100 protein-coding genes, 3 tRNA genes and 11 pseudogenes (1 of these 114 running past the window's edge) are annotated in these 115,343 nt (G+C 42.6%); 75 read left to right on the plus strand and 39 right to left on the minus strand.

Annotation, left to right across the window (positions count from 1 at the left end; translation table 11 throughout):
• The 4 genes from V5G28_RS23380 to V5G28_RS23395 all read left to right on the plus strand — a co-directional run.
• Positions 1-2,118, plus strand: a 2,118-nt coding sequence (locus tag V5G28_RS23380; protein ID WP_332989530.1) for an AAA family ATPase, incomplete at its 5' end; no start/stop codon positions are given.
• A gap of 76 nt (positions 2,119-2,194) precedes the next feature.
• Positions 2,195-4,651, plus strand: a complete 2,457-nt coding sequence (locus V5G28_RS23385; protein WP_332989532.1) for a hypothetical protein — start codon at positions 2,195-2,197, stop codon at positions 4,649-4,651.
• A 43-nt stretch (positions 4,652-4,694) separates the two neighbouring features.
• On the plus strand, positions 4,695-4,910 hold the full coding sequence (locus V5G28_RS23390; protein ID WP_332989534.1) for a hypothetical protein: 216 nt from the start codon (positions 4,695-4,697) through the stop codon (positions 4,908-4,910).
• A gap of 156 nt (positions 4,911-5,066) precedes the next feature.
• Positions 5,067-5,690 (plus strand): GNAT family N-acetyltransferase, encoded by a 624-nt coding sequence (locus tag V5G28_RS23395; RefSeq protein ID WP_332989536.1) that lies wholly within the window; start codon positions 5,067-5,069, stop codon positions 5,688-5,690.
• Positions 5,691-5,763: 73 nt separating this feature from the next.
• On the opposite strand, the pseudogene V5G28_RS23400 reads toward V5G28_RS23395, so the two are convergent.
• The 5 genes and pseudogenes from V5G28_RS23400 to V5G28_RS23420 form a co-directional block, all read right to left on the minus strand.
• A pseudogene (locus V5G28_RS23400) lies at positions 5,764-6,093 on the minus strand (ABC transporter permease); the annotation flags it as partial.
• 1 nt (position 6,094) lies between these two features.
• Complete coding sequence (locus V5G28_RS23405; RefSeq protein ID WP_332989538.1) at positions 6,095-7,573, minus strand: BamA/TamA family outer membrane protein; 1,479 nt, start codon at positions 7,571-7,573, stop codon at positions 6,095-6,097.
• 139 nt (positions 7,574-7,712) lie between these two features.
• On the minus strand, positions 7,713-8,171 hold the full coding sequence (locus V5G28_RS23410; protein ID WP_332989540.1) for a DUF2141 domain-containing protein: 459 nt from the start codon (positions 8,169-8,171) through the stop codon (positions 7,713-7,715).
• 51 nt (positions 8,172-8,222) lie between these two features.
• The gene (locus V5G28_RS23415) at positions 8,223-8,384 is read right to left on the minus strand and encodes a hypothetical protein (RefSeq protein WP_332989542.1); all 162 of its coding nucleotides are present in this window, start codon (positions 8,382-8,384) and stop codon (positions 8,223-8,225) included.
• A 38-nt stretch (positions 8,385-8,422) separates the two neighbouring features.
• Positions 8,423-8,737: a tryptophan-rich sensory protein gene (locus V5G28_RS23420; RefSeq protein WP_332989544.1), complete on the minus strand. Its 315-nt coding sequence runs from the start codon at positions 8,735-8,737 to the stop codon at positions 8,423-8,425.
• Positions 8,738-8,958: 221 nt separating this feature from the next.
• Between V5G28_RS23420 and V5G28_RS23425 the strand changes: the two genes are divergently transcribed.
• The 3 genes from V5G28_RS23425 to V5G28_RS23435 all read left to right on the plus strand — a co-directional run bounded on the left by V5G28_RS23425 (position 8,959) and on the right by V5G28_RS23435 (position 9,557).
• Entirely contained in the window at positions 8,959-9,168 is a 210-nt protein-coding gene (locus tag V5G28_RS23425) for a twin-arginine translocation signal domain-containing protein (RefSeq protein ID WP_442994287.1), read from the plus strand.
• Between the two features lie 87 nt (positions 9,169-9,255).
• Positions 9,256-9,420, plus strand: coding sequence for a hypothetical protein (locus V5G28_RS23430; protein ID WP_332989546.1), 165 nt, complete (start codon positions 9,256-9,258; stop codon positions 9,418-9,420).
• Positions 9,421-9,422: 2 nt separating this feature from the next.
• Positions 9,423-9,557: a hypothetical protein gene (locus tag V5G28_RS23435; RefSeq protein ID WP_332989548.1), complete on the plus strand. Its 135-nt coding sequence runs from the start codon at positions 9,423-9,425 to the stop codon at positions 9,555-9,557.
• A gap of 816 nt (positions 9,558-10,373) precedes the next feature.
• On the opposite strand, the gene V5G28_RS23440 is transcribed toward V5G28_RS23435, so the two are convergent.
• Positions 10,374-11,264 (minus strand): AraC family transcriptional regulator, encoded by an 891-nt coding sequence (locus V5G28_RS23440; RefSeq protein WP_336231297.1) that lies wholly within the window; start codon positions 11,262-11,264, stop codon positions 10,374-10,376.
• A gap of 449 nt (positions 11,265-11,713) precedes the next feature.
• Between V5G28_RS23440 and V5G28_RS23445 the strand changes: the two genes are divergently transcribed.
• Together V5G28_RS23445 and V5G28_RS23450 are read left to right on the plus strand one after the other, a co-directional pair.
• On the plus strand, positions 11,714-11,893 hold the full coding sequence (locus V5G28_RS23445) for a hypothetical protein (RefSeq protein ID WP_096563604.1): 180 nt from the start codon (positions 11,714-11,716) through the stop codon (positions 11,891-11,893).
• A 232-nt stretch (positions 11,894-12,125) separates the two neighbouring features.
• Positions 12,126-12,356 (plus strand): annotated as a pseudogene (locus V5G28_RS23450) (Hsp20/alpha crystallin family protein); the annotation flags it as partial.
• A gap of 94 nt (positions 12,357-12,450) precedes the next feature.
• Here V5G28_RS23450 and V5G28_RS23455 read toward each other — a convergent pair.
• The gene (locus tag V5G28_RS23455; protein ID WP_332989556.1) at positions 12,451-13,347 is read right to left on the minus strand and encodes an alpha/beta fold hydrolase; all 897 of its coding nucleotides are present in this window, start codon (positions 13,345-13,347) and stop codon (positions 12,451-12,453) included.
• A 277-nt stretch (positions 13,348-13,624) separates the two neighbouring features.
• On the opposite strand from V5G28_RS23455, the gene V5G28_RS23460 reads away from it, so the two are divergent.
• The 7 genes and pseudogenes from V5G28_RS23460 (at position 13,625) to V5G28_RS23495 (ending at position 28,311) form a co-directional block, all read left to right on the plus strand.
• Positions 13,625-16,933, plus strand: a complete 3,309-nt coding sequence (locus V5G28_RS23460) for a non-ribosomal peptide synthetase (protein WP_442994289.1) — start codon at positions 13,625-13,627, stop codon at positions 16,931-16,933.
• Positions 16,934-17,235: 302 nt separating this feature from the next.
• Positions 17,236-21,222: a non-ribosomal peptide synthetase gene (locus tag V5G28_RS23465; RefSeq protein WP_332989560.1), complete on the plus strand. Its 3,987-nt coding sequence runs from the start codon at positions 17,236-17,238 to the stop codon at positions 21,220-21,222.
• Between the two features lie 44 nt (positions 21,223-21,266).
• The gene (locus V5G28_RS23470) at positions 21,267-22,130 is read left to right on the plus strand and encodes a phosphopantetheine-binding protein (RefSeq protein WP_332989562.1); all 864 of its coding nucleotides are present in this window, start codon (positions 21,267-21,269) and stop codon (positions 22,128-22,130) included.
• 47 nt (positions 22,131-22,177) lie between these two features.
• Positions 22,178-22,381 (plus strand): RNA-binding S4 domain-containing protein, encoded by a 204-nt coding sequence (locus V5G28_RS23475; RefSeq protein ID WP_332989564.1) that lies wholly within the window; start codon positions 22,178-22,180, stop codon positions 22,379-22,381.
• 188 nt (positions 22,382-22,569) lie between these two features.
• Positions 22,570-26,732: pseudogene (locus V5G28_RS36850) on the plus strand (condensation domain-containing protein); the annotation flags it as partial.
• Positions 26,733-27,027: 295 nt separating this feature from the next.
• Positions 27,028-27,912 (plus strand): DUF2382 domain-containing protein, encoded by an 885-nt coding sequence (locus tag V5G28_RS23490; protein ID WP_332989567.1) that lies wholly within the window; start codon positions 27,028-27,030, stop codon positions 27,910-27,912.
• A gap of 201 nt (positions 27,913-28,113) precedes the next feature.
• Positions 28,114-28,311 (plus strand): hypothetical protein, encoded by a 198-nt coding sequence (locus V5G28_RS23495; RefSeq protein ID WP_073631619.1) that lies wholly within the window; start codon positions 28,114-28,116, stop codon positions 28,309-28,311.
• An 88-nt stretch (positions 28,312-28,399) separates the two neighbouring features.
• Here V5G28_RS23495 and V5G28_RS23500 read toward each other — a convergent pair whose 3' ends face one another.
• Both V5G28_RS23500 and V5G28_RS23505 read right to left on the minus strand, forming a co-directional pair.
• Positions 28,400-30,187, minus strand: coding sequence for an alpha/beta hydrolase (locus tag V5G28_RS23500; protein ID WP_332989571.1), 1,788 nt, complete (start codon positions 30,185-30,187; stop codon positions 28,400-28,402).
• A 687-nt stretch (positions 30,188-30,874) separates the two neighbouring features.
• On the minus strand, positions 30,875-31,807 hold the full coding sequence (locus V5G28_RS23505; RefSeq protein WP_332989573.1) for a LysR family transcriptional regulator: 933 nt from the start codon (positions 31,805-31,807) through the stop codon (positions 30,875-30,877).
• Positions 31,808-32,047: 240 nt separating this feature from the next.
• Between V5G28_RS23505 and V5G28_RS23510 the strand changes: the two genes are divergently transcribed.
• The 3 genes from V5G28_RS23510 (at position 32,048) to V5G28_RS23520 (ending at position 34,328) form a co-directional block, all read left to right on the plus strand.
• Positions 32,048-32,815 (plus strand): enoyl-CoA hydratase/isomerase family protein, encoded by a 768-nt coding sequence (locus tag V5G28_RS23510; protein WP_332989575.1) that lies wholly within the window; start codon positions 32,048-32,050, stop codon positions 32,813-32,815.
• Positions 32,816-32,919: 104 nt separating this feature from the next.
• Complete coding sequence (locus V5G28_RS23515) at positions 32,920-33,690, plus strand: SDR family oxidoreductase (RefSeq protein ID WP_332989578.1); 771 nt, start codon at positions 32,920-32,922, stop codon at positions 33,688-33,690.
• 209 nt (positions 33,691-33,899) lie between these two features.
• A complete protein-coding gene (locus tag V5G28_RS23520; protein ID WP_096563578.1) occupies positions 33,900-34,328 on the plus strand; it encodes a hypothetical protein in 429 nt (142 codons plus the stop codon).
• Positions 34,329-34,615: 287 nt separating this feature from the next.
• On the opposite strand, the pseudogene V5G28_RS23530 reads toward V5G28_RS23520, so the two are convergent.
• Positions 34,616-35,712: pseudogene (locus tag V5G28_RS23530) on the minus strand (RNA-guided endonuclease InsQ/TnpB family protein).
• A gap of 59 nt (positions 35,713-35,771) precedes the next feature.
• Between V5G28_RS23530 and V5G28_RS23535 the strand changes: the two are divergent.
• Positions 35,772-35,957, plus strand: coding sequence for a hypothetical protein (locus tag V5G28_RS23535; protein ID WP_073636399.1), 186 nt, complete (start codon positions 35,772-35,774; stop codon positions 35,955-35,957).
• 127 nt (positions 35,958-36,084) lie between these two features.
• Here V5G28_RS23535 and V5G28_RS23540 read toward each other — a convergent pair whose 3' ends face one another.
• Complete coding sequence (locus V5G28_RS23540; RefSeq protein ID WP_332989587.1) at positions 36,085-36,402, minus strand: S-layer protein; 318 nt, start codon at positions 36,400-36,402, stop codon at positions 36,085-36,087.
• 609 nt (positions 36,403-37,011) lie between these two features.
• On the opposite strand from V5G28_RS23540, the gene V5G28_RS23545 reads away from it, so the two are divergent.
• Together V5G28_RS23545 and V5G28_RS23550 are read left to right on the plus strand one after the other, a co-directional pair.
• The gene (locus tag V5G28_RS23545; protein WP_332989589.1) at positions 37,012-37,257 is read left to right on the plus strand and encodes a hypothetical protein; all 246 of its coding nucleotides are present in this window, start codon (positions 37,012-37,014) and stop codon (positions 37,255-37,257) included.
• Positions 37,258-37,341: 84 nt separating this feature from the next.
• Positions 37,342-37,761 (plus strand): acyl-CoA thioesterase, encoded by a 420-nt coding sequence (locus V5G28_RS23550; protein WP_332989591.1) that lies wholly within the window; start codon positions 37,342-37,344, stop codon positions 37,759-37,761.
• Between the two features lie 13 nt (positions 37,762-37,774).
• On the opposite strand, the pseudogene V5G28_RS23555 reads toward V5G28_RS23550, so the two are convergent.
• Positions 37,775-39,209: pseudogene (locus tag V5G28_RS23555) on the minus strand (RNA-guided endonuclease InsQ/TnpB family protein).
• Between the two features lie 58 nt (positions 39,210-39,267).
• Between V5G28_RS23555 and V5G28_RS23560 the strand changes: the two are divergent.
• Positions 39,268-39,462 carry a hypothetical protein gene (locus V5G28_RS23560; RefSeq protein WP_332989593.1) on the plus strand — a complete coding sequence of 65 codons (195 nt, stop codon included), beginning with the start codon at positions 39,268-39,270 and terminating at the stop codon, positions 39,460-39,462.
• A 365-nt stretch (positions 39,463-39,827) separates the two neighbouring features.
• Here V5G28_RS23560 and V5G28_RS23565 read toward each other — a convergent pair whose 3' ends face one another.
• Positions 39,828-40,610, minus strand: coding sequence for a TrmH family RNA methyltransferase (locus V5G28_RS23565; protein WP_332989595.1), 783 nt, complete (start codon positions 40,608-40,610; stop codon positions 39,828-39,830).
• Positions 40,611-40,667: 57 nt separating this feature from the next.
• A tRNA-Leu gene (locus V5G28_RS23570) sits at positions 40,668-40,749 on the minus strand.
• A gap of 486 nt (positions 40,750-41,235) precedes the next feature.
• Here V5G28_RS23570 and murA point away from each other — a divergent pair.
• The 3 genes from murA (at position 41,236) to V5G28_RS23585 (ending at position 43,727) form a co-directional block, all read left to right on the plus strand.
• The gene (gene murA / locus V5G28_RS23575) at positions 41,236-42,630 is read left to right on the plus strand and encodes a UDP-N-acetylglucosamine 1-carboxyvinyltransferase (RefSeq protein ID WP_332989597.1); all 1,395 of its coding nucleotides are present in this window, start codon (positions 41,236-41,238) and stop codon (positions 42,628-42,630) included.
• Between the two features lie 159 nt (positions 42,631-42,789).
• Complete coding sequence (locus V5G28_RS23580; protein WP_332989599.1) at positions 42,790-43,665, plus strand: M48 family metallopeptidase; 876 nt, start codon at positions 42,790-42,792, stop codon at positions 43,663-43,665.
• Positions 43,644-43,727, plus strand: a tRNA-Leu gene (locus V5G28_RS23585). The genes V5G28_RS23580 and V5G28_RS23585 overlap by 22 nt, the downstream gene beginning before the upstream one ends.
• Here the strand turns inward: V5G28_RS23585 and V5G28_RS23590 are convergent.
• Positions 43,699-43,959 (minus strand): hypothetical protein, encoded by a 261-nt coding sequence (locus tag V5G28_RS23590; RefSeq protein WP_336231302.1) that lies wholly within the window; start codon positions 43,957-43,959, stop codon positions 43,699-43,701. The two genes, V5G28_RS23585 and V5G28_RS23590, sit on opposite strands and share 29 nt — an antisense overlap.
• Before the next feature lie 293 nt (positions 43,960-44,252).
• Between V5G28_RS23590 and V5G28_RS23595 the strand changes: the two genes are divergently transcribed.
• The 4 genes from V5G28_RS23595 to V5G28_RS23610 all read left to right on the plus strand — a co-directional run bounded on the left by V5G28_RS23595 (position 44,253) and on the right by V5G28_RS23610 (position 47,132).
• Positions 44,253-44,429 carry a hypothetical protein gene (locus tag V5G28_RS23595; protein ID WP_332989601.1) on the plus strand — a complete coding sequence of 59 codons (177 nt, stop codon included), beginning with the start codon at positions 44,253-44,255 and terminating at the stop codon, positions 44,427-44,429.
• A gap of 579 nt (positions 44,430-45,008) precedes the next feature.
• Entirely contained in the window at positions 45,009-45,245 is a 237-nt protein-coding gene (locus V5G28_RS23600; protein ID WP_332989603.1) for a hypothetical protein, read from the plus strand.
• A gap of 516 nt (positions 45,246-45,761) precedes the next feature.
• On the plus strand, positions 45,762-46,577 hold the full coding sequence (locus V5G28_RS23605; protein WP_332989605.1) for a WecB/TagA/CpsF family glycosyltransferase: 816 nt from the start codon (positions 45,762-45,764) through the stop codon (positions 46,575-46,577).
• A gap of 327 nt (positions 46,578-46,904) precedes the next feature.
• Positions 46,905-47,132, plus strand: coding sequence for a hypothetical protein (locus tag V5G28_RS23610; protein ID WP_332989607.1), 228 nt, complete (start codon positions 46,905-46,907; stop codon positions 47,130-47,132).
• Positions 47,133-47,392: 260 nt separating this feature from the next.
• Here V5G28_RS23610 and V5G28_RS23615 read toward each other — a convergent pair whose 3' ends face one another.
• Positions 47,393-47,569, minus strand: a complete 177-nt coding sequence (locus V5G28_RS23615) for a hypothetical protein (RefSeq protein WP_332989609.1) — start codon at positions 47,567-47,569, stop codon at positions 47,393-47,395.
• A 278-nt stretch (positions 47,570-47,847) separates the two neighbouring features.
• On the opposite strand from V5G28_RS23615, the pseudogene V5G28_RS23620 reads away from it, so the two are divergent.
• The 20 genes and pseudogenes from V5G28_RS23620 to V5G28_RS23715 form a co-directional block, all read left to right on the plus strand.
• A pseudogene (locus V5G28_RS23620) lies at positions 47,848-48,047 on the plus strand (ABC transporter permease); the annotation flags it as partial.
• A gap of 33 nt (positions 48,048-48,080) precedes the next feature.
• Positions 48,081-49,190, plus strand: coding sequence for a dTDP-glucose 4,6-dehydratase (gene rfbB, locus V5G28_RS23625; protein ID WP_332989611.1), 1,110 nt, complete (start codon positions 48,081-48,083; stop codon positions 49,188-49,190).
• A gap of 3 nt (positions 49,191-49,193) precedes the next feature.
• A complete protein-coding gene (rfbA, locus tag V5G28_RS23630) occupies positions 49,194-50,153 on the plus strand; it encodes a glucose-1-phosphate thymidylyltransferase RfbA (protein ID WP_332989613.1) in 960 nt (319 codons plus the stop codon).
• Complete coding sequence (gene rfbC, locus V5G28_RS23635; RefSeq protein WP_096563566.1) at positions 50,150-50,695, plus strand: dTDP-4-dehydrorhamnose 3,5-epimerase; 546 nt, start codon at positions 50,150-50,152, stop codon at positions 50,693-50,695. Before rfbA ends, rfbC begins: the two co-directional genes overlap by 4 nt.
• The gene (gene rfbD / locus V5G28_RS23640; protein ID WP_332989616.1) at positions 50,695-51,591 is read left to right on the plus strand and encodes a dTDP-4-dehydrorhamnose reductase; all 897 of its coding nucleotides are present in this window, start codon (positions 50,695-50,697) and stop codon (positions 51,589-51,591) included. Before rfbC ends, rfbD begins: the two co-directional genes overlap by 1 nt.
• A 247-nt stretch (positions 51,592-51,838) precedes the next feature.
• Positions 51,839-51,963, plus strand: a pseudogene (locus tag V5G28_RS23645) (ABC transporter permease); the annotation flags it as partial.
• A gap of 215 nt (positions 51,964-52,178) precedes the next feature.
• Positions 52,179-52,958 carry an ABC transporter permease gene (locus V5G28_RS23650; protein ID WP_096570863.1) on the plus strand — a complete coding sequence of 260 codons (780 nt, stop codon included), beginning with the start codon at positions 52,179-52,181 and terminating at the stop codon, positions 52,956-52,958.
• A gap of 2 nt (positions 52,959-52,960) precedes the next feature.
• Positions 52,961-54,248, plus strand: a pseudogene (locus tag V5G28_RS23655) (ABC transporter ATP-binding protein).
• Complete coding sequence (locus V5G28_RS23660; RefSeq protein ID WP_332989618.1) at positions 54,181-55,593, plus strand: polysaccharide pyruvyl transferase family protein; 1,413 nt, start codon at positions 54,181-54,183, stop codon at positions 55,591-55,593. Before V5G28_RS23655 ends, V5G28_RS23660 begins: the two are co-directional and overlap by 68 nt.
• A 14-nt stretch (positions 55,594-55,607) precedes the next feature.
• Positions 55,608-56,636: a glycosyltransferase family 2 protein gene (locus V5G28_RS23665; RefSeq protein WP_332989620.1), complete on the plus strand. Its 1,029-nt coding sequence runs from the start codon at positions 55,608-55,610 to the stop codon at positions 56,634-56,636.
• A 5-nt stretch (positions 56,637-56,641) separates the two neighbouring features.
• The gene (locus tag V5G28_RS23670) at positions 56,642-57,700 is read left to right on the plus strand and encodes a glycosyltransferase family 2 protein (RefSeq protein ID WP_096563562.1); all 1,059 of its coding nucleotides are present in this window, start codon (positions 56,642-56,644) and stop codon (positions 57,698-57,700) included.
• 98 nt (positions 57,701-57,798) lie between these two features.
• Entirely contained in the window at positions 57,799-58,827 is a 1,029-nt protein-coding gene (locus tag V5G28_RS23675; RefSeq protein WP_096563561.1) for a glycosyltransferase, read from the plus strand.
• The gene (locus tag V5G28_RS23680; protein ID WP_096563560.1) at positions 58,820-59,251 is read left to right on the plus strand and encodes a cupin domain-containing protein; all 432 of its coding nucleotides are present in this window, start codon (positions 58,820-58,822) and stop codon (positions 59,249-59,251) included. The genes V5G28_RS23675 and V5G28_RS23680 overlap by 8 nt, the downstream gene beginning before the upstream one ends.
• A 6-nt stretch (positions 59,252-59,257) precedes the next feature.
• Positions 59,258-60,373: a DegT/DnrJ/EryC1/StrS family aminotransferase gene (locus tag V5G28_RS23685; RefSeq protein WP_332989626.1), complete on the plus strand. Its 1,116-nt coding sequence runs from the start codon at positions 59,258-59,260 to the stop codon at positions 60,371-60,373.
• Positions 60,370-61,137, plus strand: coding sequence for a class I SAM-dependent DNA methyltransferase (locus tag V5G28_RS23690; protein ID WP_096563558.1), 768 nt, complete (start codon positions 60,370-60,372; stop codon positions 61,135-61,137). The genes V5G28_RS23685 and V5G28_RS23690 overlap by 4 nt, the downstream gene beginning before the upstream one ends.
• A gap of 120 nt (positions 61,138-61,257) precedes the next feature.
• Positions 61,258-62,523 carry a glycosyltransferase gene (locus tag V5G28_RS23695; RefSeq protein ID WP_336231303.1) on the plus strand — a complete coding sequence of 422 codons (1,266 nt, stop codon included), beginning with the start codon at positions 61,258-61,260 and terminating at the stop codon, positions 62,521-62,523.
• Positions 62,520-63,647 (plus strand): UDP-galactopyranose mutase, encoded by a 1,128-nt coding sequence (gene glf / locus V5G28_RS23700; RefSeq protein WP_096563555.1) that lies wholly within the window; start codon positions 62,520-62,522, stop codon positions 63,645-63,647. The genes V5G28_RS23695 and glf overlap by 4 nt, the downstream gene beginning before the upstream one ends.
• Positions 63,648-63,712: 65 nt before the next feature.
• Entirely contained in the window at positions 63,713-64,747 is a 1,035-nt protein-coding gene (locus V5G28_RS23705) for a hypothetical protein (protein WP_332989634.1), read from the plus strand.
• Between the two features lie 64 nt (positions 64,748-64,811).
• Positions 64,812-66,674: a glycosyltransferase gene (locus V5G28_RS23710; RefSeq protein WP_332989636.1), complete on the plus strand. Its 1,863-nt coding sequence runs from the start codon at positions 64,812-64,814 to the stop codon at positions 66,672-66,674.
• Positions 66,675-66,910: 236 nt separating this feature from the next.
• Positions 66,911-67,117 (plus strand): glycosyltransferase family 2 protein, encoded by a 207-nt coding sequence (locus tag V5G28_RS23715; RefSeq protein WP_332989875.1) that lies wholly within the window; start codon positions 66,911-66,913, stop codon positions 67,115-67,117.
• A 59-nt stretch (positions 67,118-67,176) separates the two neighbouring features.
• Here the strand turns inward: V5G28_RS23715 and V5G28_RS23720 are convergent, their stop codons facing one another.
• Entirely contained in the window at positions 67,177-69,042 is a 1,866-nt protein-coding gene (locus V5G28_RS23720) for a glycosyl hydrolase family 28-related protein (protein ID WP_332989638.1), read from the minus strand.
• 147 nt (positions 69,043-69,189) lie between these two features.
• Positions 69,190-69,315: a hypothetical protein gene (locus V5G28_RS23725; protein WP_332989640.1), complete on the minus strand. Its 126-nt coding sequence runs from the start codon at positions 69,313-69,315 to the stop codon at positions 69,190-69,192.
• A gap of 275 nt (positions 69,316-69,590) precedes the next feature.
• Between V5G28_RS23725 and V5G28_RS23730 the strand changes: the two are divergent.
• Positions 69,591-69,734, plus strand: a pseudogene (locus V5G28_RS23730) (UDP-galactopyranose mutase); the annotation flags it as partial.
• Between the two features lie 123 nt (positions 69,735-69,857).
• Here the strand turns inward: V5G28_RS23730 and V5G28_RS23735 are convergent.
• On the minus strand, positions 69,858-72,056 hold the full coding sequence (locus tag V5G28_RS23735) for a glycosyl hydrolase family 28-related protein (protein WP_332989642.1): 2,199 nt from the start codon (positions 72,054-72,056) through the stop codon (positions 69,858-69,860).
• A gap of 594 nt (positions 72,057-72,650) precedes the next feature.
• Here V5G28_RS23735 and V5G28_RS23740 point away from each other — a divergent pair.
• The 8 genes from V5G28_RS23740 (at position 72,651) to V5G28_RS23775 (ending at position 82,010) form a co-directional block, all read left to right on the plus strand.
• Positions 72,651-73,757: a glycosyltransferase family 2 protein gene (locus V5G28_RS23740; RefSeq protein WP_096563550.1), complete on the plus strand. Its 1,107-nt coding sequence runs from the start codon at positions 72,651-72,653 to the stop codon at positions 73,755-73,757.
• Between the two features lie 118 nt (positions 73,758-73,875).
• Positions 73,876-75,090 (plus strand): glycosyltransferase, encoded by a 1,215-nt coding sequence (locus V5G28_RS23745; RefSeq protein WP_332989645.1) that lies wholly within the window; start codon positions 73,876-73,878, stop codon positions 75,088-75,090.
• A 65-nt stretch (positions 75,091-75,155) separates the two neighbouring features.
• Positions 75,156-76,292 (plus strand): glycosyltransferase family 4 protein, encoded by a 1,137-nt coding sequence (locus V5G28_RS23750; protein ID WP_332989647.1) that lies wholly within the window; start codon positions 75,156-75,158, stop codon positions 76,290-76,292.
• Positions 76,293-76,401: 109 nt separating this feature from the next.
• The gene (locus V5G28_RS23755; protein WP_332989649.1) at positions 76,402-77,685 is read left to right on the plus strand and encodes a glycosyltransferase family 4 protein; all 1,284 of its coding nucleotides are present in this window, start codon (positions 76,402-76,404) and stop codon (positions 77,683-77,685) included.
• A 281-nt stretch (positions 77,686-77,966) separates the two neighbouring features.
• Complete coding sequence (locus tag V5G28_RS23760) at positions 77,967-78,845, plus strand: phytanoyl-CoA dioxygenase family protein (RefSeq protein ID WP_096563546.1); 879 nt, start codon at positions 77,967-77,969, stop codon at positions 78,843-78,845.
• Between the two features lie 67 nt (positions 78,846-78,912).
• Positions 78,913-79,725, plus strand: a complete 813-nt coding sequence (locus V5G28_RS23765; protein WP_096563545.1) for an FkbM family methyltransferase — start codon at positions 78,913-78,915, stop codon at positions 79,723-79,725.
• Positions 79,726-79,800: 75 nt separating this feature from the next.
• Positions 79,801-80,874 carry a glycosyltransferase family 1 protein gene (locus V5G28_RS23770; protein WP_332989653.1) on the plus strand — a complete coding sequence of 358 codons (1,074 nt, stop codon included), beginning with the start codon at positions 79,801-79,803 and terminating at the stop codon, positions 80,872-80,874.
• Positions 80,875-80,885: 11 nt separating this feature from the next.
• A complete protein-coding gene (locus V5G28_RS23775; protein ID WP_332989655.1) occupies positions 80,886-82,010 on the plus strand; it encodes a glycosyltransferase family 4 protein in 1,125 nt (374 codons plus the stop codon).
• Between the two features lie 81 nt (positions 82,011-82,091).
• Here V5G28_RS23775 and V5G28_RS23780 read toward each other — a convergent pair whose 3' ends face one another.
• Positions 82,092-82,430 carry a hypothetical protein gene (locus V5G28_RS23780; RefSeq protein WP_336231304.1) on the minus strand — a complete coding sequence of 113 codons (339 nt, stop codon included), beginning with the start codon at positions 82,428-82,430 and terminating at the stop codon, positions 82,092-82,094.
• On the opposite strand from V5G28_RS23780, the gene V5G28_RS23785 reads away from it, so the two are divergent.
• Positions 82,429-83,517 carry a hypothetical protein gene (locus tag V5G28_RS23785; protein ID WP_336231305.1) on the plus strand — a complete coding sequence of 363 codons (1,089 nt, stop codon included), beginning with the start codon at positions 82,429-82,431 and terminating at the stop codon, positions 83,515-83,517. The two genes, V5G28_RS23780 and V5G28_RS23785, sit on opposite strands and share 2 nt — an antisense overlap.
• On the opposite strand, the gene V5G28_RS23790 is transcribed toward V5G28_RS23785, so the two are convergent.
• The 8 genes from V5G28_RS23790 to V5G28_RS23825 form a co-directional block, all read right to left on the minus strand.
• Entirely contained in the window at positions 83,503-84,630 is a 1,128-nt protein-coding gene (locus tag V5G28_RS23790; RefSeq protein WP_332989659.1) for a nucleotidyltransferase domain-containing protein, read from the minus strand. The genes V5G28_RS23785 and V5G28_RS23790 overlap by 15 nt on opposite strands.
• Before the next feature lie 51 nt (positions 84,631-84,681).
• The gene (locus tag V5G28_RS23795; protein WP_332989662.1) at positions 84,682-86,523 is read right to left on the minus strand and encodes an ABC transporter ATP-binding protein; all 1,842 of its coding nucleotides are present in this window, start codon (positions 86,521-86,523) and stop codon (positions 84,682-84,684) included.
• A gap of 78 nt (positions 86,524-86,601) precedes the next feature.
• A complete protein-coding gene (locus tag V5G28_RS23800; RefSeq protein WP_332989664.1) occupies positions 86,602-87,510 on the minus strand; it encodes a hypothetical protein in 909 nt (302 codons plus the stop codon).
• A 559-nt stretch (positions 87,511-88,069) separates the two neighbouring features.
• On the minus strand, positions 88,070-88,339 hold the full coding sequence (locus V5G28_RS23805) for a lasso peptide (protein ID WP_332989666.1): 270 nt from the start codon (positions 88,337-88,339) through the stop codon (positions 88,070-88,072).
• A gap of 144 nt (positions 88,340-88,483) precedes the next feature.
• Entirely contained in the window at positions 88,484-90,505 is a 2,022-nt protein-coding gene (locus V5G28_RS23810; RefSeq protein ID WP_332989668.1) for a lasso peptide isopeptide bond-forming cyclase, read from the minus strand.
• Positions 90,502-91,035, minus strand: a complete 534-nt coding sequence (locus tag V5G28_RS23815; protein ID WP_336231306.1) for a lasso peptide biosynthesis B2 protein — start codon at positions 91,033-91,035, stop codon at positions 90,502-90,504. Before V5G28_RS23815 ends, V5G28_RS23810 begins: the two co-directional genes overlap by 4 nt.
• 55 nt (positions 91,036-91,090) lie before the next feature.
• Positions 91,091-91,405, minus strand: coding sequence for a PqqD family peptide modification chaperone (locus V5G28_RS23820; RefSeq protein WP_073631784.1), 315 nt, complete (start codon positions 91,403-91,405; stop codon positions 91,091-91,093).
• Between the two features lie 529 nt (positions 91,406-91,934).
• A complete protein-coding gene (locus tag V5G28_RS23825; protein WP_332989670.1) occupies positions 91,935-92,087 on the minus strand; it encodes a hypothetical protein in 153 nt (50 codons plus the stop codon).
• A 600-nt stretch (positions 92,088-92,687) separates the two neighbouring features.
• On the opposite strand from V5G28_RS23825, the gene V5G28_RS23830 reads away from it, so the two are divergent.
• Positions 92,688-92,759, plus strand: a tRNA-Gln gene (locus V5G28_RS23830).
• A 101-nt stretch (positions 92,760-92,860) separates the two neighbouring features.
• On the opposite strand, the gene V5G28_RS23835 is transcribed toward V5G28_RS23830, so the two are convergent.
• Together V5G28_RS23835 and V5G28_RS23840 are read right to left on the minus strand one after the other, a co-directional pair.
• Positions 92,861-93,013 carry a hypothetical protein gene (locus V5G28_RS23835; protein WP_336231307.1) on the minus strand — a complete coding sequence of 51 codons (153 nt, stop codon included), beginning with the start codon at positions 93,011-93,013 and terminating at the stop codon, positions 92,861-92,863.
• Between the two features lie 163 nt (positions 93,014-93,176).
• Positions 93,177-93,329: a hypothetical protein gene (locus tag V5G28_RS23840; protein WP_332989674.1), complete on the minus strand. Its 153-nt coding sequence runs from the start codon at positions 93,327-93,329 to the stop codon at positions 93,177-93,179.
• A 561-nt stretch (positions 93,330-93,890) separates the two neighbouring features.
• Between V5G28_RS23840 and V5G28_RS23845 the strand changes: the two genes are divergently transcribed.
• The 4 genes from V5G28_RS23845 to V5G28_RS23860 all read left to right on the plus strand — a co-directional run bounded on the left by V5G28_RS23845 (position 93,891) and on the right by V5G28_RS23860 (position 99,997).
• A complete protein-coding gene (locus V5G28_RS23845) occupies positions 93,891-96,107 on the plus strand; it encodes a GumC family protein (protein WP_332989677.1) in 2,217 nt (738 codons plus the stop codon).
• 208 nt (positions 96,108-96,315) lie between these two features.
• Positions 96,316-97,074, plus strand: coding sequence for a thioesterase II family protein (locus V5G28_RS23850; RefSeq protein WP_332989679.1), 759 nt, complete (start codon positions 96,316-96,318; stop codon positions 97,072-97,074).
• Positions 97,075-97,685: 611 nt separating this feature from the next.
• A complete protein-coding gene (locus tag V5G28_RS23855; RefSeq protein WP_442994288.1) occupies positions 97,686-98,399 on the plus strand; it encodes a 2OG-Fe dioxygenase family protein in 714 nt (237 codons plus the stop codon).
• A gap of 356 nt (positions 98,400-98,755) precedes the next feature.
• Positions 98,756-99,997, plus strand: coding sequence for a cysteine desulfurase-like protein (locus V5G28_RS23860; RefSeq protein WP_332989683.1), 1,242 nt, complete (start codon positions 98,756-98,758; stop codon positions 99,995-99,997).
• 480 nt (positions 99,998-100,477) lie between these two features.
• Here the strand turns inward: V5G28_RS23860 and V5G28_RS23865 are convergent, their stop codons facing one another.
• Positions 100,478-101,263, minus strand: coding sequence for a class II aldolase/adducin family protein (locus V5G28_RS23865; protein WP_332989686.1), 786 nt, complete (start codon positions 101,261-101,263; stop codon positions 100,478-100,480).
• A gap of 298 nt (positions 101,264-101,561) precedes the next feature.
• On the opposite strand from V5G28_RS23865, the gene V5G28_RS23870 reads away from it, so the two are divergent.
• The 3 genes from V5G28_RS23870 to V5G28_RS23880 all read left to right on the plus strand — a co-directional run bounded on the left by V5G28_RS23870 (position 101,562) and on the right by V5G28_RS23880 (position 102,385).
• A complete protein-coding gene (locus V5G28_RS23870) occupies positions 101,562-101,909 on the plus strand; it encodes an antibiotic biosynthesis monooxygenase (protein ID WP_332989689.1) in 348 nt (115 codons plus the stop codon).
• 69 nt (positions 101,910-101,978) lie between these two features.
• A complete protein-coding gene (locus tag V5G28_RS23875) occupies positions 101,979-102,101 on the plus strand; it encodes a hypothetical protein (protein WP_332989691.1) in 123 nt (40 codons plus the stop codon).
• A 98-nt stretch (positions 102,102-102,199) separates the two neighbouring features.
• Complete coding sequence (locus V5G28_RS23880) at positions 102,200-102,385, plus strand: hypothetical protein (protein ID WP_332989693.1); 186 nt, start codon at positions 102,200-102,202, stop codon at positions 102,383-102,385.
• 209 nt (positions 102,386-102,594) lie between these two features.
• Here V5G28_RS23880 and V5G28_RS23885 read toward each other — a convergent pair whose 3' ends face one another.
• Together V5G28_RS23885 and V5G28_RS23890 are read right to left on the minus strand one after the other, a co-directional pair.
• Positions 102,595-102,741, minus strand: a complete 147-nt coding sequence (locus V5G28_RS23885) for a hypothetical protein (protein WP_332989883.1) — start codon at positions 102,739-102,741, stop codon at positions 102,595-102,597.
• Between the two features lie 134 nt (positions 102,742-102,875).
• Positions 102,876-103,256 (minus strand): TetR/AcrR family transcriptional regulator, encoded by a 381-nt coding sequence (locus V5G28_RS23890; protein WP_332989695.1) that lies wholly within the window; start codon positions 103,254-103,256, stop codon positions 102,876-102,878.
• Positions 103,257-103,337: 81 nt separating this feature from the next.
• On the opposite strand from V5G28_RS23890, the gene V5G28_RS23895 reads away from it, so the two are divergent.
• The 6 genes and pseudogenes from V5G28_RS23895 (at position 103,338) to V5G28_RS23920 (ending at position 106,690) form a co-directional block, all read left to right on the plus strand.
• Complete coding sequence (locus tag V5G28_RS23895) at positions 103,338-103,703, plus strand: (2Fe-2S) ferredoxin domain-containing protein (RefSeq protein ID WP_332989697.1); 366 nt, start codon at positions 103,338-103,340, stop codon at positions 103,701-103,703.
• Positions 103,704-103,731: 28 nt separating this feature from the next.
• Entirely contained in the window at positions 103,732-103,902 is a 171-nt protein-coding gene (locus V5G28_RS23900; RefSeq protein ID WP_332989700.1) for a hypothetical protein, read from the plus strand.
• Positions 103,903-103,931: 29 nt separating this feature from the next.
• Positions 103,932-104,537 (plus strand): annotated as a pseudogene (locus tag V5G28_RS23905) (class I SAM-dependent methyltransferase); the annotation flags it as partial.
• 342 nt (positions 104,538-104,879) lie between these two features.
• Positions 104,880-104,978: pseudogene (locus tag V5G28_RS23910) on the plus strand (ATP-binding cassette domain-containing protein); the annotation flags it as partial.
• Positions 104,979-105,206: 228 nt separating this feature from the next.
• Positions 105,207-105,350, plus strand: a complete 144-nt coding sequence (locus tag V5G28_RS23915) for a hypothetical protein (RefSeq protein WP_198940920.1) — start codon at positions 105,207-105,209, stop codon at positions 105,348-105,350.
• A 644-nt stretch (positions 105,351-105,994) separates the two neighbouring features.
• Complete coding sequence (locus V5G28_RS23920) at positions 105,995-106,690, plus strand: acyltransferase (RefSeq protein ID WP_332989703.1); 696 nt, start codon at positions 105,995-105,997, stop codon at positions 106,688-106,690.
• Here the strand turns inward: V5G28_RS23920 and V5G28_RS23925 are convergent.
• Positions 106,687-106,833: a hypothetical protein gene (locus V5G28_RS23925; RefSeq protein WP_332989705.1), complete on the minus strand. Its 147-nt coding sequence runs from the start codon at positions 106,831-106,833 to the stop codon at positions 106,687-106,689. The genes V5G28_RS23920 and V5G28_RS23925 overlap by 4 nt on opposite strands.
• A gap of 301 nt (positions 106,834-107,134) precedes the next feature.
• Here V5G28_RS23925 and V5G28_RS23930 point away from each other — a divergent pair, with 301 nt between their 5' ends.
• On the plus strand, positions 107,135-108,112 hold the full coding sequence (locus V5G28_RS23930) for a class I SAM-dependent methyltransferase (RefSeq protein WP_332989707.1): 978 nt from the start codon (positions 107,135-107,137) through the stop codon (positions 108,110-108,112).
• Positions 108,113-108,773: 661 nt separating this feature from the next.
• On the opposite strand, the gene V5G28_RS23935 is transcribed toward V5G28_RS23930, so the two are convergent.
• The 5 genes from V5G28_RS23935 to V5G28_RS23955 form a co-directional block, all read right to left on the minus strand.
• Positions 108,774-109,613 carry an SWIM zinc finger family protein gene (locus V5G28_RS23935; RefSeq protein ID WP_332989709.1) on the minus strand — a complete coding sequence of 280 codons (840 nt, stop codon included), beginning with the start codon at positions 109,611-109,613 and terminating at the stop codon, positions 108,774-108,776.
• 3 nt (positions 109,614-109,616) lie between these two features.
• The gene (locus tag V5G28_RS23940; protein WP_332989711.1) at positions 109,617-112,832 is read right to left on the minus strand and encodes a DEAD/DEAH box helicase; all 3,216 of its coding nucleotides are present in this window, start codon (positions 112,830-112,832) and stop codon (positions 109,617-109,619) included.
• A gap of 203 nt (positions 112,833-113,035) precedes the next feature.
• Positions 113,036-113,251: a gamma-glutamyltransferase gene (locus tag V5G28_RS23945; protein WP_332989713.1), complete on the minus strand. Its 216-nt coding sequence runs from the start codon at positions 113,249-113,251 to the stop codon at positions 113,036-113,038.
• A complete protein-coding gene (locus V5G28_RS23950) occupies positions 113,182-113,370 on the minus strand; it encodes a hypothetical protein (RefSeq protein ID WP_332989715.1) in 189 nt (62 codons plus the stop codon). The genes V5G28_RS23945 and V5G28_RS23950 overlap by 70 nt, the downstream gene beginning before the upstream one ends.
• Positions 113,371-113,421: 51 nt before the next feature.
• Positions 113,422-115,343 carry the 3' portion of a tetratricopeptide repeat protein gene (locus V5G28_RS23955; protein WP_332989885.1) on the minus strand. It continues 814 nt past the right edge of the window, so the window shows 1,922 of its 2,736 coding nt (coding positions 815-2,736); its start codon lies beyond the right edge, outside the window; the stop codon is at positions 113,422-113,424.

The following is a 115,343-nucleotide window of genomic DNA, read 5'->3' on the forward strand; positions in this document are numbered from 1 at the left end:
GCGGGCGGCGTGGCGTTAGGCGTGACGTTTGACGTGGCGTTAGGCGTGGCGTTAGGCGTGGCGTTAGGCGTGGTGTTTGGCGTGTCGTTAGGCGTGGCGTTTGGCGTGGCGCGCGGCGTGGCGATACTCCGTCCGGAAAATTGGCTTTCGGGTTTACCTCTTGTTGTGCGGTTCCCCCACAATAGACAATGGCAAATCCCCCATATCACCCCACTTCCCCTTTACTCCCTGTCTTCTCGGTTGAAAAATTGGCTGCGTCAAGACTGGGAGAGTGGTTTGCATAATGCTAACCAACTGCTGGCTTACACTCTTCAGTTCATCCCCGTGATTCAAGCTGTCAATCAAGTGCTAGCAGAAACGCCTCCAGAGCAAGTCGTCTTTCGTGTCGTTCAGCTAGCTGAAGAACCTTTTGATTGGAAGCTAGTGCGTTTTGCCTCAGGTTCTCTAAATGAAACTCTAAAGTCAAGGTTTGTCGAAGGTTTCTTTTTCTTCCCTCGTCGTTGGAAAGAACAACTCCAAGCTCCTTTTTTGACATATTATATTCGCTTAGACACTCCTGCCCGTGCTGCTGCGGCTGGTTTCTGGTTTCTGCATGAAAAAAAACCAGCCATAGCTAAGTATGCTTTTGCAGTAGTCCGTTCTCTCCTCTACGGTGAAGAAATGTTCACCCTCGCCCAAACTCTAGCAGCCTTTGACGAAGCAAAAGAACCAAACACGATCGCTACAGTTGAAATTCCTCCCTTTCCACAAGAACCTCTACTGCGTCCAGTCACCTGGCAAACTTTCACATCTCTACGTTCTGTCGTTGAAAATGCCCAAATTATACAGCGCAGTCAGTCTGCTTATCAACGTTCCTCAGCCCTCAACCGTGCTTTAGGGGAACTCACAGAAATTCTAGATAATGCTCATACTCTACCACAAGCAGAACGCGGGTTAATTGAGGACATTGCCCAGACTTGGAAAACAGCCTTCGAGAAGATAGCCAAGGATGTCGGGAAAATTTCCATCACTAAGCCTGTGGTGAACCCCTATGTTGTCGGTCCTCCAGTAGAGGGAGAACTGTTTGTTGGGCGAGAAGATGTGATGAGACAGTTAGAGGAGTTGTGGGTGAGGAGTTCTCAACTCCAGTCTGTCGTAATCTACGGTCACAGGCGGATGGGCAAAACTTCTATCCTGCGGAACGTCGCCAGGTTTGTAGGAGAAGGTGTACAGGTAGCTTATGTCAACCTTTTAGAAGTTGCAGATGCTCCCCAAGGTATCGTAGAAGTGCTGATGGCAATTTCTGATGCCATTTCTGAAGTGATGCAAATTCCACCTCCAAGCAATGAGGATTTCCTAAGTCTTCCGCAACGGACGTTTAGAAGATACTTGACACAGGTGGAGGCAGAACTGGGGACTAAGGGTTTGATTGTCGCCTTAGACGAGTTCGAGAAAATTGAGGAACTGATTGAGGCGGGAAAAATCCCTGTAGACTTTATGGGGTATCTCCGGGGGTTAGCGCACAAAAGCTCTAAAATCGCCTTTGCCTTAGCTGGTTTGCACACCTTGGAAGAAATGACGGCAGATTACTTTCAACCTTTCTTCGCCAGCGTCATTCCTATCCACGTTGGTTTCATCGAAGCTGGGGCTACCCATCAGATGTTAGCAAATCCAGCTATTGAAGACTTTCCCCTCGACTACACGCCGGAAGCTTTAGATAAAATCTACGACTTTACCCACGGACAACCTTATTTAGTACAGCTTGTTGGTTTCCAACTCGTTCGCCGTTACAATGACCAAGTTTTCCACACAGGACGCGCCCGTGATCCTGTATTCACAGTAGAGGATGTGGAAGCAGTTGTCAATGACCCTGAGTTCTTCAAGCGCGGACGCTACTACTTTGATGGCGTTTGGGGTCAGGCGGCGCGGGGTGCAGCTGGTCAGCAGGCGATACTTAGGGCGTTAGCACCATCACCAGAAGGGCTGAGTATTGAGGCGTTATCTCACAGTACAAATATAGAAATTGCCGCTTTACAAGAAGCGCTCAATACCCTAAAGCGTCATGATGTCGTTGAAGAAATTGAGGGACGCTGGCACATTATTGTAGAACTCTTTCGCCGCTGGGTCGTACAATTGTAGAATATTTTTTCTCTGAAACTGAGCAGATTTCAGGGACAAAATAGACCCGAAGTGTATTATTGATGGCAGAAGATCCATGACATGGACACCTCTAAGAAAACGGATTAATCAGCTGCCACTTGTTCTTGCTGGACCAATTCTCAGACGCGCTGACAAGAATGTCGTAACTGTATGGGTAGCTTTGAAAGAAAGCCGTACTGTTACTCTAGAAATATTTGATACTAACAAAAGAAGACTATTTAGTGGTAGTAGACAAACAACTCAATTTGGTACTTATTTGCACATAGTTGCTGTCACTGCTAAAACTTCATCAAATATACTTTTACATGGGGAAATTTATCTTTACAATTTATATTTTGGTCATGGAGAAACCCTGAGTCAACCTGGTGTATTAACTCCAGAAGGGTCAATTCAAGACATTACATATCCTCAATACGACTTGCCAAGTTTTGCAATTGTGCCAAGTTGTTTAAATGATGTGCGTCTCATTCACGGTTCTTGCCGCAAGGCACACGGTGAAAGTCTTGATGCGCTTGTGACAGTGGACAAAATGATTAGGGAAGCATTAGAACAAAACCCGAAGAAACGACCGCATCAACTTTTTCTCACAGGCGACCAAATCTATGTAGATGATGTGGCAGATGCTTTACTTTTCATGTTAATGGATGCCAGTCAAACACTTTTGGGATGGTCGGAAACATTACCAGATGTTAAAAATACTGAAGAGTTAAATCCGGGAAAACGTAATATTTTAGCAACACAAACTGCTGGGTTGACAGCAAGCTTTACCAAAATTAACACGCTCTGCTGCCTTGCCAAAAGTCATTTATTCACATTAGGTGAATTCTTGGCAATGTATTTATTTGCTTGGAGTGATGTGCTGTGGACGAAACCCGAAGATTTCCCAACATATGAAGATGTTCATCCCGACGCACCAAGATCTGGAAAGGATCGAAGTTCATTTAAAGAAGAAATTGGCTATTTACAAGATTTTCAGACAACCCTAAAGGATGTCAGACGTGCTTTGGCTAATATTCCCACGTACATGATATTTGATGACCACGAAATTACTGATGACTGGTTTTTGAATATGGCGTGGTGCGATCGCGTCCTCAATAAACCTCTTGCTAGGCGCGTACTGCAAAATAGTTTACTTGCTTATGCTGTCTGCCAAGCTTGGGGAAACACACCAGAACAGTTTGAACAAGGACAACCAGGAGATGCATTGCTGAAAGCGGCTGAGGGGTGGTCAGCTTCCCTTGGCACAAATGCACAGCACGAACAAGAAATTGCCCTGCGCGTTGGTTTGCCATCTGTGGCAGATATTAGAACAAGTCAGCCCAAGCAAGTCACTCACACAGAAGGTTCTCTGAAATGGCACTATACTGTAACTGGTCCAGAATATGAAGTTTTAGTTCTGGATACGCGCACTTGGCGGGAATTCCCAGGCAAGGACTTTGATTTTCCCGCACTTTTAAGCGCTGAAGGTTGCGATGAACAAATATCAAAAGTCGTTCGCCCAGAAAATGCACGGGTGACTTTGGTGATAGCGCCCAGCCCAGTGATTGGCTTACCCTTTTTAGAAGCCGTACAAAAAACTGCTAAAAGTGTTGCAGAAACACTCGGTGCTGCGGCTTGGGGTTTTGATCCTGAAGCTTGGGGTTTGGAAGAAACAGCATTTGAAAGGCTGTTTGCCAGACTCGCACTACGGGCATTACCAGCAGGGCAAAGTCGTGTCATTATCTTATCTGGTGATGTTCACTACAGTTTTGCAGCTCGCTTGCAATACTCGGCAATATGTCCTTTCCAAAGTTCAAAAAATGTCAAAACTGAACTTGTTGTTGCCCAGTTTACGAGCAGTTCGCTTAAGAATGAAGCCAAGGGATTAGGTGGGAGTCATTCATTACATACAAAGGGTTTTGTTCCTTTTAGGATTATCAAATATATACCAACAGTAGAGGTTTTAGGGTGGGAAAACAAAGGAGGAAAGGAACTAGAAATAGGTGTTTCTTATACTTTTGTAGACAACACAGTTCAACATCTTCCTTGGAGGCTCAAAGGTAGCCCGGCTAAAGTGGATTTAGTGCAAGAACGTGATTGCTTTAGAGCATTACAAATTACTAAAAAACCTGAATGGTGGTATCGCATTGATTTTTTATCAGCGAAAGCAGAAGAAATTAATAAACCGAGAAGCTACCATTCGGAGCAATCATATTTTGTCAAAGCACCCCTACCAGGACAAGATCGCAAGCAGCCTTTAGAACAATACCTATCAATGGCAAGAAACCATCGTGATTACCTAGGTAAGAAAGGAAAAGGCAAAGAAGTTGTGGGATTAAATAACATTGGTGAAATCACTTTTGAGTTTGTTGATGGTAAAGAGATAGCTGTACAAACTCTTTGGTGGCGACTGGAAAGCTGGGAAAAGGGCAAGCTTTTGGAACCTTTCCCGTTAACAAGATGTGAAGTATCACTAGTGTTTGATGACCCAGATTATGCTATGGATGAAGTCCTGAAGGAAATTAAACCTTGAGTCATGAGAATTTTTGGAAAAATTCAATATAAATCTTGCAAAAATGCAATCATTAGATATTTGGAACCACAGATGGACACAGATAAACACAGATACTCCACCCGCGCTGTCGCGTACCCTCCCCGATATCTTGGTCCGGGTTGGGGAACTTATTGGTCCCCTTTGGGGATTAGGGCAGGGTGTACTTTATTTAGATGCAAAGTGCTGTAATCAAGCAATGGCTGAAGCTGTAAATTACATTACTGAGGATGATGCATGATTCTTGATTCAATTACTGTGGTCTATTTACCTGAAAATTTCTCTAACAACAAATCTATAAAATTACCAAAAAAATCCTGATTTTTCTGCTTCAAACCGGGGAATTTCGGTTGAAATCAACTAATACCAACTATTCAATAATTACTGGAGAAAAATCATGGTTTATATTGTACCTTTTAACAAAAGTGATTTACAGCAAGTTATTCATTGTCTAAGTCACGCTTTCACTCAAGAAACTATGTCTAAAGCATTAGATATTAATCCCAATAGTTATATTGCTTTGGCTGAAATAGTTTGTCAAAAAGCAATCAAAGAGCAGTTATCTTTAGTTGCTAAAGATGAAAAATCTGGTGATGTTATTGGTTTTAGTATCTTGGAAGACTTTGTAACTGAGCTTCCTAACTTAGATGGTGTCGATGCCCGTTTTCTTCCTATTATGAATCTTCTCGGCGAACTGGATGACTGGTATAAAAGTAACTACAAAGTAAAATCTGGGGAGATTTTACACCTATTTATGACTGGAGTTGATGAACAGTATAGGGGTCAAGGAATTGCTCACAAACTTATGGAAGAAGTGTTTAATTTAGCGAAAGATAATGGTTACAGCAGCATAATTGCAGAATGTACAGGAGCTATTACTCAACATATAAGAGCTAAATATGGTTTCCAGGCAATTAAAGAAATAGAGTATAAAACCTATCTTTATAATGGGGAGTTAGTATTAAAAGGCATTAACGAGCCACAAAGTTGTAAATTAATGCTAAAAACTTTTGTCGAATAACAAGTTCAGTAGACCGAAAACTATTGTAATTGCCGAAAAAATGTAGTTTACGAGATCATTTTTGCTAGAGATGCATAAAAGTTGTTGTTCCAAATGAATGATAGGAAATAAAAAGGCGTTTGAGCGTTTGCTGTTCTCGTTCTGCCACCACAGTTGCTACACTACCACCCAAACAGCTAAAAAACAGCGCTGCACCTACCAAAGTTGAGGGTGCAGCATTCTCAAAAGCACGATCCATTGACAATTTTGGCAGAACGGGCAAAATCATTTTTGCCAAAATCATTCCGTTGAGAATTAATATTGAGATTGGGAAAATACTCCAAAAAATTAGGCTGCGTCTTCTTCGTAACAATTCAATTAAGATGCATAGAGTCACAGCCATTGTTTCATGCCAGTACTTCATATCAAAACCGCTGACCAGTGGTAATTTCAAATCTTATATCTCCCTGGTCGCTAATCCCCAAGTCACCCCGAATTAGCCCAAACGGTGACTTGACTCGCAGTCCTAACCCGTAACCAAACCCACTCCCAGGTTTGCCTCGCAGTACACCCGGTTCCCCTAGCACCGTTTTGCCAGATCCAAAATCCGAGCCGAAGTCAGCAAAGACAACTCCTCCCACCGACTGAAGAATCGGGAAACGATATTCCATAGAAACCAAGCCATAACTACGTCCACTGGCGACTTTACCACCTCCGTAGCCTCGTACAGAATTCTGTCCACCCAAATCAAATGCTTCTGCTGGTGGAAACTCCCCAATATTTGTACCAGCTTGCAAATTAAAAGCTAACATTTCTGGATTTTCAGTTAAGCGACCATTACCTATCCAAGTGACTGGCACATATAAAATATAGTTTGCCCGCAGTCGGTTGCTGGAAATCTTACCCAGTCCAATCGGAATTGCTTGTTCAGTGCTGAGGGTGAGGAGCGATCCTTGAGTTGGATTGTCACGGCGATCGCGCTGATCTTTACTTATAGCAAAAGATACCGTAACCAAATCATCAATGCCAGTACCACTTACTGAGAGAGGGCTTCCTAGTCTATCCACTCGTGCAAGATTATAATCGCGATCGCGAAGGCTAATCCTGGTGTAGTTAAGACCAAAAGCTGTATCCCAGTCATTGAAAGATTTTAAAACTGCTACAGAGCCGCCAAATCGTCCTTCCCGCGCTGTGCTACCGTTGGACAGCTTGATATCATCGTTGAAGGTGCGAGATAAATCTCGCTCACGAAAAACTCTGAAGCTGTAGCCTAGGCGGTTTGGTTGTCCACGACGATAAGGACTGGTGAACTGGCTGTCAAACTGAACATCTTTACCACTTACTTGAATGCTGGTATCTAACTGTTCATTAAGACCGTTAATATTTGCATCTTCATAACCCACTTGACCATAAAGCCCAACATCACCGTTATTACCACCGCCGAAGCTTAAAGAAGGGAAGTGACGCTCCTTAATGTCGTAGATGATATTAACGCCGGTGTCATCTTCTTGTAGGGAAACATTGACTTTATCTAATGAGTTTAATCTCCTCAGTCGTTGCAAGTCTTTTTGAAGGACATCCTCACGGAATAGTTGACCTGGCTTTAGTTTCAGATTGTCGATGATAAAATTTCTCTGAGTCCGCCCCTCAATCGGTTGACCCTTATCATCGACAAACTTGCCTTTATCATTGATAAAACGGATCTGGATATCTTTGACAACTCTCTGGGCAATCTCATCAGTCTGGACACTTTTCCCTCTAAGTTTTTCTAGTAAAGGAGGGGTTGGCGATGGGGTCAAACTATCTGTTTTTAAGATAGTAGATTCAGAGTTTGCCAGCGCTTGCTGATTTTCCTGGAACACCACCAGCCCCACAATGAAAATGACAACTATTTGAATACGCATAACTACAACTTTGTCATTACCCACATTTTGGTAACATTCAAATTGTCTTCTTACGACAGATCGCCAGCGATTTAAATCGCTCTGGGTTTCATATTATTGTCCGGTAGGATGGCAACAAAGCAATGCTGTTGCGTTGGCTTCAGCCTAAAAAGTTCAGCAATTGAATTTGAATGTTGGTCTGTGGACCGGCAACTAGAACCGCACAATCCCCAAACTTGGGCGGACCTGTGAGAATTTTGGGGTTTTGAGAAAAGCCAAACTGTTCAGTGGGGATACCCAATAGATTGCGATTGAGGATGCCGTCGTTGTTGGCATCATGATAGGCGGCGATCGCATAATTTCCTGATTTTAAGTTTTCAAATTTAACTGTCAGCGCAGCGTTTTCTACTTTGACGCAACGGGCAGCCACTGCGCGATCGCTACTGGTAGGAAATCCTCGCCCACCAGAAAACAGGCTCAGGCAAACTTGCCCACGTTGGTTTTTCAACCCGTTAATGGTGACGGTGAGGCTACTGTTAGACACTGCTTTTGCACTGGGTAAAGCTATCAAATTTATGACAGCACTTATAAGTAAAAAGCTCCATAAAGAACGTTGCATCGTCATTGACTCCTATGTAAAACACTACAAACTATTTACGCAATGGTTTTGTTAAAGCCAGCCCAATTCACTCAACACAATCGCAGTCGCAAATGTGACCCATAGGACAACTAGCATAATCAAAAACGCTGCCGTCTTCGAGATAGCCCATAGGCGAGCGACGGTGAACGAGGCGATCGCCCGTATGTGCCTCAATGCAAACTCCGTTTGCATTGCCCCAAGCGGAGTTTGGGGGAGTGCAATCCTTGCGCTCAGGTACAGGGCGCGCTTCTAGCCGGGGGAGATGTCAAGGTTCCAATATTTCCCAAAAGCCCACCAATCAAGCTGCCGATAGCCAGCGAATAGAACGCCCAAAGCAGGCAGAATATGATGAGGAGCGTGACCAAAGCTCGCGCTCGTGATGCACCCGTTCCACTAGGGGAATTCAACAGCCAACGCGCCGTAGCCATGAGTGCGAAAAGACCTTCCCATACTAGCCCCACTACGTAGCCGGGTGGTTCAAAAGATGGCTTTGTTGCATAGTCAGTGGATTGATTCCAGCCCAACCCAAATATCAACCCGTTCATGACTTGTCGGCTACTAATTTTGATGGTACTGCATTCTCAATAGATACAGCTATTGAGAATTTTACCCATTATGTCAAAATTATTCCGTTGAAAATTCATCCTGATATTGGAAAAATACTCCAAAATATTAGGCTGCATTTGTGTTGCAACAACTCTATTTAAATGCGTTGAGTTATTGTTTCGTGCCAGTACTTCATTGTGAGGAGTTAATTGAGTCACGCATGAGTCAAGTATTCAATTCACCAGAATCATATACCATCTCCCGTCGCGCTTTACTGAAATTATTTGGTGTGGGTGCTGCTACAGGTGTCTTGGGATACTCTCGTTTTACTAAACCAAAACCAACGGTTTTTCAACAAGATACCCTAAATTTACCGGAAAGACGGCGAGAAAGCCCGCCCCACGCGCGGGGTGGGATGATTTCTCGTTAAGCGTCTTAGTCATGAGTCATTGGTCAATAGTCAGTAGTATAAAAAAGCCACGAAAAATTATGAAAAACTACTAATGACTAAGAACTAATGACTAAGGACTTCGATTTCCCCCCGGCTTTTTGTAATTTAGGAGCCAGAGTGTTGTTTTTACAGCCGGGGGATGAGTTAACACGAATCTTGAATCAAGAGAAAAGTGTTGTGGTAGTTGGGGGTGGTTTGGCTGGTTTAGCTTGTGCTTATGAACTTGGGTAAAAATGCCCTTTCCCTGCGGGTTGATGGAACCGGCGGTAAGCAATGGAATGCTCGCAGCCAATGAAATTTTACATCGAGAGGGTTTGCAGAGGCGATCGCTGTTGTCAGTTCATCCAGAGGGGCTATTGCAGATTTAAAGCGGAACAAAGAAAAAAGCCCAGGTGGCAAACCTGGGCTTGATTACTAGCTATCTGGCATGAATCAGGGATCGTACAAAGTTGCAATGAACAATTAGGTTGTGCAAAAACCTAATTTAAGATTTCAAGAATTCAATTTGTGAATGGGTTTGAATGATTCCTACACGTTAGTGTATCAAAACCATAAATTGCACGATATTCTGTTCTTGCTGAAAATATCTTAAGTTTGCGAAAAGTTGCTCAAGGTCAGATTTTACACGTTGTTGTTGGTACCTCAAGATTACGGCGGGCAAGATGCCCATCCCACAAAAACTGTAAACAAATCACCTTATCCGAACCATTTTGACACTCCCATGGAAAGACGCGCCGATGGGATTCTTGCTTCATAGGGGACTGGAGTTTTACAACTTCCGGGTTGAAGTCTAATCTACTTCGTTTTTTATTGCGCTTTACGGCCATACATCTACAGTCGCACAATTTAGGTGTTGTGTTCCCAGATATTTGGACTGGGACTCGCACTCCCACGAGTTGTTTTTTATACTACCCTTAAAACAGTGAACACTACCAGCCGCAGTGACGCCTGCAGGCTGGTGTGGTTGTACTGACACCAACGCTTATGCCTACGGCACGTCTGTTGACGAACGGTGCACAGGAGTGTGGTGTTTCCCCCGGAGGATGAAACTGATAACGGCTCGAGTGAGCCTCGCCGAACTCTGATAACTGGTAACTGTTAAAAGACGTAACACTCTGAAATTCTACATAATTTCAGGGTGTTGCTGGTGGGCTTTCAAACTTCCCACATTCTTTTGTAAGCAGCTAGAGCTGATCTCTGTATGCTTTTGGTGTCATTGATGTGAACTTGCGAAACAATGCTATGAAGTGGCTTGGGCTGCGAAAGCCAACATATTCACAAATCTCGGCAATTGACAATTTTTTCTCTGCCAACAGCATCTTTGCTCGCTCGATTCTGGAATTGATCAGATATTGATGAGGAGTAAAACCCGTTGACTGCTTAAACAAGCGGGCAAAGTGATAGGGACTCATTTCCACCACGCTTGCAAGTTCAGCAACTGTTAACTCGTTCTCCAGATTTTCATTAATGTACTCCAGAGTTCTACACAACTTGTACTTGGGTAGACCACCAGTAAAATCCTGAACGCGTTGCTTGGAAGTAGAATGTTGCTGTAGCAAATAACTTGCGAGCGCCGTTGCTAGTGATTCTCCATAAATACGCCCAGACAAGCATCCTGATTCCAGTTCTGTCTTAAGTGCCAAACCAATATGCTGGATTTGCGGACTAACGACTCCCAAACTGGGTGCAATCTCAATATGATCTGGATAGTCCAACTCTTGTGCAACTTGAGTGATAATCCCAGGTTGAAGGCGTAGCACAAGAAAGTCACTATCCTCTAAACATGCCCCCTTGCAATTTAAACCGGGAGGAAGAATTGTTATTTCACCATGTGTAAACCGCTTGCTAAGAAGACGCCCATCCCACACCACCTCTGTCCGAGCTGGGCGCTTGAAGTGTATGTTAATGATGTAGTCTGGTAACAATTGTGGAGGCAACTCGTGTGCCGGCATATGCCAGTACTCGACAAGAATGTTGTTCCACCCAGCTTTCTCACTCGAAAGAATCGGTGTAACTCTATTTAGACCAGCCTCACCGTTAGAACCCTGAATGTCTATAACTGTGTCTTGTGGCATTGATGTCGCCATTGATACCCGTTTGAACCTGATAACTGCACAGATGGTCAATGATATACTCATGACCAAACAGCCCGACGCCCCTCACTTATGCCGCTTAGTCATAATCATATTAACACTTTATAACACTTTATAATATGCTGTTTATATAGCCATTAGCTCAACAAACTTGTATGGTGTCTTAGCACTGTTCGTAACTCACCCTGTAGCTGATCTCACTCTTATGTTGAGTTGCAGCTACACAGTAGAGCTTTTTTCATGACTTCAACACACTGCCATAATTGAAAAACTCCTTTGAGCAAAAAATCAGGTTTTTATTTACACTTGTAATAGCTTAGTAGATAGCAAGTTGCTACCAAAGAAAGAGCAGCAATTCTTTCTTAGAGAAGTGGTACAGCCCTGCAATTCATGAGTTAAGTTGAATTAGAAATTATTAAAAGGGAAAAAAGATGAACAAGACGTTGGTAACAACTTTGATGTTTGCATTTTTACTGTTGTTTATCATCTCTCCCTTTGCTACTCTTGCAAGCCTGATGCTCCTGTTGTTAGGTGCAGCTTTTTTCTTTCTAATAGGGAATATTTTCCAAGCAATTATCGGTAGCAGTGACGACTCTAATTCCTCAGCTTAAGTACAATAAATTTCTTTTGACATACTCCCCGCCCGCTTATGTGCGGGGATTCTAGGCTCAAACAACGATTGCAGCGCCTTGCCCGTCTTACCGAGTCTAACCCAACAGTTGATTCACAGAAAACGCTGTCTCATACCATTTCACGTTAATCGCGATACATTGAAATTCTGTAAAGACGCTTCAAACAGCGCGTCTCTACACTACCGATTTGTATCATCCTTTTCGTAAAATGGTATCAGTCAGTGGCGATCGCAAGTCAGAAACTAAGACCCAAGACAAAGGTGTGACCAAGAGCGAATTCCACTACGGCAAATTCCAACGTGTCATTCCACTTCCGGCTCGCATTCAAAATACCAATGTCACCGCCGAATATAAAGACGGTATTCTCAATTTGAGATTACCAAAAACTGAAGCCGAGAAGAACAAAGTTGTCAAAGTTAACTTAGATCAAACTGCAGCGTAATTAAGGTAAATAGCTTTGACTTAAAGCCCAGTTGCTCATTTGCCACTGGGCTTTTTTATTAATACGAGTAGTCAGGAAAAGCTGTTCAAGCAGATTATTCAAGTAAAGGTAGAAATTTCCTAATTAGCCCAATAGTGACACCAGGAAGTTCCAGTTGGGGTGTAAAGCCTACATCGTCCAGATGATAAAAGATGCGAATTGCTTGAGGGTTCATTTGGGCAAGACGGCGTCCTACTTCTGGTCCTGTGAATTCTGACTTTTGCCCCCAGATTATCGCTGTGGGGACGGTCAATTGAGTGATATATAGGGATAAATCAAATGATAAATCTCCACGTACGAAAGCAAGAGCAGCGTACTCAGCATTAAACTGTTGGGCAGATTCCAAATATGCCTCGACAATTTCAGGATATACTCGTTCTGCACGAGCAAATTGGCGTTGTTCTAGGTAGCTACGAATGCCAAAACCGCTAGCAACTCCAGTCATGTAAAGCAACCGATCCACACCTGGAATGTTGACAATTTGAGCAGAGAAGCTGCGGCTGTAGTCTTGTCCAAATTCAGCAAGACCTGCTGGTGTTGTTAGAATGAGAGACTTGAACAAATCGGGGCGAAGAATCGCAGCGCGAATGGTGAAAGCAGCAGTGAGTCCAGAGGCGATCGCATTAATCGAACCATTGCCAGTCTTCTCTATAAACTCGATAATGCTCCTAATGTAGTCATCGATATGATAACTTCGAGCCGGATGGTCAGAGCGTCCCCATCCAACCAAATCTGGCGCTATGATTCGATAGTCTGTAGCAAATGCTGGATAAACTTTAGACCACTCGTAGGCAGAAGAACCGCCACCAAACGCGTGTAGGAAAAGTAATGTCCTATCGCTTGATTGGTCAACATCTGTGTCAGACCACGGTTTCCCAACAGCAGTGTAGTACACCATTCTTCCTAGCGCGGTCATCACGTATTTCTCACCAAACCCAGGAGGCAAAAACATAGGGATACCTCATATGCTGCATTATCATTTCAATCGTGGAGACTATAACCAGAAATTTACATCACTCTAAAGGTCAGTTTAGTAGTAGTTAATGGGGGTAATTAAAACAGTGAACAGTGAACAGTGAACAAAAAGCTGACGACTAGTAACTGGTAACTGGTAACTGATAACTGATAACTGGTAACTGTTAAAGTTTTCAAATCATCTGTGTGTATCTGCGAGTCTGATCGACGACAATTAATTTGTTACCCCGCAGCTGCTCTTTGAAAGGATGAATATGTTTTCTGAAGAAGTTTTCGTCTTTGCTGCATCTTTTGCCCAACAGCGGCTGTGGTTTCTCGACCAGTTGATACCTGGTAATGCTCTTTATAATGTGCCGACAGTCATTCGTTTGACAGGGAGGCTCAACTTAGCTGCACTACAACAAACGTTTAACGAAATTGTGCGTCGCCATGAAGTTTTACGCACCACTTTTAAAGTGCTGGACGGGGAACTTGTGCAGGCGATAGCACCCTCCCTAACCATACCCCTTTTTGTATTAGACCTGCGGCAGTTACCGGTAGACGAACGGGAGGCGCAAGCAAAGCGCATTGTTACCGCAGAGGTAGAACGTCCTTTCGATTTGTCCTCTGGACCATTGCTGCGAGTCATGCTGCTTGTGCGATCGCAGACAGAACATATTCTCGTCCTGAATATGCACCATATTATCTGTGACGATTGGTCTATTGGTGTAGTGATTCGGGAACTGGGAAGGCTGTACACAGCTTTTGCACAAAACCAAGCTTCCCCTTTACCGGAACTACCTCTCCAGTACGCCGACTTTGCCCAATGGCAGCGCGAGTGGTTACAAGGAGAAGTGCTACAAACCCAGTTAGCTTATTGGCAGCAGCAATTAAACGGTATTTCCATGCTGCATCTACCTACAGACAGACCGAGACCAAGTATACAAAGCTATCAAGGAGCAACACAATTTCTAGAGTTACCGAAAAAGTTATGTGATGCACTTGTGACGCTTTCGCAGCAAGAAGGTGCCACTTTATTTATGACGTTGCTAGCAGCATTTCAGACGTTACTTTACCGATACACGCATCAGGAAGATATTGCGGTGGGGTCGCCAATTGCTAACCGTAACCGTAGTGAAATTGAAGGGCTAATTGGTTTTTTTGTCAATAGTTTAGTGCTACGTAGTAACTTATCTGGAAACCCAACTTTTCGCGAACTGCTAGGCAGAGTACGAGAGGTAACACTAGGAGCATACAGTCACCAAGATTTGCCTTTTGAAAAGCTCGTTGAGGAACTGCATCCTGAGCGAAACTTGAGCCACCATCCGCTATTTCAAGTGGTATTTGGTTTCGAGAATGCACCAATGTCAGGGCTAGAATTGCCTGATTTAGTGCCTAGCTTGATAAATATTGACTTTAAAACAACGCGCTTTGATTTGGAGTTGCACCTGTGGAAGTGCTCTGAGGATTTCCGGAGCCTATGGGGCGCAAACTGGGAGCATTCCGAGGGTATTAGAGGTGTAATGGTGTACAACACCGATTTATTTGATAAAGCTACCATTAGCCGAATGCTGAAACATTTTAAAACATTGTTACAAGGTATTGTTTCTCATCCAGAACAAGGCATAGCAAATCTACCGATTTTAAGCGAAGCTGAGCTACATCAGGTATTAGTAGAATGGAATGACACCGAAACAAATTATCCTCACGATAAGTGTATCCATCAGTTATTTGAAAATCAGGTAAAGCAAAACCCTGATGCTATAGCAGTCATTTATGAAGATGTAGAAACGTTGCATCCGAGAGATCTACATTTTACCTATCAGGAGTTGAATATTCGCAGCAATAAACTAGCGCACCACTTACAAAAATTGGGTGTAGGTGCTGACGTTTTAGTAGGCATTTGTGTAGAGCCTTCACCAGAAATGATAGTTGGGTTCCTGGGTATCCTGAAAGCGGGGGGAGCTTATGTACCTTTAGACCCTAGCTATCCGCAAGAACGCCTAAATTTCATGCTGGAAGATGCACAACTTCGAGTCTTGCTAACTCAAGAAAAGTTGCTCAAGCATTTTGAAGCTTTCTCAAACCCAATTATTTACATAGATAAAGACTGGGAAATTATTGCCCAAGAAAGCGAAGAAAACCCAACAAGCAGCTTGACCAGTGATAACTTAGCGTATGTCATTTATACTTCTGGCTCTACAGGAAAGCCTAAAGGAGTGGCTGTAACTCATAAAGCTGTGAATCGGCTGGTATGCAACACAAACTATGTAAAATTGGAAAGAACTGATAAAATTGCCCAAGCCTCAAACACTTCCTTTGATGCTGCCACTTTCGAGATTTGGGGAGCGCTCCTTAATGGTGCTCAACTGATTGGGATTAGCAAAGATGTTATCATTTCACCTCACGAATTGGCATTACAAATACGACAAAAAGGCATCAGCGTTTTGTTTTTGACGACTGCCTTATTTCAACAAATTGCCAGAGATCTGCCGCAAGCTTTTGCTTCGTTACGATACTTGCTATTTGGTGGTGAAACTGTTGATATAAGATGGGTTAGGAAGGTTCTCAAACATGGTTCGCCAAAGGAATTAATTCATGTTTATGGTCCTACAGAAAGTACAACGTTTTCTTCTTATTACTGTGTGCAAGAATTATCAGAATCAGCTACGTCAATCCCCATTGGTCGCCCCATTACAAACACACAGATTTATCTGCTAGATGCTAATGTACAACCTGTACCTGTTGGCGTTGTCGGGGAGTTGTATATCAGCGGTGATGGACTGGCACGAGAATATCTCAACCAGCCTGAGTTATCTGCTGAACGCTTCATTCCCAATCCTTTTAGTAGTAAACCAGAAGCGCGTCTTTATCAGACAGGTGACTTAGCCCGCTATTTACCAGATGGCAATATTGAATTTTTAGGTCGCATTGACAATCAAGTAAAGATTCGCGGCTTCCGCATCGAGTTGGGAGAAATTGAAGCGGTGCTGAGTCAACATCCAGCAGTGGAAGAAACAGTCGTCATTGCTAGTGAGGATATACCTGGTGATAAGCTTTTGGTTGCTTATATTGTTCCAAGTCCTGAGTGTGGAGTCCTGAGAGGAACATCTGACTCAGCACTGATGAGTGACCTGAACCAATTCGTGAAACAAAAGTTACCAGCTTATATGCTGCCAAGAGCGTATGTGGTGCTGGAATCTCTTCCACTGACACCCAACGGCAAAGTGGATCGCCGCGGCTTAAGAGCACCCGATACACTCACTCTCGACATAAAAGAAGATTATGTGGCACCACGGACGTCGGTAGAAGAGGTGTTAGTGGAAATTTGGGCTAAGGTTTTGGGAAAAGAGCAGCTAGGTGTCCACGATAATTTCTTTGAATTGGGCGGTCATTCTCTACTAGCAACTCAACTGGTTTCTCGAATACGCGACGCCTTCCAAATAGATTTGTCTGTACGCAACTTGTTTGAAGCACCGACTGTGGGACAACTTGCTAGGTATGTTGAAACAATGTCTTGGGCAGCTAAAGGTGTGGATACTACTAGCTCTAAGAGAAATGAGCGAGAAGAGGTGGAATTTTAAAGAACTATACAAAAAACGCGTAAGGTAGCCAATTGTATGAAAAAAACCACAGATGGACACAGATGGACACAGATAATTTATCTGCGTGCATCTGCGGTTCTAAATATCCATTAATCATACTTTTGCAAGAAGTCTATTGTCTTTCAGCTTCCTACCGTAGTTCAAACAATCCAGGCTACACAATCTCTCTAATGTTCTATATTTTCAACCCAAGGAATGATTTGTATGGAGTTGTGAATGTGTTAAAACGTCTTGGTCAATTGACAACAAGCAACTAACAACTGTTGCGAAGGGGCGTAATTTTGAACACAATTGAGTTTCTATCTTATCTTCGCAGCTTAGATATTCAAGTTTTTGTTGAGGGCGATCGCCTTCGCTGTAACGCTCCTGAAGGAATCCTCACACCAGAATTGCGTGCAGAAATTCAAGAGCGCAAAGCAGAAATTATTGCATTTTTAAAAGCAGCTAATTATACTACCAGCCACACCTCTACACCCCTCGTACCTATTTCGCGAAACAGGAATCTCCCCCTCTCCTTTGCTCAACAGCGGCTGTGGTTTCTTGACCAATTAGTACCCAACAATCCTTTCTATAACGTTCCAGCAGCATTTCGTCTCACAGGTTCGCTTCATTTGGCAGCGCTGGAACAAACTTTTAACGAAATTGTGCGGCGTCACGAAGCTTTACGTACCACTTTTGCCATAGTCGAAGGGCAACCAGTTCAGGTGATTGCACCTATTTTAAATGTATCCTTACCAATCAGAGATTTGCAGCAACTGCCACAAGTCGTAGTAGCACCGACTCCTCGGGATCAACGTGAAAAAGAAGCGCGACGACTGATGACTCAGGAAGCTCAACGTCCTTTCAATTTATCAACTGATCCATTGCTGCAAGTCACACTGCTGCGGTTGGATGAAGCAGAACATATCTTGGTGCTGAATATGCACCATATTGTCTCCGATGGTTGGTCTATCGGGGTGCTGATTCGAGAGATAGCACTGCTTTACACAGCTTTTGCCAGCAATCAACGTTCCCCTCTGCCAGAACTACCGATTCAATATGCAGACTTCGCATATTGGCAGCGTCAATGGTTGCAAGGGGATGTGTTGGCAAAGCAACTTGGTTACTGGCAAAACCAGTTGGAAGGCGTTTCCATGCTAAATCTGCCAACGGACAGACCAAGACCAGCACTTCCAACTTACCGGGGTGCAAGACAATTTCTGCAATTACCAAAAAGTCTGAGCGAAGCCCTAGAAACTCTCTCGCAGCAGGAAGGGGTGAGTTTGTTCATGACTTTGTTGGCAGCATTCCAGATTTTACTTTATCGCTACACCCAGCAAGAAGATATTGCCGTGGGTTCACCAATTGCCAACCGTAACCGTAGTGAAATAGAAGGGTTAATTGGCTTTTTTGTCAATAGTTTAGTGCTGCGTACCGATTTGTCAGGGAACCCAACTTTTCGCTCACTGTTGAGTCGAGTGCGAGACGTAGCTTTAGAAGCTTATGCTCACCAAGATGTGCCTTTTGAAAAGTTGGTGGAAGAACTGCATCCAGAACGCAACTTGAATCAAAATCCGTTGTTTCAGGTGGTGTTTGCGCTCCAAAATGCGCCAATGTCAGCGCTAGAATTACCTGAGTTAACTCTTAGTCCCTTGCCATTTGATAGTGAAACAACGCGGTTTGATTTGGAGTTTCACCTATGGGAGCGAACTCCTCAAAATGGGTTATGGGTAAATAGCTCAGAAGGCATCAGTGGTTTTGTCATTTACAGCACCGATTTATTTGATGACAGCACCATTAACCGGATGCTAAAACATTTCCAAACGCTCCTAGAAAGTATTGTCGCTCATCCAGAACAACGAATTACAGATTTACCGTTTTTAAGCGAAGCTGAGCGACATCAGTTGCTAGTGGAATGGAACAATACCCGCGTAGATTATCCTCAGGATAGATGCGTTCATCAACTATTTGAGCAGCAGGTAGAGCAAACTCCTGATGCATTGGCGCTGGTATTTGAAGACGTAGAGACGTTCCATGGAACGTCTCTACATCTAAGCTATCAAGAGTTAAATAAACGCAGCAACCAGCTGGCACATTACCTACAAAAACTGGGTGTTGGTGAGGAAGTTTTGGTAGGACTTTGTGTAGAGCGCTCTGTTGATATGGTCATTGGCATCTTGGGCATCCTAAAAGCGGGTGGAGCATATGTGCCTTTAGATCCCACCTATCCCCCTGAGCGATTAAGTTTTATGCTTAAAGATGCTCAAGTTCCAATTATCTTAACTCAAGAACGATGGCTGAACCGTCTTGAAAGGCAGAATTCACTTCTCATTTGTTTGGATAAAGATTGGGAGACAATTGCTCAAGAAAGCGAAGATAATCTTACTACCAACATTACAGCAAAGAATCTTGCTTATGTCATCTACACCTCTGGCTCAACAGGCAAGCCTAAAGGGGTTCAAATTGAACATCGGGCATTGTTAAATCTTGTTTTTTGGCATCAACAGGCGTTTGCAATTTCACCGCTTGACCGAGTCACACAAATTGCCGGAGTTGCCTTTGACGCTTGTAGCTGGGAAATTTTGCCTTATCTTAGTGCTGGAGCAAGTATTTATTTTCCAGATGAGGAAACTAGGCGATCGCCTGAGAAACTGCGAGATTGGCTAGTGTCAAAAGCGATAACAATTAGCTTTGTACCAACACCTTTAGCAGAGAAACTTTTATTATTAGATTGGTCGAATCAAGGAGCTTTACGAATATTACTTACAGGTGGCGACAAACTACATCAGTATCCTTTAGCTAAGTATCCTTTTCAGGTTGTAAATAATTACGGACCAACCGAGAATACTGTTGTCACAACTTCAGGTCAGGTTTTTGTTAGCAATCAAGCCGAGATAACACCTGCAATTGGTCGTCCCATTGCCAACACACAGGTTTATATACTAGATAAACATTTGCAACCTGTACCCCTTGGCGTTCCAGGAGAACTGTACATTGCTGGTGATGGACTGGCGCGAGGCTATTTAAACTCTGCTGATTTAACTGCTGAAAAATTCATTCCTAATCCTTTTAGCAATCAGCCCAAAGCACGCCTTTATAAAACAGGTGATTTAGTTCGCTATCGACAAGATGGTAACATCGAATTTTTAGGTCGCCTCGACGAACAGGTGAAAATTCGGGGCTACCGCATTGAGTTGGGAGAAATTGAAGCGGTGCTGAGTCAGCATCCAGCAGTACTGCAAACGGTAGTCATGACTCGTGAGAATGAAGGGGAAAAGCGGTTAGTCGCTTATGTGACGCTGAATGCTGAAGATAACAGTCAACAAGAACAAATCCAACAGACGCCATTGCAGGATGAGCAGGTTTTGCAATGGCAGATGCTCTATAACGAAACTTACAATACACCTGCGGGTGATTCCGATCCAACATTCAATATTGTGGGCTGGAATAGCAGTTATACAAATCAGCCAATTCCAGCAGAACAGATGCGCGAGTGGGTGAATAACCAAGTTGGACAAATTCTGGCTTTGCAACCCAGCCGAGTCCTAGAAATTGGTTGTGGAACAGGTTTATTACTGTTTAAAATTGCGCCTCACTGCGTTAAATATTATGGGACGGACTTTTCCCCAGCTTCACTTAACTATATTCAAAAGCAGTTGGCAAATGTAGAACTCTCGGATGGCGCGTCTCTACAACAGGTAACGCTGTTTGAAAAGATGGCTGCTGATTTTCAGGGAGTAGAAGCACAAGCTTTTGATGCGGTGATTCTTAACTCGGTTGTGCAATATTTTCCCAGTATTGATTATCTTATTCGTGTCTTAGAAGGTGCTGTCCAGGCAACTGCTCCTGGTGGCTTTATCTTCATAGGAGATGTCCGTAGTTTACCGCTGTTGCAAGCTTTCCATGCATCGGTACAACTGTATCAAGCTGAACCGTCTCTCACTCGTTCCGAGTTGCAGCAACAGGTACAAATGCAAATTTTCCAAGAAACAGAGTTAGTCATTGATCCGGCTTTTTTCACTGCATTAAAGCAGCAGCTTCCCCAAATTAGTCATGTACAAATTCAATTGATACGAGGTTCCTACCACAATGAATTAACTCAGTTTCGTTATAATGTGATTCTTTCTATTGGCGGTGAAACTGATCCCCCCAACCCCCCTTATCAAGGGGGGCTTGAGAACTTGGCTTTTCAAGGGGGGCTGAAAAGCCAAGTTCTCAAAAGTCTTCTGACAAACAGGGGCTTGAGAACCCCCCTTTTCAAGGGGGGCAGGGGGGATCACAATGCCTGAACTGGCAAGACAATAATTTAACAGTCGCAACAGTTCGTCAGCTATTGATTGAGAATCAACTAGAAATCTTAGGCATTACTAATGTGCCTAATGCGCGGGTCATAGCAGCAGTTAAAACAGCAGAATGGCTGTCAGGCGCAGAAGATTTTAAAACTGTCGGTCACATGCGTGAGGCTTTGCAAAAACTCCAAAATTTAGGAGTTGATCCAGAAGATTTTTATGCACTGGCTAATCAACTACCATACAAGGTTAATATTAGCTGGTCAGATTCGGGTAGTGAAGGACGCTACGACGTGGTTTTTGTCAAGCAAGGTGCATCACAGCAAAGAACTATTTTTCCACATAGCACTCGTGCGCGTCCGTGGCAATCTTACGCGAATAATCCCCTACAAGCCAAAGCAGCACGTAAGTTAGTGCCGCAATTGCAGACTTATCTTGCAGAAAAGCTACCTGAGTACATGGTGCCTTCAGCTTTTGTGGTGCTGGAGTCTCTACCTTTGACACCTAATGGCAAAATAAATCGTCGCGCCTTAAGAGCATTCGATCCAATTCAGCCACAATTGACAGGAGGTTATGTTGCGCCTCAAACTGCTGTTGAACAAGTGCTGGTGAAAATTTGGGCTGAGGTTTTGGGAGTTAAGCGTGTGGGTATTGATGATAATTTCTTTACCTTGGGAGGTCATTCCTTACTGGCAACTCAGCTTGTCTCTAGAGTGCGCGATGCTTTTAAGGTGGAGTTACCTTTGCGTAGCGTATTTGAAGCACCGACAATTGCAGAACTATCTAAGGTGGTTGAAAGTTTGAAAGGTAGTAATGTTGAAAGTAAAGCTCCAGCTTTAGTGCCACTTTCTCGTGAGAGTCGGCGGATGAAGTTATCATCGCTGAATAAAGAAAGCGAACAGAGATAACCAAGAGTCGCGCCACAATCAGATCAGCATAGAATTAACTTTTCAATATGACGACAAGCGACAATACGATTAAACTTGACCAGTTTTTGAAGTTTGTGGGTATAGCCCCGACAGGTGGGCAAGCCAAGCTAATGATTCAACAAGGTGAGATAAAAGTCAATGGTACAATTGAAACCCGACGAGGACGGAAATTAGTATCGGGCGATAAAGTGACGGTGGGAGGACAAACTTTTGAGGTTGCTTTTTCATAGTCGTAGGGCAAGCTGTGCAGGCGATCGCAATATCATGTCCGATTAAATAATCTTACTAAATGTGTAGTGAGGACTTTAGTCCTCTTCCACAAACACAAGGACTTAAGTCCTTACTACATACAAGTTTTATTATGGGTAATTTGCCGGACATCATATCAACACACTTAGAAAACCCGAAGCACCAGCTTATGAGCCAGTATTTTTCTGACAACTCCTCGACAGCTGCTGAAGAAAAATTTAATATTCCTGAAGAAGCAGAAGTCTTCATCTTCCCCACATCATTCGCCCAAGCTAGGCTGTGGTTTCTCAACCAGTTGGTATCGGGCAATCCCTTCTATAATGTGTCAACAGCGCTTCGCCTGACAGGGAGGCTCAACTTAACTGCCTTAGAGGAGACATTCAACGAAATTGTACGCCGCCACGAAACTTTACGCACCACTTTTGTGTTGATCGAAGGGCAACCGATGCAGGCAATATCTCCCACCTTAACCATACCCCTTCCCTTAATAGACCTACGTCATCTTTCAGCAACAGAACGCGAGACACAAGCACGGCGACTTGTAACCGCAGAGGCTCAACGTCCTTTCAATCTAAGCACTGGTCCATTACTGCGAGTGACGCTGCTACAACTGGATCAAGCAGAATATCTGCTGTTGATCAATCTACATCACATTGTTGCCGATGGCTGGTCGATTGGAGTGCTGATTCGAGAACTGGGGGCATTATACAAAGTCTTTGCTTGTAGAGACGTTGCATGCAACATCTCTACACCCTTACCGGAATTACCCATCCAGTATGCAGATTTCGCTCAATGGCAGCGCGAGTGGCTTGTGGGAGAAGTACTCCAAACCCAATTAGCTTACTGGCAAAAGCAATTGGACGGCATCTCGGTGCTAAATCTCCCCACCGACAGATCAAGATCAGCAGTACCAACATACAGAGGAGCAAGACAATTTCTAGAACTTCCGCAATCTTTGAGTCAAGCGCTAGTTGCCCTCAGCCACCAACAAGGCGTTACATTGTTCATGACTCTGCTAGCAGCATTCCAAACGTTGCTTTATCGTTACACACAGCAAGAAGACATTGTAGTCGGTTCAGCGATCGCCAATCGCAACCGCAGCGAGATAGAAGGGTTAATTGGGTTTTTTGTCAATAGCTTAGTCCTGCGAACTGATTTATCAGGCAACCCGACGTTTCCGGAACTGTTGAATCGAGTACGAGAAGTCACTTTGGGAGCCTATGCTCATCAGGATTTGCCTTTTGAAAAACTAGTGGAAGAACTCCATCCGCAGCGAGATTTGAGCCGTCATCCGCTGTTCCAAGTCGTGTTTAGCCTGCAAAACACTCCGATTGAAGCGCTAGAGTTACCTGGGCTAACGCTGTCGCTGTTCGAGTTCGACAGCAAAACCGCCAAGCTTGATTTGGAGTTCCATCTGTGGCAGGATTTGGAAAGTTTCAAAGGACAAGTGGTGTACAGCACCGATTTATTTGATGACACCACCATCACTCGGATGCTGGGACATTTCCAAACCCTGCTAGAAAGCATTGTTGCCAATCCAGAACAGCGCCTCTCAGATTTGCCTTTGCTGACTGCAACTGAACGGCAGCAGTTATTGATTGATTGGAATAATACCAGGAGAGACTACCCGCACAAGTGTTTTCATCAGTTGTTTGAAGCACGAAGAGAACAAACTCCTGATGCGATCGCCCTTGGCGGGGCTTCGCCCATCGCGCTTAGCGCATGCTCCGCAAACGCACTCGTCTTTGAAAACCAACGCTTAACCTACCGCGAACTAAACATCCGAGCTAACCAACTTGCACATCACCTGCAACAACTGGGAGTCGCCCCAGACACTTTAGTTGGCATCTGCTTAGAGCGTTCTTTTGAAATGATCATCGGACTGTTGGGCATCCTCAAAGCCGGGGGAGCATACTTGCCTTTAGATCCCAGCTATCCTCAGGAGCGTCTTAACTTCATGCTCCAAGACGCTCAGGTATCCATTTTACTAACTCATTCTTCACTAGCCTCTACTTTAGCCCCCTTTTTAAGGGGGGTTGGGGGGATCAGCAACATGAATTGACTGTAATTTGCATAGATAAAGATTGGGAGACAATTGCACAACAAACCCAAGAAAACCCAAAGAACTGCGTAACATCTGACAACTTAGCTTATATCATCTACACCTCTGGCTCAACAGGAAAACCTAAAGGTGTTTTCATCGAACACCGAGGACTATCCAACTTAATACAAGCGCAGATTGAAACTTTCAACTTACAACCGAATCACCACATTCTACAATTCGCATCATTAAGTTTCGATGCCTCAATCTTTGAGATTGTCATGGCACTGGGAACAGGAGCAACTCTTTATTTAGCAAAGAAAGAATCCCTTCTACCCGGACAACCTTTGCTCCAACTCTTGCGCGAAAAAGCTATTACTCATGTCACGCTTCCGCCGGCTGTTTTAGCAGTCCTACCAAAAGTAGAACTTCCCGCACTGCAAACTATTATTTGTGCAGGTGAATCCTGTTCCGAAGATATTATAAAATTTTGGGCATCTGGTCGTCGGTTTTTTAATGCTTACGGACCAACTGAAGCAACTGTTTGGTCAACTGTTGCACAAATTAGCGCTACTGGTGAAAAACCGTCGATTGGTCGCCCTATTGCTAACACTCAGATCTATATATTAGATCAGCATTTGCAACCTGTACCAATAGGAATTCCTGGCGAATTATATATCAGTGGTGATGGGCTTGCCCGAGGCTACCTTAATCGCCCTGAATTAACAGAAACTCGCTTTATACAAGAAACCGAGTTTCTCCCAAGAACGCGACTTTACAAGACAGGTGATTTAGCTCGTTATCGAAGCGACGGCAATATTGAATTTATCGATCGCATCGACAATCAGATAAAAATTCGCGGTTTCCGCATCGAATTGGGAGAGATTGAAACGGTGCTGAGACAACATCAAAGCGTGCAAGAAACGGTGGTTATTGCTCAAAAAAATGTCTTGGGTGAGAAGCACTTGGTGGCTTATATTGTTCTCCACGAAAAACAAGCAGCAACAAATATTGAACTACGTAACTTTTTAAAAGAAAAATTACCAGAATACATGGTGCCAAGAGCCTTTGTAGTGGTCAATTCTCTGCCACTAACGTCTAATGGCAAAGTAGATATCCATGCCTTACCTACACTCTATAGTCCGAATAGCCGCTCATTAGATAAAGCGTTTGTTGCTCCTCGTAACTTAACCGAGTTAACACTTGCAAAAATCTGGGCTGAAGTTCTTAACCTTGAATCTGTTGGTATTCACGACAACTTCTTCGACTTAGGAGGAAATTCTCTGGTAGCTGTACGGCTTGTAGAGCAAATCCACAAGCAATTTGAGCGTGAATTACCGCTATCTTCCTTATTTTTAAATTCAACAATTGAAACTTTAGCAAATTCTCTATCCCCAGGAAAAGATTCTCTGCCTTGGTCTCCCTTAGTTGCCATTCAACCTAGTGGTTCAAATCCTCCTTTCTTCTGTGTCCATCCCATTTTTGGTGTTGTTTTCCCTTATTACGAATTGGCTCATCAGTTAGGTAAAAATCAACCATTTTACGGGCTACAACCTATGGGAATTGACGGAGAAAGTTCGCCACTAACTTCCATCGAAGACATGGCGAATTACTACATTGAAGCATTACGTACAGTGCAGCCAAGAGGTCCTTATTTTTTAGGAGGTTGGTCTTTTGGAGGTTTGGTTGCTTTTGAAATGGCTCAGCAACTGCAAGCAAGCGGGCATGAAGTGGCTCTACTTGCTTTGCTTGACACTGTAGCACCAGTTTCCGGAAATAAACCTTCTGTTGGTGATAGTTTGAGGTTTCTTTTCACTACAGTGGCGCGATATATATGGTCATTTTTCCTCGATTATTTTTATCTAATAAGCGCTTCTAACAAGAATCAAGTTGACAGCTTTACTTCTCGTTTTCCTCTTTTTAATCCTATTTTTAATAACTTTGTTCGACGTATTGAAACCAATCTGTTCTCGCACTTTATACCTCAGGAGTCCAAGTCACGGATTTTGCGCGAGTTAACAATTCGCCCAATGCTTCGTGTTTTCCATGCCAACAGCCAAGCAACTCTCAACTATGTTCCAAAAGCCTATCCGCACCGAATAACTCTTTTTAGAACAAGCGTTCAGTCAAGCATTGCTGAGGCAGATCTAACTATGGGTTGGGGTGAAATCGCTCTTAAAGGAGTGGAAATTCACAACATTCCTGGAAATCACCTAACTATGCTGAGAAAACCCCATATTCAAGTTCTTGCCGAACAGCTAAAAGCTTGTATTGAGAAAACCCAGACTTTATAGAAGCAGCCGTCTGGTTATTTATCTTTTATTTGTCTTTTAGTTATTTGTCTTTTAACACTACAACCCAACGAACCTCTGAATCGTGGGGCTAGCCTCTGCTTTCATCTAGACGCCAAGATTCTCCACCCGTTGGAGAGAAAATTGTAATATTTCATACTATGAGAGAATTAAAAACAGAATTTCACCTAATAGGTATAGATGTTTGGATACATTTTATCATTCAAGAGAAAGATGAATAATTTTTGAATATTTCTAATATGAAAAAGGAAGAAGCAATGCAGGAGAAAAATAGATGGCACTCGTAAAGCTTGGTGACTTCTACCCTGACTATCGTGAAGAACACTCCGATATCGATGACATCAAGAACTTTGATGTTTATGCTCAAGGAGATAATAAAGTCGGCTCGGTTTACGATATCTTAGTCGATGAGCAAACAGGTAAATTCCGCTATTTCATCGTAGACACAGGCTTTTGGGTTTTTGGCAAGAAAGTTTTACTGCCTGTTGGTCTTGGCAACATTGATTATGGTGCAAGACGGATTTTTGTCAATGGTCTGAGCAAAGAGCAAGTCGAAAGCCTGCCTAATTACGATACCTTGGAAAAGGTTGATTTTGACTACGAAGAGCAGGTACGGGGTGCATACCGTCCAATAGCTGCTACTTCTGCGGCTACTGCTACTACAGCTACAGCAGCGACTTCTGACCTAACTCAACCTACTTACGATCGCAATACTTACAACTACGATCACGAACCGTCGCTATATAACCTTAATGACAGCAATGACAGCGAGGGTCAAACCTTGAAGCTGTATGAAGAGCGGTTGATTGCTGACAAACAGCGCCGTAAGACTGGAGAAGTGACGATCGGTAAACACGTGGAAACGGAAACAGCTCGTGTTGCAGTACCGGTGGAAAAAGAGCGCGTGGTGATTGAACGTACAACTCCCACAAATGCTACAGCTGTAAATCCAGGCGAAGCCAACTTCCGTGAAGGTGAAGTTGCTCGTGTGGAGCTTTACGAAGAAACACCCGATATCCGCAAAGAGGCTGTTGTGCGCGAAGAAGTCCGAGTCAAGAAGGTTGTAGAACACGAGACAGCTGAAGCGACTGAAACAATTCGACGTGAAGAGCTAGACGTGGATGCCCAAGGTCGTCCAATTGTAGATAAGCAAGGCTAAGCAAGGCTAGCACTTTGTTAAAGGCTCACAGGCAAATCAAGTATATAGCTCGAGCTGTGAGCCTTTAATATTTGCCTACACTAAAGTATAAAATAAGTAAAGTTATTTCATACTTCACTCATCCCTTTAGCAGACGTTAGAAAAATTGAAAGCGTTTTATAGTAAATCCTTTGTAAAAACAAAAGCGATTTACAGATTAAGATGCCAAATTTTTCTATTTTGACCATTGTTGGACTGGTAATTGCAATAATTGGCGTAATTGCTTGGGTGGGTGGTAGCTTAAGAGTTGCAAATCTCGAAATAAATCTTGAAACACCAAAGGGGCGTGTTGTCTTCATTTTTTCTGTGTTACATATTTTGGTGGGTTTGTTGATTATCGTTATTAGTGTGGTAACTTGAGGCTTCATGCCATCAAAGGCAAGCCTTTGAGAGCACTTTGTCCCGTTGGAACTCATTGAACCTGTCGCTAACGATACTGCCTGGATTACTAAAATTTAATATTTACAAATTGCTTTGGATATGGTGAGCCAAAAACCTCAGATGAAGGCAGAGATTCAACCTTACTGATAGTAGTTGGCTCTTGGGTTGCAGTTGAGGCAGAACCTTGAAGGCTCAGAGATTTCACCAAACTCAGTGGTAACGGTTCCTGACTGATGGCATTGATGTAATCTGCACTTAAGTAGCGACTGTAACTCTGCTCATTAGCAACGTACGTCTGGAAGTAGGGAAGACTCAAAGCTCTGATATATCGCTGCGCTAAGGCAGGGCTAGGACCAATCACCTGTTCGGGAACCGGTACGGCATCATTTGGTGATGCCCCAATTGTCGAGAAGTGGGTTCCGCCATTAATTAATACTAAATATTTATTTGGGGTTGTTAACCAGGTAAACGGTTGAATTTGTTCTGGAAAAGCCGGAGCAACGGTATCAACACTACCAGCGACCATCATCACTGGGATTTTAATTTGGCTGAGACTGGCTTGCCCTAAAATACTACTATCAACAGGGTTAATGGCAATAACTGCTTTGACCCGTGGGTCTGATAGGTTATATTTAGATTGTGGTAAATTGAGAGCTAAGCACTGAAGTAACAGCGAAGCATTGAGTACATCTGGTGAAGGTGGGCAGTTCTTGTCAAGTTGCTTAAAATCAATTGCTGCTCCTGCTAATGCCAAAGCCGTGTAACCACCAAAGGATTGACCCACCACGCCTATCTGTTCCAAATTCAAGCGCCCTCTATAAGTCGGGTCGGATTGAGATAGGCTAGTGAGTTGATCCAACAAATACTTTATGTCCAAAGGTCGGTCAATAAATTCTCTGGGGCTTGTGATTTCTGCCGCCCTACCTCCGAAGAGTGCTTGCAATTGTTGGGCGTTGCTACCTGGATGCTCTGGAACGGCGACGACAAAGCCATAAGAAGCGAGGTATTCAGCAAGGTAAGCAAAACTGTTGCGATCAGAGCCAAGTCCGTGGGAGATGACAATGAGTGGACGAAGGCTGGATACATTTGGTAGGTAGATGTCAGCAGGAAAAATGCGCTCGCGAGAGCTATCGTTAAGTATGATAGTTCGCTTTTGCCAACTAAAGTTTCCTGGTCGTGGCAGGTCAGTCACTGAAATATTATTTAATGTGGGAGCCGTGCCTGCATCCAACAAGGACTGCTTATTGATCAGTGCGATCGCCTGTTGAGTTTGATTCACCAGCCTCTGGAACGATCCTGCAATCTCCAAGCTGCGCGCTAAATCTATCGAAATTGCTCTTGAGGGAAACTTCCGTAGCACGTTTAATAACGTTAACCCTTCTCGGTCGGCGGCTGCAAGAATCAGCGAGGCTCGAATTGCATAAAACCCATTAATGCGAGATCCCTGCTGTACAACTTCTCCCAAATTTTCTAACAATCTCTTGCCAATTGGCGTGTAAAGAAATTGCGAAACCGCTACGGCATTTAGGGGAATGGGAGTCAGCAAAAATTGCCGTAGCAGGTTGAGTTGCTCCTTGCCTGCATACTGAACATATGCAGCCAAATCATCGTCTATTTTGCCTGTTCTGGCATAAGTTTCCAGGGAATTAATGGGAATAGAGCGAGCCACAAGACCGTAGGAAATGGTCAACCGTTCTGCACCCAAGCTAGGACGGGCGGCTAGGGTAGGAATGAACCCAATACTGAGACATCCCACCGCTAAGTGTAGCCAAATTGACAGCTTGCTGATAACACGAGCGTGAGGACGCAACCGAACAACTCCAGAGATAGCAGGCGACATCGGTGGGCAATTCATGAGTATCACTGAGCGCTTATTTAGCAATTTTACCAAGAACCACCGATGTGATTCTATTCGCCTTGACACTGGTGTGGTTGATTATCCTTGTGCAACGATGATAGAAGAATGAGCAAGGGGAATTTGGAAAAAGGCGATCCCTCTTAAAACAGTGAACAGCTACCTACGCAGTGACGCCTGCTATGGTGGGGGATTTAAAAGAGCCACCAACGCTCTGGGGGTGCTCTTGGTGGGGGACTTAAACATGCAAAGGATGAAACTGATAACCCTTCGGGTAAGCCTTTCCTTCGGAACGCTGCGCGAACGGCACACCTATGGCTGACGCCACGGCTTTGCCGAACGGTGAACGCCAGTCGCTGTGAGTTCGGGAGACCCTCCAAAGGGCGCTGGCTCACTGATAACTGATAACTGATAACTGGTAACTGGTAACTGTTAAAGGGGTTGATCCCACAACCATTGCATTGCTCCTGCTTATGACTGCATAAACCATTGCTTTTCTAACTTCTGGCAATGATAAGTATTTAAAACTTTACAGCAGAATAAAGGTGTCAGTCGTCAGGAGTCAGAAGTAAAAAAGACTTTATGTCTGGCTTTTAGACAAAGCGCGTTGTACTTCATTTACTTGCAATGTGTTGTATAAATAACTTTAAGCAAGCTTTGCAGGTTGACAATATGAAGCAATTGCTATTAGCTAAAAAGAGAATTTTTTGCCGATTGACCATAATCAGACACCCAAGGATCTAGCTTGAACTCAGAAGCTAAAAAATCGATGAAGCAGCGAACCTTTACTGGCTGAAAACGGCTTCTTCTATAAACTGCGTGAATGGGTAAAGGTGTTGGTTGATAGTCTTTTAAAATAACCTTGATGACTCCACAATTCACGACATCACCAAATAACCAAATTGGTGATACGGCAATGCCAAGACCCGATAGGACAGCTTCACGGACGGCTGTGGAATTGTTAGCTTGAAAATTCCCCTTTACATTGACCTTCACAAGTCCTTTTAGTCCTTGAAAATACCATTCATTTGCCGTTGAAAGTTGAGTGTAAACAATGCAGTTGTGATGGATGAGGTCTTGTGGTATTTGAGGTTCGCCAGCTTTTTCAAAGTATGAGACAGAACCAATTGCCACACGCCGAGTTGTACCAATTCTGTGTGCAATCACAGAACTGTCATTCAGTTCTCCAATTCTGATTGCTAAATCCACCCCTTCTTCAACCAAATCAACAAACCTGTCACTCATAATGAGATCCACTTTCAGATCAGGGTAGCGGTCAAGAAATGCTTTCATCCGGGGTACTATCTGAAACTGTCCAAAAGAAACTGGACAATTCACGCGCACAACTCCCGACGGCTTTTGTTGTCGTCCGACGCTGGCTTCTGCTTGGGCGATCGCATCGATGACCCTTTGACAGTGTTCGTAAAAGCGTGTCCCCTCCTCGGTTAAACTCAAACTTCTTGTTGAACGAATCAGCAGCTGCACACCCAAGTACTCCTCCAACTCTGCAATCTGCTTGCTGATAGTTGGCTGCGTTGTTTCCATTTCCCGTGCGACAGCCGAAAAACTGCCGGTTTCGACAGCCCGTACAAAACTCTTTATGCAAGTAATGCGATCCATATCTTATTTATTCCAAATTGGAATAAATAATATTCTTTTTTACCATCTTCTCAAAGCTTTAGAAATAAATAAACATAGTTTGTAGATGAAGAGTTTGGTTAAAAGCAGCATTAGATACGACGGAGCAAATTTACGGTGGCGATAGGCTGCGGCTGCATTGATTAACTACGACAAGTACAACTCATAGCATGACCTCACGCAAAGTTTTTCCTAGTGTCAACAAATTTGGAGGATTAAAAAATGATTACCACACAACCAGCTTACTTTACCAAATACGAAAATCTGGATTTCTCCCGTGATCAGAACGGAATTCTTGAAGTCAGGATGCACACAAAGAATGCGTCGTTAATCTTCACAGGTAAAACTCACCAGGATTTTGTTGATGCCTTCTATGATATTAGCCGGGATCGAGATAATCGAGTTGTTATCTTGACAGGAACAGGTGATGCTTGGATGGATCAAATTGATTTCCAGAGTTTGGGTGATGTTACAAATCCGCGTGAGTGGGACAAAATTTTCTGGGAGGGCAAAAAAGTCCTTCAGAACCTTCTTGATATTGAAGTTCCAGTCATCAGTGCGGTTAATGGACCAGCACTTCTGCACACTGAGTACATCCTGACGAGCGACATTATTCTTGCTTCAGAGAACGCAGTGTTTCAAGATATGCCACACTTCAATGCAGGAATTGTACCAGGCGACGGTGTACATGTGCTTTGGCCCCTAGTCTTAGGTCAGTCTCGTGGACGCTACTTTTTATTAACTCAAGAAAAGCTAACAGTTCAACAAGCTCATGAGTTGGGAGTCGTGAATGAGGTTCTGCCATCTGATAAGCTAATGAACCGTGCGCGAGAATTAGCCAGACAACTGGCAAAACAACCAACTCTCACACTGCGCTACACCCGTGTTGCTCTTACACAGCACATTAAACGTCTAGTCAACGAAGGAATTGGGTATGGTCTAGCATTAGAGGGCATCACTGCAACTGACTTAAGAAACGCTCAACACTAAACCTATTTGGTAAGCTTATCCACATTCTACAAGCTGGGTGTAGGGAAAATTACCAGCCCTACACCTTACCATAACCAAAAAATCACTGTACAAGGAGAAAGGCAATGAACAATAACCGCTGGACATTAACAGGAAGAAAAGCCTTGATTACCGGAGGAACTAAGGGGATTGGATTGGCGATCGCCCAAGAATTCCTGTCCCTGGGTGCTGAGATTATGATTGTTGCCCGAAATGCAGAAGCAGTGAAGCAGCAGCTTGAGAACTGGCAATTGCAAGGATGGAAAGCTCATGGAATTGCCGCAGACGTTGCCACACCTAAAGGTCGTCAGGCAATCATTGAACAAGTCAATCAAACTTTAGGAGAATTAGATATTCTTGTCAACAATGTTGGCACCAACATTCGTAAAAAGGCGTTGGAATACACAGAACAAGAGTATGAGTCTATATTTCAAACCAATTTAACTTCTCTATTTGAAATGTGCCGATTGGCTTACCCTTTGCTGAAAGCTGGAAACAACAGTAGCATCGTTAATATAGGTTCTGTTGCTGGGTTAACCGCAGTTCGCACAGGCGCACCTTATGGGATGACAAAAGCCGCGCTTGTACAACTGACGCGTTCTTTGGCTGTAGAATGGGCAGAAAATCAAATTCGGGTAAACACTGTTGCTCCGTGGTTTATTCTCACCCCTTTGACTGAGCCTTTGTTGAGCAATTCGGATGTGTTGAACTCTGTTGTATCGCGCACGCCGATGGGGCGAGTTGGTACACCAGAAGAAGTCGCAGGTTTAGTGGCATTTTTATGTATGCCAACAGCTACTTACATTACTGGACAGTGTATTGCAGTTGATGGTGGCTTTTTAGCCTTTGGTTTCTAGAAAGTACGGGAATATCTGCTCATGGTTCTCGATGCAGCCAGTTAAAAAGCCTCAAAGAAGCGATTGTTCCGATAAAATGAGCGCAATACCACGACAATTATCTTTCTGGTGAAGTAGACATAAATCACAAAGCTTGGTCTAGAATTTATCAGGGTACTATGTCTACGTACATTTGCTAGCCGTTTACCGACTAGGTTAACAATTCGGTTATGAATATCGGATATTTTAACAAGGTTCCTTTGCAACCTCTAGTGTTACTCTGCCTTGCGTATGCTTGGCTGGGATGGTATTTGTCTGTTAATCACATTATTTGGTTAGTGGGAGCTTTTGTAGCAGCATTAGTGTTAGCTGTGGCTTGGAGGAGTATTTCTTGGTTAGAGCGTTTGATTGAATTTGGTTCTAAGACTTTAGTTGTCGTCTTGGTTTTAAGTGCATCAATTGCTTTAATCGCCACTTGGTCGCTTTTTTCGACCTTCATTATTATGCCCTTAGCAACTACACTTTTGGCTGAAATGGAACTGCGTTTTGCTGGCTTTAGCAAAAGAGATACACTTTTGCTACTGACTGTACTTGCTGGATTTGGTTTAACTGTGGGCGAAGTCATAGATATTGTTCTTTTCCCCAGTGGTAGGTACTAATTCTTTGAACTATATCTGTTGTCTTGCTGTTGTTTTGGCTCAATGTCTAACGGGAAGAAGTTCAAAAGCCCCAAGGATTTCATGTAGTATCTGTATTATAGTTGGGGGTAACTGAGCTATGACAGTACCGTTACATAACACCTACCCAAAGCTACCCATAATTGGACTTTTCTACAGATAACTTGTACTAGCCGAGTTGCTTTGGGTTTCGTTTACTTCCTTGCTTCATCCTGGCAACGTCGGCGTTAACCAGTCCACAGGCGCGAGCTCCGTCTAACTGACGAGTTCTAGTTCCTAAAAGGAACCGCTTCGCTTGACAAATTGATTGCAGCGTTTAAATCGCGGTCAATGACAAAGCCACAATGGCTGCATTCAAATACTCGCTCACTTTGAGTGAGCGTTTCTTTCTTTGTTCCGCAGCTAGAGCAGGTCTTGACTAAGGAAACCATCTATCAACCCCAACCAGCTTTGAGCCGTACAACTGGCACTTGTAGGTTAATTGTCTACGGAACTCAAAAAAGCACATGTCAGCCATAGCCTTAGCCAGTTTATGATTAGCTAACATTCCTGATACGTTCAAATTCTCAATGACTACTGTGCCGTGGTTCTTGGCTAGCAGTGTTGTGAGTTTGTGCAAGGTATCTTTTCGGATGCTAGCTATCTTCATATGAAGTCTAGCTATTTGCATCTGTGCTTTTTTCCAATTAGCCGAACCGATAATTTTATGGCGGTTCAACCATTGCATTTTGGATAGTTTTTCTTCATATTTTTTGTAGGATTTAGCTCCTAGAATTACTTCACCAGTTGAGATTGTAGCCAGTGCTTTGACTCCAAGATCAACGCCTATAACGTCTGTGTTATGTGATTCTTGGATTTCTACATCGAATCTGAAACTAATAAACCATCTATCAGCTTGGCGAGATATTGTACAAGACTTAGTTAATACCTGTGGTAGTCGTTCATAAGTTTTGAGTACACCAATTACAGGTACTTGGATTTTGTTATTGCCCAGAATTTTGATTGTGCCTTCAAGCGTGAAAGAGTCACGTCTACCTTTTTTCTTGAACTTAGGAACGCCAGCAGTTTTGTTAAAGCAACGTTTCCAAGCTTCTCGCAAAGCTATTAATGCTTGTTGTGGCGTGCTTTTAGAACACTCGTAATACCATTCATTTTCAGACTTCACCAATACTACTAACCATTTGTGTAAGTCAATAGCGCTAGGAAATTTGATTTTAGAATCGGGATTTGTCTTGTTGTGGTCAAGTATCTGCTTTGTCAGCCCAAGACCCCAATTCCAAGCATGGCGAGCTACACCGCAATGTTTTGTTAATGCTATGCGCTGCGCCTTATTCAGTTTCAATTCTGTTTTAAAACCTAGCAGCATTGACTCGACCTCTTCATATCTGCTATATATTAGTCTACTGATATAAAAAGCAAGAGTCAATGCCTTTTCAGAAAAAACATAAACTTGGTGCTTTACCGTATGGAGATGAACCTTTAGACACTAAACCGATAAGCTTTAAAGGTCGAAAAGGACAGCTAGAAAAACTTAAAGCCGTCCCCAATTGGCAAGAACAGCTTAGAGATTTTGTTGACCAACTTATATCAAACTTACCCAATCAGGAGTAGTAGTGGGTAGTTTTGTCCAGGAATTAAGTTACAGTTTCTAACCCTTGAGGCTGCCTTTTTAGATAGAAAACAAAGAAACCCAGTTTCTCAGAGAAACCGGGTTTTTTTACCCTTCAATTGTGACAAACTACTTTACTGGAGTTTTTGGTTCTTGTTGGGGTACTTGCTGGCTTTCTGTTGGTTTCAGCCGTTCCCACAAAGCGGGTGGCGTTGCTTGACGGAAAGCTCCACAATAGTGCATCGTCATCACAGCTTTGAAAGCCCAATGATCCGGTGAAACATCGCTAAAGGGTACAGGCAAGGTTTCTGCCTGGTTCTGAATGCAGGCATTCAGAACTTGATTTGGTTTACCTGGGCTAGCAGTAGGGGTATCTTGAGCTTTCACAGGAGTCACTAAGCCAGCAGTGGATAACACGATAGTCGTTGCTAGAACAATACGGTTCATGCTATATGCGTCAGTTTTAGGTGGTAGAAAACATTGTAACTATCGTTAGTAGTACAACTAATCCAGCAACCCACAACATTAAAGCCCCCCAACTCACTGAATCTTGTTGTAATTTATGCCACAAATTTGTGACAAAATTATTACGTATTGCCATTTTTACCCTCCGATTTTGACGCTCGCTAGTACCAGACGCTACTCATCAAGCTTGAACTCAGTTATGTTAAATTTGTCCTTGGAAATAAGACCTTTAATTTCTCACTTCCAACGATAAAGCAACGCCAGATGAAAGTAAATTAATGGAGCGCACGCAAACGCGTGCCTCTAGGCGCACTCCCTTGCTTAAAAAAGAATAATTTACAAAAACAGATTTCTTATCTCTAGAATGTATTTTCGCATACGTAAGTGTTTACACTTCCAACTTTTGCAATATTGAGAAAATTCTTAATGCTTGTTTGCCGTTGTTTCAACCAGAAATTTAGAATCTCCAACCTGATAGAAATCACACAAAAGCACGAGAATTCTACGGATTTATTTTCATTGTTTGATATCTGGAATTATGAGTATATTGAGAATAGACGGCTATGATATGTTCAAACAAGTGAGCAAAAAATGGTGCAACAAATAAGACCGGGTGAACCACAATATATCTGCGTAATTCCAGTTGAGAGCATAACAGGAAATCAAGAGGAAGAAATAATGACTTTTGCTGTGTCTGCTGATCAGGCAAAACATCAAGCCGAGGAATTGTTAGCAAATAATTACGGATGCAAGCGATTGCAAGTCGTGGAATTGATCCAGCAGGCGATCTGCGAACCAATCGGTCAGTGGTGTTCCGCCAATAGTCACCAAGAATAGTACTTAGGTACATCTATAACCTTTGTACGGTCACAATACCTTGCGCCCTGACTCGTTATTGATAATTTCTGACTCATTTCACCCATGCAAATATTCAAAACGCTACTGCGGGTTCGGCACTACGAAATGGACGCTTTGGGACACGTCAACAATGCAGTTTACCAAAACTATCTAGAACAGGCAGCCATTGAACACTCTGAACACCTGGGCTTAACTTTCGATCTCTATCAAGAACTTGGTGGTGTATTTGTCATGCGACGCGTAGAAATTGAGTACCTGCGTCCAGCAGTAGCAGGCGACACGCTAGAAGTCACGACTTGGTTAAGAGAAATGCGCGGTACTCGTGCCTATCGCCAGTATGAGATTCGCAAACAAAACCAAGATGATTTGTTAGTCACGGCTGAGGCTTTATGGGTATGGGTAGACGCCAAAACAATGCGCCCGCGACCAATTCCGAATATGTTGATAGAGAAATTCTTGCAATTGACATCTCCCGCCGGCTAGAAGCACGGGGGATCTAGACTGTTGCAGCTACGGGGTCTATAAGACCACCGCCAGTTGCCTGCTGCGGGAAACCCTCCCGCAGCACTGGCTCCACTTCGCTGCGTCTACGATATGATTTATTTAATCGCGTAAACAAGTCATATCGTTGTGGCGTTGTCAAAACCGCCCTACCTACCTCGACTAGGCGTAAGCCTAGCTGTGTAGCTACTTTACGTGCAATATTTGCTGCACCATTGCAATCTGCGTTGATTAACAAGCCCGTGGCTGTTTTATACAAACCGCGCTCTATTCTTCTACCTGACGGCTTCCAGCCCTTGGGTTTTTCACCAAATTTGTGGAGAATATCGCCATCTAAGAATGAGGCTTTACTTGTGTACGCTTCCGAGCGTGACTGTGACTACGATGCCGTACTCACTAGCTAGTTGCTTTAATCGTGCAATCAATCGTGCTGTTGGAATGGGAACAAAGTTTTGGTTATTCACCTTACTCATATCAGACCCAACCTTGTGTCCGTCGTTCCAACCGATGATGATGTTGCCAATCTTGTCGTTTAAGCAACGATTGACGATAAATCGCGCTGCCTTGTTGATGGCGTCGCGCATCTGATTATTGCGCTTGCGTTGTATTCGGTCAAGATTGCTGTCCCAGTAGAAATCAGATTTACCCTGCTTGTACTTCGCCACAAGACGGCAATAGCCCTGATTCATCGCTTTTAGTTTGCGACCATCAATGATAAAGCTTCTACCGCGTGTTGAGACACCTGTGAGCCAGCTCGTTCCACCGTGGTCAAAGCTCCAAGCATGACTGTAATCAAGGTTGGGATTAACTTTGATTGGCTCCTTGCCATCATCGATGACCCAATCGATAACAAATTCACCAAGAGTCGGACGTATTGTCACCTCTTTTACCCAATCAGAGTCAATGAAATCAGGCAGTTTTAACTTAACCTCAGTAATAAGTTCTGGTTTAGTTTCTTTGCTGATTGAGGGCTTGAAGTATCCATCCTTAAAACTGAGCGCTTGACGTGGAAATGTTACTGCTGCTAGCCCTCCTTTCTTGCGGTATTTGGGCAAAGATGGTCGGTCAACCTCTCCGTTGTAGTAAGCCTTGACCAATCCGTTGTAACTGGTAATTGACTCGCCAACTGACTTTAAGGTTTGTTGTGCAGCTTGCGCTGCCAGTCCTTTATAGTGTGGATTGCCCTTGAGAACTTTGTCTAATTCTGGATAAGAACTGTTGCATTGGTAAGTTTTCCATCCACTGCGTAACTCGTCACCGTGCCAGTAGGTAGTATATGCATTGTCCATTTCTTGAAGACGCGCATAATGAGTCTGACGAGTGTGATAAATGGCGTAATTAATCAAGCTATTAGCACGTTGACATTGGTCTAACCAAAAAACTTTTTCTTCTTCTGTAAATCTTGCCCTAATTGGAATTGTTTTGTACAGTTGACTCACCTCCTGTATCTCTGTTAGTTTGCACTTAGAATACTAAATGGTACTAACAATGTCAACAGGTAAAGGCAGGAAGAGAGTAAAAAATCAACCAGCATTACATGAAGAGCTAAAAAAGCAGCATGGGATATTTCTGACCAATACAGCTTGGTACTTTGTGTGCGAACAGGCGACAAAAGAGAGAACAAGCGCTAGTGAATATATTGAAGCTCTTATTCAACAAAAAAGAAGAGAAACAACAGGTTAAAACCTGTTGAGTCGCGCTTCATCCCCTCTCGCGCATAGTAGGGGTTCTCGCGCTCCCACTATTCTTTGATAGAAAAATCACAGGTTGTTACGTAGTTAGTAGGGCTTACGCATTGACAAAAATCATAAAATACGCGTTTCATTTTTCGACTGTAAGGTGGAGAGAAGTCCTGTAGGCGGTGAGACCAGTGCTGCAGGAGGGTTTCCCTCCGCAGCGCCCCTGGCGAACCCAAAGGGGTTTCCCAACCTAGGGAACTTCGGGGCAGTGCAAAGCATTAGCATATAATGTGGACATCAGTTTACGGCACTGCCCACCCTACTTTTGGACGCTGTGATTAAGGGTAATTTGCCGGACATCTTATAAGTCTATTCAGATTTTTTTTGCCTTTGGGCTTCGTACAACATCAATGCAGCGGTAATTGCCACGTTTAATGATTCTACCCCTGGACTTAGGGGAATTTTCACTTGCAAATCTGCCATTGCTGTCAACTCTGGCGACAAACCAGCACCTTCATTGCCCAACAATATTAAACTGGGTTTGCGCCAGTCTACCTCCCAATAAGTCAAAGTCGCATTGGGTAAGGTTGCGACAACCTGCATTCCTGCTTGCTGACTTTGCTCGACTGTCGCTTTTAAATCAGAACTCACTGCCATTGCTTGGCGAAACCACTGTCCTGCGGAAGCACGTAAAACTTTTGGGTTCTCTAAATCCACACTATCTTCACTCAGCCACAATCCAGAAGCTCCAGCAGCAGCGGCAGTCCGAATCATTGTACCCAAGTTCCCTGGATCTTGCACAGTTTCCAATGCTAGCACGATACCAGTAAATGGCACTTCGCCAACACGATAACCTCGTTTTGCCGTCGCGACTACGCCATCCGGTTGCATGGTGGTGGCGATCGCCTTTAAAATTTCCTCGCTGACAATTTCTGCCCGTTCGCAAAGACCACACGCTTTTTCCCACACCAAAGGATGGGCGTCTTGCCATTCTGGAGTGCTACACACTGCTTCTAACGGGTAATTCACTGCACAAGCTTCCTCTAACAGGTGCGTGCCTTCCACTAAAAACAATTGCTGTTTGTGCCGTTCCTTTGAGGAGTGTAGTTTGCGGATTTGCTTGACTAGAGGATTTTGTGTACTTGTTAGCATCAAATCTCAGAATTTTGAGTGCTAAGTTTTTTTCTTACTTGGCACTTACTACTCAAATGCGGAACCCGGGACTTGAACCCGGAAGCCTTGCGGCACTAGAACCTGAATCTAGCGCGTCTGCCAATTCCGCCAGTTCCGCGAACTTCACTATTTATTCACCGTATTTAATTATCACCTAATTATTTCATTGTGTCAAGTAATTATTCTTTTTCTCACAATATTCCTTGGTTATGCCACCAATCACTTGATCCCCAAGTCACTTTAGGAAAACGAGGGAGGGCAAATAGATTGAGTCAGGCAAAATTTTTTTTGCACTCCTCATTCTCCCATAACGCATGTACTATGTGTTACCAAAAGTTCTAAATAAAGTTCTATAGCGCTTCTCGTTTGGATGAAGTAATTATTTATCTGTGTCCCATGAGTGTCCATCTGTGGTTCTCCTAACTTGATGTATTGCACTCAACACTCGAAGCGCTATAAATAACGATATAGCAACGGTTTCGCTTGCCAAGCCTAGCGGCACAATTTGTTAACTCTAGATGGATGTCATGCAAAAATGTAGACAATCAAAAACTATCGTGTAGAATCGAAACCAACTTTAAACGTATGAAATCAGTAATTTTTTTTGGAGGATAGGCTTATTATTCCTTCTAGCGGCTTACCAGATGCTAAATCTTCTCCTACAGCAGACTCCTCAGTCTTGCAAATCTGGGGTGGGCATCGTTTGCAAGGTCATGTCAAAATTAGCGGGGCAAAGAATTCAGCACTGGTGATCATGGCTGGAGCTTTGCTGTGTTCAGGCGAGTGTCGTATCCGTAACGTGCCGTTATTGGCAGACGTCACACGGATCGGTCAGATTCTATCAGCTTTAGGCGTTCCCTTAACGCAAACTGGAGATATTTTAGACATTGATGCCAGAGAAATCAAAACATCAAAGGCTCCCTACGAACTGGTTACGCAGTTGAGAGCGAGTTTCTTTGCCATTGGTCCGATTCTGGCAAGATTGGGAGTCGCCCAGATGCCGTTACCAGGAGGCTGTGCCATTGGAGCAAGACCGGTGGATCTGCATGTCCGAGGACTGCAAGCAATGGGAGCTGAAGTGCAGATTGAGCATGGCATTTGTAATGCCTATGTTCCTGGTCGCGATCGCCGATTAAAGGGAGCTAAGATTTATTTAGATATTGCCAGCGTCGGAGCAACGGAAACGTTGATGATGGCGGCTACTCTTGCGGATGGCGAAACGATCATCGAAAATGCTGCACGTGAGCCGGAAGTCGTCGATTTGGCGAACTTCTGTATTGCAATGGGAGCAAAAATCTACGGTGCAGGAACCAGTACAATTACAATTGTCGGCGTGCCAAAGTTGCACTCTACGGACTATAGCATTATTCCTGATCGCATTGAAGCAGGGACGTTTTTGGTAGCAGCAGCAATGACCCGTTCAGAGCTTACCCTCTCGCCAGTGGTTCCAGAGCATTTGATACCGGTCATTGCCAAGCTGCGAGATATTGGAGTGCCGATCATTGAGGAAGCGCCTGACTGCTTACGCACCTTGGCAGCAGAAACCCTCAGGGCAACTGATATTGAAACTTACCCCCATCCAGGCTTTCCTACAGATATGCAAGCGCCATTTATGGCATTACTGACACTGGCTGAAGGCGACAGCGTGATTAACGAATCTGTCTTTGAGAATCGTTTGCGTCATGCCTCAGAGTTGAATCGCTTGGGAGCAGATATTCGCGTCAAAGGCAACACTGCCTTTGTTCGGGGAGTACCGATGTTGTCAGGCGCACCTGTATTAGGAACGGATTTGCGGGCATCAGCAGCGTTAGTTATAGCAGGACTAGCGGCAGATGGAAAAACCATCATTCAGGGATTGCATCACCTAGACCGGGGCTACGATAGACTTGATACAAAGTTAAAGCAATTGGGAGCTAGAATCGAGCGTGTGCCAGCGACAGAGGCAAATACAGAAGCTGCTAAGAGCACTATCGAGCCTCAAGCGTCAAAGTCCGTTTAGCTAAAACGGGCATAAGTACAAAAGACCACAAAAGCACCAGGACAAGGAAGAATTACCTTCCTTGTTCGTTTTGCTATAGCTATACTGTTTGTGTGGGGGTGTTCAACAGACCAGTTCTAAGTTTGACAACTCCCTTATTTCCCCAAGCTCGCATTCGCCATGTTACCACAAAACACTCAACTGATTGGTCTCAAAGCAGATTCATTTCGTCATCCACTTGATCTAGAAGCAACCAAAGCACTCAAGCAGATACCTGGCTTGGATATGATAGTGCGGAATGTTTTGGGACCATTAGCAGAGCAGGTTTTCTTTGTGGAAAACATCGCTTCCAGCGTTCTTGTGGGTGAAAAACAACTGCCCGATCTGCATGAGCTGTTGTTGTCAGCCTGTAAAACACTGGATATAGATCCACCCCAGCTCTATATTAGGCAGCATCCTGCTCCCAATGCCTACACCTTTGCGATGCGGGGAAAACAGCCTTTTATTGTGGTACACACTTCCCTGATTGATATGCTGGAACCAGAAGAAATTCAGGCGGTGATTGCCCATGAATTGGGACACCTCAAGTGTGACCACAGCGTTTACCTGACTCCAGTCAATATATTAATATTAGCTGCGGCAGCGGTGCCCAACGTCGGAAGTTTTATTGCTCAAGCTATACAGGCGCAACTTTTGGAATGGGTACGCTGTGCAGAATTTACGTGCGATCGCGCAGCATTGTTGGCAACCCAAAACCCCAAAGTTGTCATGTCGGTGTTGATGAAACTTGCTGGAGGTTCGCCAAGGATCGCACCGCAACTCAACCTCGATGCTTTTATTGCCCAGGCTCGTGCTTATGATGATATTAGCAAGACCGAACTCGGTGAAATGGTCAAAGTCGCCCGGACAGCTCAGTTGACTCATCCAGTGCCAGTCCTGCGTGCAAGAGAAATTGATCGCTGGGCAAGCAGCCAAGAATATCAAAAGTTGTTGCAAAATCACAAAATAGAGTATAATAATGAAGTTGCACCCAAGGGCGGGTGGCGAAACTGGTAGACGCACCACACTCAAAATGTGGCGACCTTGCGGTCATAGGAGTTCGATTCTCCTCCTGCCCACTTGAATAAAGAAAAAAAATTGATTTCCCATGATAATGTCTTCATATAGGAATCGTGTTTGATTTGTGTGAAAGAGCCTGCGCGATCGCATAAATCGCGCATGTTCAGATTCCCCGACTTCGCCAAAGTTGTCGGGAATCTTGTAGGCATTTCCAAGAAATAAATTATCCAACTTGTGGGGGAGCCAGCGCGAATGACGGCTTTCCCGACCTAGGCGACTGGCGTTGGGCATCCTGGCATTGGTGTCAATTTAAGCCAAAACCCTTCTAAAATCTTGTGCGCGGTGAGACAGAGAAGCAGCGGGTTTACCACGCCCAGGGGACTGCGTATCTCTTTGAGAGACGCTGAGTCCCAAAGGGACACGCTTTGCGTTGGCACAGCCTGTCCGCAGGACTTACGCGAACGCCCTTGGCGTGGCCGCAGGCATACCCGTTCGCGTAGCGTCTCCGCTCTTGAGAAGGGTGGTTCCACCTGGAAATGCCCTTGAAGCGGCTAGTAACGCAAGTAAGCAAGGCTTGCCTCCCAATGGTATTCCTAGCCTCTGACTGGGAACAAGGCATTTGTGTGAAAGTGCCTGGGCGATCGCATATTCAGATTCCTGACAACTTTGGCGAAGTCGGGAATCTTGTTATTCGGCGTTGTTTCAGGCTACCTTACCTGGAGGCAAAACCGCACTGGGAACTTTACGGTATGCACAGTTAAAACCTTTTCTGGTGAGGATGAACTTGATTAGATATTTTTATGTATTTTTTTGATAGATTTATACATCTTATTCCGGATAATCGTTGAGACATGATGAATAGTTATAAAGAATGTAAATTTGTAAATTCAAATTTGTAAATATAAGATTGTAAATTCAGAGGTCGTCACCGATGCAAAAAATTCAGATCACAGACATTAGAAGCTGGAATATCCCCAAGTATAAAGGCTAGAGGTTTGCAAAATGAACAAGACTTTTGCTTTTGAGAAATGAACCCTTGATTGTCTGGTTCCTCAATGACTTAAGGAGTACATGGTGATTCTTCATCTAGCAGAGTCACTCATATGAGTGTTTTTATGCATTTAGGCATACAGCTTGGGGAATGCACATGAAAGCTGCACAATATCAAGATTTGTCCTTATCAAGTTCTAGTTTTATAATTTGACGACAAAATAACTAGGAACTATAATAGAGATAGAAAATATGACTGAAAAGCAAAAGTTTATCTGCATCTTTGCATTAACAGAAGTTTGCTTATCTAGTTATTATTTGATTTGTGAAGTTAAGCAAGGACAATTACTATGCGATTGAAAAGATGGGAATCTCCCCGGCGAGAAGGTCGAAATGACAAGGGTAGAGGTGGTTCTGCAAGGCAGCGACAACTTAAGAAACAACAGCAAAGGCTCCGGCAGAAACTTAAAGAAGATAACAAAGCCGAAAAAGACAACAAACCAGATAGTAGAAAACTAAATAAGACTAAAAAGCAAAGACAGGGGGAAGAAAATTTAATCTTTCCCCTGTTTTTTTGTTTTGTTTGAAAACAAAACAAAGTTTGTGAGCGTATGTCACACAAATCGTGAAAGTTATACAAAGAGTGCCATTTGCTTGATAAAAAAATGACTTTACATATTCATTTAAGAAAATAAGTATATTCAATTACAATTTACATTATCAATTTTCAATTATCACAACTCGTCAAGTTTATAGTCTGTAATTTTGATTAATAGGCTGATTTTTTTCCTGATTCAATCTATGTTAACTTTTATAAAAAAAATATAAAGCAAACAAAAAGAGAATATAAAGTTATTGTAAAACTTAACAATTAACTACTAATATTGCTGGTTTTTACAGTAAATTACTATACAGGTAAAAAGAAACGAATTAATACCAGGGAATTCGGCGATTTACTGTAAAAGCTACTGCATCTCCATGTGTTAACTTTCGACCATGCTTCAAGAGTTGAAAGAGTCAGACAGGGATATAGCCTGACACTTTCAATGTTTGGAATGGTTTCGTATATGTTCTGTTCTCTGTTAGACACAAGGAGTGACGTTATGGTAGGAAGAGCTTTTCTACCTGTTCAAAGAGTGCTAGATTTTCCGATTACTGCCTTACGCTTTAACGATCAAATACAAACACTGTTGCGATGGGCTCTAGCTCGCGAGAGTAAGACTGTATGTATCGCCAATGTACATATGGTGATGGAGGCTTATTGGAATCCAGACTTTGGTACTGTGCTTAAGAATGCAGACCTAGTGACTCCTGATGGTATGCCTCTAGTGTGGATGATGAAGCTATTAGGAGCAAGATACCAAGACCGCGTAGCGGGGATGGATGTTTTACAAGCATCCTGTGCGCTGGCTGAAAAAATGAATGTCAGCGTTTATTTTGTGGGTTCTCAAACAGAAATTCTGGCTCGCATGAAGAGCAGGTTAGAGGAGGAATGCCCTAATCTGAAAATAGCAGCGATGGAACCGTTGCCTTTCCGTCCGCTGACTCCAACTGAAGACGAAGCACTGATTTCAAGAATCAATTCCAGTGGCGCGGGTTTAGTGTTTGTCTCTTTAGGGTGTCCAAAACAAGAAAATTGGATGGCTCAGCATAAGGATAAAATACACGCAGTCATGATTGGGCTGGGTGGTGCTTTCCCAGTTTATGCAGGAATCCACAAAAGAGCACCGCGCATGGTGCGAGATTTAGGTTTGGAATGGCTATATCGGTGGTTACAAGAACCCCGTCGCCTGTGGGGTCGTTATACTAAGACGATTCCAGCATTTCTTTGGTTGGCTTTTAAACAACTGTTAACATCAACTTCTTTTATCAGTACGCCATTCCATATTCGCGAACGCTACTTCGGATGGAGAGATTAGTAGATTGATGAGTGTAGTGATTTAAGCGTTCCCACTTTCGGACAAAAAAGTTCACTAGCAACAGATGCTACGTGACTTAATCAAACTCAACAGTTAGTGTTTCATCGCCATCAAGATGTACTGCGCACAAATTGTACCGCAAATTTCCTCGGAAAAATCTAGAGCACTATCAGTAGATTTTCTGATGAAAATGTCCTGAACATAAAAAAATCTCTGAAAGGATATGACAGTATGTCCTCAGAGGAAATACTAAGAAGCTTTGTTATCAGGGAAGCATTTAACTACACGCATCAACAAATGTTTTGTTGGATTTTGTAGGGGTTTAAGTTGTCTAAAGTAAACTCAAGCTTAGGCACAGTGGTACATCGAGTTGTACCGTCAGATTTTAGACAAACAAGGGCGATCGCCCCTGTCACTGGTGTTCATTCAAAGGTGGGGCGATCGCTCTATACCCCAAGAATTGCTACCTTAAAGCTAGCCAGTCAATCTACAAAGTTTTTCAAATCCCAAGTTTTCCGATTAGCACCAAAGAACTCATCATACAAGAACAAATAAGCCGTCCCAAAACCTCTACTAACTGAGGTTTTAGACTTCGTTCGCTTCCTCTGCCTTAACTTCATGATGATAGGTGACTGTGGTGATTTAAAGTGGCTTACTCCTTGTCATAACAAAGTTTAATACCAATAGACATGGTGAATAGGCAAGAGTAATCACTTAGTGTTCAATACCCACCAGAATGCATTACAAACAATTTGCACACTAGACTTTTGCATAAAATGCAAAGTATACTTAGGGGATTTTCATTAGAAAATCTCCTAAGTATCAGGAAAACGTTTCCAAGGATCTGACAGCACCTCCACCGAAAAAATACCAAAATATCCAGGATAATCAAGGTATTTTCTATACATTGGTGTCAAAGATTTCGTTGGATTTTGTAGCGATTTATGTTGTCCAAACTTTTGGTAAATATGCAATCCAGAGTTTTTGAGCAAAAGTTCTCACCTGTTTCTCACTTGTAATGAATACTTTTTGATTAAGTAGCAGTTGGATGAAAGCTCGGATAAAGATGCAAAAAAATTTCCGAATATTTCCTGATCCTAAAGATTACTAAAGTAAGTAACTAGAGGAACAATGTTTTCTCTGAGACTTAAGATACTTTGGCTGCAAAGAATCACGCATTGTCTAATTGATGTAACATACAGGTAAGTAGATGAACACAAAAGAACTCACAATCGAGGCAGGTCGGACTGAAAAACAGTATTGAAAAGACCTGTGGACATACCGGGAACTGTTCTACTTTCTTGCATGGCGTGATATTTTAGTGCGCTACAAGCAGACGGCGCTCAGACTTGCTTAAGCACAGTTCTGACCGTTTTTGACGATGGTAGTGTTCACAGTCGTGTTTAGCATATAGCTAAGCTTCCGTCTCTTGGTGATGCGCTTTACCCAATTATGGTGTTTGCGGGGATGTAGCCATTGTATAATTAACAAGAAACTAGGAACATGCAGACTTTTTTGGTAACTGGCGGAGCAGGTTTTATCGGTTCTAACTTCATCCTGAAGGCAAGAATTGAACACTGGGCAAATATTATCAATATAGATAAGCTGACTTACGCCAGCAATCCTCAAAATCTAGAAGATTTGCATAATGATTCTGGATATCATTTTGTCCATGGAGACATTGGTGATATTGAACTATTACGTAATCTTCTAGAGCAGTACCAACCAGACGCAATCATCAACTTTGCTGCTGAGAGCCATGTTGACCGCTCAATCCTAAGTCCCCAAGATTTTATTCAAACAAACGTAGTTGGAACATTCCAACTTTTGGAAGCTAGCAGAGCATACTGGGAAAAATCATCCCCACAAAAGCGAGAGCAATTCCGTTTCTTGCATGTGTCCACTGATGAAGTGTATGGTTCACTAGGTCCAAAAGATCCAGCCTTTCGGGAAGATACCCCTTATGCTCCCAACAGTCCCTATGCTGCCTCAAAAGCCAGTTCTGACCATTTTGTACGGGCCTATTATCACACTTATGGTCTCCCCACTTTAATAACCAACTGCTCTAACAACTACGGTCCCCGCCAGTTTCCCGAAAAACTGATTCCCTTAATAATTCTTAATGCTTTGAATGGTAAACCTTTACCAATATATGGGGATGGACAGAATGTCCGAGACTGGCTATATGTTGTGGATCATTGCGAAGCCCTTTACACAGTTTTGCAACACAGCCGTATTGGAGAAACTTACAACATTGGAGGTAACAACGAGCAGAGAAACTTAACAGTCGTTGAAAAAATTTGTGGAATCCTTGATGAGTTGGCTCCTAAACCCGACTTTCACCACTCCTCTCTCATCACTTTTGTGAAAGACCGCCCTGGACACGACCGAAGATATGCAATTGATTGTAGTAAAATCAGCACAGAATTGGGCTGGCAACCAAAAGACGACTTTGATAGCGGTTTGTTGAAAACCATTCATTGGTATCTAAGTAACCCAACTTGGGTCGAGCAAGTCCAATCAGGTGCCTACGCAGACTGGATTAAGCAGAACTATGGAGATAGAGAGGCAGTATTATCAAGAAGGGCGAAACCCCAACCATCCCAGGAGTGAACCATGAAGGGCATTATTTTAGCTGGCGGTTCTGGTACAAGGTTGTACCCGCTGACTCAAGTGGTCAGCAAGCAACTGATGCCTGTCTACGATAAGCCGATGATTTACTACCCCTTGTCCACTCTCATGTTGGCTGGGATTCGCGAAATCCTCATTATCTCTACACCCGCCCATCTGCCACTGTTTCAGCAACTTTTGCAAGATGGTAGTCAGTGGGGTCTCAAGTTTAGCTATGTTGAGCAGCCGAAACCTGAGGGCTTGGCACAGGCATTTATCTTAGGCAAAGATTTTATCGGTAACGATCCTGTATGCCTCATTTTAGGTGATAACCTTTTCTATGGGCATGGTTTAGTTGATGTCCTCGCTCGTGCCGCTCAATTGCAGGAGGGCGCACTTATTTTCGGTTATCAAGTCGCTGAGCCTCAGCACTATGGAGTCGTTGAATTTGATGCCATAGGGCAGGTAGTGAGTCTAGAGGAAAAACCCAGCATTCCCAAGTCTAATTATGCTGTACCTGGTATTTATTTTTACGATTCTCAGGTTTGTGAAATTGCCGCCCAACTCAAACCCTCAGCTCGCAATGAATTAGAAATTACTGACTTGAGCCAAGTTTATCTCAACAGAGGGCAACTGAAAGTCGAGCTTTTAGGTCGAGGCTACGCTTGGTTAGACACGGGAACCCATGAATCGCTTCACCAAGCTGCTAGCTTTATTCAAACCTTGGAACAACGGCAGGGCTTAAAAATAGCTTGTATCGAAGAAATTGCCTACTGTCAAAGATATATCGATGCCGACCAACTCTACCAACTTGCTAAACCATTAGCAAAAAGTAGCTATGGGCGTTACCTGATGAACATCATCAATAATGATATCCGCGCCCAGCAGGAACAGAGAATCAATCAAGTTGCATCAGCAAATGGCTTTCAGCAGGAATTGCCAGGAACAGAGAGGGTGACATTGTGAAAATTTTACAAACTAAAATTCCTGATGTACTGCTCATTGAACCGCGAGTTTTTGAAGATGAACGTGGCTTTTTTTACGAAAGCTACAATGAACGAGTTTTGCGAGAAAAGGCAAATGTTGTAGAACAATTCGTGCAAGACAATCACTCTCGCTCAGGGAAGAATGTGCTACGCGGTCTGCATTACCAAATCAAGCAACCTCAAGGCAAATTGGTGAGAGTTGTTGTTGGAGAAATTTTTGATGTCGCTGTGGACTTGAGGACTAATTCTAAGTACTTCGGTCAATGGATTGGCGTTCATTTAAGTGCCAAGAACAAGCACCAAGTGTGGATACCAGCAGGATTTGCTCACGGTTTCTTGGTGGTTTCAGAACATGCTGAGGTGCTTTACAAAACTACAGACTACTATGCACCAGAGTATGAACGTACCATCTTGTGGAGTGATCCTGATTTGGCGATCGCCTGGCCCCTTGAAGTAGAACCCATTATCTCTGCTAAAGATAGGGCGGGTAAGCGACTCAAAGAGGCGGAGGTGTTTGCGTAATGAGAGTACTTCTGACAGGTAGCACGGGTCAAGTTGGTTGGGAACTGCAACGAACTTTGATGACTTTTGGTGAAGTTATTCCTGTAGGACGTGAAGTATCCTCCCTTGGTTTACGCATAGATCTATCTCAGCCTGACACTATTCGTCATGTGATTCGCGAAGTAATGCCTCACTTAATTATTAATGCAGCTGCATACACTGCTGTAGATAAGGCAGAGACAGAACCTGAATTGGCAATGGCTGTCAATGGGACTGCACCGGGTGTGATTGCAGAGGAAGCAAAGCTAGTTGGTGCAGGAGTCATACATTATTCAACTGACTATGTGTTTAATGGTAATCAAGCAACGCCATATACAGAGCAAGATGAGCCTGATCCCCAAAATGTATACGGAAAAACGAAATTAGCTGGCGAAAAGGCAATTCAAGCAGTTGGTGTACCCCATTTCATCTTCAGAACAAGTTGGGTTTATGGCTTGAGGGGTAAAAACTTTTTGCTGACAATGTTGAGATTAGCGCGGGAGCGTGAAGAGATACGAGTTGTGGATGACCAAGTCGGAGCGCCAACATGGAGCCGGATGATTGCTGAATCTACAGCACAAATTTTGTCTCAAAGCACAAAAGATTTGATTAATTTTTTGAGCAGTCACAGTGGGATATACAATCTCACAGCTAGTGGTCAAACGAGTTGGTATGGCTTTGCACAAGCGATTTTTGAATATGACTCCAAACACAGCGAACATAAGCTAGAAAAATTGGTAGCAATACCCTCACAACAGTATCCCACACCTGCGAAAAGACCAGCTTATTCCTCATTAGATACTGAGAAAACCTCTAGTACATTTGGGTTAGCTTTTCCTAGTTGGCAAAGAAATTTAGAGCTGGTGCTTGGTTCCTGACGTTCATAATCAATTTGATGATAATTAGCACTGTTGCTTGTTCTGAGTTGCTGTCAGATAAATACTAGTAATTTTATTTAATAAAATTTAAAGATTAGATGAAGGTGTAAAAAATATACAAATATTTCCTGATACTAAAGATTACCAAAGGAAATAAGTAGAAGAACAATGTTTTTTCTAAGACTTCAGATACTTTAGCTGCAAACAATCACACGTTCTCTAATTGATGCAACATACAGGTAAGTAGATGAACAGCAAAGAACTCATCATAGAGTCGGTAGAACTGAGAGTCAGTACTGGAAAGACCTGTGGAAATACAGAGAGCTATTCTACTTTCTGGCATGGCGCGATATTTTGGTGCGCTACAAGCAAGGATGTTTCGTTTGGATCCAACAGTAGGGTAAAGCAAATTAATTAAGCCGACGTAACAAAATGAGGTTATCCATCCCATCATGATCCGGAAGAGCCAGCGGAATTCTACACAAGATAAAGTTTCAAAGCAGACTCGAGGAGTTGCTCGCAGACCGATTAGACTCGTGCATCGACCTGAGAGTAGCATGAGGCATCCGCTGCAATTATTTAAAGATATGTGGCGAGACTTGTTCGCATCAAGAGAACTTGCTTGGCGGCTCATGGTGCGGGATATTAGCGCTCAATACCGTCAGTCATTTTTAGGCTTTTTGTGGGCGGTTATACCTGCGGTAGTTCTAGCTGCTACCTTTACCTTTGCCAAAAGCGGTGGGGCTGTAAATATCGGTGATACTGATATTCCCTATCCTGCATACGTCATGTTCAGCATGACATTATGGCAAACCTTTGTCGAATCACTCCTAGGTCCGATTCAAGCGGTAGCAGCAGCCAAGGCAATGGTGGCAAAAATTAGCTTTCCTCGTGAAGCCTTGATTATTGCCAAATTAGGAGAAGTCTTTTTTAACTTTGGCATCAAGCTGATTCTGATTATTGGCTTGTTTATCTGGTTTCAAATACCAGTAACTTGGAACGTGATTTTAGCCCCAGTTGCCTTAATTCACTTGGTATTATTAGGGACATCTATTGGAGTGTTTTTAGCTCCAATGAGCGCACTTTATCAAGATTTTTCTAAAGGTATTACCTTGGCAACTGGCTTTTGGCTATTTCTCACACCAGTTGTCTACCCAGTTCCAACTGATGGAGCATTTGGCAGCATTGTTAAACTTAATCCTGTTACACCTTTGCTCGTGACAACGCGGGAGTTAGCAACAACAGGTGTAATATCAAATCCCGAAGGATTTTGGATAGCGAGTTTAATTGCAATCTTAGGATTGTTGATAGCTTGGGTTATCTACCGTCTTTCAATGCCCTATATAGTTGAGAGGATTAGTTCGTAATTATGATGAACATCAACGAGCAAGAAATTTCAGAAACGCCACAGAATAATGATAGTGAAATTGTTCTCTCAGTTAACGGGGTTTCCAAAAGGTTTTGTCGAGATTTAAAGAAGTCTTTATTCTACGGTGTTCAAGATATCGGCTCTGAGGTATTAGGATTGCGGGGAGAAAGGTGATAAATTGCGATCCAAGGAATTTTGGGCGTTAGATAATGTTAGTTTTCAATTGCGTCGAGGAGAAGCATTAGGTTTAGTTGGTAAAAACGGTAGCGGAAAATCCACGCTGCTGCGGGTTATTGCAGGGTTGATTAAGCCTGATATGGGATTTGTAGAAGTTAACGGAAGAGTTGCGCCATTAATTGCATTAGGTGCAGGATTTAATCCCATTTTGACAGGACGGGAAAATATTTATGCAAATATGTCGATTTTGGGCTTGTCTAAAAAGGAAATAGATGAGCGATTTGATGAAGTTATAGAGTTTGCAGAAATTGGCGATGCTATTGATTCACCGGTGCAGAGTTATAGTTCAGGGATGGCTGCAAGGTTAGGGTTTGCTAGTGCGATTCATACTGAGCCAGATATTTTGTTGATTGATGAAGTTTTGGCTGTAGGTGACAGTCGTTTCCAAGCTAAGTGCTTTCGTAAATTACATCAACTACGCCAGAACAATACAGCATTCATCTTGGTTAGTCATAACTCACACACAATTTTAACTGTTTGTGAATCTGGCATTTACTTGAAAAAAGGTCAGATGCTTGGAGTTGGTGAAACTGCTTTAGTGATGAGGAAGTATGAGGAAGATTTGTTTTTGGATGGAGATGAAACAACTTTAAGTTCAAATTCCTCACTCATAAAACCTCAGCTTGAAAATGATAATTTTGAAATTACTGCTATTTTCTTTAGAAATATTAATGGAGAAGTGGTTGAATCTCCTACTAGTGGTGAGCCGATTTCTTTGTGTATTGAATGTAGAATTCACCAAAAAATTGATAATGTGGGTTTTACTTTAGATATAAAAGGTCTTGCCGAAGGTGGAGAAACTATTCTCCTCATGAACAGTTTTAGTGATAAACAATCATTATCTTTCTCGCCAGGTGAGCATGAAATACAAGTCGAAATGCCATATCTTGGTTTAAAACTTGGAAGATACATTATGGATGTTTATGTCAAAAAAGATGCTCTATTTCATCTAGATTCAGTTGAATCTTTTAGATTTATAGTAAATGCAAAAGAAAGTGTTAGTAGGGGATGTTTTTATCAACCAAAAATTTGGAAAACAGTCAGTAGATAGCTTTTTTAATGTTTTACACAATGAATTAAATCAATATATAAAAATACCAAAATATAGGAGAGTCATGAAAATTCTTATTGATAATGGTGCATACAGTTTACGGAATATAGGAGATATCGCAATGCTCCAAGTTACAATAAAAAGATTGCAGAATTTATGGAATGATGCTCATATTACAGTTTTTACATCTTCTCCAGAATTACTTATTCAATTATGCCCAAGCACAAATCCTCTATTAACATATGGACGAGAAGTTTTCTTTTCACCTTTAATAAATAATGTTTATAAAGTTCTGCCAAGCCGACAGCTTGCTTGTCGATGGTCAGAGATTGAATGGTATTTACGTAAATCTTCACCATCTTTAACTTATTCTTTTCTTAAGTTCAAGCTAAGAAAAAAAATTGAAGATATTAAGCAATTAGATGAGTTTATTAAAGCAGTATACGATGCGGATTTAGTCGTTACTTCTGGAGGTGGATATATTACTGACGAATTTAAGGAACATGCTCTTTCAGTTATAAATACTTTAAGCTTAGCTAATATATTTGGCAAACCAACAGCAATGTTTGGGCTTGGTATAGGACCAATTCAAGATAAGAATTTATTATCAAAAACAAAAGTTATTCTTCCTTCAGTAAATTTTATTGCGACAAGGGAGAGACTAAGTGGGCTGCCACTTCTCAATTCGATTGGTGTATCTTCAGAACGCATCATTACAACAGGTGACGATGCAATTGAATTGGCTTACAGAAATCGTAATCCGGAACTAGGAAACGGGATTGGAGTAAATCTGAGAGTAGCTCAGTATTCAGATGTAAATTTAACTCTTGTTGAAAGAGTTCGCTCCGCTTTACAGGATGCTGCTAAAACTTACGATGCTCCCCTACTACCAATTCCTATAGACCATACATTGTATGAGGGATATGCAGAGCCTGATAGTGTAACAATTCAAAAACTTATCAAAGGTTACGATGATACTTCTGACGGGGGAAAGGCTCTTGATACTCCACTTAAGGTTATTGAACAAGTAGGACGTTGCCGCGTGGTAGTCACAGGCAGCTATCATGCGGGGGTTTTTGCTCTTTCTCAAGGCACACCTGTTATTGGATTGGCTAAGTCACAATATTACAAAGATAAGTTTTTTGGATTAGCAGATCAGTTTGGTTGTGGTTGTGAAATTCTTCTTTTAGACGACAAGGAATTGGAAGAAAAATTAATAGCAGCTATTCATCATTCTTGGCAATCAGCCGAACAATTAAGATCCCAGTTACTAGAAGCTGCATGGCGACAAATAGATGTAGGACATAGTGCCTATAAACGAGTTTTTGAACTGGTTCAATCTTGAGAATTTTATTATTTATGAATTCAGTAATGCATGAGCAAAATCTTTATCGGGAAATAATTACACCAGTTCCAGATGGTGTAACACGTCCACTCTGGTCTGTGATGATTCCTACCTATAATTGTGCGAATTATCTGCGCGAGACACTGGCAGGTATATTAGCGCAAGATTTAGGACCGGAAGTCATGCAGATTGAGGTAGTCGATGATCACTCCACTCAGGACGATCCGGCAGCAATAGTTGAGGAACTAGGTCGGGGACGCGTTAGTTTTTATCGCCAACCAGAGAACGTAGGTGCCATCAAAAACTTCAATACTTGTTTGCAGCGATCGCGTGGGCATTTAGTTCATCTCCTGCATGGTGATGATTGCGTGCGAGATGGATTTTATTGGAAGATGCAACGAGCTTTTGATGAGAAGGCTGAGATAGGTGCGGCTTTTTGTCGCCATATCTTTATAGACGGGAATAGTCATTGGCTATTTTTGTCTGATCTGGAACAGTCAGAAAGCGGGATTCTGAGTAATTGGTTAGAGCGAATTGCTGTTATGAATCTCCTACAACCGCCATCAATAGTGGTGCGGCGTGATGTCTATGAAAAGCTTGGGGGGTTCGACTCTCGTATATGCTGCTGTGCTGAAGATTGGGAGATGTGGGTTCGGATCGCAGCAGATTATCCAGTATGGTACGATGTGGAGCCATTAGCATTATACCGCTTTCATTCAGCATCACTCACTGGACGTTGTGCGCGTACTGGTCAAAATGTTCGAGATTTATGCAAGATCATAGAGATTATTCAACCCTACTTGCCAGCGCCGATTGCTAAGGATCTATCTCGTAAATCCAGAGAGAACTGGGCACTTTACGCAATTAAAGACATAACACCTCAAATGTTCGCTGTGGGTGATCTTAGCGCTGTAACTACTCAGATTCAAGAAGCGCTGAGATGTAGCTGCTCGTTGAACATAATTAAGGAATTAACTCCCCTTGTTTTGCAACTTGGGAAACTTTGGCTCAAAAAAACAGTAAATACAGCAGCGAGAGGCTAATTATTATGAGTGAGCAACATTCTTACCACACAAAAATTTTACCAGTTCCAGACAGAACACCACGACCTTTATGGTCGGTCATGATTCCCACTTACAACTGTGCAAACTATCTACGCGAAACACTGGCAAGTGTATTAGCCCAAGATCCTGGACCAGAGGTTATGCAGATACAAGTGGTTGATGACCACTCTACGAAGGATGATCCCGAAGCTGTTGTTAAAGAACTGGGAGGTAGTCGCGTTGAGTTCTACCGACAACCGGAGAACGTTGGTTATATTAAAAACTTTGACACTTGCTTGCAACGCTCTCGTGGTCAATTAATCCATCTTTTACATGGTGATGATATTGTACTAAAGGGCTTTTATCAGAATTTACAAAGAGTATTTGAGCAGAACCTAGAGATTGGTGCTGCATTCTGCCGCCACATTTATATGGATGAGCAAGGACATTGGCAAAGCATCTCTAAGTTAGAGCAATCTGAGAGTGGTGTTTTGAATAATTGGTTGGAGGAAATCGTTGTTAATTGTCCTATGCAAGTAGCATCGATGGTAGTGAAGCGCGATGTTTATGAAAAACTGGGGGGATTTGACCAGCGGTTTGTCTGCTGTTGTGAAGATTGGGAGATGTGGGCACGCATTGCTGTTCATTACGCAGTAGGGTATGAAGTTGAGCCACTGGCTGCTTATCGAGTAATGCGTGCCGGATCTCTGACTAAGAATTCTGTGCGCTCTGGTAAGTTCGCTCAAGATATGCGTAAAGCTCATAAAATCATTAACTCATATGTATCTACTCACCTTTCTCAAGATCTTGCTAATAAGCTTTGTAATAAATCTAGAGAGTCTTTCGCATCAGGCATACTTACCCTTGCAAACCAAATGTTAGATATCGGAGATACTACAGCTACAGTCATTCAGCTACGAGAAGCATTCAACTGTAGTCAGTCTTTCAAAGTTACTAAACAAATAGTGCAAGCAATATTAAGGCTCATAAAATATCAAATCCGTAGGACGTTTAGCACAATAGTACCATTCCAGCTAAAACTTTCAAAAACTATTGAACTATAGATTCAGCAATGTCTCTTTCAATTTCTGTATTTTTCTCTCTTTTAACTAGTCTCATTATAACAAAAACATAATGCGGACTAACAGCATCCTAATTTAGTATGTCTACTATGATTTCAATCATCATTCCTACATTAAATCGTGCCATAACATTGGAGTTAGCAGTCAAATCTTTTTGTTTCCAGAACTTCTCGCCCGATCAATTTGAAATTCTCATAGTAGATAACGGCTCAACAGACAATACTAAAAATGTGACAAAGGCTGCTATCGCTGAATATCCCTCTCATCAAATCCGCTACCTTAACGAACCAGAACCAGGTTTGCTATCAGGTCGTCATAGAGGAGCATTAGAGGCAAAAGGTGACATTTTAACCTTTGTGGATGATGATATAGAGGCAGATGTAAACTGGTTACAAGCAATTCAAGAATCATTTAACGACCCCAAAGTTCAAATGGTGGGTGGTCGTAATCTGCCTAAGTATGAAGCTGAACCACCTGAATGGCTAAAATGGTTTTGGATAGAGCATTCCTACGGTAGGCTCTGTCCAGAATTGAGTCTGTTAGATTTTGGCGATCAAGTTCGAGATGTTGATGCTAATTATGTTTGGGGATTGAATTTCTCAATTCGCAAAAGCACCCTATTTGAATTAGGTGGGTTTCATCCAGATTGTATTCCCAAACATTTACAGTATTTACAGGGAGATGGAGAAACGGGATTAACTCAAAAAGCAAATTTGAAAGGATACAGAGCAATTTATCAACCCAATGCGTTAGTATTTCATAGTGTTTCCAAAGAAAGAATGACCTATGAATACTTTGATAAGCGTTACTTTTATCAAGGAGTTTGTGATTCTTATTCATTTATCAGACAATCTCAAGGTCAATTAAAGCAGGTAAGTTTTACAGAGAGTGTTAAAGCTCCCCTGAAAACGCTAAAGCAAATAGGAACGCAGTTAATTAGTATACAGAATGAAAAATATACACTGAAGGCACGGTATAATAGTGCTTACGAAAGGGGGTATCAATTTCATCAGCATACTGTGCGTAAAAATCCAGAACTTTTAGACTGGATTTTAAGACAAGACTACTGGGACTATAAACTACCCAAACTCAACATTACTCATGATTGAACAAATTACTTATCACAATCAATTACTTGCTCTGATTGTTTCCCAAAAATTTAACGAGCCAGGAATTCACTTCTTTACGCCAAATGAACTGTCTCAACAGTTAGCCTACATGCGTCATCCAGTGGGGAAAGTGATTCAACCCCACGTCCACAATCCTGTACTCCGGGAAGTGCAATACACCCAGGAGGTTTTGTTTATTAGAAAGGGCAAGCTGCGTGCAGACTTTTACAACGACGAACAGCAATATCTAGAAAGTCGCATTCTAGAGCCTGGTGATGTAATTCTCTTAGTCACAGGTGGTCATGGCTTTGAAGTACTAGAAGAAGTTGAGATGATTGAGGTGAAACAAGGTCCTTATGTCGGCGAGCAGGACAAAACCCGATTTAGCGGGATCAATGCAGAACAAGCCAAAATTCTTGAGTAAAGAACAATGAACTTCATTCCAGTCAACGAGCCACTATTGGACGGCAACGAGAAGAAGTACCTGAATGAGTGCATTGACACGGGTTGGATTTCTTCTGAAGGACCGTTTGTTAAGCAATTTGAAGAGCAATTTGCTGCCCGTGTTGGACGCAAGCATGGCATTGCTGTTAGCAACGGTTCTGTTGCTCTTGATGCAGCAGTTGCAGCCTTAAAAATCGGTCAGGGAGATGAAGTCATTCTGCCCACGTTTACGATTATGTCCTGCGCTGCTGCTATTGTGCGTGCTGGTGCTGTACCTGTGGTAGTCGATTGTGACCCCCATACCTGGAATATGGATGTCAGCCAGATTGAGGCGAAAATCACACCCAAAACAAAAGCAATCATGGTCGTTCATATCTATGGGCTACCTGTAGATATGGATCCGATACTAGCTTTGGCTGACAAGTATGGGTTGCAAATCATAGAAGATGCTGCGGAAATGCACGGACAAACCTACAAAGGACGTCCCTGTGGTAGCTTTGGCGCTATTAGTACCTTTAGCTTCTACCCAAACAAACACGTCACGACTGGTGAGGGGGGAATGCTAGTGACGGATGACGAGCACTTAGCTGAACGCTGTCGTTCTTTACGTAATCTGTGCTTTCAACCCCAAAAACGCTTTGTTCATGAAGAGTTGGGCTGGAATTTTCGGATGACCAACTTGCAAGCTGCTCTCGGTGTCGCGCAGTTGGAAAGGCTTGACGAGTTTGTGGTTCGCAAACGCCACATCGGGAAACGCTACACAGAGTTATTGTCAGACATACCCGGTCTACAGCTGCCTTTACCACAAACAGACTACGCCGATAACATCTATTGGGTGTATGGCTTAGTGTTGAAGGATGAAGTTCCCTTTGATGCAGAGGAAGCAATGCTACGTCTGAAAAAACATCAGATTGGGACACGTCCCTTTTTCTGGGCAATGCATGAACAGCCTGTTTTTCAAAAAATGGGATTGTTTGCTGGGGAGTCTTGTCCTGTAGCAGAGAGAATCGCTCGTCGTGGTTTCTACATTCCTAGTGGTATGGCATTGACGGACGAGCAAATGGATAAGGTTGCTTTTGCAGTGCGAGAGGTGATGAAATGAACGTCTTCGGTAACTACGCCCGCTATTACAATTTGCTATACCGCGATAAGAACTACACTGGAGAAGCCCAGTTTGTTCATCAACTCTTACAAAGCCATGCACCCCACACAAAATCTATTCTTGATTTAGGATGTGGCACTGGTACTCATGCATTGCTACTGGCAAAAGAGGGATATAAAGTTAACGGAGTTGATTTAAGTGCCGATATGCTGCACCAGGCAAGCGATCGCCTTTCCCAACTCCCCACAGAACTAGCATCAAGATTAGAGTTTTCCCAAGGAGATATCCGAACTGTTCGTCTAGACAAGCAATTTGATGCTGTCATTGCCCTTTTTCATGTCATCAGCTATCAAACGACTAATGAGGATTTACAAGCTGCATTTGCTACCGTTAAAGCTCATCTCAAGCCTGGTGGTATCTTCATTTTTGATGTTTGGTATGGTCCAGCAGTGCTGAGCGATCGCCCTACTATCCGTGTCAAGCGTCTGGAAGATGAAGAAATTAGTGTTACCCGTGTTGCTGAACCAGTCATGCACCCAAATGACAATCTAGTGGATGTTAACTATCAAGTGTTTATCAGAGATAAAAACAGTGGTGCAGTTGAGGAGCTTCAGGAAACTCACAGAATGCGTTATCTTTTTCAACCAGAGATTGAGCTATTCGTGGCTGACTCTAACTTGAAAAGTGTTGATTCTCGTGAATGGATGACAAATAATTTACCGGGATTTAATACTTGGGGTGTCTATTTTGTGGCACAGGGATGAAAAGGGACATCTGAAATACCATTCCTTCAAGACATGATTAACAGCTAACTAGTCAGGTAATCGACTAACCAAATAATTTTTTAATTAGGTAGAATGTGGATTTGCTGTAGAGGAACAGTAATGCTGTTCCTCTGCGATGTTATCGTAGACTCTCAACGAGGTTCGCCCATGCTTCACAAAAGAGACAACAAAAAGGCTCAAGAAAAACCAGCAGTAGCACTGATATTTCCAGATTTTTATGCAGGTATAACACAGTCTTTCGTTAATAGTGCCAGATACCTGGCAAGACAAGGGTACTTGGTTGACGTATTTACCATTCAAGATGATCGGTTACTATTAAAAAGTTTTGATGATGAGAATATAAAAATATACTTTATAGAAACTCCAATTGTAGACAAATTGCTAAAAATATTTCCAAAAGTTACATATTTCTTTAATCCTATCCTTAAAGGTTTTGAGGATGCTATCCATTTTTGGATTCCACCCAATTCATACTCATTTATTATAGGATTTGATCCAGAAGGCTTAATAAGAGCAGGAATATTAAGTCAAGTGTGGCGTGTTCCTTACATATACCACTCCCTTGAGATCTATGAACATTCTCCGGTAGCTCCAAAAAAAGAACAATTTAGAAAACAATTAGAAGATTGGTTTTCTCGTAGAGCATTATTTTGTTTTTCTCAAGATGAAAAAAGATGCCAAGTCTTAGCTGAAGAAAACGGATTAAAACTAGAAAAAACCTTGGTTGTTTATAACAGTTGTTTAGGTAGAGAAATACTTTCTAAAAAAGATGATTTTTTAAAAAAGAAGTTTAATATTGGTAATGATAAATATATTGTTTTAGCTGTTGGTTCACTCATACCGGAACATTGTATAGATCAGATAGTACTTTCAGTAGATGAATGGCCAGATAATTTTGTCTTAGTATTGCACGGTTGGTTTGGTGAACAAAAATCTGAACGATTTATCAGACACGAAATTGAATTGAGAAAGGAAAAAGTTTTCGTCTCAACAGATTTGCTTGATGGTGACCAAAAATATAAAGTATTTCAATCAGCGGATGTCGGTTTAGTTTTCTTTCAAGCTGTTAAGGAACACTTTACAAAAAACTTCATATATGCCGCTGGTTCATCTGGTAAATTGTTTGACTTTATGAGAACAGGTGTTCCAATAATTGCTAGTGACATTCCAGGAATGCGTGAGATAGTTGAGAACAAAAAATGCGGCATGGTAGTTAAGAGTCCAAAGGATATAGGAGGAGTTCTGCCAAAAATTATGGAAGATTATGAATTATTGAGCAAGAATTCATTAGAGTCCTATAGTTCCTATGAATTTGGTCAATGTTACTCACAGGTGTTAGAACGCATACAAGGAGAAATTGCATGAAGTTCGATTGGTTAATCATAGGCGCTGGATATTCTGCTTGCGTCATCGCTGAGCGAGTTGCTAATGAGCTTGGACAAAGAGTACTGATTGTAGAAAAACGGGATCACATCGGCGGTAATGCCTACGATTACTACAACGAGCATGGCATCCTGGTTCATAAATACGGTCCCCATATTTTCCACACCAAGTCCAAAAAAGTTTGGGACTATCTCTCTCAATTTACTGAGTGGAGACATTACTATCACCATGTTCTGGGAGTAGTTGAGGGTAAGAAAGTTCCTATTCCTTTTAATCTCAATTCTCTCTATGCTCTTTTTCCTCCAAAATATGCAGAGAAGCTGGAGAATTTACTTCTAGAAAACTTCGGTTTTGGCGTCAAAGTACCCATTCTGAAACTGCGTGAGAGTGCTAGTGGTGACTTAACCTTCTTAGCTGAATACATTTATGAAAATGTCTTCCTCCGCTACACCATGAAGCAGTGGGGAGTGAAACCAGAGGAACTGGATCGGGCAGTCACAGGACGTGTTCCAGTCTACATCAGTCGGGATAACCGTTATTTTCAAGACCCCTACCAAGCTATGCCCAAGCTTGGCTATACCGAAATGTTCCGCAAAATGCTGGCTCACCCTAACATTAAGGTACTACTAAACACAGATTACCGCGAGATTGTTAACGAAGTTAAGTTTAACCGAATACTCTGCACCGGACCGATTGATACTTTCTTTGATTATATGTATGGCGAGTTGCCATATCGTAGCCTGCGCTTTCAGTTCGAGACTTTAGATCAAGAGTTGTATCAAGAGGTTGGTACAGTCAACTACCCCAACGATTACGACATTACCCGCATCACTGAACAAAAGTATTTGTCAGGACAAACCTCACCCAAAACCACCTTGGTGATGGAATATCCTCAAGCTTATGTCCCAGGGAAAAACGACCCCTATTACCCAATTCTCAACGAAGAGAACCGCGAACGTCTTGACCTTTACCTCAAAGAAATAGAAAAACTCAACGGTTCAGTACTGTTTGCAGGGCGACTTGCAGATTACAAGTATTACGACATGGATCATGCAGTCATTCGAGCACTTGGTGTTTTTGAAAAAGAAATCGCAGGTCAGTCATGAGTAGGAGTTGTTAAGTCAGCGCCAGCTTTTCTCCTGTTCCTTATCAGCTAGATACAGAGGTAAAGATGTTAGTAGCATTGGTCAAGCGGATTCAAAAAGCACTTAATAAACGTGATTGGCCTCTTCGCATAATCTCGAGCATAGGTCATGATCTCAGAGAGAAGAGAATAAAATGGTTAAATTTCAGTGGCTCTTACACCTTCATTGATAGGAGCAAGGGAAGTCAACGTCTTTTGATCATACTTGCAGGCTACAAAAGTTTCCTTTGGCCCCTTACTTTAGAAAGGATAGCAAAGTTTGTCCCATCAGATATTGATGTGTGTATCTTATCATCTGGCTTGTATTCTGCTCCTTTAGCAGAATTAGCAGAACGTCAAGGTTGGTCTTATCTTTACACAAAGGCTAACAAGGTTTCACTTGTGCAGAATTTAGCAATAGCTGTACACAAAGAAGCAAAATGGATATATAAGCTGGATGAAGATATTTTCATCTCTGAAGGATTCTTTGAGGGTTTACTAGAAAGTTACTTACGCATTAAGGAAGAGGGATTATACAACCCTGGATTTTGTGCTCCAGTCCTTAATGTCAATGGCTATTCCTACATCAATTTCTTAAAAACCATCAATGCTGATGAAGAATATAGAAATAAATTTGGCGAACTAAAACGTGCGGTTAATGGCATTAAAGCTCATTCTGACGGAGAAGCAGCTAAGTGGTTGTGGCAGAAGAGCCTTCCGTTTGATGAAGTCGCTAAAAGGCTGCGATCGCAGCCTTTCAATTATTCAGCAGCACCTCATCAATTTAGTATAGGGGCTATTCTTTTTGAAAGAGAATTCTGGGAGGAAGTAGGTGGTTTGCGAACTTCATTACATGAAGGTGTATTAGGAATAGATGAAGAAAATTTATGTCAGGATTGCATGAAGTTTTCTAGACCAATACTTGTGATTCACAATTTATTTGCTGGACACTTCTCTTTTGGACTTCAAGAACCTGCTATGAGGCAATATTTACCCGAAATCTATCCTCAGCTTTCCTTAAAAGTAAGTGAAACTGACGAAGAAGAAAACCTACAAAATCAAGTTAGTTTTTTTGTTCACTAAGCATTTTTATTTGGAAATTGGGTGCCCCGTCTACTTCAAAAAATATGCCAAGAGGAAAGTATAAATGAATATAGTAAACAGAATTCAATTTCCACGCACACCTGAAGCCTTCAATTTGTATCTGAAATGTCATGAAGACGCTTCACTTAGTTCTTATACAAATGATGTCAAAGTTATCTTCACTAAAAATAGTCTAGTATCTTTTAATACCTACTTTAATTCATTCTATGAAAAATTTTACGCTCAATATACAGAGCTTGAATCTTTATATTACCTATTAAATCTTCAGGGTAATTTTTTAGTGTCCCTCTATAGAGAGCGGTATGGTGAAGATAACAGAGAACTAATTTACAAGGAGAATTTTGAGAATTGTCAACTAGGAGAACATATAAAAATTTTGCTGCCAGATTCCTGGCGGAGTGAAGATGCAGGTAGAGTCTACCTAGAAATCACCTGCTTGAGTGAGCAAGGTTTTTTTACAGAAGGATATATTGCAACAGATAAAAATCCTGTAAGGGAAGTCTCTTTAGGTATCATAACCTGTACGTTTAAAAAAGAAGCTTACGTTAAAAAGACAGTAGAAACTATCCTTAAAGATGATTTATTACAAAACAGAAGATTAAAGTTTTTTGTTGTTGATAATGGTGGAACCTTAGATAATAATGAATTTAAGAATCAAAACATTCAATTAATTACTAATAGAAATGTTGGTGGAAGTGGTGGTTTCACTCGTGGCCTTATTCAGGCTTTGCAAGAAGAGGTTTATACCCATTTCCTATTTATGGATGATGATATTGAGTTAGAAAGCGAAAGTGTTTACAGGCTTTTCCCCTTATATGAGTATGCAAAGCAAGATTTTGTCGTAGCTGGTAGTATGTTGGATTTGTATAAAAAGCATATTTTGCATGAAGCAGGTGCAATATATTCTAAAACTCCTAGCAGTCAGAATAAATATCAAAATAAATATAACCCTTTTGAAGTTGCCTGTATAAATCCTGGTTTGAATTTGGAAAAGTCTAATTGTATTAATCTTTTACTTGGTGATAATAGTCCAGATTATGGAGGTTTTTGGTTTTGCGCTTTCTCGAAAGAAAGTGTTGAAAAAATAGGATTACCAATGCCTTACTTTATAAAATTAGACGACATAGAATTTGGTTTAAGGATTAAAGAACGCCTCGGATATCCAATAGTCTATTTACCAGGGATAGCTGTTTGGCATGAACCTTTTTATGCAAAAAATCCTGTTTGGGATACTTACTATTGGATTCGCAATCACCTAATAACACATTCTATACGTAACTCATTAAAATATATAGATGCAGTTAAGTTTCTTACATTAAGATTATTACAAAAAATATTCTTATTTGACTATAATTCTGCGGAAATGATTATTAAGGGTTTTGAAGACTATATGCAAGGACCCTCAGTAATTATAAACAATGATCCAGAAACACTACATACCACAATTATTAAACTGAGCAAAACATACAAGAGTCAGAGTGTACAATCTAGTTCTCTGGTAGGAAGCCCACCTTTTGCAAAGTTAGATACTAAGCAACCTCAGCAACCTGACTTTACGAAGTTGTTTGCTCTAGCAACTCTCAATGGTCATTTATTGCCCAACTTTTTATTGAGTAATGATAATGCATTTTTCCTTATCTCTCCTGACCATATAGACTGGTGGCCCAAAGCATTTACAAAAAAACAAATTTTATTTTTTAGAGAAAACAATACCTCTGTTTATAAACATGAGATGAGTAGAGCAGCAGGAATTGGAATTTTAATGAGATGGCTCACGCTCATTATGAAAAGTGGTAGTAAATGGTCATCTGTCAGTGCAGAGTGGCGAAATGCTTTCAGCCGTTTGACCTCAACTGAGTTTTGGAAAGAATATCTAAGGCTTAATGAGCTAACAGAAATTAAGTAAATTTTTTGCCATTTTCTGTAACTTCACCATTTCATCTATACAAAAACTCATAGTGGCTTTAAGTGCAAGGATTAGCATATGCAACAACCGCTAACTGATAAACTGCAACCTATTGAAATGCCTTCACTTCCTGAAAAGCCATTAGTTTTGGGTTGATAGGAAACTATAACTATGCTAGATAGATTGGTGAAACTTTAGAAAGCGTTCTTTGCCAAACCTACCCCTATTTTGAAGCCATAGTTTGTGATGACGGTTCTACTGACAACTCCTGTGAAGTCATCGAATCCTATGCTCAAAAAGACTCTAGAATTAAACTCATTAGAAAGCAAAATGGAGGTATCTCTACTGCCCTAAATACAGCATATAAGGAAAGCATTAGACTTTTATCCCCCATTTGTCACTTTCTTCAGAAAAAATTTAAGAGAATGTCTGATCCCAGATAAAGAGTAGCTCCACTAGCAAAGCGGAGCTACTTTCTGATATTACTGATGAGTGATGTTTTTTATCGACCGACGTAGAGCGGCACGGCTCGTCCTTCACCGCGCCAGAGGAGTTTGTCTTGGATGAGGTCGCGAGTTTTGGAACCACGAGTCTCTCGAACGTGAATTTTGCTCTGGGTTACTCCGAAACCTACCGTTCCGTAGGAGAGCGAGACGCGCGAGTTGTTGTTGATGAACGCCACGTCAGTCGGTGAGACGTTTACGTTGTAGTAGAGAGCGCCTCCGAGAAGTTCAGTCGCGCCTCTTCCTGTCGTGTGGATGATCGTGTTTAGGTATCCTTCAGTCTTGAATCCTAATATCCAAAGCGCTCCGCCGTTGTTGAAGACCCTCCTTACGCTGCCTTCAGGATCAAACTGTCGTGCCCACACTCGTTGCGGATGCTCGAACTGCCACCCGATGGCGCTCACATCCTCAATAAATAGCTTGCCCACGCCTTTGGTGTTGCGGAACGTGTACTTAAAAGACGGCGTGCCGCATTGGATATCCTTGAGGAAGAGGGTTCGGGACGTTGCCTGCTCGAACCCTATGAATCCGGGGTGAGGGGAGTTCGAATTGATCCAGATATGCTCGATTGTCACTGCTTGAGGCGCTCCGTTCTCGATGCGGAATAGCGGCTGCGGATTGTCTTTGTTCGCAAACGCCTCCCCGGTTGGAGCAAGCGTGGCGTTGCTCCCGATAATTCTCCGCACATTCTTCCTTATATGTAACGTGCGTTGTATGGAGTACGTGCCGAGTGGGATGTATACAGTGGACTTGCCAGAGTCGAGAGCCTTTTGAAATGCATCCGTGCTGTCAACTTTATTGTTGTCTGCCCATTTTCGTGCGCCAAAGTCCTCGACGTTCGCCCAGTTCGACAGGTTGTTGTCGTGGTAGGCCGGCGGCTCCTCGACAGGAAGGTTAAGCGAGGTCTTCGGTGAGTTGGGGAAGAGCGTAAACGGAGCACTCGATGTGTACTCGCTCACCGTCATCTTTTTGACCACCTGACCGTTTTGCTTGATGGCTGATCGGTACCCGGACGTCCGAACATTTCTGACGAAGAGGCGACCGTCGTTGTTGTTCTCAATCGCGCTTACCGAAGAGTTGCCGCCTTGGAGGTTGCCGTCAACAAGCGCAATCAAGCCAACGGCGCTGTTGTTCCGAACTGCCGGGACGCTGTTGGTGCTTGAGAGGTCTCGTATTGCAAGGACGTTGTCTTGGTTCTCAATTCCGACCTTACGTTGGTTGTCAAGCGTAATGTGTTCAAGCGTCACGCCGTAGCTTGCTCCCGAATAGACCCGGATGCCGTAGTCGAAGCCTTTGACGAGAAGGTTCTTGATGAGAGCGGGACCCATTAAGCCTCGACTCATGTCAAGCCCAACAACCCCTTTGCCACGCAGCGTCACGTTGCGGACAGCGCCGAGGTTGCTTGCAAGGTAGTCAAGCGCGATCGCTCCACGGTTATTCCCGGTATCGATTGTGATGTCCTCGACATAGTTTGCAAATGCCTGGTTTCCTTCGCCTCTTTCCAAATATTCCTTGCTTACATAGTGTCCGTCGTTTGAGGACGCCGCGTATATCACCGCCTTTGGATTGGCGGGGTCAGCGTAACCAGGGGCATTGTTCTTCAAGCGAATAGTCGTGGTAGCCCGATTTTGTCCCTGAATCCACGTGAATGCCTCGAACTTTCCGTTGACGTTCCGGTACTCAAGGCGATCGCTGACAAGATAGGTGCCGGCGGGAAAGTAGATGGGTTTTCTGTGGTTTTCCCGGATGGCTTTACGAATCGCCTTAGTGTCGTCAGTAATTCCGTCGCCTTTGGCTCCGTACTGAGTTTTGACATTGATGGCGATGGCTTTTGGGAAGAATTTATCGCCGGTGACGGAGTTCACACATTTAAAGAAGAAGAAGCAAGACGTAAGAAGAACAAGACAAGCGAGGCCAAACCTCCATGTCATACTAGCTAACGAACAATAAGATTTTCTCTGCATATTTTTACTCACTGAAGCGCTGCGATCGCCTGAAGGCGGTTAGCCCCTTCACGCCTCGTTACTCAAATCTGCCCAATGCAAGGCAAGTGGTGCGCCTTGGATCGTTGGGTGTTGAGGGGTTTTTGTATAAATACCCGCACCACTGCCGCCCCAATTCCGTATCCTCACGCTCATAAATTTAATGAAGATTGGGCAGATTTGAGCAGGTTTAGCCCAACCCTTGAGGAATATCCTCGCTTCCGTTACAAGTTGGTCATTACACCTAATCTGTAGGATCAGATTTTACAAAGGCTTTACATAATATATATACAAATCTTTTGGTCATCATCCAGACTCTTCTAATATTTACAGTAAAGTTTAGTGGCAACACGGATACTTAACTACCCAATACTCCTCGGTTAACAGTAGCCGTCACCCTAAAGGGTGTAGCGACATGAACCAAGGCTGCTCTGGAGATTTACCTTAAAGAAGTAGAGAAATTTAACGGTACAGTACTGTTTGCAGGACGACTTGCAGATAACAAGTACTACGACACGGATCAAGCAGTGGTTCGAGCACTTGGTGTATTTGAGAAAGAGATAGCGTCCATGTAGGGACAAATAACATCAGATAAAGAGTAGCTCCGCTTTAGTAGCGGAGCTACTCTCTTATGGTACTGAAACCGAATATTTCGGACAACCAACTCTGGCTGAACAAGTGTTGTTGATTGGTTATTATCAATACCCTGTAAACAGCGGCACCAGCTCGGGGATTTTGTTGCCGGTCAAAAGAGACTTGTTTGTCAAAAACTGACGCTTCTCTCCTTTGCGCGTCTCCTCGATTTGGATGTCGTAGGTGTAGTCTGGATCGTAGTTGATCAGGCGATAAACCAGCGAGGTGCTTGAGTCGTTGCTAATGAATGCTGGTTGCTGCTTCTCTTGAGCAGAAAATTTATGCGCCGTATTGATCACCCCTCCCAGCAATTCACTCTTCCCGCCGTTCCGCGTTTCGAGAACTGAGCCATCGTGTTCCGTCTTGAGTCCCAGAATCCAGATATTGCCGCCGTTATTGACGATTTTGGTGCCGCCGTCGTATTCGTCATTGAGTTGTCGTGCCCAAACGTTCTGATTAGGCTGAACATAAAGGGGTTCAATATTTACGTCCTCAAGGAATAAGTCACCTGCACCAGGGCTTGAGGTGTATTTATAGTTCCCATGCTTAAGCGCTACCGGTCGCGATGATTTTTGCTCCACTTTCACTCCATAGCCAAACTGCTCAATAATGAGCGGATCTGAACTATCACCCTCGACCACAAACTTAATGCCGCCGCCGTTTTTGCCCTCGCCGTGCCCATTGACCACCGATGAAAACCCAATAATGCGCTTGACCGATGCGGGAACCGTTACTACGGTTTCGTTATAGGAGAAGTAGACACCCTTCTTTTCTCGTTGTACAGGACCTTCATATGCAAGGTGATCGAAGGGGAAGTAGATTGTGGACTTACCAGAGTTGAGCACTGACTGAAGCCTACTGGTATCACCGTACGCCCCAGCGTCAAAGCGTGCCCAGTTATCCATATTGTTGTCGTGATACTCCGGAGTCTCCTTGATTGGTAAGTTGAGAGACTTCTTCGGACTGTCGAATAACTGGGAGGTATTCGAGGCATATTCGGTCTGCGTTGCGCCAGGAACCACCACGCCTTGCAACTTAATCGCTGACTGGTAGCCACTGGAGGTGATGTTACGTGCGTAGAGTTGACCTTCGGTTTCAATGGCGCTAATGTTGGGTGCGCCCCCTCGCAAGTCGGCATCCAGTAAGGTAACCATACCAGCCCAACTGTTTTGCTTAATCACTGGTACGGAGTTGTTACTGTACAGTTTGCGGATCGTTAGTGCGCCGTCAACGTTGTGAATAGCTGCTACTCGCTGGTTGTTTAGAGTAATCTTCTCGAAAGTCGGACCATACTCGGTAGAATTAACCCGAATGCCATAATCAAAGCCGTCAATCTGAACATCTTTAATCAGACACGGACCTGGCCAGTTGCGATCCATCCCGAGACCAACAAAACCTTTGCCGTCTTCGGATTTAATCGTCACATCCTTCATTGAGCCTACGTTGTTGGAAACGTAGTCGATGCCGATGGCAGCAGAATTGTTTTTCCCAGTGTTAACACTGAGATTCCAGATGTTCTGGCGGAAAGCCATGTTGCCATCCTGCGTTTGAATAACTGCCTTGGGGGCAGCAGGGTCGCTGAAGCCTGCTGCATTATCCTTGAGTCGGATGACGGTCTTGCCACTGCCCTGACCTTGGAGGGTAACGTTACAACCGACCCAATCGATTGTATCGCTCACGTCATACGTACCAGCTGGCAAGTAAAGTGCTTTGGGCAGACCGTTGTACTGATCGGGTACACTAAATAACGGGTTGCCGTTAGCATCACGCCGCCCATCGTCAAGCGCTCTTTGGATAGCAGCAGTATCGTCGATGCCATCATCAGGTATAGCGCCGTAGTCAAGGATGCTCTTCATGAAGGCGTCTGGAAAAATCATCGGACCTTCTTGAGTTGTATTGCTGCTTTGCTTTGGGTCGGACACAGTTGAATCTGATCCGATAGAGGCAGCTCTGGCTTGAGGAAAACTGTCACTCAAGTTGCCGATTAGGCTATCGCTGGTACCGGAGTCATAGACGGGAGAAGTACTTTGAGCAACAGGTCCAGCTGCACTGGGTACGGTGGTGTCTTTAACGGCCGGAGCAAAGGGCTGATTGGGGTTACTAGGCTGCATTAGTCCATTACTAATATCAGTCCAAGTCGATACCGGTGATGCACCCATGGAGCTATACGCATCCTGAGATTTCAGGCCTCCCCCATTAAATAGAGCTTTCAGATCTAGCAACATCTGGTTTGAAGCTTGGGGAGAAGTTAGCATGTCTACCATGGGTTGTTATTCTCCTTTTCCTATGACCACGCAGGTATGATACTATGCTGATTTATACAAATCTGTCAAGCTTGGGAATAAGTATGGAAAAAAGGTGTTCATGTAGAAATTGCGGTTAGAGCCACAGGAAGGTTTGACTTCAGTACACCTAATTGCAAACACTGCCGTCTAGTGTATAAACGAGATGGGTATTCTTTTGCATAATTTATCTACTTTTGTCCAGGAAATCAAGGTTTAGAGGTCTACTGACCGCCTCAGTGGCTCGCTCTTCTGGTCGTTAAACAGCTCTATACCAACAGTCTTTACAAAAACTTTACAAAATTACATAAAGATTTTTTCCGATTAATCCTGATTCTTCTAGAGGTTACAGAAGATTCCAGTAGTAACACGGTAATTATTTACCTACCTTTATCGCCATTCTATTAAAAAATGCTCTTAAAATCCAAAATCAGCCAAGTATGATTGGTGTTATTATCCTAATTTACAATGGTGAGAAATTCATGGGATCTTGTAGCAAAGTCATAATCAAGTAGCCTGAATACTAAAATAAATGACACTCAAATCAAGGGTTAATTGAAGTACAAGGAGCAACGTATGCAAGAACTGCAAACTGAAAAACTACAACCCATTAAACTGCCCCAACTTCCTGATAATCCATTGGTTTCAGTGTTGGTTGCCAACTACAACTATGCCAAATATATCAGTGAAACTTTAGAAAGTGTTCTTTGTCAAACCTACCTACATTTTGAAGTAATCGTTTGTGATGATGGCTCTACCGACAACTCCTGTGAAGTCATAGAAACCTATGTTCAGAAAGACCCCAGGATTAAGCTGATTCGCAAGCAAAATGGAGGAGTTGCTACCGCTTTGAATACAGCATATCGGCAAAGTAAGGGGGAGATTGTCTGTATATTAGATGCGGATGATCTCTGGATGCCTAACAAGTTGGAAAGGGTAGTACAGAAATTTAGGTCTGACCCACAGTGCGGTTTTGTAATTCACAATGTGATTCAAGTTGATGGGGATGGCAACTTTATAAAATCGACACCGATGTTTGAGAGTTTGGCTTCCGGATGGATGGCACCATTTGCTCTGCAAAATGGTGGACATGTTGGCAACATACCGCCAGCTTCTGCACTCAGTATTCGACGCGAAGTTGCTAACTACATATTTCCAATTAATCAAGCGTTTTTGCGTAATGCAGATTCTCTGATGATCTCTGTTGGTGTATTATTAACGGTAATCAAATCTGTACCGGAAGTGCTAACTAAGTTTCGTTTGCACGGAAAAAACACTTCCAGTCAATCGACTTCGACAGCAGATTTCTTTGAGCGGGAGCAAGCTTCTCATGCGCGTGTGCATCAAGAGCAGAAACGGCTGCTGACAGATGTTTATGGTTCAGAGATTGCACAGAAGCTAACAGATTTACAGTCCAGCATAGGAATCTGCCACGATCTTTACATAATTACCCGCCTGAAAGATGCATGCAAGGTTGAGCGCAGAAAGGCACATCAACAACTCATTACTCACCCCCAGTTTGATACCCAGTTTAACTGGTTTAATCCTAAGAGGTGGTTATTCCAATGGGATCTACCTGATGTACTTTTTACAATTCTATTTAATCAGGTGTATGGTGTAAGTCCCCTGAAACGCTTAGTGAGACGCTTGAGGTGGCAATTCTTTAAGGCATCAACACAATAAGCAAAGAAATACACAATGCACTTTCGCTCGAGGTATTTATGTTTTTCAAGCGGCGGAAGCTAGTGCTTAAGCGTTCAGATTTCCAATCACCTATGTACCAAAGAGGAGAAAAGGTGTAATGACCACTTCATCCCTACGCGTACTTTTTATCAGTCACGCTTATGTAGTCGGTGTAAATCAGGGAAAGCTTCAGGCGATCGCCGAAACTGGAACTAAAGTAGGTTTGCTGGCTCCTAGCAACTGGAAAGCATTAGAGTGGAATCGCCTACTTCCACTAGAAACACCCTACCCCAATATCAAAACCTATTCAGCACCGGTCCTCTTTGCTGGTAAAGGGGGCGCTCACATCTATGCACCTTGGAAAATTTGGCGGGTGCTGAACGACTTTCAACCAGATATAGTGCAGGTTGAGGAAGAAGTATTCTCCCTTTGTGCCTTGGAGCTTGCAATTTGGAGCAGGCTTACAGGTAAGCCTCTAGTCATGTTTGGATGGGAAAACATGGATCGACAACTGCCGCTTCCACGCTATTGGGTTCGTCAATTCGTGATGAGTACGGCAAAGTTGATTATTGCTGGGAATCGTGACGGGGCAGATTTGCTGCGTCAATGGGGCTACAACGGGTTAGTTGAAGTCATGCCCCAGATGGGAGTAGACACTCAGTTTTTTGCTGCTAGTATGCGTAGACGCGTTAGCGCAGCGTCTCCGCCACGAGAAGCGGCTTGTCGTCAGACATCGCCTGAGCGGACAAATGATGAATTTCACATTGGTTTTTTAGGACGGTTAGTACCTGAAAAGGGTGTTGATATCATATTTGCAGCTGTCCGCCAACTCCAACAGCAAGGACTCAAGTGCCGGGTTACCCTCTGCGGTTCCGGTTCTGGTGAAGAAGCTTTGAGGCAGGAGGCGCAAAAGCAGCAAATTGCCGATTTGGTTACTTGGCGAGGAGGAGTACCTCACCACAAAGCCCCCGAAGAAATCAGCAAATTTGATGTCCTAGTTTTGCCCTCACGGACTGCGCCAACTTGGAAAGAGCAGTTTGGTCATGTGCTGATTGAAGCAATGGCAATGGGTGTGCCAGTGATTGGTTCTAGTTCTGGCGAAATTCCCAACGTAATTGGGCGACCGGATTTAGTGTTTCCAGAAGGAGATGCTCAGGGACTAGCGGCAATTTTGGAGCGCATGATCCGTGAACCAGAGTGGTGGGAAGAAACTGGACGCTATTGCATGACTAGAGTGTATCAGGATTACACACACGAACGGATTGCGGAGCGGTTGCTTAGCTTGTGGCAAACACTGCTCAATCACAAAAGTAGGCAGTATGCCATGAGTTAGGAAAAATTGACACAGGAATCTGCTCAGGATGGTTTTGATGTTGTTTGGATTATGAGAAATTAGCAATGCGTGTAGCGATCGTGCGTACAATGCCCGAACCTAGCATAGATGCCCATACGGAAGGTGTTATTGCAGGGCTAAAAGTTGTTCGACCAAATTGGCAGATTGCTGAGTTCAGACCAGTACCCGTGGACAGAACCAGTAGCTCTTTGTCTGTCAGAATCAGGAAAAACTACGAGCGTTTCTGGCGCTTTCCAAAGATGGTAGAGCGGCAAGCAGCCGACATCTTTCACATCATCGAACCCTGCGAAGCTCATATTGTTTATGGCTTGAGGAAGAGAGGTAAACCCGTTGTCGTAACCTGTCATGACTTAATCAACTTTTCCTACCCCGGTAATCTCCAAACTTCAGTACAACTGCCAATCATCAGTACAGCTTTCTGGAAACACTCTGTGAAAGGTATGCAGTATGCCGACCATATTGTTGCCGTCTCTTCTGCTACAGCCAAAGATACAACTCAAATATTGAATATTGAGCCAGCACGTATTTCGGTAATTCCTAACGCTGTTGACGCTATATTTCAACCATCGTCCAAAACACAAGTTGCGGCTATACGTCAAAAATATGGCATTTCGCCTGATACAATTTGTTTACTTAATGTTGGTGCAATTCATCCGCGTAAAAATATTTCTAACATTCTCATAGCAATACAAACATTGCAGCAACGAGGACTACCTTTCCATTTTTGGAAGGTAGGTGCAGACTTTACCGATGAGCAAAAAAAAATCATAAATAATCAAGGTCTTGAAAAGCATATTAGTTACTTAGGTAAACCAGATAAATCTACTTTGATTCAAATCTATAGTGCTGCAGATATGCTACTAGCACCTTCACTTTATGAAGGATTTGGCATGACTATTCTGGAGGCGATGGCTTGTGGAACTCCAGTAATCACCTCGAATGTTTCAGCTATGCCTGAAGTGGCAGGAGATGCAGGTATTTTAGTAGAGCCTACTAATTATCAAGCAATAGCTGATGCAGTGTGTCATCTTCATAAAAACCCTGTTTACTATCAGGAGTTGGTAGAAAAGGGACTGGCAAGAGTTAAGTCATTTACTTGGGAAAGAAGTGCAGAGAAAATTGCTGAAATATATGAAAAAATTTTATATAAAAAACAATTACAAGTAGTTGCTAAGACTTAGGGTAGCAAATACTTAAAACTAAATTGCTACAAAATTCTTGCACGAATGTATTTCTGTTAAAGCTTAATACTTCTGGTTGTTTTATCTATTTTGAAGAGGCGCTCTAAGTATGAAAATTCTAATGTCCGCCTACTCGTGCGAACCAGGTAAGGGTTCTGAGCCTGGAGTAGGCTGGAATTTTGTTCGGGCAGTCGCCAAGTATCATGAGGTCTGGGTACTAACTCGACCTGATGAAGGTAGAGAAGTCATTGAAGCAGAGCTAGCCCGTAACCCAATCCCTAACCTGCACTTTATTTACTTCACCCTGCCAATTTGGGGTGGTGGGTGGAAGTGGAAGTTTGGAGCAATGCAACTCCACTACTACCTCTGGCAAATTCAAGCTTATTTTGTAGCTCGTCGCCTCCACCGTCAAATAGGCTTCGACCTCGCCCACCATGTAACTTTTGTAAAGTATTCAAGACCTAGCTTTTTATGCTTACTTCCTATTCCATTCATCTGGGGTCCGGTGGGTGGGGGTGAATTCGCGCCAAGGGCTTTTTGGCAAGATTTCAGCCTAAGTAATAAAATTCACGAAACTGTACGTATGCTTGCCTGTTGGGTATTTGAATCTGACCCCTTCGCCCGCCTTACCGCTCAGCGAAGCGTTTTAGCTAAGGCAACCACCGAGGACACGGCAGCACGAGTTCGCAAAATGGGTGCCAGGAATGTACAGGTTTATTCAGAGTCAGGTTTACCTAGAGAAGAAATCGCTCGTCTTGCCCAGTGCAGTATGTCTAGCGATTCACAAGTGAGGTTTGCTAGTGTTGGCAGACTTTTGCACTGGAAAGGATTTCACTTGGGGCTACGTGCATTTGCTCAAGCCAAGTTGCCTGATGCTGAGTATTGGGTTTTTGGGGATGGACCTGAGAAGAAAAGACTTCAATGTCTAGCTGACAAGCTAGGCATTGCACAGCAAGTCAAGTTTTGGAACAAGCTACCACGGGAAGAAACTCTGCGTAAGCTAGGCGAGTGTACTGCATTGGTTCATCCAAGCTTACATGACTCTGGAGGATGGGTTTGCTTGGAAGCAATGGCAGCAGGTCGTCCAGTACTCTGCTTGGATTTGGGAGGACCAGCTGTTCAGGTAACAGAGCAAACTGGCTTTAAAGTTCCTGCCCACACTCCTGAGCAAGCGGTGCGGGATCTCTCCAAGGGGATGGTAAGTCTGGCTAAGGACTCAGATCTGCGTGTAAGAATGGGTGAAGCAGGGCGCAGAAGGGTGAGTGAAATGTTTGACTGGGAAGTCAAAGCGAGTCATCTAGCACAGCTGTATGAAGAAATTTATAATCAACAACAGGTTTTCAAGTTGAAAGAATTTGATACAGCTGCACTCAGTTCCAGTAAGTCAAAATAACCTCTCATTAGCAAAACTGCAAGCTAGCATATAAACGAGAAAGTAAAACTTGCAGCATTGATTGACTGCCAAAAATATCCGGACTTCACAGGTTACCTCTGAAAATGTAGTAAGAGTTGATACTTCTAAATTGCAGATAAAACTACAGAATAAGGTTTTCAGGCTTTTTCTATGAACCAAAGCGTAGCAGGTACGAAAAATATCTAGTCGCGACTCATCTAGAGTAGCTTCTTAATAAACAAAAAAATAGTGTTCATTAATTGAAAAAGGAGAAATTTCAGATGGATACTCAATCATACTATGAAGAGAATGGCTACGTTGTTTTTCGTAATTTGATACCCCAGCAATTAATTGAGAAATTGCTAGATTTGTATCTTCAGAAAATTCTTCCATCAACCTATCCGTTTTTTAGACAGAGTACCAGCCAATATGAAGTGAATCAGCTTAATGAATTTGGCTACGTCAAACAGTCTTTTTTAGATATTCATGACTATGACAAGTATCCTGAATTTAGCGATACTGCTAAGGAAATATATTGCAGTGACCAGATTCAGGATGCACTGAAACAGGTAACTGGTTCTGACTCCTTTAATTTGATGCAAACGATGCTGTTTGACGCAAACACCGAAACACAACCACATCAAGACTGGTGGTATTTAGACACCGTACCTAATGGACATTTAATTGCTGCCTGGATAGCGTTGGAAGATATCGATGAAAGGGCTGGTCGGTTCTATGTACTGCCAAAATCAAACAAAAACCCTGATTTTCACAGTGACAAACCTAATCTATCTCATAGTGAGTGGTTGGATCGAATCAAAGAATATGTAGATGCTCATGAACAAGATATCAAAGCCCCAGATTTGAACAAAGGGGATGTTCTCTTTTGGAATTCAAAAACGATTCATGGTGCTTTACCAACAATTGATAATCGCTTTTCTAGAAAGTCTTTAACTGCACACTACATTCCATCAGGATATCAATTTGGTAATCTTTTTAAAACAAAAGATTATATTAGCTATAAAACTTACAAAGGAGTCAATTTCTATCGAAACCAGCCAGACTATTCTTTGGGTAATCAACTTAAATCATCTATCAAAAACACAGTATATGATAATCCATTATTACTCAAAGTAATGCGCCAATTTCAAGGTAAGTGATGAAGTGGTGCAGTTAGCATGAATATTGCTGGAAGCTATGTGATGCTTAGCTAAACAGCACTACAAAATGAGTGTAGCTAATGTGCAGGTTATACCTGTAATAAGGTTCGTAGAGGAAGTCAATCTAACTATGATGCTTGGAAAACAGTTTCTCAGAAGGTTATTACCTCCGTGGGTAGTTATCCGTTTGATGTCCATAATGCATTACCGAAAGGGAGAGCCTGAGCTTAGAATCCTCAAATCGCTCGTTGATCCCAAGAAGAGCAGTATCGATATTGGTGCAAATAAGGGCGTATATACATATTTTCTATCTCGACTCTCACGTCAGGTATTTGCCTACGAACCCAATCCGGAACTTGCAAAGTTTATTGCCCAATCTGGTTGCTCCAATGTAACTAGCTATTCTATAGCTTTGTCCGATAGGGAAGGGCAAGCAACTTTATCAATACCAGTTATTGATAATTTTGCATACGACCAACTTGGATCTCTGCAACAACAGATTGTCACAGGACCAGTCAGGACATTTGAGGTTCCACTCAAACGGCTCGACGACCAAGAACACACTAATGTTGGCTTCGTAAAAATCGATGTTGAGGGACACGAAGAACTAGTGATTGCAGGAGCAACTAATTTATTAAAGCAGCAACGACCAAATCTTCTGATTGAAATTGAGCAAAGACATATCAATAAGGATATATCTGAAGTATTTTCCCAGATTCAGGCTTTGGGCTATGAAGGTTACTTTCTTCTGGACGGAAAACTCAGGAGCTTGGATGACTTTTCTGTCAAAGAACACCAAGACAGAAAAAATTATGTAGGTCTCTCCTCCTTAGGAAAGACATATGTTTGTAACTTTATCTTCAAGCCTAGATTAGCCTAATAAAAAGACTGCACATTTAAGTTACATATTTTCGCTTTTCGATAGAAACGATTTTGGCAAAGGAAGTATAACTGTATGTGTGTAGCTCAGCTTTCCAATCAATTTTTTATCTGTGGACAGCAAACACCTTTGAATCCAATTCCTTGGAATATCCCTGAGGCTGATGAAAAAGTTAATGCTGATTGTATTTATTTCGGCAAAGTTTTTGAGGCGATGGAAAGTAGTTTGAAGGAAAGAGGTTTAATATTCTATCTTACTTGGAGTATCGATGAACTTCCATCCTATGGGCAAAATGTTGTTGCCGTTGTGCTGGGAGATGAATGGTGTCGTATACCAAAATACTTTCATAAAGTACGAGCTGTATTCAAGTCCTATGGTATCTCTCCAGAACTCGGTTTTAACCCTCTCCTCAGACCGTCTTTCCTTAACTTGCTAACCCTGCTTCAATTTCTGAAGAACTGGTTTATTCGCTTACCAAGCTTACTTAATTACAGGTTTCAGCAATTTAGATACTCAAAGTCGAACGACAAGTTGCCATGTATATATGATATTCCTTTGGGATACTTCAATCAATTAGATTTACCAATTAAGGATATAGAAGAACGATCCAATGATGTGTTTTTTGCTGGAAGTGTAGCCTTCAAGTCATATCCTCTGTGGTCTATAAGGCATTGGCTTCAAACTCCAAAAATTCTTGCTCGAAAACAAATGGTTTCGAGTGTCTATAAAATTCAAGAAAAATATCCAGAGGTTAAAGTTGAATTATCACTTACGCCTAGCTTCGGTTATCAAGGAGCAAGGAACATAGCAGCAAAAACATACTCTGAAAAGCTAATGGATGCCAAAATATGCCTAGTTCCCAGAGGGAGTTCTTTTGAAACATTTCGTTTTTTTGAGGCATTGAGGTATGGCTGCGTTGTCATAGCAGAGACATTACCTTCACGATGGTTTTATGATGGTTCACCTGCTATTCAGATAGAGGATTGGAATAAACTAGAGGAAATAGTAGAGAATTTGAGCAAAGACAGTTATTTGATGAAAAAACTACACAAAGAATCATTAGATTGGTGGAAAAATAAATGTTCAGAGACTGCGGTTGGTAGCTATATAGCAGAAAAGTTAAATAACATAAAAAATGTCATTAATTGATTATTTCCCATATGCATATCCTGATTTCTGCTCTACACAGACCTTCAAAACCAACTGGTGTTTGTAGACATGCTGTAAATCTCGCTCAATGTCTTGCGGATACTGACCAAGTTACCAAAGTTACCTTAGTTGTAGGAGCATGGCAAAAAGATTACTTTGAAAAATCTTTTACTATTTATTCAGATAAAATAAAATTATTTAGCGTAGACATTAAAAATAACTCAGTTTCTAGAAATATCTGGTTTTTATTCAATTTACCAAAACTTGCCAAACAACTCCATTGTGATATCGTCCATCTTTCATTTCCACTTCCATTTGTTCGCTCACTTTTTCCCTGCCCAGTCGTTTCCACCATTCATGATATGTATCCCTATGAGTGTCCGGAAAATTTTGGCTATCCAAATGTTATATTTAATCAATTATTCTTGAAACAATGTATCAACAATAGCGATGGATTATCATGCGTATCAAAACGTACATTGGAATATCTAAAAAATTATTTTCCAGGTATTGAACAGCGAAAAAAAACTACTGTAGTTTATAACTATGTAGATTTCAGTCATCTTGAACCAAGAATTCCTAATGCTATAGAGAGTAGTATTAATGCTCCTTTCTTACTTTCTGTTGCTCAGCATCGCAAGAACAAGAACCTAGATATTTTAATACAGGCATATTCTCTACTGATAAAAAATAATCAGCTAAAAGGTTCAACTAAGCTTATTCTTGTTGGTAGCTCAGGACCTGAAACGGAAAATATTTGTCAACAAATACGGGCACTTTCTCTACAAGATCGCGTGCTAATGCTTTCATCAATAGATGATGATGAACTGTGTTGGCTGTATCAAAATAGTGAACTTTTAGTAGTGCCTTCTTCATCAGAAGGCTTTTGCCTACCACTAGCTGAGGCACTATATCTTTCGTGTAAAGTAGTCTGCTCAGATATTCCGATCTTTAGAGAAATCGGCTCATCTAACTGCACTTATTTTGAACTACAAGGCGATCGCGTCCAAAATCTTTCACAAGCTATTATTTGCTCCCTGACTCAGCCTCATGATGATAATATTTCTCCTGATTATCGTTTTTCAAAAGAAAAAATAGCACATCAATATTTAAATTTGTACTCTATATTAAAATGATTTTCATTAATACTGAATATTTATATATTTTTTGAATTATGACTGTTATCGTCTAAAAATCAATTGAAACTAACAAGCTTGTCAAAGCATGTACAATAGCAACTCCGTGAACAAACAGTTTTTCAAACCAAAAAAAGAATTATATATTACCAGTTTAACGTTAATAATAACAGCCTTTGCTACTGCTTTTTTCCCCCGCATTATTAGTGCAGCAGGTGCCCCTAAAGCCATCAATTTTTTACATTTTTTGCTTGTTCCATTTGCTTTCCTGGTTGCGATAATTAAGACCCCAACGAAGGATAAGAAGCAAATTGCAATTTCATGGGAACTTATAACTGCTTGTCTGCTCTTTTTTGGGATCATGATTGCCAGTGCCCTTTGGAATAAGGCAGGTGTGATTAATGTATTCTTGGGTTTCATGATACTTATTGAGCCTTTCCTGCTCCTGCTGGCGATAGTTTGTATCCCCCTAACGACAGCAAGTTTTAAAAAATTGAGAGCTTGGCTACTAGGTTCTGCCCTGATTAACCTATTGGTGGCTTTGATCCAGAAACCTCTTATAGACGCAGGTAGGCTTAGCGTTGCTCAATACACTCCCCAGGACGCTATTCAAGGGGTATTCTATTTGTCAGGAGCTGGCGGTTATGTATCTTGTTCCGTTTCAATAGCCGTTGCTTTGTACTATTTTCTGAACGCTAAGACGGTTTCTATTTGGATGCGTGTATTTTGGTTACTCGCTGCGTTTTATCAGATGTTAATTTCCGACTCGAAGCAAGTATTGGTTGTATTTGTGGTAGCCTGGGTACTTTTGTCATTTACTAAAATCCACAATTTTGGTAAGGTGCTAATGTATTTTATAGGCATAGTTATCTTTCTTTTAAGTTTTTATTGGGCTGTGCAAAACCTAGACATACCAGGCTTAGATGGTTTTAAACTTTGGTTTTCTAGGACAGATCTTTACGGTCCAGATGGTGAGGCTGTTAATCTTAAATTGGCAGGAATTCGCATTATCCTTTCTTACTATAAGTCACCCTTAAATTGGTTGTTAGGTCTTGGTCCCGGTCATACCGTTAGCCGATTAGGAGGGTGGTTTTTCCGGGATTATTGGGATCTGCTGGCTCCGCTAGGGGCTACAACTCATCCTGTAAGCATGGAAAGCTGGACAGTTGTAAACGCTAGTTGGCTTGCTCTTTCGTCCTCAATGTTCATGCCTTTATTCACCTGGGTTGGCATCTGGGGAGACTTAGGGTTTTTAGGTCTAGGGGCTTATCTGTATCTTGGTTATATCCTATGGAGTCGTCTTGCCCAAGATGACTTTTCCCGGCTGTTGATACTCACTATGTTTGTCTTCGGTCTAATTTTTACTCAGATGGAAGAGGCTGGTCAAACTCTTACTGTGGCTTTTTTGATTGGTCTGCAATGGCAGGAGCGGCAGATTGCTCGTCAAGCACGTGAGCGCTCTTTACACCTGAATGCAGATGCAAACAGTTCCCTAGAATTCACCTGAGGTGCGAGCAGTCATCAACCAGTAAAAGAAAGATTGGAAATACAAAACTTTGTCCTGCAAGCGTTCCCTGATTTGTATATGGTACAAAGTTCTGCCGAGAAATCTATCTGAACTCGTAACCTCATGAAAAAGTTGATTGTACACTTGGGGTAGGAGAGTAGTTACCCTACGCTCAGCTTTCACCTGCTGCCAAATTTCCTCTGGCAAAACAACTTCCAAAAGATGATGCGCCAAAAAAAGCCCTAGAAAGAGTATCCGTCTACAGCCCCAGGCGTTAGCTTGTTTCAGCACTTTCTCCCAATTCAGGTTAGGGTTATTTTGAATAAGTGTAGCAATATCGCATAGGCATGCTAAACGTGTCCAGATGTGTCTAGATGCGTGTACACATAGAATTGGTAACCAGTCTTCGTTAGGTAGGTTAGATACAGTTGTACCCGCTAAGGAGAATGGTTCCAAGTCTTTCCATAAGTGTTGAGGTTCGATGGGAGATACATATTTTGGTGCAATTCGCCAATGAACTTCTATAAAAATTTGTTTATCATCATGAATAAAGTCATACGTATGCTGAGTTTTGCATTGCAGATAGGCAATTTCCTCTGCATACGTCATATTAACTTTGCATCGGTATCCTTGAGCCAGCAGCAGTTTCTTAACTGCAAAAATATCTTTCTGTTCAACGATAATGTCTAAATCTCCGAACTGTCGCAGAGCGACGTTACCGTATATTAAAGACGCTAAAACTGGACCTTTGTAAGGCACTGCTACAATCCCTTGCTCTTGCATTAAACTTAGGAGTTTGACGAGTTCTCCTGTTAAAAACAAGTTGCGCGCAGCGATCGCCTGAAAAAAACTACGAAGTTCAGCTAGAGTAGGTTCTGGTACAAACTCTGGGCAAATGGTGTTGAGGCGCGTATAAACAAGGGACACCACACTATAGCTGTGTGCTTTTTGAACGAATTTTTGCCAGTCGATGTTATTTTCTTTGACCAAGCTTTTGATACGTGCAGTAGTAGCATCATCAACTTGTGGACGAACACAACACAAAATAAGCTCTATCTCGGGGACAGCATGAATTGCCTGATTTTTTATATTAAGTTTAGATAAAGTTTTCATCCGAAATGAGGAATAAGTTTATTTGATGTTGACCGATTTGAAATGGCGTACCTAAACAACTCCACTCTCTACACTTGAACTTTCACTAGTCATTTGCATTTGGTCGAACCAAGATTTGGCATAAAAACCATCCAAAGCAAGTAATTCGTCATGGTTTCCAGATTCTACAATCTCGCCAGCACGCATAACGTGAATGATGTCTGCTTGCATTGCCAAGGTAAAGCGGTGAGTAATCACAATGGCAGTGCGATCGCTTGCCAATGTGCGAAATCTTTCTAGCCAGTCGTGTTCAGCCCAAGGGTCCATTGCACTTGTAGGTTCATCCAAAATAATAATTTGGGCGCGTCTAAAAAATGCCCGTGCCAGTGCCAGACGCTGCCATTGACCCCCGCTTAACTCACTTCCCTCAGGAAACAACTTACCCAACATTGTGTTATAGCCTCGGGGCAAGCGCATAATTTTATCATGAATACCCGATGCTTTAGCAGCTGCTTCAATCTCTGCCTGATTTGACGCTGCCCATATATCACCCAAAGCAATATTTTCTCCAGCTGTGGTGTAGTAGGGAATATGAGACTGGAACAAAACAGTAATTAACCTGCGGAATTTATTTACTGGGAACTCGCGTATATTTGTGCCGTCTAGTTCAATGCTTCCTGAGTCAGGGTCATAGAAGCGGCATAAGAGCTTGATGAGCGTACTTTTTCCAGCACCGTTATCACCAACAATCGCCACAATTTTGCCTGCTGGCAGCACCAGGTTAAAGTTATCCAATACTGGTTCTTCTGTGCCAGGATAGCGGAAGGTGACTTGCCGAAATTCAATTCCCTGCGTGAGTATTGAGGGTATCGGCAAAGGATTGGGCGGGTCTACAATTTTAGGTTGGATTTGTAAAAATTCAAATAAGTTACCAATGAATAAGCTATTACGGTAAATTTGCCCCAGATTACCTAACAATGTCTTAATAACGCCTTGTGCCTCACCAAGCGCCTGTAAAAATACAGCTAAATCCCCTAAAGTTAAAACTCCCAGCAATACTTGCCGTCCCATCCAGAACACAGCAAAACCCAACATAGCTAATGCGATGATGGTAGCTGCGAAGCGACCCAAAGTTTGCTGCCTCAACAGCCTGAGTTGTTCGTGTCGGAGTTGCTGACGCAACTTCTTATAAGACGACTGGAAGTAATCACCAAAGTCAAACAACCGCACTTCCGCCGCCGTGGAGTTATTAGTCAATAGCCAATCATAATATCCTAGCCATCGGCGAGCAGTCGTAGTCCGCTGCGACCAGTTATACTGAACTTTATTTAAATACATCAATATATAGAATGCAGGAAAGGCACTGATGACTAAAAGCAAGGGGAGCCAAAAACCGTAGGGAATCAAGATTGCTGCTACAGCAAATAAAGTCACGCTGTTTTGCAATAAACTGCCAGTACTTTCTAGTAAAGCAAGCGATCGCCCACTCGCTCCCTCCCTGGCGCGGTTAAGCTTGTCATTAAACTCTGAGTATTCATAAAAGCCATAATCGACAGTCAGTGATTGTTTATGAATCAAACCACTTATGTAGTCGTTTACTAATTCTGACTGAGCTGTACGAATCCATTCAGCACAAGCATTAAAAAACTCCCCCAAAAGCAAGATACTTGCCATTAACCCTATTGGCATCAAAATTTTCTGAAGACTTTCCCAAGAAAAGCCACCTCCAGCAACTACTACCAGATTATTAACCAACTGTCGGGTTAGGGTAATAGAGATTGCTGGCAACAATCCTTGAACCAGCAGCATGATCATCCAAGCTACAGTCCAGTAGTGTGACGCTGCCCAGACCAAGCTGAAAGTTTTGTGTAGATGAGATAGTATTGTATTTGCGCCACGGAGTTTCCTAAACAACCTAAAACCCCCCTGAGTTAGGGATAGTGAATACAGTTCGAGTTTATTTGACGGATAACAGATAACTAAATGTTGTAGCTAGGGAACTCTCGCTATCATTTTTTGGTCAAAATCTTTAGTGTTGATTTGTGCCAGGTCATCCTCAATTAACTTTACAAGTTCTGGTAAGTCTGTCAGGGAGGGTTTGCGAGTGAAGCGACAAAAAGTTACATTCTTAATAAGTTCAGAACAAAGACGCATATGGGAAGTCACAAATTGTGGATTTGTCACTAAGCTAATGGCACGAGTATGACGCACTAACTCGACAAAGGCTTCTTGGGGTTGTAACTTAGTAATCTTGTGAGCGCTTCCTTTATCCAGGACATAAATCCGCTGAAGCGGTAAGGGAGTTTGTTGGAAACCACGTTCAAATTTGTAGGAAAGTTTGGGTGAATTTTGAAAAACTGGAGATAACCTCTCAGTATCTTGTCCCAGAGAAGCTACTGCTTCTGGAAAAAGTTTGAACTGAGGATAGGCAGGAATGACAATCGGGGAATCTGAAACAAATTCGATAGGCATGACGTCATCTGTTAATATGTCATATCCCTTGGTATGGAAAGCTGCTGCCAAAGTTGACTTACCCCAGCCTGAACCACCCATAAATGCTACAGCCTTATTGTTGATATCCACACAGCTAGCATGGAGAACTAGCAGTCCCCGTTGCCGAAGCAGTATAGATAGTATAGGACCCAAAAGTATAGTGCGCAGGAGAGCTTCTTCGACTCCTAAAACAGGATCAATGACAACTTCACGTCCCCTTTGAATGAAAAACTTGCCTACTTCTGCCACTTCTCCTTGAAAAGTGTTACCGCCATCATGTTGTGTCTCCCTTGTATCATTGATTTTGCCAAACTGCACAATCACGTCTGGCTTGCCTTCGCTCTGCATCAGCTCTGGCAGGGGCAGTTCTGAAGCAATGCATATATTGTAGGCGTGATAAAGTTTCATATCTTCAGGGTGTTTCGGCAATGTGGGGATGGAGGCTTAAGTTGTCAGCAATTGTACAACTTTATTTACTACAAAATCGCTATGATATGCCGGTTAAATTGCTACAGCGACAAACCAGAAATCTACTGTTCTTCACATAGCAATCGATGCAGTCATACAAGTGTTATAAACTCAATCCAAAGATTGTTGCTGTAGAACTATTTTCCTTAAGTGCTCTTAATGCTTGGACTTAGAGTGTGGCTTGGTAGCGGTAGAGACCGCAAGAACCAAAGCCACAACCAGCCAAAATGTTGGACTTACTACATGATCGAGTTGTAGTCAAACCACAAACCAAGATCACTGCTCTAGTGGTCTATCGCATTAGTTTTAAAGGCTTGGTAGTGAGCCCTGTCTTCGCTCAAATAGTCTAGGACTAAAGTCCTTACTACGAACTTATACAAGGCTCATAATTAATCCGATGAACTACTAGCAGCAGAAAAAATGATTTGCTTTTTGAAGTAAGTCCGAGTTTATGCATCCAGAGTGATATTCAATCAAATTTTTGAATATTACTCTAGGGTTATTTCGGTGTATAGCTGCCCTGAGGTACGATATCCGCGTCTGTAGAACCAGTGGTACCACTCACGACAGTACCGGGGGCAACGCCATTCGGATTACCGGTGAAAATGAGGAAATCCTTTCTTGACCCCGGTCCAAATAGTTGGGTGATTGCTTCCACACTTCCGTGATTTGTCAGCTTGGGTGCGTTGTAAGTTTTTTTCATGAGTTGAACTCCTAGTTGTCTATCCACTGTGACGACTTGTTGGTTGTGGTAGTGCTCCCTGGTCATTGGACTTACGGTGTGTCTTGGTCTTATATAATGATTGAACCTCTCCAAAAATAAGTTTGGAACCCTGATGAAAGCGTCGTTGATTTTTTATTTCTGGAGAGGTCTATTGATTAAGCCAATCTACAACCTGCCAAGAGGTTGGACTTACGGCATCAGTTGGTTGTACTCGAACCACAAAGCCAAGATGACTGCCTGCCAAACTGCCATGCTGTCTTCATCGCTAACTTTGTTACCATCACAGAGCAATCGCTGATATGCTCCTTGTAAAATATCTAAATTAATGTAATTTTCAAGACTGCCTAATTTGTCGCGCATGACCTCTTCCAAAAGTTGGCGATCGCGGTTGAGGATACCGTCAGTGAAATTCGATGACAAATCTGCTTTTCCTCCACGCCATTGAACTTCTTCTGGCAAGATACCTGCTAAGGCACGTCGCATCACTATCCGACCCCAGCCTTGGTAAAGCTTTTGCTCTGAGGGCAATGCCAGACAAAATTCAATGAGTCGTTTGTCCATGAATGGATGACGGGCTTCCAGAGAAAATATTGCCGCATATTGATCCATCAGTTCCAAGGTGTAAGTTAGTAATCCTTGGTTGAGAGTGAGCCATTGCTCCTCTCTGACGGTCAGGGGTTGTTTAGGGAAACCTCCCAATTTCTCGATACGTTCATCCAAACCAATACGCTCTGCAAAGTTACGATTGACTAAGGGAGCCTGGGAGGCTACAGGGCTGACAGATTTGTCTTGTTTATACGAACGCCATTGCCACATTGCTTCTGGAACCAGATATTTGAGTCCGTGCTGCAAAATTAACTTTTTGCGTGAACCACCGAAATGCTTGTGGATTTGCTGCACTGCTTTGACAAACGCTATCCAACGCCACCGCTTTGCCAAATCCTTAAGGTATGGCAGACCATGACCGCGAAACAAAGTGTAAGGCGGGATATTGAATTTTTGTGCAACTGCCTTGGTTTCCAGTATAAATAATTTCCAATCACCTTGGCGTGCGAGTTCGGTGAGTCTCATGATGCCATGGCTGACTGTAGTGTCACCATCAAAACCATCAAGGCAAATCCGCAGTCCCAGTTCCTTAACAGTCCGATTCAAGTTCCAAGGATAAAAATGACTAGGTCCTAACAGAGCTTCATCTTCATACTGGAAAATCTCATCTAGGTTAGATAATGGACCAAACTCGTCTCCATGAACGTAGTGAGAAATGAACCCCCCCTGCTCCAACACTGCGTTAATGTAGGGGCGTTCGTCGCACCCAGTAATTTTATCAAAAATACTAGAAATAGTGTGTAATTTAGTATTACCACCCGTAAGTAAATTCCGCGCTACACAGGACACAGCAGAAGAATCTAATCCACCGCTCAAGTGGCTGACGATGGGAAAGGCACTCCGCATGCGACAACTTACAGCCTCTGTGAAGATTTTGCGAAATTCCTCTGCATAAGCTTCATGAGAAGCTAACCGGATTTCATGATCGGGGTTAAGTGACCAGTAAGACCATGACCTGATACCAGACTGGTTTACCACCATACTGTGGGCTGGCGGAAGCCGCATAATGTCTTGGTAAATCGTGATGGCTTTGTCTTCCATCATCAATGCCAAGTAGTCGGCAATCCTGACCTCATTCAAGCGGCGTGGTACCTGCGGCAAACTAACGAGTGCTTTTATTTCAGAGGCAAAGAGAAAGGCTTTACCCTCTTGATGATAGTAGTAAAAGGGCTTGACTCCAAAATGATCTCTAGCACAAAAAAGTTTCTGCTTACGCTTATCCCAAATGGTGAAGGCAAAGTCACCTAAAAGATGTTCTGGACACTGCTCGCCCCATCTTTCATAAGCCCTCAAAATCAACTGGCTATCTGTGATTTTTTCGGGTGGACAGTGATCAAACTGTAACGCACAGATAAGTTCATCGCGATTATCTATGCGTGCATCGGATGTGATCACCAAATCGCCAGTTTGACTGAGTAAAGGTAATTCCTCTATCACTGATTCTGGAGTCGTCCATAGCATCCGATGCCCAAAACCAACAGATCCATCAACCCAAATGTCTGCACCATCAGGTCCGCGATGCGCCAAAATATCAACCATCCGCCCCAAGTCTGCACTCTCCACAGGGCGAGCATCAAGGTAATATATGCCCATAATGCCGCTCATAGTTTGGCTCCTTTGAGAGATGGCAGTGGGATAAACCGAGAAAGGTCTGGAAGATTGCCGATCGCCACCCTTCCCTGATACTCTATCCAAGCGTGAGCTTCTAAATTTCCTTCCTCTCCTTTGGCAACCCCTATACGGAGTTCAGGAGTATAACCGTGGTAACTCATCAATACTTGAGTAGTCAAAGCACGGGCTAGACACTTAACACCACCTGGCATATAGCGGCTGGCTGCATTCACAGCCCAAACAATCTTGCTTACGGAAATTTGGCTTTTATCCTCACAAGGAACAAGAAAATTTGATTTGCTAATCTTTTGCAAAAGCTTCAATAAATTCCGAAAGGGTAAAAGCCATAGCCCTAGCCTAATTGCTGCCAGTAAAATAAAGGTGATGATGAAAAGAAGATGGCGATGCTCCCAAAAGGAGCTGCCCAAAGGGCGATCGCCCTTGGCGGGGCTTTGCCCATCGCGTATCTCCTTCGGAGACGCTTCGCGTTGGCGCAGCCTGTCCGCAGGACTTACGCGTAGCATGTCCTGAGGACTCAGCGGACCCTCTGCGCCATTACCCTTAGAAAGCTTGAAAAAACTAGACAACCGTCTCATTCTTAACCTCTATTAGCCCTGCATCTTTCAAATTGTCTAGCAGTGCCAACAGATCGCTTATACAAATTTCTGGTTCAACTTCATACTCTTCCAGAAGCACCTGCTTAATATCTTTCACAGACTTGGGTTGCTCAATCAAATTCCAAATTCGCGCTCCCGCTTCATTCAAACCGTGGTATACACCCGATTTGAGGTTCAGGATGACCGCTTCGCCGCCGAGATCGGAAGATATTTGCTCTACAGCAGCTACTACTATCGACGATTCTGAGATTTCGTACTTTAGTTGTTTTGAACTCATCATAGCTAAAGTCATTATCGATGTGCAATTCTGCTATGGCTACCCAAATAGCACCTTGCCTAAACAAGGCACACTGTCAATTTTTGAAGGTCTGTACCGATACAAGTGATGCAATCGATGCACGCACTTATAAAACTTCCCTGATATTAAAGTATTTCCAATTCTGAATGTATAGCTGCGTTTTCTATTACGCAGTAGTAGATTCCTACTTCAATAGCCAACCCTATGTATAAACTCTGGAGATGCTTCTTTCTTATCTTAGTATAGGATAAAGAAATTTCCTCAATTTCTCCATAAGTTCATAAAAACAACACATTAAGATAAAATGATCCGAATTTTCACTGAGAACCTTGATTATAGTAAGTCTGCTTATTCTTCGATAAAAATATTAAATTGCTGCTAGCTAACTCAAGATTCTTTAAGCAGGTAAAGCCAGGTCACAGAAAACTTCTACGTACACTATGAATGCCAATTTTTATAAATTCTGGTATTTGGCTATTACGTTGTTAAAGTTATGATAAATCAGCGCTTATTGCAAGCTTACATCATTAAGTAAAGCTATCCACATATCTGGTGGTTCAGAGTAGTAATCAATTTCCTCAACTTGATAGCGACATGATTGAGACCCGTTACATAAGATGATGTAATCGCCGCGTTTGATACCTTTACCCTGTCCTGTCATGTAACCTTTCGCCTGGTTATCAGTTAGTTCAAAAACATAGTCACGTCCACCGACATATTGGGTATAGTCGTAGGTCTTAGTTTGTGAGTATTTGGTTTTCTTTAGTATAAACTTATATAACGATAAGAAAATAATATTAAGGTTGATCCCTGACCTGATATATGACATAAGTGATTGGCAAAAAAATAGTGTTGACACTAAGGAATTTTTTCTGTAAAAAGCGGGAAATATCAAACGATGGGGTTCATCACAATAATTCTCGGTCAAAGCTAAATAGTACGATAGATATTTTAATCTAATGTTTGCAATGAACAAACAGTTGAACTACTTAAAATACCAAGGCAAACACATGAAAATTGCAGCAGGATTTAACGTGGTCTAGGGTGTAAGCGTGCTGCCAGCAACCAAAACCTATTGCATACCGCCAAAATCCATACTCCCTCTTGTTGTCCCTAAACCCTTACTACCCTCTGTGTGCTTGATACTCGCTGCAATATTTGAATTTTCAAGTGGGATTTGTGATATTTGCCGAAAAAGATCTGTCAAAGTACTTGACACTACCCCAGGAGTCGCTGCTATATTATGTAAGGATGAAATTGTTGGGGCGTAGCCAAGTGGTAAGGCAGCGGGTTTTGGTCCCGCCATCCCTAGGTTCGAATCCTAGCGCCCCAGTGCCATAAAGGGTAGGCTGTAAAGTCTACCCTTTTGGTTTTTGCATTCTTCCTTACTAGGAAATTGTCAAGCCAATGTTGACAAACCCCACATAGGAATTTCTACAGGCGATCGCTCGTATACTCCCAAAAAATCGCCCTTGTGGCAACCCCTCCCCGTTTCACAAACCAACGGGGCTGCTGATCTTCAAGCGGTTGGGCAGTAGGATACCTTATACACGCGTTGCACTCAAAGATAGTACTTTCCTGCTCCATAAAACTTATACAAATCGCTCAAATATGAGCAAATCGATGTTTACTTCCCGTTTCAATCAAGGCAGCGGACTGCTACTTGTGAGGCAGTGCGTTGCGGGGGTTTCCCCCGTTGTAGCACCTTTTGTCCACGGGCGTGACTTCCGGTTGAGCCAACCGTACATACTCATCTCCCAAGTTGGGACACGGGAAGGGGTGAGGGTGGTACTTCGCCAATGCAACGCCTGCGTATGACTTGATGGTAGCAAGTACCCGCATAAAGGCGATCGCGGAGCGCCCGCTCCGTGATCGCCTTTAAACAAGAGGCTAATGTATTCATTAGCACTGGAAGTTCTGGTGTATACCTATGATAAGAAAGTCAAATCGATACCACTGGGTTTTATCCGGAAAAGTCTCAAGTGCATAAGAAGAATGTACTAAACAAGATGAATGCCAAACAAGTACTATTCAACACATATCTAAACAGAGGTTTGTGCCTGATTAAGTATTTCAACATTGAGTTTTTTAAATTTATTATGAACAGATTAACCCTTATACCAACAGCATGGTCACTCTATATAAAATCTTCATATTATGTCATTGAAATATAAATAACTTACAAAATTTTTCAATGTAATGGTACTGTATCTATAAATGCATCGCTCCAGTCTTATCAGTATTTTTTTAGACTTCAGACAGGGTAACGTATCTATCACTTGGTTTATGACAAAGCTCAATTTGCCCTTTTAGGTGTCAAAACTATGTGATTCGTTAATATGTCCATTAACCTTTGTGCGTGTGTTGAATAACTTGGCAATCGAACACACTTAATTATGTATGCCAGGATTGAATCGAAGCGTGCAACCACGTAAAACCATAAGTTAGACAAGTTACTAAGCCTATGCTGAAGTCAGACAGATATCCTCACCCGTTGTCACAAGCCTACACAGCCCAGTCGAATGAGGAAGGTGGATTGAATCTGGGTCAAGTTGGAGCAACTCTCCGCCGTCGCGCCTTGTTGATTGCTGGTGTAACAGGCGTGGTGGCTACAGCAGCGGTGTTGAAGGCAGAAACAGATCCTCCAGTGTATCAAGGCAAGTTTGAGATTCTCACTAAGCCTGTGACTGGTGAAAGTCGGGCAGTAGCCAATGTTCCTCAAAGCTTGAGTTCACAACAAGGGGTAGCACCTCCTGAACAAGCCGTACAGACAACAATCAAAGTTTTAGAGAGTCGTGCGATACTAGACCCGGTGATCAAAAAGCTTCAGGAGAAATATCAGACAAAATATCCCAAGCTGAACTACGATGTGATCGCTGGTATTTTACAAATACAAGCCGAACAGCAAAATATTTTACAAGTCCAATTTACAAGTCCAGATCCAGAGCTAGTAAGCGATGTTTTAACATTAGTGAAAGATGCCTATGTGCAATATAGTCTGGAAGAGCGTCAAGACGAAGTTAAGCAGGCAATAAAGTTTGTTGATGAACAAAAACAGCCTTTAGACGAGCGCGTTAAAGCCTGGCAACAAAGACTGCGAATCATTCGACAAAAGAATAATTTGGTAGAACCAGCACAAAAAGCTCAAGAAATATCTAATCAGGTTGCTACTTTAACGCAACAGCGAGCAGAAAATCGTGTGCAGCTAGAGCAAATGCGAGCAACCTATGAGGACTTGAAACGGGAGTTAGCGCAACAGCCAGGTGAAAGGGCTGGAAATTCAGTGCTGAGCGAAAATCCTCGCTATCAAAAGATACTCGATCAAATTCAAACAGTGGACATTGAGGTTAAAAAAGGTGCAGCAAAATTAACAAATGACAACCCCAGTCTGCAGTTTTTGCAGGAGCAGAAAGCAAACTTACTGCCAATGCTGACCGGGGAAGAGAACCGCGTGAAAAGAGATTATGAAAGTCGTATCCGGACACTGGAAGCACGTGATAAATCTTTGGGGGAAAAAATTGATTCTTTCAATAAGTATCTTAGAGAGTTAGCAGTCACGATCCGTGAATACGATGACATTCAGCGGGAATTAAAGATTGCCACTGATGGTCTGACTCAATTTTCAACTAAAAAACAAGCATTGCAGATTGAGCAAGCTCAAAGCCTACCATCTTGGAAGTTACTCGACCCTCAACTTGAGGAAGTGAAAGAACCAAAGGCTGTCGCAGACAGTGCCAGACGTAACTTAGCTTTGGGGGGAATGTTAGGTTTGCTGTTGGGTACAGGTGCAGCTTTAGTGGCGGATAAGCTCAGCAATGTCCTATACTCTTCTAAAGACCTGAAGGAAGCGACAGGATTACCACTATTGGGAGTCGTTCCTTTAAGAAAAGAACTTGGAACATTAGCTTGGCAAGAAGCAGCTGGTGGATTACAACAAGCAGCTCGAGCCTCGTTTTTTGAGGTGTTTCGCTCTCTTTACACTAATATTCTTCTTCTTGGCTCGGATACACCGATTCGTTCACTGGTTATTAGTTCGGCGGCACAAGAAGATGGTAAGACGACTGTGGCAATACACCTAGCGCTTGCAGCGGCAGCGATGGGGCAACGAGTTCTACTGGTAGATGCCAATCTCCGCTCTCCCACAGTCCACAATCGCGTAGGTCTGATGAATATTCAGGGATTGACCGATGTCATTTCACAAGACCTAGACTGGAACAACGTGATTGAGCGATCGCCCTTAGAAGACAACCTATTTGTCCTTAGTGCTGGTCCAATTCCTCCTGACTCAATCAGGTTGGTTGCGTCTCAGAAAATGCAGGATCTGATGAGCGAGTTACAAGGCGCTTTTGATTTAGTTATTTATGACACACCGCCTCTCGTAGGATTTGCTGACGCTAACCTGCTGGCTGCTAATACCAATGGACTTATACTAGTTGCTGGATTGGGCAATCTCAAACGTACTATCTTCCAGCAAGCATTAGAAGAACTCCAAGTATCTGGCACACCGATTTTAGGGGTGATCGCTAATAAATCCAAAGATGCCACGCCAGCCTCATATAACTATTACCAGCAGTATTACAAGCACAGCACGAGCGGCGAAAGAAGTGGAGACGATAGCATTAACGTCAGTCATTCCACATCAAACTCATCTTCTTTTAGAAACGGTGGAAGAAACTCATAAGCAATAAGTTCGTAGTTGCGCCTAAGCGCAACTACAATTGCATTGACACAGCAAAACAAGCCTGGGGATTTTTGCCTCATTATTAGGTTCGGTCGATGTTGTCGCTGCTTTGCTCGTTATGAAACCGCTAAGTCTTGGGAAAAAGATGGAGAAAGCTGGTTGCAACACGTAGTACTCTATTGAGAGCGTCAATATTAGACTGATAGTTATGACAAGTGCGCGAATTCATTCTTGGGTGACGTGTCCTCAACCGAATCCTCTAGCTTCCCTGCGTTTATTCTGTTTCCCCTACGCCGGTGGTAGTTCTCTGATTTTTCGTACATGGTCTCACAGTCTACCCACGACTGTTGAAGTGTGTCCCATGGAATTGCCAGGACGCGGAACACAGATGAAATTGCCTGCATTCACGCAGCTACAACCTCTAGTCCAAGCCATTGCTCCTGTTCTCCTACCACATTTAGACAAACCGTTTGCCTTTTTCGGTCACAGTATGGGTGCGCTCGTTAGCTTTGAGCTTGCCCGTCTACTGCGTAAAGAACATAATATTACTCCAGTTCACCTGTTTGTGTCTGCTCGGCTTGCCCCTCAAATCCCTGACCCAAAGCCACCCGTCCACGCCCTTCCAGAGCCTGAGTTCAAAGAGGAACTGCGCCGTCTCAATGGTACTCCGGAAGCGGTGCTGCAAAACGCCGAACTGATGGAACTTCTTCTCCCAATTTTACGAGCAGACTTTGCAGTTCTGGAAACCTATGTTTACACTACCGAGCCACCCCTGAACTGTCCGATCACTGCTTATGGTGGCTCAGAGGATGAAGAAGCGAGTTACGATGAACTCCAAGCCTGGCAGAAGCAAACAAATGCTGCATTTTCACTACAGATGTTCACAGGCGATCATTTCTTCCTGCACTCAGCCCAATCAGTTCTGCTACAGTCTCTTTCACAAGAACTACAGAGGATTACCAGTTGAATAAACTGCTTGAGCCAAGGTTTATTAGAAAGCCTTTTTGATGCGATTTTAGATGACTGCTATTTTGCTTTTTTAGGGTTTTCAAACCTTAACTTCATTATTTTATTAACACGAAAAATATTTTTTTATTCAACATCTTTACCAAAATTCACACTCTGATTGTGACTTCCGCGAGAGTATAATCAGGCAACAAAACTGGAAAGAGGTTTACAGTAAAAAATCCTCCAAAAGGAGGAGCATAAGCGCTTTTGGTAGTTTCTAGCGGCATAGGTACTTGATTAATACAATATTTATATGAATATGGCAGGTCATGTTTTCCTTGCTTATAATTAAGGAAAAAGGTGTAAAACAAAAGCACCAACATTTAAATAAAACTACAAAAAACTAAGTTAAATAAATCTGAAAATTATCGATCATAGAAAATAAAAAAATTAACTGTACTAGATTAGCATCAATAATTTGTGCCTTCTAGCTGCTACCAAAAATTGGGTTCAAGGGTATTTTTTGCGCCAAGACAATTTTTTATTAGCAGTAGAATGGTTCACATTTTGACTGAATTGTTCACATTGGGTTCAACCATATAGCCAACCCAAATTTTTGAAAGTGTCAACATGGCTATATTTGGTCAACCTGAGGAGGATAGTAAAATGTTGGAATTACGAAAAAAAGACTTTAATTGTATTACCAGTTACGCTTTGGAAAGCATATCTTCTGTAAATGTAGATAAGCTGAAGCCTTTCTTTACCAAACTTCCTGCAGACCCATATTTGGCAGGCAACTATCGTTTCAGACGACTCTCTCATTTTAAAATTTCTGGCGATAGCATAGTCAAGCTGCCACATAGACCTTTCTATCAACCTAGACAATATAATCCTTTACTGGGTAATATAATCAGGGAGTATTCAGAACTAGATAATGAACTGATACAATTGGAAGATTTTGAGAGAATAATTTTAGAATTTTACGAATTTTGTAAACTGTGCTCAACCTACAAAGAAATTGCAGTTCATCAGATTAGAATCACCGCTTTCTCAGAGCAAATAGGCGAACCAGCCCCAGAGGGAATCCATAAAGATGGAGTAGACATGATTTGTATATTCTCTGTGAATAGAGAAATGATTGAAGGGGGAGAAACTCATCTCTATAAATCTAAGGATGACAGCCCAATTTTGAACAAAATTCTCAATCCTGGGGAAATGTTAGTATTCAGCGACAAGGAATTTTTCCATTTTACGTCTGCTATCAATGCAATAGCCTTAGAGGGCGGTGTGAGAGATGTGTTTGTGTTAACTTGTCCAGGATTGATTGGGCCGAAAGATAATTGAATTTGGGGATTGGGGATTAGGGATTAGGGATTGGGTATTGGGAGGATTATGGACGGGGATTCAAACCCCGCCCAAATCCTGTAAGGACATCTTCCCCAGTAAAGAGTCCGTGCGCGGCGTTCTTCCCCACACCAATATACAAATCTGGTTGAAAGCGATTACCGCGACGTGTTGAAGAAGAACAAGAGAACACAGAACGATAGATATAGAATGCAATTATTTGACGGTACAACCGACGGGAGCATCCCAAATGTTTAAATTGCCTCTCCTTCTGACAACTGAGTTCTGCGTTCTCTCTTATTAAAAAACCAAATAAAATATCCAGACTACCTCTCTCAAAAATAAAGGAGTTTTTTATGGTTGACCTTGACCTAGGGTGGATACGCAATCAGTTTCCAGCACTTTCACAACAAATCAATGGTCAACCTGTGATTTTCTTTGATGGACCTGGTGGTACTCAGGTACCAAGTAGTGTGATAGATGCGATCGCCGAATACCTACTAAAGTCAAACGCCAATGCTCACGGGGCTTTTGCCACAAGTCAGCGGACAGATGCACTCATCACTTCAGCTCGTGCAGCCATAGCTGATTTATTGGGGTGCAATTTGGACGAAGTGGTTTTTGGTGCAAACATGACCACGCTGACATATACTTTGAGTCGAGCGATCGCCCGCGAACTCCAACCCGGTGATGAAATTATCGTCACCAAGCTAGACCATTATGCCAACGTTTCACCTTGGTATGCACTTTCCGAACGCGGTGTTGTGATTCGTGAAGTTGATATCAACGTAGAAGACTGCACGCTAAACATGAACCATATCCAGCAGCAAATTAATGAGCGGACGCGATTAGTTGCAGTGGGGTATGCGTCCAACGCTGTCGGCACAATTAACGACGTGGCAACAGTTGTAAAATTAGCTCATGCTGTTGGGGCGATGGTTTTTGTTGATGCGGTTCATTACGTTGCTCATGCTCCAATTGACGTACATATGCTTGAGTGCGACTTTCTCACTTGCTCCGCTTATAAATTTTTTGGACCCCATGTTGGTGTACTGTATGCAAAGCGTGAGCATCTTGAGCGGCTGCGTCCTTACAAAGTCCAGCCAGCCCCAGAAGAACTTCCATCTCGTTGGGAAACTGGAACCCAGAACTACGAGGGGCTAGCGGGGTTAGTGGCAGCAATCAACTACCTAGCCCAAATAGGTCACCAAGTGTTACCAGGTGTTAAGAACCGCCGAGAAGCCTTGTTAGCAGCGATGATTGCAATTAAGCAATACGAAAGAGATTTGTGCCAAAAGTTGGTCACAGGACTGTTACAAATTCCTGGTCTAACTTTATACGGCATCACCGATCCAACCCGCTTTGACTGGCGGACACCAACCGTTGGCATCCGACTTGCTGAGCAAGCACCTCACGCTATTGCCAAAGCCTTGGGTGAGCAGGGTATCTTTACTTGGAACGGCAACTTTTATGCGCTCGGTCTTACCGAGAAGTTAGGAGTTGAGTCAAGCGGGGGATTTCTGCGGATTGGGCTTGTACACTATAACACCGTTGAAGAGATTCAGCGTTTGTTGAAAGCGCTCTCCGAGAGGGTGTAGAGCAATACCCTATGTGTAATATCAGGTTCAGTTGATTACTTATCATTCCTGAAGAACCCCACCCCGGTTTTGTCTTGCGCCAAAACCTCCCCTCCCCGCACGCGGTGAGTAAGCGCGCTGCAGGCGGGTTTCCCGCCCAGGCGACTGGCGTTCGCGTAGCGTCTCCGTTCGGCCTCAAGCCGTGCCCGAAGGGCTCAGGAGATACCCGGAGGGGGAGGGGATAAAGGGGAGCCAGCGCTGCAGGAGGGTTTCCCTCCGCAGGCGACTGGCGTGTGGGGTGCAGTCAACGTGGTAATCATAACTAATTAACCGAACATGATATAAAGACGTTGCACTGGAACGTCGGGGTTGCTCAAGTATGAATCCGGATGTAGAGACGTGCCATGGCACGTCTCTACAAGGATTTTGGTATTATGGAAAATCATTTTCATACATGGAATCAGCAACGCCGGAACGTCTTTACACCCCTTTGCTGGATATTCACTCCAATAAGTCGGGTTGCTGGCGGACAATCATGTCATACATTGACTGGAAACTGAACCAACCCATGAAATGTGAGCCAACTTGGCGATAAGTCAGACTAGCGGTATCAGGGTGAATGAGTACTGGTGTCCCTGCTGCTTCAGCCATCAACTGCGATTGACAGGAGCGATCCATTGTGATGAACCACCATGCTGTTTCATCCACTGAGCGACCAACTGTCAGTAAACCATGGTTGCGAAGAATGACCGCTTTGTTTTGCCCCAGAGTAGTGGCAATATCCTGACTTTGTTCCAAATCCAGCACCACCCCAGTATAGTCCTCAAACACAGCGTGGTCTTCATAGAAAGCGCAAGCATCCTGGGTAAGTGGGTCGAGAAGGCGTCCCAAAGTTGACCAGGTTTTGCCATAAAGGGAATGTGCGTGAGCAGCCGCTACTACATCTGGTCGCGCTTTATGGATCTGCGAGTGTATGGCGAAAGCCGCAGCATTTACTGGCTTGTCACCCTCAACGACCTCACCCTTATGGTTGACTAGCACAAGGTCTGAAACTCGGATGTGACCAAAGTACAGCCCAAAAGGGTTAACCCAAAAATGGTCATGCAATTCTGGGTCGCGAGCAGTAATGTGTCCGGCGATGCCTTCATCGAATCCGTAACGAGCGAACAAACGAAAGGCAGCAGCCAAACGCTGCTTGCGATGGAGACGCTCATCTTCCACACGCTCAAACTTAGGTGGATGGGGAAGTTCTCCCTTGGATAATTTTGAGGGGTCTACTGTGAGCATAGTTTTATCTGTATATCACATCAATTTCATTGATATTAGGCAACAGAATTCTTTCTAAGTTAACTTCTTAAAGTTTTGTAAAATTATACATCGGTTATAATTTAATTATAGCCTCCTCAGAATTTTGTTTAGAAATAGAACTCATTTATCGCCGATGTGGAGGTAGAGAAACCTTTTCCTGTCCAAATCTTGCTGGTTTATGCCTTTGGGAAGGAGAACTGACAAAAATGAAACATCTTTCCCTTAGATAATAAGGAACATCTGAACTTTTTCAGTAACTTTATCCAAGGAGAAAAAAATGTCAGATTTTCATGACTTTTTAAAACATCAATTTGCCTATGTTGCGATCGGAGAATTTAAACCAGGCAAGTTTGAAGAAGCCAAAAGACTTTACGAAAAAGCTGTCTCAACTTATACCCAAGGCTTCAAAAAAGCATACCTACTGCAAGAACCGGGAACTGACAAAGGGATTGCGGTCATTTTTTGGGAAAACGTGGAAGATATGGAAGCTAATCATAGCGAGGCTTACGATAATATCTTGAAACAGATGATGCCCTTGTTTGTCAAGGCTCCAACGACTTATTTACATGAGGTTGTTTGTGAAATTGAGCCAGCAGTAACTCAAAATTCTAATCTCGACGAATAAGAGAATAATGGCGGTTGCCAAGAAGGGATATCATATCAGGCACAGTGGAAACACGAACACACTTGTAACGTGGTTCAATCTTTCTTTGTGCTATCTGCTAGCGCTGGCACCGCCGCTTACTACTTAGGCACGGCTGGCTTGGACTCAGTTGCTAATTCTTCAACAGTCGGCAGAGAAGCATCTTCCGGCTGACATAGGCTTACCACTTGTGGTTTAGCCCTCTTCTGTCACTTTGCGAGTATTCTGAGTAAAAGGATTAAAAGAAAAAACTCTGGAAGGTAAGCAGGGCAATGGATGTAGAATTACAAATCCTGAAACATTTGGCAAGAGACGCCCTTTCGCCACTGTTAACTCCTATGCTGCTACATAACCTGCGCTGCTTAAATGGTTGCCATCAACTTTGCCTGACTACCAAGTTATACTTAGAGCTTTTCGCCATTGGCTTCCACTCCCCTCACAAAAATGCTCAGGCTTAAATCTGATCTACAACCTGAAGTCTCCACTTTCCGAACAGAAATATTTTTTAGTTGCTAGCATTAAATACTATAGCGCTTTTGAAATCACTACGATAGTCGTTCATTAATTTAGTTAGATAGATAGATAGATAGATAGATAGCCTTGAGTTTTGACTTCAATACAATTGCTCACCTAAGCTCTCAAAATTGTCAAAAGTTTTGGTAAATAATTACTCATGCTCGTTCTGTTTTTCCACCAGGTACGACAATAAAAGATTTGTAATTTCTTGCTCAAGCTGCCCATCGCTCAGCAATTCGGGACATTCAATGACTGCTGCATGGGTTAAAGATTCAACAGTGCGCCCTAAAATGAACACTGTCAAATCGAGATTTTGTGGTTTAACTTGATCTCGCCATTCTCTAAATAAGCCCGAAGCAAAGCGTTAATTTGTTCTTCTGCGTTGCCGACTTGCTTGAGCCGACCAATTCGAGGACTTCTTCGTCCAGCACTTTATGGAGTTTTGGATTGACTGCGTGAGCTGCGATCGCCCCTTGGGCGGGCACTTCGTGCCATCGCCGCTTTTACTAATTCAGGCAAAGCAACTTCTACCGGAGCATCGAACAAATCTTTTAGTTTCGATTCGACTAAGTCAATCATCTCATTGACATGATGCTCGACAAGTGAAGCGACCAATGCTTCTTTGTTGGGGAAGTACTGATACAACGATCCAATGCTCACTCCAGCTAGCTCTGCAATCCGATTTGTACTCGCTTTATCGTAGCCCTCCTCGGTCAGAATGCGAGCAGTTGCAGTCAGAATGGCATCAACTGTCACTTTAGAACGGTCTTGCTGCGGTAATTTACGGGGTATGGTGGGAATTTTGCGAGGCATCGGAATCACCAGATGAAATGCGAGTTGCTAAAAGTGAGTTATCACTCGTATCATATGAGTGATGGCTCACATTATACCAGTATGAATTCACCCAAATATCGCCTGTTTGTCTGCACAAAACAACGTGATGCCAATGATTCAGAGGGCTGCTGTCATAACTGTGGAGCGCTGGAAATTTATCAAGCCTTCGAGGAGGAGATTTCACAGCGACAGCTAGAAAATCAGGTGGAAATTCGTCGCTCTGGTTGTCTCGACCATTGTGAAGCTGGAGCTGTTGCTATGATTTCTCAACCTAAGCTTCATGAAGTGTCGTGGTTACCTACTAAAATTCAGAAAAAAATTGCCTCTAATAAACATTATTACGGTCGCCTCAAACGTGCGGATATTGCTGAACTAGTCGAGAGTCATTTTGTCAATGGACAGCCACTGAAACGGTGTCAGATTTAGAATACAGTGAAAACGGCAGGAGCTATCAGTGTCAGGAAGAGACGTGAAAAAGATGAACTACTACGACAGCATTGCACAAATGTACGACCAAACGCGCTGGCTAACAGAGCCAGTGGCAGAGGAAGTGGCAGACTTTATCCTTGAACTTGTTGCTGCAACACCTGAGACGTCTTTGAACCAGGTGTTGGTACGGGCTTAAATGTTCTTCCCTTCGTAAGGCGTGGTTATTCAGTGACAGGAATTGATATTTCTCAAGAAATGCTCGCTCAGTTCCGTCAGAAATTCAATGGAACTCCCCCAAATTTGAATTTGATTCATGCTGATGCTTCACATTTGCCTTTTCCAGACAATAGTTTCGACGTTATACTGACTGTTCATATGCTTCATGCCGTTTCTGATTGGAGAGCATTTTTAGATAATATTAATCGTGTACTTAAACCGGGAGGTTTTTATCTCAACTGTCAATGGATTACGCCAGCAGCCCGCAAACAATTTGAAGATTATTTTCGAGTGATTATGTCTAAGTATGAAGGCACTAAGCAAGAATCGAAGCGTATAGTAATCCAAGAAATAAATGTGGAGGAATATTTCCACACTAGAGGAGTCAAGTCAAATTATTTTGTTCCCAGTGAATGGACAGTTAAAAACACAGTCAGGGAGTTACTAGGTTTTTTTAGATCACGAGCATACGGCTTATGTTGGCAAGTACCACATGAGACGTTTCACAAGATCATGAATGAACTTGAGGAGTTTTGTATTAAGCATTACGGCTCTCTAGAAAAAGTCCTCTCTTCTAAAGCTAAGTTTGAAATATGGGCTTACAGAGCAGTCTAAAGCTGCTGCAATAGATACAAATAACCTCACATCAAAGGAAACTCACACAAGACAAAAGTATGGGATAGGGAAAATCTCTCTGCGTAGTTTCCTACCTCCTAAATCGAACTGAAGCGGAGGATAATTTGAATACAACAGTTTGGTCTGGGTGAGAGATAATTGCGAAGTTACGACGACGCTCCACCTCTTGTGTGATTGCGCTGAGCGAAGCGCCCTTATGGGCGATTGGGCAAAGCCCACTGCCGTAGGCGATTGCGCGGAGCGCAGTGCCCTAAAGGGCAATCGCATCCTTTTATTCTCTTTGCATAAGCCTAAAATCTTGATACTAATTGCTCTATTGCTCTTTCGGCTCTCAGTGGTGGTGAAAAACCTCGTCTGGCATGAGCAAAAATACTTCTTCGTTCCGCCAACTTACTCATTTTAGATGAGCCAACGAATCACAAAGGCAGTTTGTTGAGATTTTAAACTATAAATTCAGCTAAATTTTTATAAAGATTTGGTAAAGTATTCGTAAAAATTCTATTAAATACCTCCGAAGCCAGTGCTATTTTAATTTGTCCTACATTACACTTAAACCGAGTACTTAAAATTGTCTAAAGACAGTTGCAAAGTAGAGAGTTTGTGCATACAGTAGTGCAACTCTGAATTAGAGCCTCAGAAGTTATTCCTATGATCAGACCAGGTTTTATTCCATCAACCCTCCAGGCTCACATCCACCAAACACTGTTAAAAGGTTCTCTTTTCCTGGGATATAATCCCGTTGTTCAAAGAGTCTCTGCTGTACGAATTCCTGGTGGTTTGACTCCACCCTAAGTTGAAAAATTTGAATTGCTCTCGTGGTAGATATCAGAGGCATGGGCTTAATGCTGTCCAGCCTTGCGAGAGATAAGCTAAATCCAGTTAGTGTTTTTGTTTTTTAGCTAACAAGATTCAGAAGCTTTCTGAAACCCTAATTTTATAGTAGACGTTGTTACCTGAGTTTTTAAAATAGCTACAAAAGCTTGGCAACACTGCTATGTCAGTATCTGCGACTCTAGCCTGTTCTCCTAAATATAGAAGAACTTAAGCCAAGGCTTTGTCGAGATGGTGTTAGGTGAAATCTATTTGCTTTGAATTACTGGCTTTTTAAGGAATTAACCTTTGATTAAATACTCCGATAAGTCTTTTTTTGCTTAGCAAGAATTACTTCTTAAAAGTACATTTTAGTACTTATGCCAGAGTTTTAAGCTGTGGAAACGGAGTATTAGCTTAATCTCCTCCATTTTGAAGCCAGGTTAGTCATTGCTCTGCTGAGTTACACCGCTCTTTCAGTAAGAACTGTAAGTTTTAACTGAATAAACCAGCCTTTTTTGGTCTTGTTCCGGTACGGAACTTTCTCAGATAGTAGACCTCAGCAACGGTTGTTGACAAATTTTTTAAGGCTTAATTTACTGCATTATTATCTAAAGGAAATACTCATGACTACCGAATATTCTTTTTCAAGTGGGATACGTTTACAAGAGATTTTACTAACTACTTGCTTAAGAGACATTTCAATAATTGATTTAGGACCAAAGCTGCGAAATCTGGTATATCGTAGTATCTTTTCAGGGATAGGTAGCTCAGTTTATATTCAAGAGGGGGTTGAATTTACCGGGACTTCTTCTATTGAAATTGGAAACGGGGTGCGTATTTTCAAAGGTGTTCGTATAGATGCACGAGGACACAAAAATAATAAAATTTATTTGGACAATGGAGTTACCATTGAGCGTAACGTTAATATCCGGTGTTTGGAGAACACTTACATACACATCGAACAAGATACTTTCATCGGTCCTGATGTTTGTATTGCTGGACCTGGAGACATCAAAATTGGCAAGCGATGTCTTATTGCAGCAAACTCTGGAATATATGCAAATAATTATAATTTTTCAAATCCCATAGAGCCAATTAAATCCCAAGGTATTTCTCGCAAGGGAATTGTGATTGAGGATGATTGTTGGCTGGGTCATGGAGTGACGATATTAAATGGAGTAACTATTGGTGAAGGTAGTGTCATTAGTACAGGAGCGGTTGTGACCAAAGATGTTCCTCCCTACTCCGTCGTTGTCGGTGTACCTGCACGAGTTATCGAAAGCCGAACTAGCAAGCAACGGGCGAACACTAAAGGTTAATGCTGCTGCATAATCTTTCCTAAGTACGTGGGCTGAATTAAATATAAAATCACTGTAGGATGGGGTCTTCCTTTGAGTACAGCATCCAATTGGCGGGGTTGGTACCCTGCGGCTTCGGCTAACTCACCCGAAGTTATCTTCAATTTGTTTTCGCCTACCTGACTTGAAAAAGCAGGGAGCAGAGGAGAGAAGAAAATTTTCGGGGTTGCATAATTGAAGTATGAATTCGAGCGATTGCCTTAGGCACTGCGTTCCGCGCAATGCTATGCAGTGCCCAAAGCGTGCATCAAGTCATAACCGCAAGAACCGCAAAAAGTATGGTAAAAAAATCACATTTATGTTGATTATATCGTCAGTTTATAGATTTTTATGAACGGCAAGGATACTTAGAAGAAATCATCAGCAACGCCAATCATTGTTTATACCTGAGGGGGTAAGTGCATCATGTCTAAATGTCCTATTTGCGAAAGTGACACTGATAAAATATTAAATGTAAAAGAAATGGTTCAAGGAACGCGAGAGATATTCCGTTATGGATTATGCTCTGAGTGTCACACCTTGTTTTTACTCCCAGAAGATATTCCTGACAATCTAGCTAAGTACTACGAAGATTATGATGCTCTTTCTTCAGCCAATACCTTAAACATCAAAGAATGGAAGAAAAAAATAAAAAATCTTTTTATATATCCTTACTATAGATACCTAATGCTTAATAATAATTTGATAAGCAAAGCTATATATAGTATTGTGGAACAAAGATTAAGTCTTGGATTAAGAGCATTGATTAGTGTTATACCAAGCTTAGATGCTCAGATTCTTGATATTGGTAGTGGTAGTGGCTCTTTAGTACAAACTTTGGTTGAGTTTGGATTTAGAAATACTATAGGATGTGATCCTTTTATTGACGCTGATATTGTATTTAATAATGGAGCTAAAATATTGAAGAAGGATTTACCGAGCATGACTGGTAAATTCGATTTAATTACATTAAACCACTCATTTGAGCATTTTCCGAATCCTTTTGAAGCGGCAGCCAAAATAGATGAACTACTTAAGGTGGGAGGTATATGTATTTTAAGATTTCCGAATTTTGATTCAATAGAATTTAGGAAATTTCAGGAAAACTGGTGGGGAATTCATGCCCCTCGTCATTTTTTCATATACTCCCGCAAAAGCCTAGAAATTATATTTAACAAGACGAATCTTTCAATATACAATTCTTATTGTGACTCTCAGTGGTTTAACTATGTCCATAGCTACGAATATTCTTTAGATATTGACCATCGTTCACCTATCTCAGCGACAAATGGAGGAGGTCTATGGATTAATGAAGATATAAACTACTGGAGTAAAAAAGCAAAAAGAGCTAATGAAAAATTAGTTGGAGACTGGATTGTATATTATCTCCGAAAAGATAGATGATATCAAGTCCGGTTAAATACTTATCATGACCCTAAGAACCCCACCCCGGTAAAGCTGCGCTTCACCTCCCCTCCCCGCTTGCGGTGAGTCCAGCGCTGCAGGCGGGTTTCCCGCCGTAGGCGACTGGCGTTCGCGTAGCGTCTCCGTTCGGCCTCAAGCCGTGCCCGAAGGGCTCAGGAGATACCCGAAGGGGGAGGGGATTAAGGGGAGCCAGCGCTGCAGGAGGGTTTCCCGACCTAGGCGACTGGCGTGTGGGGTGCAGTTAACGTGGTAATCATAACTAATTAGCCGGACATAATATGATATCAAGTCCAGCAAATTACCCATAATAAAACTTATATGTAGTAAGGACAAGAGTCCTTATTTTCAAAGGAAGAGGACTAAAGTCGTCACTACAAACTTAGTAAGGTTATTTAATCGGACATGATATGAATAATGTTTTGAAAACTCGCCTTAGTAAGGGAAGAGGTGGCGAAGCCGGGGAGGGGTAATGTGGAAATTATCAGCAATTTCCTCGGCATGATGTAACAGACGTAACGCTACAAACTTGTGTGGTTCCGTCTAAGGCTGAGTTGAGTCATCAGAACCAACTAAGCTAGCAATGGCTTGTACGAGTTGTTCTGGCTCGACTGGTTTGGCGCTTACAATAAATATTACCAGTTCAGATCAAATTCTGATTCTTTGTTTTCACTCGCTGATATAATTCCTCCATTGCTTCAATAAAAGAATTATCCTTTTGCCAAAAAGCTGGGAAATCACCCTGTTTCTTAATCAAAATTGCTGAGACTGCACTTGAAGTTCCAACTTCAATTGTTTGAGGTAATCGCTTTGTCCCTAACCAAAATTCCCTTGCACTTAGCTTTTGGTCAATTTGCTGTTTAGAAAGCTTCGTATAAAAAGAAGTTGAAGCTTCTATCTCAATTTCTTTGGCATCGAGTTCCTGAGAAAGTGCTTTACCCAAAGGGGATTCAGCTAGTTTTGCCTGAAGTTCTGCTTTCGATAATCCCCGCAGTTCAAATAGCAAAAATGGATTCTGATCGAGTTGGGAAGCAACTAAATAGTAAACTCCAGCAATATGTTTGCAGGGATTGGCATAATCTGGGCAAGAACATGAAGTTTTGAAGTCTTTTCTGTTATTAGGTAATAGGTGTAATCCTAATTCAGAAAAAGAGTCTTCAATATTTTCTGGAACTTCATTAAGCAACAGTCGAGAAACGACACTCGCTTTGGAAGAAAGTTGTTGAATAATTTCCTTCCAACGTGTTTTAGCAATGGGTGTAATTTCTATTGAAATGTTGTATGTTGGTTCTTTGTAAACTCCAAAGTAGGGATTAACTGACCCTTTTACCATAGCCGTGATGTGATTTTGCTCAATTTCAAAGCTCAACACTTTTCCACCACGAGCATAGGAACGTCCGCGTTGTAATCTGGCTTCATCGGTAAAAGCTTCTAGTGCTTTAATGAAGCGATCGCCCCACCAAGTTCGACTAAATTTAGCCATATATCACTCCAAAATCGCGCTTTTGTTTAACGCGATCAGTTCCTTAAAAGCTTCATTATCGAGTTCTGTTAACCAAGACTCATCAGCACCAACAACAGCAGCAGAGAGTTTTTTCTTATCTTCAATCATCTGGTCAATTCTCTCTTCTAAAGTGCCAATGGCAACAAATTTATGGACAAAAACATTCTTCTTTTGACCAATACGAAAAGCGCGGTCAGTTGCTTGATTTTCTACTGCTGGATTCCACCAACGGTCAAAGTGGAAAACATGGTTAGCTTTCGTAAGGGTAATACCAACACCACCTGCTTTAAGCGAAAGTATAAAAACAGACGATTCTGTTTCTGGATCTTGGAATTCCGCAATCATTTTCTCGCGCCTTTGGCGGCTGGTACCTCCATGTAAGTAATAAGTGTTGCAGTGCAAAGTATGTTTGAGATATTTCTCTAGACTTTCGCAAATTTCAGTAAATTGACTAAAAATAAGCAGGCTTTCTCCTTCTGATAAAGCTTCCTCTACCATCTCTGCTATCCGGCTCAATTTATGCGATCGCTCAGGTAAAAATTCGCTACCATCTTGTAAAAATTGTGCTGGATGGTTGCAAATCTGCTTCAATTTCATCAGCGTTGAGAGGATTAATCCTTTGCGTTGAATCCCCTCTGCTGTTTGCAGTTTTTCCTCAACATCCTTCACAACAACTTCGTAGAGTGATGCCTGTTCTTTCGTTAAATTTGTGTAGAGTTTTTGTTCAATTTTATCTGGTAAATCATTGATGATAGATTGGTCAGTCTTGACGCGCCGTAAAATCAACGGTTCAACTAACTTTTTGAGAGTCGTTGATTTTCTTTTGTCATTCTCTTTTTGAATTGGAATTTCAAAGGACTTGCGAAACTGCGCTTCTTTCCCCAAGTAACCGGGATTGAGAAAGTTAAAAATTGACCACAAATCTAGCAAGCGGTTTTCTACAGGAGTTCCAGTTAAGGCAAGTTTGTGTTTTGCTGAGAGTTTCAAAATTGCTTTGGTCTGTGCAGCTTTGGGATTTTTAATATTTTGCGCTTCATCCAGTACCACTCGGTGCCACTTGACACTACTGAGTATTTTTTCATCTTTGCGAGCTAAGGTAAAGGAACTAATGACCACATCATGCTGTAGACTCGCTGCTTTAAAGTCTGCCTGTTGCTGAATACGGTTACTACCGTGATGCACCATCGTTTTAAGATGAGGTGCAAATTTGAGGATTTCTTTCTGCCAGTTCCCCACAACTGAAGTCGGGGCGATTAATAGTGTAGGCATTACGGAGGATGTTACTCCCCCATCTCCCTGATCTCTCTCCTGCACCAGTCTAGCAATAACCTGCACCGACTTGCCCAAGCCCATATCGTCTGCCAGACAGCCATTCAATCCCAATCTTTCCAAGTATTGCAACCATGAGACGCCCCGCTTTTGATACTCACGCAGATTTCCTTGCAACTGTAGCAATTCAGAAATGGGTTCTAGGCGGCTTTTGTCTTGCAACTTTGCCATTGTCTCGGACAAGAATTCGTCATATTCAAATTCCCACTCGTCGCCCGCTTCAGCAGTACGTTGCAGGAACTCTAGCATGGTCATTTCCGATTTTTCATCAGCGTGTGACTGCCAAAATTCCAGGAACTGTTGCATTTTATCTCGGTCTAATTCCATCCACTGACCGCGAAAATGCACTAAGGGAGTCTTAGCGTTGATAAGTTGTTGCCATTCTTGTGGAGTTACGACTTGATCACCAATTGCCAATTCATACTGATACTCCACCAGTGAGTCAAGGCTGAAATAGCTTTTTGTCTTGCTTTTCGTTGCAGATAGTTTACTACCAGATGCTTTGAGGCGAATTTTTGCCCGACGGCGACCTGCGGGTGTATACCAAGCAGGTACAATGACCTTGAAACCAGCATCTTCCAGCACCCAAGCACTTTCTTTCAGGAAGTCAAAAGCTTCTTCTAAAGTGAGTTGGAGTCCGCTAGGGTGTTCTGTTTCCAATCCCTGCCATAGCTGAGGATACATCCGTGCTGCGTAGCCCAAATTAAGCAGCAAATGCGTTTCAAAGTCCTTGCCAAACTGCTTGTGTACCCCTGTTTTGGTTTTTTGACTCATTGTCCAGTAGTCACCCAGCCCTAGTTTCAGCGAGGGGTCTTGTTTGCTGGCTACGAGGAATTGAATCTGCCAGTTGTCTATTGTCTCTGGGGGAGGAGAGTGCAACTGAAAGCAGAGATGAAAGGGAGAGTCACTTTGGGTACGAGTAATTTTGGTTTTCCATGTCAACCATTGCTTGTATTCTTCTAAAGCAGCATCCGTTGTCTGTGGATTGTAACTGTTTGGATGTAAGCAATGCTGAATGAGGGAATCATCAATTTGTTTGTCAAAAGCAGCTGTTGAGGGTGTGTGAGTGACTATATCATCAAGGAGAGACTCACTAAAGTGACGTAAAAGCTTTTCTCTATCAAAGAACTCCACCGAATGACTAGGTGCTACCGAACCTGCCACACAAATCAGCGGCATATATTCGATATATTTTTTCAGGTTAGATTCATATTGTTCAGAAATAATTTCCCAAGTGGCGTAGATTTCATATGGTGGTGTTTGGGCAGCTTTTGTCTTGCCTTTTTTATTAGTCTTAATAACGGTAGCTTCTAATTCACGGTATTTTAGTGCAGGAATATATTGGTCTTTGAGAATGACTTGTTTAAAGGCTTGAGTGTAGTGATACCAAAACAAGAGGTCTGAGCCAAGTTGAATTTCGCCTGAACTGTATAATGCTAAAAAGTGGATTTCGTTGAGGAGTTTGATAACATTGATGGCTTTCGAGGTTCGATAAGAATCAGTTTTTACAGATGTCACAGCCTCATAACAATCTACCTGCCAATATTGAAACCCTTCATATTCTTCAGGAATTTCAATTTCCAGATACTTAATTAATTCTGGTGAAGGAAGGGGCTGATTATTAGCTGTTGGTAGGGCGAAGTATTTGGGAGATATGCGATCGCTTAAGATAGCTGCTGCTTCTTTGATGCCTAACTCTTGAGCTAAAAAGGCTACCAAATCATCTTGTGCCAGATGTCCAGGGTGAATTTGTTGATTTTTGTGCCGCTGTCTTTTGAGTTGAGGGGTTTCTACCCATAGATAAAAAGACCCTGGCTGAATAAAGTCAACTGCCGCGTTGGGTATCCATGTACCATGAATTACTTTCATGAGTCCACGTCTTGAATTGTCTAGAAGTTCTAGAGGCTCTAGATTACTTTACCAAAAGTAGGTTACAACCTGCGCATATTTCTCATTCCACTTCAGGCGATCGCCCGATTTATAAGAGAACTCCAAAAAATAAATTATCCAACTGGTGCATTCAAGACGACTTTTTCCCCCAAGTCTATCAAGTCTGTCCTTGTCCTGCTTGTCTAAGAGGATGTTTGGAAAGTGTCATCCAAAGGGGCTTGGGGATTCATGCCATAATCCACCAAATTAACCACGACTTGCAGATGTCCCTGAGGTTGCATAGCTCCACCCATCACACCAAATGCTTTAATCGGTTGATGGTCTTGAGTCAAAAAGCCAGGAATAATTGGGCGATCGCCATTGCCACAGCAGCATCCACCGCGTTTCCCCCAGCCCATAACATCTCCATCCCAGCCATAGCAGCCAACGGTTGACTTGTTGCCACAGCACCGCGAGTCCCCATAATCGCTCGTCGGGTACTTGGGTAGGGGTAGTCGGTGAGGTTTCGTAATAGCAAGGGCAATTTGGTAGTTGTCGCTATTTTTTAACGTAAGCTACTGCAAAACCATCAACGCCGCAGTAATTGAGATTTTACCACGCGCCATAACATCAACGACACAATGAAAACTAGGGCAAAGGGGAAAGCGAAAAACCCAGCCAGAAAGCATAAACCCAACTGTAATTTACCACGTTGAGCAAATTTAGCAATTGACTTCTGCCACTTAGGTATAGCCCAAGCCTCGATAGGAAGTTCTAGTTCTTGTTGAATCTGGGTGGCTTGAAAAGCAGCTGCATAACCTTCCTTAATTCTGCCTGTTAAATTATAAAGCTGGGCAAGATTTTGAAGTGACTTGGCTTCACCATTGTGATCGCCTATCTCGCGTTGAATCGTTAATAATTGCTGATAACAATCAATTGCTTGTTGGTATTCTCTCAAGGAAGTGTAAGTACCACCCAAACCAGTTAGAGAATTGGCTCGAAAATCGAGACTATCAGTTTCTCCTAAAACTATTAATGCTTGCTGATAGTAATCAATCGCCTGTTGGTATTGTCCCAAGGAACCGTAAGCATGTCCTAGATTGCATAGTGAGCCACCTTCACCTCTGCGATCGCCTATCTCTCGTTTAATAGCTAGCGACTGCTGATAGAAATCAATCGCAATTTGGTATTGTCCCAAGGAACGGTAAGCATTGCCCAAATTATTCAGAGAATCAGCTCCACCATTGCGATCGCCTATATCTCGTTTAATAGCTAGCGACTGCTGATGATAATCAATTGCAATTTGGTATTGTCCCAAGGAACGGTAAGCATTGCCCAAATTATTCAGAGAATCAGCTCCACCTCTGTGATCGCCTATATCTTGATAAATAGCAAGTGACTGCTGATGGTAATTAATTGCTTGTTGATATTGTCCCAACGAATCGTAAGCATTGCCCAAATTATTCAGAGAATCAGCTTCACCATTGCGAGCGCCTATATCTCGTTTAATAGCTAGCGACTGCTGATGGTAATTAATTGCTTGTTGATATTGTCCCAACAAATCGTAAGCATTGCCCAAATTATTCAGAGAATCAGCTTCACCATTGCGATTGCCTATATCTCGTTTAATAGCTAGCGACTGCTGATGGTAATTAATTGCAATTTGATATTGTCCCAACGAATCGTAAGCATTGCCCAAATTATTCAGAGAATCAGCTTCACCTTTGCGATTGCCTATCTCAAGAAAAATCACAAGTGACTGCTGATGGTAATCAATCGCAATTTGGTATTGTGCCAAGGAATTGTGAGTATTGCCCAAATTATTCAGAGAAGCAGCTTCACCATTGCGATCACCTATCTCAAGAAAAATCACAAGTGACTGCTGATGGTAATCAATCGCAATTTGGTATTGTCCCAAGGAATTGTGAGTATTGCCCAAATTAAGCAGAGAAGCAGCTTCACCATTGCGATCACCTATCTCAAGAAAAATACCCAGTGACTGCTGATGGTAATCAATCGCAATTTGGTATTGTCCCAAGGAACGGTAAGCATTGCCCAAAGATGTGAGAACATATGCAAATTCACTATTTTCATCTTGATTACTGGGTTGCCATTCCTTTTCCAGTCGGCTAGATAGTTCAATAATGGTGGTGTAATATCCTCGCAAATTCAAAAAATCGCTGTAGTAACTAATAATGTTATTGGCTTGAATATACTGCTTAAGTTCACAGTGGTGATAAAAAATTTCTAGTTCTGCTGTGAAATCTTCTATTGTCCACCCATATTCTTGAGCGATAGATTGATAGTAGGTAATTGCTCTTTCATGTACTTCAGTTAAATCACCCGCTTGCTGTTTCAGATAAGCCAGAATTAACGGCTGAAACTCAAATACCCAAGCGCTTTCTAGTTTGTTTTCTTGCAAAAGCGAACGTTTAACCAATCCCCGCAAATCCGCTTGCGTCACCTCTTGTTCTGGTAAAAGTGCAGCTGCGGCTGTGGCGTTAAAAGCGG

Source organism: Scytonema sp. PRP1 (assembly GCF_036697665.2).
In the GTDB taxonomy this organism is placed as follows: domain Bacteria; phylum Cyanobacteriota; class Cyanobacteriia; order Cyanobacteriales; family Nostocaceae; genus Kalymmatonema; species Kalymmatonema gypsitolerans.

Bases quoted from the DNA above. Each gene is read 5' to 3' on its own strand.
- V5G28_RS23550 (WP_332989591.1), top strand. From the start codon at position 37,342: ATGCAAATATTCAAAACGCTACTGCGGGTTCGGCACTACGAAATGGAC.
- V5G28_RS23755 (WP_332989649.1), top strand. From the start codon at position 76,402: ATGAAAATTCTAATGTCCGCCTACTCGTGCGAACCAGGTAAGGGTTCT.
- rfbD (WP_332989616.1), top strand. From the start codon at position 50,695: ATGAGAGTACTTCTGACAGGTAGCACGGGTCAAGTTGGTTGGGAACTG.
- V5G28_RS23675 (WP_096563561.1), top strand. From the start codon at position 57,799: ATGTCTACTATGATTTCAATCATCATTCCTACATTAAATCGTGCCATA.
- V5G28_RS23695 (WP_336231303.1), top strand. From the start codon at position 61,258: ATGCTGTTCCTCTGCGATGTTATCGTAGACTCTCAACGAGGTTCGCCC.
- V5G28_RS23430 (WP_332989546.1), top strand. From the start codon at position 9,256: ATGACTAAGGACTTCGATTTCCCCCCGGCTTTTTGTAATTTAGGAGCC.
- V5G28_RS23560 (WP_332989593.1), top strand. From the start codon at position 39,268: ATGTCAACAGGTAAAGGCAGGAAGAGAGTAAAAAATCAACCAGCATTA.
- V5G28_RS23920 (WP_332989703.1), top strand. From the start codon at position 105,995: ATGACTACCGAATATTCTTTTTCAAGTGGGATACGTTTACAAGAGATT.
- V5G28_RS23650 (WP_096570863.1), top strand. From the start codon at position 52,179: ATGTGGCGAGACTTGTTCGCATCAAGAGAACTTGCTTGGCGGCTCATG.
- V5G28_RS23500 (WP_332989571.1), bottom strand. From the start codon at position 30,187: ATGAATTGCCCACCGATGTCGCCTGCTATCTCTGGAGTTGTTCGGTTG.
- V5G28_RS23930 (WP_332989707.1), top strand. From the start codon at position 107,135: ATGTCTAAATGTCCTATTTGCGAAAGTGACACTGATAAAATATTAAAT.
- glf (WP_096563555.1), top strand. From the start codon at position 62,520: ATGAAGTTCGATTGGTTAATCATAGGCGCTGGATATTCTGCTTGCGTC.
- V5G28_RS23735 (WP_332989642.1), bottom strand. From the start codon at position 72,056: ATGGTAGACATGCTAACTTCTCCCCAAGCTTCAAACCAGATGTTGCTA.
- V5G28_RS23455 (WP_332989556.1), bottom strand. From the start codon at position 13,347: ATGTTTTTGCCTCCTGGGTTTGGTGAGAAATACGTGATGACCGCGCTA.
- V5G28_RS23770 (WP_332989653.1), top strand. From the start codon at position 79,801: ATGTGTGTAGCTCAGCTTTCCAATCAATTTTTTATCTGTGGACAGCAA.
- V5G28_RS23435 (WP_332989548.1), top strand. From the start codon at position 9,423: ATGCCCTTTCCCTGCGGGTTGATGGAACCGGCGGTAAGCAATGGAATG.
- V5G28_RS23815 (WP_336231306.1), bottom strand. From the start codon at position 91,035: ATGCTACGCGTAAGTCCTGCGGACAGGCTGCGCCAACGCGAAGCGTCT.
- V5G28_RS23460 (WP_442994289.1), top strand. From the start codon at position 13,625: ATGTTTTCTGAAGAAGTTTTCGTCTTTGCTGCATCTTTTGCCCAACAG.
- V5G28_RS23565 (WP_332989595.1), bottom strand. From the start codon at position 40,610: ATGCTAACAAGTACACAAAATCCTCTAGTCAAGCAAATCCGCAAACTA.
- V5G28_RS23840 (WP_332989674.1), bottom strand. From the start codon at position 93,329: ATGAATACATTAGCCTCTTGTTTAAAGGCGATCACGGAGCGGGCGCTC.
- V5G28_RS23800 (WP_332989664.1), bottom strand. From the start codon at position 87,510: ATGAAACTTTATCACGCCTACAATATATGCATTGCTTCAGAACTGCCC.
- V5G28_RS23495 (WP_073631619.1), top strand. From the start codon at position 28,114: ATGCCAAATTTTTCTATTTTGACCATTGTTGGACTGGTAATTGCAATA.
- V5G28_RS23850 (WP_332989679.1), top strand. From the start codon at position 96,316: ATGACAAGTGCGCGAATTCATTCTTGGGTGACGTGTCCTCAACCGAAT.
- V5G28_RS23855 (WP_442994288.1), top strand. From the start codon at position 97,686: ATGGCTATATTTGGTCAACCTGAGGAGGATAGTAAAATGTTGGAATTA.
- V5G28_RS23750 (WP_332989647.1), top strand. From the start codon at position 75,156: ATGCGTGTAGCGATCGTGCGTACAATGCCCGAACCTAGCATAGATGCC.
- V5G28_RS23740 (WP_096563550.1), top strand. From the start codon at position 72,651: ATGCAAGAACTGCAAACTGAAAAACTACAACCCATTAAACTGCCCCAA.
- V5G28_RS23775 (WP_332989655.1), top strand. From the start codon at position 80,886: ATGCATATCCTGATTTCTGCTCTACACAGACCTTCAAAACCAACTGGT.
- V5G28_RS23605 (WP_332989605.1), top strand. From the start codon at position 45,762: ATGGTAGGAAGAGCTTTTCTACCTGTTCAAAGAGTGCTAGATTTTCCG.
- V5G28_RS23860 (WP_332989683.1), top strand. From the start codon at position 98,756: ATGGTTGACCTTGACCTAGGGTGGATACGCAATCAGTTTCCAGCACTT.
- V5G28_RS23895 (WP_332989697.1), top strand. From the start codon at position 103,338: ATGAATTCACCCAAATATCGCCTGTTTGTCTGCACAAAACAACGTGAT.
- V5G28_RS23940 (WP_332989711.1), bottom strand. From the start codon at position 112,832: ATGAAAGTAATTCATGGTACATGGATACCCAACGCGGCAGTTGACTTT.
- V5G28_RS23835 (WP_336231307.1), bottom strand. From the start codon at position 93,013: ATGGAGCAGGAAAGTACTATCTTTGAGTGCAACGCGTGTATAAGGTAT.
- V5G28_RS23490 (WP_332989567.1), top strand. From the start codon at position 27,028: ATGGCACTCGTAAAGCTTGGTGACTTCTACCCTGACTATCGTGAAGAA.
- V5G28_RS23810 (WP_332989668.1), bottom strand. From the start codon at position 90,505: ATGAGCGGCATTATGGGCATATATTACCTTGATGCTCGCCCTGTGGAG.
- V5G28_RS23845 (WP_332989677.1), top strand. From the start codon at position 93,891: ATGCTGAAGTCAGACAGATATCCTCACCCGTTGTCACAAGCCTACACA.
- V5G28_RS23870 (WP_332989689.1), top strand. From the start codon at position 101,562: ATGTCAGATTTTCATGACTTTTTAAAACATCAATTTGCCTATGTTGCG.
- V5G28_RS23915 (WP_198940920.1), top strand. From the start codon at position 105,207: ATGATCAGACCAGGTTTTATTCCATCAACCCTCCAGGCTCACATCCAC.
- V5G28_RS23600 (WP_332989603.1), top strand. From the start codon at position 45,009: ATGCGATTGAAAAGATGGGAATCTCCCCGGCGAGAAGGTCGAAATGAC.
- V5G28_RS23685 (WP_332989626.1), top strand. From the start codon at position 59,258: ATGAACTTCATTCCAGTCAACGAGCCACTATTGGACGGCAACGAGAAG.
- V5G28_RS23540 (WP_332989587.1), bottom strand. From the start codon at position 36,402: ATGAACCGTATTGTTCTAGCAACGACTATCGTGTTATCCACTGCTGGC.
- V5G28_RS23590 (WP_336231302.1), bottom strand. From the start codon at position 43,959: ATGCCCAACGCCAGTCGCCTAGGTCGGGAAAGCCGTCATTCGCGCTGG.
- V5G28_RS23580 (WP_332989599.1), top strand. From the start codon at position 42,790: ATGTTACCACAAAACACTCAACTGATTGGTCTCAAAGCAGATTCATTT.
- V5G28_RS23385 (WP_332989532.1), top strand. From the start codon at position 2,195: ATGACATGGACACCTCTAAGAAAACGGATTAATCAGCTGCCACTTGTT.
- V5G28_RS23785 (WP_336231305.1), top strand. From the start codon at position 82,429: ATGATACTTATTGAGCCTTTCCTGCTCCTGCTGGCGATAGTTTGTATC.
- V5G28_RS23820 (WP_073631784.1), bottom strand. From the start codon at position 91,405: ATGAGTTCAAAACAACTAAAGTACGAAATCTCAGAATCGTCGATAGTA.
- V5G28_RS23705 (WP_332989634.1), top strand. From the start codon at position 63,713: ATGTTAGTAGCATTGGTCAAGCGGATTCAAAAAGCACTTAATAAACGT.
- V5G28_RS23880 (WP_332989693.1), top strand. From the start codon at position 102,200: ATGGATGTAGAATTACAAATCCTGAAACATTTGGCAAGAGACGCCCTT.
- V5G28_RS23410 (WP_332989540.1), bottom strand. From the start codon at position 8,171: ATGCAACGTTCTTTATGGAGCTTTTTACTTATAAGTGCTGTCATAAAT.
- V5G28_RS23805 (WP_332989666.1), bottom strand. From the start codon at position 88,339: ATGACCAGGGAGCACTACCACAACCAACAAGTCGTCACAGTGGATAGA.
- V5G28_RS23520 (WP_096563578.1), top strand. From the start codon at position 33,900: ATGAATATCGGATATTTTAACAAGGTTCCTTTGCAACCTCTAGTGTTA.
- V5G28_RS23545 (WP_332989589.1), top strand. From the start codon at position 37,012: ATGGTGCAACAAATAAGACCGGGTGAACCACAATATATCTGCGTAATT.
- V5G28_RS23670 (WP_096563562.1), top strand. From the start codon at position 56,642: ATGAGTGAGCAACATTCTTACCACACAAAAATTTTACCAGTTCCAGAC.
- V5G28_RS23660 (WP_332989618.1), top strand. From the start codon at position 54,181: ATGCAAAAGAAAGTGTTAGTAGGGGATGTTTTTATCAACCAAAAATTT.
- V5G28_RS23890 (WP_332989695.1), bottom strand. From the start codon at position 103,256: ATGCCTCGCAAAATTCCCACCATACCCCGTAAATTACCGCAGCAAGAC.
- rfbB (WP_332989611.1), top strand. From the start codon at position 48,081: ATGCAGACTTTTTTGGTAACTGGCGGAGCAGGTTTTATCGGTTCTAAC.
- V5G28_RS23690 (WP_096563558.1), top strand. From the start codon at position 60,370: ATGAACGTCTTCGGTAACTACGCCCGCTATTACAATTTGCTATACCGC.
- V5G28_RS23825 (WP_332989670.1), bottom strand. From the start codon at position 92,087: ATGACAGGACAGGGTAAAGGTATCAAACGCGGCGATTACATCATCTTA.
- V5G28_RS23445 (WP_096563604.1), top strand. From the start codon at position 11,714: ATGAACAAGACGTTGGTAACAACTTTGATGTTTGCATTTTTACTGTTG.
- V5G28_RS23760 (WP_096563546.1), top strand. From the start codon at position 77,967: ATGGATACTCAATCATACTATGAAGAGAATGGCTACGTTGTTTTTCGT.
- V5G28_RS23665 (WP_332989620.1), top strand. From the start codon at position 55,608: ATGAATTCAGTAATGCATGAGCAAAATCTTTATCGGGAAATAATTACA.
- V5G28_RS23790 (WP_332989659.1), bottom strand. From the start codon at position 84,630: ATGAAAACTTTATCTAAACTTAATATAAAAAATCAGGCAATTCATGCT.
- V5G28_RS23475 (WP_332989564.1), top strand. From the start codon at position 22,178: ATGACGACAAGCGACAATACGATTAAACTTGACCAGTTTTTGAAGTTT.
- V5G28_RS23535 (WP_073636399.1), top strand. From the start codon at position 35,772: ATGCCTTTTCAGAAAAAACATAAACTTGGTGCTTTACCGTATGGAGAT.
- V5G28_RS23515 (WP_332989578.1), top strand. From the start codon at position 32,920: ATGAACAATAACCGCTGGACATTAACAGGAAGAAAAGCCTTGATTACC.
- V5G28_RS23780 (WP_336231304.1), bottom strand. From the start codon at position 82,430: ATGAAACCCAAGAATACATTAATCACACCTGCCTTATTCCAAAGGGCA.
- V5G28_RS23505 (WP_332989573.1), bottom strand. From the start codon at position 31,807: ATGGATCGCATTACTTGCATAAAGAGTTTTGTACGGGCTGTCGAAACC.
- V5G28_RS23390 (WP_332989534.1), top strand. From the start codon at position 4,695: ATGCAATCATTAGATATTTGGAACCACAGATGGACACAGATAAACACA.
- V5G28_RS23595 (WP_332989601.1), top strand. From the start codon at position 44,253: ATGGTATTCCTAGCCTCTGACTGGGAACAAGGCATTTGTGTGAAAGTG.
- V5G28_RS23415 (WP_332989542.1), bottom strand. From the start codon at position 8,384: ATGCAAACGGAGTTTGCATTGAGGCACATACGGGCGATCGCCTCGTTC.
- V5G28_RS23935 (WP_332989709.1), bottom strand. From the start codon at position 109,613: ATGGCTAAATTTAGTCGAACTTGGTGGGGCGATCGCTTCATTAAAGCA.
- rfbA (WP_332989613.1), top strand. From the start codon at position 49,194: ATGAAGGGCATTATTTTAGCTGGCGGTTCTGGTACAAGGTTGTACCCG.
- V5G28_RS23420 (WP_332989544.1), bottom strand. From the start codon at position 8,737: ATGAACGGGTTGATATTTGGGTTGGGCTGGAATCAATCCACTGACTAT.
- V5G28_RS23865 (WP_332989686.1), bottom strand. From the start codon at position 101,263: ATGCTCACAGTAGACCCCTCAAAATTATCCAAGGGAGAACTTCCCCAT.
- V5G28_RS23765 (WP_096563545.1), top strand. From the start codon at position 78,913: ATGAGTGTAGCTAATGTGCAGGTTATACCTGTAATAAGGTTCGTAGAG.
- V5G28_RS23440 (WP_336231297.1), bottom strand. From the start codon at position 11,264: ATGCCACAAGACACAGTTATAGACATTCAGGGTTCTAACGGTGAGGCT.
- V5G28_RS23510 (WP_332989575.1), top strand. From the start codon at position 32,048: ATGATTACCACACAACCAGCTTACTTTACCAAATACGAAAATCTGGAT.
- V5G28_RS23425 (WP_442994287.1), top strand. From the start codon at position 8,959: ATGAGTCAAGTATTCAATTCACCAGAATCATATACCATCTCCCGTCGC.
- V5G28_RS23710 (WP_332989636.1), top strand. From the start codon at position 64,812: ATGAATATAGTAAACAGAATTCAATTTCCACGCACACCTGAAGCCTTC.
- V5G28_RS23725 (WP_332989640.1), bottom strand. From the start codon at position 69,315: ATGAGCGTGAGGATACGGAATTGGGGCGGCAGTGGTGCGGGTATTTAT.
- V5G28_RS23745 (WP_332989645.1), top strand. From the start codon at position 73,876: ATGACCACTTCATCCCTACGCGTACTTTTTATCAGTCACGCTTATGTA.
- V5G28_RS23680 (WP_096563560.1), top strand. From the start codon at position 58,820: ATGATTGAACAAATTACTTATCACAATCAATTACTTGCTCTGATTGTT.
- V5G28_RS23405 (WP_332989538.1), bottom strand. From the start codon at position 7,573: ATGCGTATTCAAATAGTTGTCATTTTCATTGTGGGGCTGGTGGTGTTC.
- V5G28_RS23395 (WP_332989536.1), top strand. From the start codon at position 5,067: ATGGTTTATATTGTACCTTTTAACAAAAGTGATTTACAGCAAGTTATT.
- V5G28_RS23945 (WP_332989713.1), bottom strand. From the start codon at position 113,251: ATGGGCTGGGGGAAACGCGGTGGATGCTGCTGTGGCAATGGCGATCGC.